Here is a 111,125-nt window from a genome sequence, read left to right as displayed (position 1 = left end):
CGAGACGTGATGCTCGTCAGCGGCCAGGGTCGTCCCCGTACAGGTCCTCATGGAGGAGTCCGGTGTCGTCGGGTTCGACAAGACTGGCCAGCCAGTCATCGTCGGCAACTCCGTCGGCTGTAGGCAGGTGTTCGAAATCGGAAGGCGGCGTCGCGGGGTTCGTGCGTGCGGCGGATGCCGGGTCGGTGAGCACGCCGACGCGCCACACCAGGGCGGTGGCCAGCTCGTCGGGGCGCAGTTGGTCGTCGTCGGGATGACCGGCGCGCAGCAGGTCATGGGCCGTGGACAGCACCTGGTCGGGCTGCCAGCCGGCGTCGCCGGCAGAGGTGACGGCGGCGACCAGCGCGGGCCAGGCTGGGTCGGCGACCACCCGCTCGGCGGCCGCTGGGCCGACGACGTCGGCCAGGACGGGGCTCCAGTCCGGGCGCAGCGCCTCGGAGACGGAGGTGCCGGTGGCGGTCATCGCGGCGGGGGAGAGCTGCCCGCACAGTCGCCACCACAGCGCGGCGGCGGGCTGCTCGTCCGGCAGGGGACGTTGGGCGGCGACGGCCTGGGTGAGCGTGGTGATGTCGATGCCGGCGCGGTCGGCGGCGGCGAGCCGCTCGGCCAGGACCGGCCAGTAGGGGTCGCCGGCGATGCGTGGGTCGATGCTGTCGACGAGCGGCGCCCAGCGCGCGGTGAGCGCGCGCCCGTCGCCGAGCAGCCGCGTGACCCGGTCGTCAAGCGCTCGCTGGGCCCGTGCGTCAGCGGCGCGCGGCAGCGCCGGGCCGGTGGGACGGCGGTCGGCGTCGTCAACGTTGTGGGCGGTGCGCCAGACGGCGAGATCGGCGACCAGCTGGGGATCGCGGTCGATGAGCGGACGCGCCCACGCGGGAGCGCTGGTGGGGGTCCAGGCGCGTGCACGGGCGGCGACGTCGACGGCCGGTGAGCTGACCTGGTCGGCGGAGTTGGCGAGGTAGGGGCCCCACTCGAGGTCGTCGCCGAGCGCCTTCGGAAGGCCGGGCAGCCACGGCAGGGGGCCGGTCTCGGCCGAGTGGCGCCCGGTGGGGTCGATACGCCAGTCCAGGACCGCAGCCACATCGCGGGCGTCGTCCAGACGTCGATCCGAGGTCAGGGCATGCCGGAGGACATCGGAGGGATCACGACCGGAGACGGCGCACAACGCCAGGTGTGCGCGCAGGACGGGGAAGGCCGCCTGCATGGTCAGGCCCGGCATCGCGGCGTCGGCGGCGGCGTCGATAGCCTCGAGCGCCTCCAGGCCCAGGCGCTCCTCTGCGGCGGTATTGAGCGCGTCGTAGTACCGGTCTGCGGCGCGAGCGAGCAGAGCGGCGGGATCGGTCAGCTCGCGGGCTTGGCTGGTGGCCGAGGTCGGTGAGCCGTCGCGAGTGAGCACACGGGTCAAGACGTCGACGGCGGTGGGCGGCAGCAGCGCGTCGCGGGTGATCACGCTGTGCGGGTCGCCGTCGCCGGCGGTCGTGAGGAAGAGGTGGTTGGCGTGCCGGCCGCGGGTCAGGGCGACGTAGAGCAGTTGGCGGGACTCCTCGCCGGTGGCGACGGTGTAGCAGGTGTCGGCGGTGAGGCCTTGTGCGCCGTGCACGGTGGTGGCGTAGCCCAAGCTGACGTAGTCGCTGACGTAGTCGGCGGGCAGGGTGAGGTGCCGTCCGGTGCGCTGGTGAACGACGTCGAGGGCGCCGGTGTCGTAACCGGCGCTGACCGTGAACCGGTCGCCGTTCTTGACCCAGTCGGTGGCGCTGATCGGGAGGGTGCGCTCGTTGCGGCGGGTGATGACCGCATCGCCGGCGGAGGCTTGTGAGGCGTCGGCGAGGGTGACCTGGGGACCGATCGCGCCGTTCTGCTGGGCGAGGCGGTCGCGGCGGGCGCGGGTGTTCAGTTCGGCGACCAACTCTCGGGTGGGCGCCAGCATGATGGCGTCGCGGCCGGCGGCGCGGTCGGCCGACCAGGCGGTGTAGGCGTCGTCGGTGACCGTCGCCAGGTCGCCGACGTGCACCCGTCCGTGATCGACGTAGTAGGCGAGGGCGGCCGGGTCGCCGTCGCGCAGCGCCAGGGACGCGGCGCCTTCGGCGTGGTCGGGAGCGCCGGTCTCGGGGTCCGTGAACCGCAGGACCTGCGAGATGGTGACTGCGCCGCGGGTGGCGGCGATGTCGCGCAACACTCCGCCGGCGCCGATCGCGGCCAGCTGCTGGTCGTCGCCGATCAGCCGGACCGACCCGCCGGCCTCGGTGACGAATGCGATCGCCCGGGCCAGGTCGGGAGTGCTGGCCATGCCGGCTTCGTCGATGACCACGAGGCTGTCCGGGCCGATGCGCTCGACCCACGGCGGGACGGCGTTGCCGGTGGCCAGTGCGTGGATCAGCTTGGCCAGGGTGTCGGTGTCGGTGCCGACTTCCTCACCCAGCACCGCGGCCGCCGCCGCCGAGGGAGCAAGGCCGACGACGTTCCCGCCGCCGGCCCGCCACGCCGCGGACAGCGCACGCAGGGCGGTGGTCTTCCCGGTGCCCGCCGGGGCCAGCGCCAGTTGCACCCGGGCGCCGGAGGTGGCCAGCTCGCGGACGAGCTGCACCTGGCCGGGGTTGAGCTCGACCCGGTTGGCGGTGGCCTCCAGCAGCGCAACGTCGACGGCCGCGGCCGGCACCACGCGCCCATCGCGTCGTCCGGCCGCGGCAAGGATGGCGCGCTCGGCGGTGAGGATCGCGGTCGAGGTGTACGGCGTCGAACCGGCCACGGTGTAGACCGAGCTGCCGTCCGAGCGGCGCAGCGCCGCAGGCTCGGTCACCGGTCCGCGGCTGCCCAACGCCGTCGACAGGGACAGCGCTCTGTCGACGACGGCGTCGATGGCTCCGTCGAGGTCGGTCAGCCGGATCGCGGCGGCGCGGGCCTGCCGCTCCGCCTCGGCGCGGACGTGGTTCACCTGCCAGATCGCGCGCGAGCTCTGCACCGTCGACAGCACGTGCTCGGCGGTCTGGTCGACCCACCTGCGAGTCGGGCGCTTCGCCTCGGGTCCGCGGCGGGGGACGAGTGCACCGCGGAGGTAGTCGCGCAGGCCGCTCTCCCCGCCCAGCACCGCCAGCGCCTCGGTGCGCCAGGCGGCGCGCTGCTCGGCGTAGGAGCGGGGCTGGTGCTTGCGCTGCCGGGTCTCAAGATTGGCCCGTTGCGCCAGGGACACGGCCTCTTTCGGCGTCGGCGGCCGCCCGTGGTCGGCCTGGAACTGCGCCGACAGCTCCGCGCGGCGGGTGTCGATCGACGCCCGACGCGACGACCAGAGGCTGGGCAGCTCGCCATCGACGCCGACGATCTCCCGAACTGGGCGCTTGCTCGGGTCGGCGTCGGGGCGGTCGGCGAAGCGGACGCCGAGCCGCTCGGTGAGCAGGGCTTGCAGGCGGGTGTTGTACCGCTCGGAGGCGATGACGTTGTTCTTGTAGAGCAGCCGACCGTCCAGCGCCAGCCACCGCCCGTCGCGGGTCTGCACCTTGTTGCTGACGGCCACGTGGGTATGCAGATCCGGGTCGCCGGCCCGCGAGTCGCGGTGGGTGAATGCCGCCGCGATCAGCCCGCGTACCTCCACCTGTGCCACTCCGTTGCGCCCCGTGCGGGTGTAGGCGGCGTGGTCCTCCAACCAGGTCAAGGCGTCCGCCACGGCGTCGGCGTGCGCCCGCTCGATGACGGCGGCAACCTCTGGCGGAGCGATCGCCCACAGCGTGGAGACGCTCTTGACCGGGCTGAACGTCAGGTCGTACCCGGCGACCGCGGTGGTCGCCTGCCGGGAGATGCGGGCCAGATGGCCGGACAGCTCGCGGGCGTCGGCGGGCGGACGGCCGTAGGTCTCGAAGAACATCGTCGTCGCCAGCTCGGTGCGGATGCGGGCTCGTTCGTCGGCCGGCACGGGGGCGTCGGCGGGCAGGCCGAGCGCGGTGTTGCGGTCGCGGAACGCCCCGGCCGAGCGGCGGTGGAACATGTTGGCCTGCTCGTGAATGCGGTAGGGCGCGCCCAGGCGGCTGGCCTGATCGACCTGCTGCGGGTCCTTGCCGGCGAGCTGCGCGGCGCGCTCGATCTGATCGGCGTTCGGGTGCCGCCCCTCCCCGAACAGCGCGACCATCTGCGCCTCGGTGACCCGGTCACCAACCGGAAAATCAGGCACGGCGGCAAGCCCGCGTCCCATCCAGACGCCCGGAGCCTCACCCTTCTCGGTGTAGTAATCACCCAGGTTGTCGAACCCGCGGGTGGTCGTGTCGTGCGCCGCCACCTGGCGGGTCAGATACGTGTATCCGTCCCCCGCGGTGAGCTTGTGCAGCGTCATCACGACCCGAGAGTCGCGGTCACCTCTGCCACGGTCCGGCCGCGCGAAGCATCGACAAGGGGCGGTTCGGGCCGTGATGCATGAGGTGTGTCAGGTCGCAGAGGGTGGGGTGACGCCTGCTCTGGTCGCCGGGCTGCTGGGGTGACGCTCAGGTCGGCAGCCGTGTCATGAGGCCGTGTGACGATCCGGGCGGTCGGTCAGCTGGGCGAGCGGAGGAAGCGGTGGCCAGAACGGTGGGTCGACAGGCGGCAGCACTGACGAAGGCGCGGGAGCGACGACGGGCGTTGGACGCCGCCCGCGATGAGCACGACCGTCGGGTCGAGGAGGCGACGGCGGAGGCGTTGGTGGCCCTGGAGGCGCGAAGCGAGGCGGAGCAGGCCCTGGCAGTGGCGACGGCGGCACTCGGCGAGACGCTCCGTACCTTGCTCGCCGAGGACGTGTCCGCAGAGCGAGCGGCCGCGCTGCTGGAGCTGGATCCCGCCGAGGTCCGGCGGCTGACGAAGACGACCGACCGACCGGCGGCCACAGCCAAGTGACGCGAAATCGACCGAAGTGACTCCAGTGGTCCTCCCCGTGGAGCGGACGAGGATCCGCTGTGACGGCTGGCGGAGTCGCGGCGCTTCGAGGCGGCTCAACCAGAGGTGGCGGCCAGTCCTACACGCGCTAGTAGCCTGGCTTCAGTCCTTGGGGGGGTGGCATGTCGGCGCGACGCATGTGGGCACTGCTACTGCTCGCTGCTGTCTTCAGCATGCACGGGGTCCAGTGCATGGCGACCGACGTCGCCGACCACGGGATGACCGAAGCAGGACACGTCCCGTCTGCCCTGTCCGTGCAGGCGGTGGAAATCGACTCAGCGCTCGCCGCCGCACCTCACCTGTCGCCCGCGACGATGTCTGCTGCAATGACTATGGCCGTCGCCGCCAATCTCTCTCCGGACGGTTCTCCGCCCCACGGCTCGGCCTTGATGGCGGTCTGCCTGGCCGTGGTCCTCACTGGCGTGAGTGCGCTGGCTGCGGCAACGCTGATCGGTCGAGCATCGGCATCGAGCGTTCGCGCTCGGGCTCCTTCTCCGATGTGGCACACCGGGTGGTCGAGGGTCCCTCGACCACCGGACTTGTCCGCTCTCTGTCTTCTGCGGATCTAGGCCGAATGCCCTGACCCGACTCCGCCCATAGCTCAGTCGGGTCCTGCGCGCACGCCTATGACCTACAACTGCAGGAGAATTCTGATGACTCGCACGACCGCACGACTCGTCCGCCTGGCCGGCGGACTCCTGGCAGGAACCGTCGTTCTCGCCGGCTGCTCCGGTGGGAGCGACGGCACCAGAGCTGACGACGGTGCCGATCGCAGTGCCGGCGCCACCAGCTCCGCCAGCGCGACCACCCACAACGAGGCCGACGTCGCATTCGTCCAGGGCATGCTCCCGCACCACGAGGGGGCCCTGCGCATGGCTCAGCTCGCCGACGGCCGGGCCTCCGACCCGAGGGTGATCGACCTGGCCGACCGAATCGAGGCGGCGCAGGGGCCGGAGATCGAGACGATGACCGGCTGGCTCGAGGAGTGGGGCGAGCCGCTGCCCGAGGAGGACATGGGCGGCATGGACCACGGCTCCGGCGGCATGGACATGGAAGGGATGTCCGAGGAGGACATGACGGCGCTGGACTCTTCTTCCGGCGCTGAGTTCGATCGCATGTTCCTGGACATGATGATTCCGCACCACCAGGGCGCCGTGGAGATGGCCGAGACGGAGATCGCCGACGGTTCTGATCAGGACGCCGTCGAGATGGCTCGGGAGATCGTCGAGTCGCAGACCGCTGAGATCCAGGAGATGCAGACGCTGCTGACCGAGCTGGGCGGCTGACGCCGCGACGGGTGGCGCTGTTCCGGACGCGGGACAGCGCCACTCGTCGACAGCTCTGCGCGCTCCAGGCCACCGGGCCGGAGCGCTCCCTCGTCATCAGCCGCTCCGTCTCGAAGGACCACCCCATGCGTTCTGACCTGCGTCGCCCGGCTACATCTGTTCATGCCGCTCGTCGTTCCCCGATGGCTCGAGTTCGTGGGATCGCGAGAGCGCTTTCTGTGGCGGCGGCCTCCGCGCTGCTTGTCGCGGGTTGCACCTCCTCGACCGCGCAGTCGGAGACCGAGCCGGACGGAGTGACGGCCGGCATGCTCCCCTCCAGCCATATCCACGGTGTCGCGATCGACCCAGCTGACGGGCAACTTCTCCTGGCCACGCACGACGGGCTCTTCGGAGTGGGCGATGACGGAGAGTCGACCCATATAGGGCCGGTCATCGACCTGATGGGCTTCGCTGTCCGCGGACCGGGGCATTTCCTCGCCTCCGGGCATCCCGGGCCGGACGTCGACCTGCCGGAGCCGGTCGGGCTGATCGAGTCGACGGACGGCGGCCGGACGTGGGAACCGCGATCCCGGCAGGGCGAGTCCGACTTCCATGCGCTGACGGTCAGCGATGCGGGGGTCCTCGGTTACGACGGCTCCCTCGTGCGGAGCGCCGACGGCGACGAGTGGGAGCAGCTACTGATTCCGGCGGCTCCGGCGACACTCGCCGCAGCACCGGACGGGCGGACGATCCTCGCCACCACTGAGCAGGGTCTCCTCAGCTCCGTCGACGGCGGTAGCTCCTGGGTCCGGAACGACGGTGCACCGCTCCTCCAGGTGGTCGACTGGGCCGACGACGGCATGAACGTCGCGGGCGTGGACCCGTCCGGTTCGGTGTGGACGAGCGCGGACGGAGCCGCTACCTGGCAGGCGGGGCCCAAGCTGGAATCACCCCCGCAGGCTGTGGCGGCGACCTCCTCGGCGGGGGGCTCGCTGCGGATCGCCGTCGTGACGGCCACGGCGTTGGTGGAGTCGGACGACGGCGGACTCACATTTGATGTGGTCTTGGGGGACTGAGGCGTGGCGGGATGAGTCAGCACTGGGAGCCGAACAGCTCTCTATCTGCCGCCCCGGTCGATGCCCGCCCAGGTCCTCCTCGGGTGAGTACTCGGTGCGTCGTTGCATTACACCCCCCGGGGGTATACGGTCTCATGGTGTAGGTACTGGCAGGGGGTATGCGTCGGTCGGTGTAGGAACCTGTCGGGCCACACAGGAGGCCAGCAGTCTCGCGGCTTATCCAGCGCAAGGACGACTGCCTCAGGCTCTTCGTCGGATGGAAGGGGAGGTTCGAGGCCTCCAGCCCGTGGTCGAGGCAGACGAAAGGTCCGCGAGGTGATCGAGGCCATCGCCCGCCGGGTCCGCTCCTGGAACAGGACCACCAGAATGAACATCCACGGCAATGCACGTCCATGAGGGATCGAAAGGACAATTCGAGATGAGTACCGCCACGTACAGCGTCGTCGGCATGACCTGCGGCCACTGCGTCAACTCCGTGGCCGAAGAGGTCCGCCAGGTTCCCGGCGTCACCGACGTCAGCGTCGATCTCGCCACCGGTGGACTCACCGTCAGCGCCGTGGCCGATGTGGACGACGGTGCCGTGCGCACTGCCGTTGAAGAAGCCGGGTATCAGGTAGCCGAGCCCGTCAACCTGCTCGCAGGGGCTGGAGAGCAGACGTCCGGGTGTGGCTGCGGCTGCAGCTGAAAGTCTGCGCCCGGAGGCTGTTCGTGGGGTACCGCTAGCGGCCCATCGCCGGCCCATTCCGACGTCCGCCACGCGGGCGGCGGCACCGCAGGCAGCTGACCGAAAGTGGCCTTGTGTCGGCACGACTCGGATGGCGCCCCTTCGGGAGCCGTCGCGCTGTAAGTGCCGGCCGTGGCGCAGCTCCGCGTCCTCATCATAGGCCCGAAGGTGCTCAGGGTGGTCACGGTCCCGGACGAGACCGGGACCGTGACCGCCGGCTGGAGACCCCTGCTCGAGTCGTCACCGTCAGGGACATGTGGCCGCCCTTACCGCGATCACTCCGACGCGCAGTCCCGCAGGGCCGAACCCTCGAAGTCGGGAACGCCGCGGGCCTGCGCCTCCTCGGCCGTGGCGGCCTCCCCGTTCTCCTCGATGTCCTGGATCAGCCACTCCATCTCGGCGATCTCGCGCTCCTGGGCCTTGATGATCTCGACGGCGAGCTGGCACACCCGGACGTCGGTGATGTCGGCGCGCTCGGACCGGGTGATGGCTAGCGAGTGGTGCGGGATCATCGCGTTCATCCACGCGGAGTCCTGCACGGTGGCCTGGCTGCGGTCCAGCGCGATGCCGCCGCCCAGCAGCAGGAGGCTCACCGCCACGATCGCGATGTTGCCCTTCATGTTCTTGTACATGTTGAGCATCCAGCCGAGCATGATCAACCCCATGGTGCCGCCCATGGTGACCGCCATGAACACGCGGCTCTGGCTGAACTGGACGTGGCTCCACTCCCACGTGCCGGCGAACATCGTGAAGTACATGACGACCATGGACGTCGTGATCATGGCCGCGAAGCGCAGGTACATCTTCGTCTCGTGGGACATGCCGCCGTCCTGACCGTGTTCCTTCGTCTCGTCGCTCTTCTTGGTCGCCATGGATCCGATCTCCGTCCTGGCTGTCATCGGTGGGGAGGAACTCCGCAAACCAATGACTGCATCGTCACGCGAGCCGTTCGCCGCAGCCTGCGACGTCACATGTGTGTTGTTGCAGCGGTATCGGCCGAGGCGCGAGACCGCTGCATGGGTAGATGTTGGTTGGCGTACGTCGATCGCCCGAATGCCCGTACGGTCATACGGGTAAACCGAAGAGTCGGTACCGCCGTCGGGACAGCTGGCGTTGCGATCACGACAAACTCGCCATGAGTGCCGACTTGTTCGGCATCGACCGGGCGACATCAGCCCGCGACGCCGGACGACTGGACGAAGAGCGAGCCGATCTGTGGAGGCGATGGCGTCGGGTGTCGTTGTGACCACGATGCCTTCGGCGGTCGGCGGTGGCAGCTCGACGATCAGCGCCGCTGGAGCGATGGTTCGGCCCCGGGGCGTCGTTTAGGCCGCTCTTGCCCTGGCGCCGTCGGGGCCGGCCCACCGTGCAGTGCCTGTCAGCCCAGCGAGCCGATGAGGTCTCGGCACGCCTGCTCGCAGCGCCGACAGGCCTCGGCGCAGATTCGGCAGTGCTCGTGCATCGAGGCATGGCTCTCGCACTCGTCGCCGCACGCCTTGCAGGCGGCAGCGCAGGCCTCGAGCACCGCCCGGGTGAGGTTGGCGTCGTAGCCGGTGTGCCGGGAGAGCACGCGGCCGGTGGCGTCGCAGATGTCGGCGCAGTCAGTGTTCGTGCGGATGCACTTCGTCAGCTCGGCGACCTTGTCCTCGCTGAGGCAGGCGTCGGCACAGGCGGTGCAGGCCTGGGCGCACTCGAAGCAGGCCTCGATGCAGGCCAGCAGCTTCTGCTTGTCCACCCCGCCGAGATCCTTGGGGTAGGTGTCGAGCATCTGGGCTGCCACGGTCATGGTTGCCTCCTCGGGTTGCCGGCGCCGGCTGGCTCGGATGTCGCCCGGATCGGGCGCTGACGATTCCGGCGGTACCCGCAGACCCGTACGGGTATGGGCGGCCTGGAGGTGTTTCTCGATGTCTGAACCTGACCACGCCCATCCGGTCGACCCGGAACGTGTCGCGCACGCCCGTGCCCGGCTGCCGAGCCGGGAGGAAGTCGCCCAGCTGACCAGCGTGCTGAGCCTGATGGCCGATCCCACCCGGGCCCGAGTCCTGTTCGCGCTCGACATGGTGGACGAGCTCTGTGTCGGCGATCTCGCACTGGCCCTGGAGGCCAACGAGGACGCCGTGGGGTACGCGCTCCGGTTGTTGCGCACGGCGGGACTGGTGACCAACCGGAAGCAGGGGCGCGTCGTGTTCTACCGCCTGGCCGAGGGTTTCCCCGAGCCGCTGCGGGAACACTGCCTCCGCCAGTTGGTCGTCCTTTCGGAAGCGGCGCCGGACGACGACTGACAGTTGGGTGTCGACGCTGGCACGGCTGCCAAAGGCGGGGTGATCGTCGCCGCGCGAACATCCACGACCGCCCCTACAGTCGGCCACACCCGGACGGTCGTCCGGATGATCGCTGTCGTATCCCCGGCCCGATACCGGCCGCTCCCAGCGGCATCTCCGTTGAGGGGAGGAGAGCGCCATGGTCGCGCTGCTGTCGCTGGCCGCCCTGGTCGGGGCCGGGATCGTCGGGCTGTACGCGCTGTCGGCGGCGTTGCGCACCGCCCGGGAGCCCGCCGCCGTGCTGCCGTCACGAGTCGGGCCTGCTCCCACAGCAGCACGCCGTCTCCCGCTACCACGCGCGGTGGTACGCGGTCACGGTCCTCTTCCTGGCCTTCGACATGGAGATGATCTTCATGTACCCGTGGGCGGTCGTGGTCGCGGACATGGGGACGACGGCCGTCGTCGAGATGTTCGGCTTCCTCGCCGTGCTGCTCGTCGGTGTCACGTACGTCTGGCGTGAAGGTGCGCTGCGATGGACGTGATCGCTCGGCTGCGGACCTGGGCGCTGGCGAGGCCGCGGGTGCTGCTCGTCGACGCCCCGGGCGTGACGATGCTCCGGTGGTCCGTCGAGGCCGAGTTGGACCGGCGCGGCTGGCCGTGCGCCGTGTCGCCTGCGGACACCGACTTGCTGGTCGTCCTCGGCGAACCCGGACCCGAGCTGGCAGAAGCCGTCGAGGTGCTGTGGAGCCAGGTCCTCGAGCCGCGGCACCGAGTGGACGTGCAGCGCACCGAGGACTTCGCCGTTGCTCTGGACCAGGGCCGAGCTGCGCTGGTCCGGCCGGCCGAATCAGGAACGAAGGGGGACGGCCGGCCGTCGCCGGCCTCGTTGCTCGGGAAGGACGAGAAAGAGGACGCCCAGGACGAGGGCATGGGCCAGGCCGGTCACGAGGGCATGGGCCAGGCCGGTCACGAGGGCATGGGCCAGGCCGGTCACGAGGGCATGGACCACGGCGGTGGTCACGAGGGCATGGACCACGGCGGTGAGGTGGCCGGGCTGCCGATGGCCTCGACCGGCCCGGACCGGGATGGGCTCGAACTCGACGTTCTGAAGGTGGCGCTCGGGCCGGTACTGCTGGGCTGGCCGACTGGTCTGGTGTTGCGGGCGGATCTGCAGGGTGACGTCCTCACCTCCGCAGAACTGGCCTGGCTCGACGCCGGCACCGTTTCCACCGCGCATGACCAGTCCAACTCCCAGCGGGCCGCACTCGACCGGCTCGCCCACTTCCTCGACGTGGCCGGCTGGCCGACGGCCGCCCGCGACGCACGCCGCGCCCGGGACAGGGTGGCCGAGGAAGCCAATCGAGATGAGGCGCAGCGGCTCGCCGAGGCCGTGGCGCGGCGGGTGAGCCGGTCGCGGACCTTGGCGTGGACGGCCGGAGGCATCGGGAGGCGCGGATCTGGGGGAGACGCCCTGGACCGGGTCAGGCGTTGGTGCGACATGGCGTCGGGGCAGCCGGTCGAGGACTTGCCCGCGATGTCACTGGACGGCGTCGCAGCCCTGGTGGAGGGCGCCGAGATCGGGAGCGCACGGCTGATCGTGGCCAGCCTCGACCTCAGCCCCGTGTCCGCAGTCTCGGCTCCGGAGCACCTGCATGCCTGAGCAGACTCTGGCGGAGGCGTGGGGGCTGGTCCCGGCAGTCCTTGGGATCGTGGCGGTCGGTCTGGTCCTAGGCGTCGTGGTGACGGCGGTCGACCGCGTCGTCGTCTTCGGCGCGCCTGGGGCCGCTGTCGAGCCGATCCGCTCGAGCGCGCGTCTGCTGGTCGAGCAGCGGCGGACGACTCTGGCGCCGGATCGGCTGCTGTGGCGAACCGGGTGCGTCGCTGTGCCGACACTGGCGCTGCTGTCTCTGGCGGTGGTACCCGTGGCTGGCCGAACCCTGTGGTCGACCAGCGCCGATCTCGTGTGGTTCAACGCCATGGAGGCACTGCTGTGGGCGGCGGTGTGGCTGGTCGGCTGGGGTCCGAATGCCGTCCATGCCCTGACCGGTGGATACCGATTTCTCGCCCAGGGCCTGGCCTATGAGCTGCCGCTGATGTTCGCGCTCATCACGGCTGGCCTGGGGGCCGGCTCACTGCGCACGACGGACGTCGTGGCCGCGCAGGAGAGCCTGTGGTTCGTGGTCACGATGCCGGTCGCCTTCGTGGTCTTTGTGGCCAGCGCCGCGGCCTTCGCCTTCTGGGGGCCGTTCGCCGCACCGGCCGCAGCTGACATCGCCGGCGGCATCACCTCGGAACTGTCCGGGGTGGACTCGGCTGCTGGTGGAGGCCGGTCGCGCCGTCTTCCTCGGCGCGAGCGCGGCCATGGCGGCGGCGCTGTTCCTCGGCGGCGACTCCGGCCCCTGGTTGCCCGGCCCGCTGTGGCACCTGCTGAAGACCCTGGCCGTCGTCGCTGCTCTGGTCTGGGTGGGACGACGGATGCCGGTGCTGCGGCCCGACCGCACGGTGGAGGTCGGCTGGATGGTCCTCGTCCCGCTGACGCTCCTGCAGGCGTTGGTCGTCGCCGTGCTCGTCCTGAACGGGTTCTACGCGTGAGGAGGAGCCGATGCTGAGCGACCTCTCCGGCTGGGCGATCACGGCCGTCGCCGTCCTCGGGGTCCTGTCGGTCGCCGCGGGGGTCGCCGTCTTCGTCGTCGACTCGATGGCACGGGCGACCTTCGCCCTGCTGGCGTCGTTTCTCGCCGTGGCGGGCGTCCTGCTCGCCCTCGACCTGGTCTACCTGGCCGTCGTGACGGCGCTGATGATGACGATCGAGATGGCGATCATGGCCGTCTTCATGATCATGTTCATGATGAACCCGGCCGGGCTCATGCCGATGACGATGGTGCACAACGCCAAAGGCTCGGCCGCGGTCGGCGCGGGAGTCTTCGTCCTCCTCGCGGTGGGCATCTGGACGATCGACTGGCCGACGACGAACCCGGTTCGCCCCGACGACAGCACCCGCCAGCTCGGCGAGGCGATCATGGGCAGCCACATGCTGGTCATGCTGGTGATCGGCATCGGGCTGTTCACCACGATCCTGGCCGGCACCGTTCTGGCCACCTCGCGCGGCCGTTACGACCGCCTCGGCCCGGGTCTTGACGCCGAGCACCCGGACGACCCGGTGCCCGGGGGACTGCGCCGATGACCGCCGAACTGGTGCTCCAGATCGTGCTGACCGTCGCCGCCGGCCTGATCGGCGTCGGGCTGTTCGGGGCGTTGTCCCAGCAGACGATCGTCATGGTGATGATGGGCCTCGAGCTCGTCCTCAACGGTGTGCTGTTGGCCGGGGGAGCGGCCTGGTACTTCCTCGCGCCGGAGCTCCCCGACGCCCAGATGCTGGTCGTCGTCGCCCTGGTGGTTATGGCGGTGGAGATGGCCATGGGCTTCGCCGTCACTGTCGCCTTCTATCGAGCTCGGCAGCTCGACATGATCGACATGGCGTCGGACCTGCGCGGATGAGCGCCGTCCTCGGCGCGCTGGTGCTGCTCCCCGCCCTGACCGGTGCGGGGCTGCTGGTCGCCGGTCGGCGGGCCGATCGCGCCGCCGGCCCGCTGGCCGTGGCCGTTACGGGGGTCGGCGTGGCACTGGCAGCGCTGGTGGCCGGGACCCGGCCGCGCCTGTCGGTGCCATTCCTCGGAGTCGTCGAGGGCGGGGACCTCCGCCTGGTCGTCGACGGGCTCTCCGCCGTGCTGATCGTCCTGGTCGCGGGGATCGCCCTGCTGGTCACGCTCTTCGCCGTCGCGGACCTGCCGGGGAACACGGCGCGGGCCCGCTTCTTCGGCTATCTGCTGTTGTTCGTTGCGGCCATGCTGGCGACGGTCACCGCGGCAACCTTGCCCACGCTTCTGTTGGCGTGGGAGGTCATGGGGGCGACCTCCTACGCGCTCATCGGCTACCACTGGGAAGAGCCGGGCAAGCTGGCCGCCGGCACCCGGGCGTTCGTGACAACCCGGGCCGGGGATCTCGGCCTGTACGTCGCCGCCGGGGCGGCACTGGCCGCGACCGGGAGCCTGGTGCTGGCCGATCTGGAGAGCGCCAACGGCGGCTGGGCGGACATGGCCGCCGCCGGCGTACTGGTCGCCGCGCTCGGCAAGTCGGCGCAGCTGCCCTTCTCGGCCTGGCTCTCGGCCGCGATGCAGGGGCCGAGCCCGGTGAGCGCGCTGCTGCACTCGGCCACGATGGTGGCCGCCGGTGGATACCTGCTGATCCGAATGCAGCCACTGCTCGCCGCGACCGGCTGGGCCGCAACGGCGGCGGCGTGGGCGGGGGCGTTGACCGCCCTGGTCCTGGGTGCCGTGGCCGTGGCGCAGACCGACCTCAAGCAGCTGCTCGCGGCCAGCACCGCCGCGCAGATCGGCTTCGTCGTCCTCGCCGCCGGGGTGGGGGCGACAGCCGGCGGGACGGCGCAGCTCGTCGCGCACGCCGCGGTGAAGGCCGGCCTTTTCGTCGCGGCCGCTGCCTGGCTCACCGCGCTGGGCACCAAGCAGCTAGCCGGTCTGCGGGGCGCCGCCCGCCGGTATCCGGGAATGGGAGCCGCGGCCACCGTCGCCGCCCTCGCCCTGGCCGGCGTGCCACCGCTGTCGCTGTGGGCCACCAAGGACGAGGTACTCGCCGGTGTCGACGGAACGGCCCTGCGGGTGGTGGGCCTTGCCGCCGCCGCCATCTCCGCGATCTACGCCGGTCGGATCCTGGCCGTCGTCCTCGCCAGGCCGGCGGGGGACGAGGCGTTCGACGAGGAGGAGCCGGGCACCCGGCGCGTCCCGGCCCTGACGCACGGCCGTCGCCGGCGTGCTGGCCGTGTTCGCCGCCGGGCTGGGTGTGCTCGCGCTGCCGGCCGTGGTAGAGGAATTCAAGGCGGTCCTGGACGTGGAGGGGGAGCCGTCCCCGGGGTTGGGGGAGCTGCTGCTCTCCGGGGCGCTCGCGCTGGTGGCCCTGGGGCTGACCGTCGCCGTGGTCCGGGCCCGCCCTGCCGTCATGGAGCAGCTCTCTCGGGGTCCGCTCGCCTCGTGGGCCGGGCTGGGACGGCTGCTATCGCCGCGACCGGCCATGGCAGTGGCGCGGGTGCTAGCCACCGTGGACGACAGGGTGCTGGACCGGGCGGTGATGGGTGTGGCTGTCGGCGCCCGCCGGATTGCGAGCATGGCATCACGGGCGGACGACGGCGTCCTGGACAGCGCCGTGTCGGGAGTCGCCTCGGCGACCCGACGTACTGCCGCCGGGTCCGCGCGAATCGACACCGGAGTGGTGGACGGCGCGGTCCGCGCGATGGCGACGGCGTTCCGCCACGCGGGGAGTGCCGCGCGTCGTCCGCAGACGGGGCTACTGCACCAGTACTACGCCCAGGCCGTCGTCGGCCTGGGGTTCCTGCTCGTCCTGCTGCTCGTGGTGAGGTAGTCGTGCTGCTGACCGTCGTGATCTTCCTGCCGCTGGTGGCCGCCGGCGCGCTGCTGGCCGCCCGCCGGCTCAGCGGCCGCGCCGCCATCGGGCTGTGGGTGGCGGTCTCGGCCGTCGACCTGGCGCTGGTCGGCTGGATGTGGTGGCGCTTCGAGCCCGGCGAGGGCGCCTCGGGAGTCGTCGATGGCCTGGCGTACGAGGTGGACCTGCAGTGGATCCCCACGGTCGACGCCGGCTACCGCATCGGCGTCGACGGGCTCTCCCTGCCACTGCTGGCTCTGACCGGGGTGCTGTTCCTCGCTTGCGCCATCTACTCACTCCGAGAGCCGGACCGGCCGCACACCTACGCGGCGCTGTTCCTCTTTTTGCAGACCGCCTGCCTGGGCACGTTCGCCTCGCTCGACCTCATCCTCTTCTTCGTCTTCTTTGACCTGTCCATCGTCGGGATGTACTTCGTCATCGCCGGCTGGGGACACGGCAACGCCCGGCGCAGCGCACTGAAGTTCTTCCTCTACACGTTCATCGGGTCCCTGGCGCTGCTCGTGGGCTTCATCGGGCTGTTCCTCGGCAGCGAGGAGCGGACATTCGACATGGTGGCGCTGGCGGAGAACCCGCCGCTGGCGGACTGTCCGGTCGCCGGCGGCCTGGTCCTGCTGGCGATCGGTCTCGGCCTGGCGGTGAAGACGCCGCTGTTCCCGTTCCACACCTGGCTGCCCGACGCGCACACCGACGCCCCAGCTGCCGGGAGCGCCGTCCTCGCCGGGATCCTGCTCAAGCTCGGCACCTACGGGTTCGTGCGGATCGCCATGCCGATCCTGCCCGAGGCCTGGCAGCGATGGGCCATGGTCGCCGTCGTCGTCGGGGTGATCAGCGTGCTGCGTGGGGCGCCTTCGTCGCCCTCGCCCAGATCGACGTCAAACGGATGATCGCTTACACCTCGGTCAACCACATGGGCTACGTGCTCCTCGGCCTGGGCTCGGCCGGCCTGGTCGCCTCCGCAGACGAGGGTGCCCGGACCGTGGCCACGGTCGGGGCGATGTACCAGATGGTCAGCCACGGCCTGCTCACCGGCGCACTGTTCTTGCTCAGCGGCGTGCTGTGGTCCCGCGGGCGCACCTACGCTTTCGACCGCTGGGGCGGCCTGGCGAGGCCGGCGCCAGTCTTTGCGGCGTGCCTCGCGGTCGCCGCGTTCGGCTCCCTGGGATTGCCCGGCTTCTCCGGGTTCATTGCCGAGTTCCAGGTCTTCACCGGAGCCCTGCAAGCCGCGCCCGTCGCCACAGTGCTCGCCGTCGTCGGCATCCTCGTGACCGCGGGGCTGTTCCTGCTGGCCCTGCAGCGGCTGCTCACCGGCGACACCGTCGTCCCGTCCGAGACGGACCCCGATGAGACGGGGGAGGGCCCGGCTTCGGAGCGGACCGATGGCGGGACGGCGATTGCCACCCAGCCGCGGACGGCGACCCGAATGGCGGACCTGCGCGGACACGAGGTGGCCTCGATCGTCCCGCTCCTCGTGCTCGCCCTGGTCTTCGGAGTGCTCCCGCGTGCCCTGCTGGACGTGCTGGAGCCGGCTGCCATGGCGGTGGTGGAGCTGGTGTCCCGGTGACGGGCATGTCCGGGGGCGGCGAGCGGGTGCTCGCCCTGCTTCCCGAGTTGCTGCTGCTCCTGGGCGCGGTCGGTGGCCTGCTCCTGGGCCTCTGGACGCCGCAGCACCGGCAGTGGCGGGTCCGGCTCCTGGTCACCGTCGCTTGCCTGGCCAGCGCGGTCGCTGCTGCCGTCGCGCTGCCCAAGCCGGCGGAGCGGGTGTTCGAGGGCACCTGGGTCGTCGACACCACCACCGGCGTGGTCCGCATCGTCATCGCGCTCGGTGTGGCTGTCCTCGTCTGGCTGGCATCGGCCTCGCTGGCGGGACACCCGCGCGAGACCGAGGCCTACGTCCTGATGCTGCTCGGTGGGCTCGGCAGCGTCGCGCTGGCCGCCAGCGGCGACTTGCTGCTGCTCGTCGCGGCCTATCTGCTGGCCAGCGTCCCGCTGTACGCCCTCGCCGGCTTCGCCAAGGACTCCGCAGGTGTCGAAGCGACGATGAAGTACTACCTCATGGGTGCCTTCGTCGGCGTTCTCATACTGGTCGGCGTCGCCGCCCTAGTGCTCGCCGCCGGCACGACCGGATACCTCGACCTTGCCGCGCTGCTCCCGGATGCCCCCCCGGCGCTGCTCGCGGTGGGCGTCCTCGGCGTGCTCGCCGGGGTCGCCTTCAAGGCCGGTGCCGTGCCGGTGCACTTCTGGGTTCCCGACGTCACGGCGGGCACGACCCCGCCTATGGCCGCCTACATCACCACGATTCCCAAGGTCGGCGCGGTCGCTGCCGCATTCCGGCTGCTCCCGCCGAGCCGTTCGCCGACGTCCCGCTCGACGTACCGCTCCTGGTCGCGGTCATCGCCGCGGCCAGCATGACCCTGGGCAACCTGGCGGCGTTCAACCAGACCGACGTCCTGCGACTGCTGGCCTACTCGACGGTCAGCCAGGTCGGTTACCTGTTCATGGTCGTCGCCGTCGCCGCCCGCACCGACCTCGCCGTCCCGGCCCTGGCGATCTACCTGGCCGGCTACGCGGTGACCAACATCGGCGCCTTCGCCGCCGTCGCGGCGGCCCCGGGGGCCCGCACGATCACCGACTGGGCGACCGCGATCGGACGCCACCGATGGCTCGTCGTCAGCCTCGTCGTCTGCCTGCTCGGCCTCGTTGGCACTCCACCCACGGCGGTCTTCGTCGGCAAGCTCGCTGTTTTCGCGGCGGCCTGGGATGGCGGGCTCGCGTGGCTGGTCGTCGTGGCGGCCATCAACACGGTGGCGAGCCTCTTCTACTACCTGCGTTGGATCGCTCCCGCCGCTACGGGAGTCGCCGCCAGCGAAAGCACGGCGGCGGCTGCCCGGGGGACGGAGCCGGGCACCTTCGCGGGAACGGCGCAGCGTGTCGTGATCGAGCCGGTCGTCGTTCTCCATACGGCCGCCGTCGTGTCCCTGCTTCTCGGGATCTGGTCGGGCGTCTGGCTCGCTGTCCTCCTGCCGGGCTGACTGTCCGCCACCCGGTCGCCGGAGTTCATGGCGTGCCGTACAGGGCCGCAGCCGTGCCGGCGCTGCCCCTCGACGACGATGTGCCGCACATGGTCATGCGGCGTTGATGGATGCGCGCCGGCGGGAGATGGTTCGTTTGGTGGTGGCGAGCTGCTGGGCGATGTCGCGGATGGACTTGCCGCGTTCGGTGAGGCGCCGGACGACCTCCTTTTGCTCAGCGGGGGTCAGGTGCTCGAGGCGGACGCCGTCGCCCGCGAGGGCGCGCTCGATGGCGATCTCGTCGAGGTCGTCGTCCTTCTCTACGCGTCCAGCGTGGTTTTGCGGCTCTGGGTCGGTGTCGATGTCGTCCCAGGCCAGAGGTGGCAGCCAGCCGCGTTCGGCGGCGAAGGCACGGGCGCCGTCGGCGGCGGCGTGCTGGTCGACGGTGGAGCGTGGTGGGCGCAGGTTCCACAGCTGTTCGTAGAGGTCGCTGACGTCCTGGGCGGTCTGCGCGGTGACGGAGTCGCTGAGCATGCTCCGTCGGAGCCCGGCGGAGCGTCGGCCGAGCCTGGCGGCCAGCTCGTCGTGGGGCCATCCAACGGCGATCAGGGCCTGCAGCCGTCGACGAGTGCCCGTGGCGACGACGTGACTGCGCGGCGCCCGGTTCGCCTGGTCGACGCGAACGCGCAAGACCTGGTGGGCGGTGTCGGGCCGGACGCGCTGGATGCCTGGGTGGCCGTCGCGGCCCGGGCCAGTCAGCTCGCGGACGTGGCTGGTCGAGATGCCGGCGAGCATGGCGATCTGCTCGACGCCGATGCCGGCGGCGCGTAACGCGCGGACGTGCTCGCGCACCGGGGCGGCGTCTACGAACGGCCGCCATCGGCCGAAGGTCTGCGCGCGGTGGACGGCACGGCCGGCCGCGGTGTTGGCGGCAGTGCAGGCGGTGCATCGGCAGCGGTCCTTCACGTAGGCGGCACGGGTGCCGTGCACATGCCGAGCACGCGGATGGTTGCAGTCCCGCGTCACCCGGCCCTTCGCGCGCTGGACACGGCGACGTGCGCGCTCCATGGCCTGCTGGTGCTTCGCACAAGAATGGCGCGCGTGGTGGACGTCGGCCAGGGCGTGGCTGGCGTACGTGCCGCTGTAGCCGCAGGCCGGGCATGTCCGGGTGGCGCTCATGCCCCGCCCCATGGACATCCGGCGACCGGCTGACCGGTGTGGCCACGACCGGGTACGCCGGCCCTGGCAAGGACGTCTTCGATCCAGTCGGTGCGGAGGCTGCCGGCGTCTCCGACGTGGTCGTCGAAGGCCATGGCCGTGAACTGCTGGGCGACGGCGGCCCACTCCCGGTCGGACAGGGGCCGCTCGAGGTGAGCTTCGACAGTGGGCCGGTCGACGTAAGCGATGCTGGCGCCGATGACGTCGGCCAAGTCGGTGAGCAGCCGGTGGGTGTCGCCGCCATAGCTGTCGACGAAGGCCTGCAGCACGGCGCGGCAAGCTGAGACGGCGTGGGACGGTGCCGGCGCAGGGGCTGCCGCTGTCCGTCGTCTCGGCTGACCGCACATCCCTGCTCCCGCTGGTGAGTAGTCGCTCTCACCGGGAGAAGGCGCTATTCAGAGCGGTTTAGTGACACCTCGTCGAGAGTGAGGAGAAGTCGCGGGGCATGGGAGAGATGGCTCCTCATCGGAGTGTCGGGCGAGTAGCCCGTGGAGTTGTCGTACAGGTGTGCGAGCCTCGGAGGCGTCTTGTCCATCCGCAGTTCGCTCGGAGGGAGCGGCACGGGATGCCAGGTAAGGCACGCGTACACGAACTCGCCAAGGAGTTCGGAGTCGATAGCAAGACACTGCTCGCCAAGCTCAAGGAGCTGGGCTTCTTCGTGAAGTCAGCGTCCAGCCTCGTAGAGGCGCCGGTGGCCCGACAGCTTCGGGAGTGCTTCCCGCACGCCCAACGGTCAACCTCGCCGCCAGGTCGTCCAGCTCCGCGATCAGCGGTGCAGGGGCACGCTGCGCCGTTGCCGCCCGTGAGACGGACGTCGTCTGCGCTACCACCACGGCCGCAGCCGCTGCCCGCCTTGCCGAGCCGTCGACCCAGGCGTGAGTGGTATCGCGGAACCCCGCCGGAGGGGCTCACCAAGTACCTGCTCGATCACTACGTCGTCTGGCGGCGGGATCCGGAGGGGAAGTCACCGGGTGGCTCCTGCTCCTACTTCGATGACGAGGTCCGCCAGGCGAGAGACCTCTCGGCCGAGTGGGCGCCGACTCTCTTCGATGGCCTCGAGTTCGCGGACATCGCGCGGTGGGTGAGGGAGGGTGCGCCTGCCAAGTACGCGGGCGATCTGTACCGAGCGGGCGTCCGGCCGGAGGAGCTCAGTTGGTCGTACGAGGACCGAGGCGCCGAACCCCTGAGCATGCGACTGATCCGCGGTCAGTGGACGGTGGAGATGGTCGTCAACGAGGTCGAGCGACGGCGACAACTGGGGTGACGCGGCGCTGGCCCGCCTCGCCAGCGGTGAAGCGGGCCAGCGCCGCCTTGGCGTATCACCGTCGCGGGGCCTGGCGACAGGGACTCTTTAGGCACCCAATACTCCCGTGCCCAGCCGTCACGAGCCGTCGCAGCCAACGCTTCGCACCGGCTCTGACCTGCGAATTCAGCGCTGTCCAACGCGAGCAAGCGCCTCAAGATCAAATCGCAGGGTTACTGGTTCAAGTCCAGTCGGGGGAGCACTCCGGCCCTTGGTCCCCGCGTCGAGCGGACCGAGGGCTTCGTGCTTTCCGGGGCGAGCCGTTCGATCTGTACTCGGCGCAGCTCGTATCGCTCTGTGTTCCTGCTGGTCAGAAGCCGAGAACTGTCGTACCCCCTCCGTAGCTTGGAGGCATGACATCGGGCGTCGGGATCGCGGTCGGGGTGAGCCTCGAGCCGATCGACGCCGCGCCGTGGCCCGAGGACCTCGTCGACCCGGACGCCACATCGGACGTCGAGCCGCTGGCGGCCTGGTTGCCGCGCCGGCGCACGTCCGCCGAGTCGGCGTCACTGCTCCAGCAGATCACCGCCGCTGAGGCGCAGCTGGCCGCGCTGAAGCTCGATCTGGTGCTCGACATCGCGGCGGAGCGCCCCGCACCCGCGGACCCCCGCCCCGGCGAGGCCCGCGCCGCCGACGTGGGTCCGCCGGGCACCAGCGAGTTCGCCCTCGACGAGCTGGCGCTGGTGCTCAACACGAGCCGCACGGCCGCGGTGACGCTGTTCGACCAGGGGCACGTCCTCGCCACGCGGCTGCCCGCGACCCGGGCCGAACTGGCCACCGGGCGGCTGGACTGGCCCCGGGCCCGGGCGATCGCCGCCGAACTGGGCCGCCCCGCCGATGAGACCGACCCGGTGATCGTCGCCGCGGTGGAGGCGGCCGTCCTGCCGGTCGCCACCGAGCTGTCGGTGCGGCAGCTCCGCGAACTCGTCCGGCGCGAGCTCGCCGCCCGCGACGCGGAGGCAGCCGACCGGCGGCGCGAGCAGGCGCGGAAGGCTGCGGACGTCGGCGTGCGCAACCTCGGCAACGGCATGAGCGAGCTGACCATGCTGATGCCGCACCCCGAGGCGCGCGCCTGCCGGCAGGCCCTCGACGCGCACGCCCGCGAAGCGCAGGCGGCGGGGGACCGGCGGCCGATCGGCCTGCTCCGCGTCGGCGCCGGCATCGACCTCATCCTTCGCCCGTGGCAGGAGCAGCCCGCGGTCACCGCGCACCTGACCGTGGTCGCCCCGCTCGGCGCGCTCACCGCCGGCCGCTTCCTCGCCGACGGCGCACCCCTCCCGGCGGCCTTCCGCCCGTCCGCGGGCAACCCAGCCCCGGTGGGGGAGGTCGACGGCGAGGCCGTCACCGCTGCCCACCTGCGCGAGTTGCTCCAGCAGCTCGACGCGCTCTGCCCCGGCGGGCTGCAGGCGCCCACCGGCGGCCGCCTCGACCTCGCGGTCACCGACGACGGCGGGCGCCTCCTCGCCGTCCTCGGCAGGGGAGAGCTCGATCGCCTCGCCACCCGCGGCTGCCCGAGCCACCCGGACGGCACGTGCGGCTGCCCGCTGACCGGGCCGCCTCCGGCCGTCGATCGCTACAGCCCGTCGGCGACGCAGCGGCGCTTCCTCACCACCCGCGACCGGACCTGCCGCCACCCCGGCTGCTCGGGCCGCGCCGCCTGGGCCGACCTCGACCACGTCCTCGCCCACGGTGCGGGCGGGGTGACCGACTGCTCGAACCTCTGCTGCCTCTGCCGCCGCCACCACCGGCTCAAGACCTTCGCCGAGGGCTGGGCGCACACCCTGGGCGACGACGGCGTGCTCACCGTCATCACGCCGTCCGGCGTCACCCGGATCAGCCGACCACCCGGGTGGCGCGTGCTCCGCGAGCCACCTGCCCCGCCACCGGCACCACCACCGCCGGACGAGGACCCACCGCCGTTCTGACGCGTGGCCGGACCGACCTCAGCCGGGGAGGGTCAGGTGCCGCGGGTTCGCGACCAGCAGCCGGTCGCGGACCCCGGCCCGCACCACGTCGAGCACCTCGTCCCAGCGCCCGTCGAGAGCGCCGCTGGTGATCGCGCGGCTGAGCGCCGCGTCGTCGGCACAGCCGAGCTCGTCCAGCGCGGCCCGGTGCCGGGCCCGGGCAGCACCGCCCAGCCGGAGCTCCCGCTCCACCATGGCCAGCACGTTGTCGGCGACCCGGGCGTGGAACGCGGTGCGTCCGGTGATCTCCGGCCGGACGGAGCCGGTCAGGAAGGTCCGGGTCGCGGCCACGAGCTCCGCCGCCGTCGGCCGGCCGTAGAGCTCGAGGCCGTCCTCCGGTGCCTCGGCAACGGCGTCCGACGGCTCCGCCAGGCCCAGGGCGAGCAGGACGTCAAACTCCTGCTCGCAGGCCCGGCGCCCGATCGCGGCGAACTCGACCGACGGCTCGGCGCCCGAGAGGTGACGCTCGGCCATGACCCGGCACATCAGCCCCCACCGCACGGTGGCATGCAGCTCCCACCACCGCAGCTGCTCCGCCGTCGGCCGCCACCCGGCCACCTCGGCGTAGGCGTCCAGCAGCTGCTCCCGGGTGCCCACCCCGCCGGCCGGCAGCGGCGAGCCGAAGCGCCACACCTTCGCGCAGAGCCAGCCGAGGTCCTCCAGCGGATCGCCGATGTGCACCAGCTCCCAGTCCAGGACGGCGGCCAGCCCCTCGGGCCCGATCATCAGGTTGCCCAGCCGGTAGTCGCCGTGCACCAGTGCCGTCGGGCCCGGCGCCGGCCGGTTCTCCGCCAGCCACCGCAGACCCAGTGCCAGGCCCGGCGGCGGTGGCGGCGCGTCGCCGAGGTAGTCCAGGCGCAGCCGGACGAGCGGATCGCCGGCGGCATCGACACCGGGCAGCGCGTCGAGGGGGACGGCGTGCAGCCGGGCCAGCACCGCGCCCAGCTCGGCCACCAGCCGCGGCCGGACGGCTGCGAACTGCTCGTCCCGCAGCAGCCGCCGGGGGATCGTCTCGCCCTCGACGCGGCCCATGACCAGGTAGCTGTGCCCGAGCGCGCCGCCGTCGTCCCCCACGTCGACCACCTCGGGAACCGGCACCCCCGCCCGGGCGGCCGCCGCCATGGCCACGCCCTCGACGCGCAGGGCCACGCCACCGGTGCCCGCCCCGCTGCGCAGGATCAGCTCCCGACGGGAACCGTCGGCCCCCTCCGCCGTGAACGCCCAAGTCTCCCGGCTCGCCCCGCCGGACAGCCGCGCCAGTCCGTGCACGCGCACGGCCGAGCCCGCCAGCGCGGACAGCCGGTCCGCCAGCCGGGCGGTCAGGTCCTCCACGGACGAGCCGGTCACCGCAGGAAGCCGAACAGCTGCCCGGCCACCCGCCGCATCTGGATCTCCTCGGCCCCCTCCGTGATCCGGTACCGGCGGTGGTGCCGGTAGATGTGCTCGAAGGGCAGGTGCCGGCTGTAGCCCATCCCGCCGTGCACCTGCATCGCCCGGTCGGCGGCGTCGCAGACCAGCCGGTTGGCGCGGTAGTTGCACATCGACACCCGGTGGCCGATCGAGACGGCCGGCTCGCCATGCGCGGCGAGCTCGTCCATCTCGACCGCCGTCCGCCGGATCAGCGTGCGCAGCAGCTCCGCCTCGGTGTGCAGCTCGACCAGCGGGAACTGGATCGCCTGCCGCTCGGACAGCGGCTTGCCGAAACGTGACCCGCTGCCTGGCGTACCGGACCGACTCGTCGATGCAGTACTGCGCGGCGCCCACGCCGGAGGCGGCCTGCCGGATCCGGTTCTCGTGCACGAAGGTCTGGGCCACCGCCAGCCCCTCGCCCTCGGCCCCCAGGATCGCCGAGTCGGGCACCCGCACCCCGTCGAGCTCCACCTCGCCGTGGTCGGTGGGCATGTTGAGCGTCCACCAGTAGAAGGGCACGGAGAAGCCGGGGCTGTCGGTCGGGACGAGGAAGGCGGTGATGCCGCGCGCGGCGCCCGGTTCTCCCGACGTGCGTGCGAACACGAGGTCGTGGGTCGCGGTGTGCACGCCGGTGTTCCACCGCTTGCGCCCGTCGATCACCCAGTCGCCGCCCCGACGCACCGCGGTGGTCTCCATCCAGGTGGCGTCGCTGCCGTGGTCGGGCTCGGTCAGCCCGAAGGCGAGGCCGCGGTCCCCGGCGATCAGCGGCTCGACGAACTCGGCCTTCTGCTCCGGTGTCCCGAACAGGTGCAGCAGCTGCCCGAACACCACGTTCCCCACGATGCTGTGCTCGTTCTGCAGGTCGTTGTGCAGCCCGAGCCCGCGGTGCGCCAGGTGCTCGCGGATCACTGCCATGTCGAGGTTGGAGCCGTTCCGGCCGCCGAGCTCCTCGGGCAGGCTGTAGCGGAAGAAGCCCGCGGCGTCGGCCCTGCGCCGGGCCTCCGCGAGCAGCTCCTCCCAGGCCCGGGTGGGGGTGCCCCCGGCCTCGACGTCGGTACGGGCGAACTCCCGCCGGTGGTCGAAGAACCGCATGTTGTCGTCCTGCTGCTGCAACGGCTCGATCTCCGCCTCGATGAAGCGGTCGAGCTCGCCGAGCAGGTCGGTCAGGTGCGTCGGCAGGGAGAAGTCCACATCGATCCTTCCGGGGAACCGGGAGCCGGGGAGCCGTGGGGCGATGTTGACATCGACGACGGATCTGCGCAGGCTCCGGGCATGACCCCCGTCACAGCCGGGCCCGACGTCCGCGCTGTGGGCGACGACGCGCAGCCCGTCCGGATGAGCCGTGCCGGCGACGTGGTGACGCTGACGCTGGCCAACCCGCAGCGCAAGAACGCGATGTCCCACGAGGCCTGGCTCCTGCTGCGCGACTCGCTCGTCGAGGTGGGCTCCGGCGACGCCCGGGTGCTCGTGGTGACCGGGGCCGGCGACGACTTCTGCGCCGGCGCGGACCTGTCCGCCGTGCGCGGCGGCCGGCCGCCGATGGCGAACATGGCGGAGGTCAACCAGGCCTGCCTCGCGCTGCACCGGCTGCCGATCCCCACGATCGCGCGGGTGGACGGCGTGGCCGTCGGTGCCGGCATGAACCTGGCGCTCGGGTGCGACTTCGTCATCGCCTCCACCCGCGCCCGCTTCTCCGAGATCTTCGCCAAGCGCGGGCTCTCGGTCGACTTCGGCGGCTCGTGGCTGCTCCCGCGGCTGATCGGGCTGCACCGCGCCAAGGAGCTGGTGCTGCTCGGCGACATGCTCGGCGCCGAGGAGGCCCACCGCTGGGGCCTCGTCCGCGAGGTCGTCGAGCCGGACGGGCTCGACGCCGCCGTGGACGCGCTGGCCGGCCGGTTGCTGGCCGGGCCGCCCATCGCCATGCGCCAGTCCAAGCGGATGCTCAACGACTCCTTCGAGGTCGGCCTGGAGCGCGCCCTCGAGGACGAGGCCCGCAGCCAGGAGATCAACTTCGCGACCGACGACGTGCTCGAGGCCGGCCGGGCGTTCCGCGACAAGCGCGCACCCGTCTTCCGCGGCCGCTGACCCCCACGAATCGGAGACCCCGTGACGACATCCCGCACGCCTGCCCCCGGACCGCTCACCGGACGGGTCGCGCTCGTCACCGGCGGAGGCCGGGGCATCGGGGCGGCGATCACCAGCGAGCTGGCGCTGTCCGGAGCGGCCGTCGTCCTCACCTACCGACGGGACCGCACGGCGGCCGACGCGCTCGTCGAGGAGCTCACGGGCAAGGGCGCCGCGGTCCTCGCGATCGAGGCCAGCATCGAGGACGGCGAGGCCGGCGAGCGCGCGGTCGCCGCGGCCGTGGCGGAGTTCGGGTCGCTCGGCATCCTGGTCAGCAACGCGGGCGTCGCCAGCCGGGGGAACGCCGTCGCCGACACCCCTGCCGAGGAGGTCCGCTGGCTGCTGGAGGTGCACGCGGTCGGGCCGCACCAGCTGGTGCGGGCCGCGCTGCCGCACCTGCGCGAGCAGGAGCGCTCCGACGTGGTCTTCATCAGCAGCATCGCCGCGTCCACGTTCGGCCCGCGGGGCGCGCCCTACTCGATGGGCAAGGCCGCGGTGGAGGCGCTCGCGCACACCCTCGCCCGCGAGGAGCGCGCCTCCGGCATGCGGGTGAACATCGTCGCCCCCGGCCTGGTCGACACCGAGATGGGTCGCCGGCTGGCGCAGGCCACCCGCGCCGTGTCCGACATCCACGAGCTCGACGCCCGGTCGCCCTTCGGCCGGGTCTGCGCCCCCGAGGACGTGGCGCGCACCGTGCGCTTCCTCGTCGGCCCGGAGAGCGGCTACGTCAACGATCAGCGGGTCGTCGTCAACGGGGGGACGTTCTGACCGCCGACGTCCCCGCGCTCCTCGTCGAGCGGGCCGACCGCGTCGCGACGGTGACGCTCAACCGGCCGGAGGTCCGGAACGCCCTCGATACCACCCTGCGAGCCGACCTGCGGGCGGCCATGACCGCCCTCGACGCGGACGACGGGGTCGACGTCGTCGTCCTCACCGGGGCGGATCCCGCGTTCTGCGCGGGGCTGGACCTCCGCCAGCTCGGCAGCACCGGGGAGAACCTGTCGAGCCCGACTCCGGACGACGAACTGCCCTCGTGGTTCCCGTGGGCGCCGCTGACCAAGCCGGTGATCGGCGCCGTCAACGGGGTCGCCGTCACCGGCGGCCTGGAGCTGGCGCTCAACTGCGACATCCTGATCGCCTCGGAGCGGGCCCGCTTCGCCGACACCCACGCCCGGGTCGGCGTCCTGCCCGGCTGGGGCATGTCGGTGCTGCTGCCGCTGGTGGTCGGGCGCGGGCTCGCCCGGCGGATGAGCCTCACCGGGGACTACCTCTCGGCCGAGGAGGCGCTGCGGGCGGGCCTGGTCACCGAGGTGGTCGCGCACGAGGAGCTGCTGCCGGCCGCCCGACGGGTGGCGGCCTCCATCGTGAGCAACGACCAGGCCGGCGTCCGCGCCCTGCTGCGCTCCTACCGGGACATCGAGGCCGCGCTGGTGGGCGACGGGCCGAGGATCGAGGCGGCCACCTCCGCGGCGTGGCGGGCGGGCTTCGACCCGGCGGAGGTGGCGCGTCGCCGGTCGGACGTCATCGACCGGGGCCGGGCCCAGACGACCTGACCCGCACGCACGCGGGCCCTCCTCCGGCAGTGGTGCCGGAGGAGGGCCCGCGGACGTCGCGACCCGAGCCGGGTCAGAGGCGCTCGATGATGATGGCCGGAGCCATGCCACCCGCCGCGCACATGGTGACCAGGCCGTAGCGGCCGCCGGTGCGCTCGAGCTCGTCGAGGATCGTGCCGATCAGGATCGCGCCGGTGGCGCCGATCGGGTGGCCCAGGGCGATCGAGCCGCCGTTCACGTTGACCTTGTCGCGGTCGAGCTCGAGGTCCCGGATGAACTTCTCGGCGACGACGGCGAACGCCTCGTTGATCTCCCAGAGGTCGATGTCGTCCTTGGTGAGCCCGGCCTTCGCCAGCACCTTCTTCGCCGCCGGCACCGGCGCGTTGAGCATCAGCGTCGGGTCGTCGCCGACGTTGGCGGTGGCCACGACGCGGCCGCGCGCCTTCAGGCCGTGCTCCTTCGCGTACTCGGGGGAGGCCAGCAGGACCGCCGCGGCGCCGTCGACGACGCCGGAGGAGGTGCCCGCGTGGTGCACCGGCTGGATGTCCAGCTCCGGGTACTTCTGGTTGATCAGCCCGCGGGCGGTGTTGCCCTCCTCGTCCAGCGGGAAGTCCATGAGCTTGGTGAACGCGGGCTGGAGCGCGGCCAGGCCCTCGGCCGTCGTCTGCGGACGCGGGTACTCGTCCTTGTCCAGGACGACGTTGCCCTCGTCGTCGAGCACCGGGACCAGGCTCTTGTCGAACCGGCCCTCGGCGATGGCCACCGCGGCGCGCTGCTGGCTCTGCACGCCGAGCGCCTCCAGGTCCTCCCGGCTGATGCCCTCGAGGCTGGCGATCGCGTCGGCGCACACGCCCTGGTGCGACTGCGGGTGCACCTTCTGCAGGCGGGCGTTGCCCGAACCCATGCCGTACAGCTTCAGCCCGGCCGCCCGCTCCTCCTGGGCCAGCGCGCCGGTGCCCGACATCATCTCGGTGCCGCCGGCGACGACCAGGTCCTCCATGCCGGACATGACCTGGGCGGCCGCGAGGGCCACGGCGCTGATGCCGCCGCCGCAGAAGCGGTCGAGCGTGACGCCGGAGGCCGTGATGTCGTAGCCGGCGTCGAGCGCGGCCATCCGGCCCAGGTCGCCGCCCTGCTTGCCCTTCTGCGACGAGGTCGACCAGATGACGTCGTCGACATCGGCGGTGTCGAGGTCGTTGCGCTCCGCGATCGCCTTGAGGACCGTGGCGGCCAGGTGCTGCGGGTGCATGTGCGCCAGGGCGCCCTTGCCCACCTTGCCGGTCCCGCGCGGGGTGCGGACGGCGTCGATGATCAGTGCTTCGGACATGCAGGAACTCCTGAGGACGTTCGTTTCCCGGCAGGCACGGTGCCCGGCCGGTTCCAGCGGCTCGTCGGTCACGAGGGCGACGAGGTACGGCTTCGGTGCTCCTGCCGTGTCAGTCCACGGCGGAGGCGTACTCGTCGCGCAGCTTGCCCTTGACCATCTTCCCGGTGGGCGTGCGGGGGAGGGCCTCGCGGAAGTGGAACTCGCGCGGCACCTTGAACCCGGACAGGTGCTCGCGGGCGAAGGCGGCCAGCTCGGCGGCCAGCTCCGTCGTCGGCTCGACCCCGGGGGCCGGCTCGACGAAGGCGACCACGCGCTCGCCCATCTCGGAATCCGGGACGCCGATCACGCCGATGTCGGCGACCGCCGGGTGCAGCGTGAAGACGTTCTCGATCTCCTGCGGGTAGATGTTCACCCCGCCCGAGATGATCATGAACGACGAGCGGTCGGTCAGGTAGAGGAAGCCGTCCTCGTCCACGAAGCCGAGGTCGCCGACCGTCGTCCAGTTCGGGTGCTCGGGGTGCTCGGCGCCGCGGGACTTCTCCTCGTCACCGTGGTAGCTGAACGGCCGGCTCTCCGTCTGGGAGGCGAAGTAGACCGTGCCGATCTCGCGCGGCCCCAGCTCCGTGCCGTCCGGGCCGCAGATGTGCAGGGCGTTCGGGTCGCTGGGGCGGCCGACCGAGCCGGGGTGCTCCAGCCAGGTCGCCGAGTCGATGAACGTCGAGCCGGCGGCCTCGGTCGAGGAGTAGTACTCCATGATGATCGGGCCCAGCCAGTCGATCATCGCGCGCTTCACGTCCGGCGGGCACGGCGCGGCCGCGTGGATGACCATCTTCAGCGAGGAGAGGTCGTAGCCGCTGCGGACCTCCTCCGGCAACTTGAGCATCCGGACGAAGTGCGTCGGCACCATCTGGGTCTCGGTGACGCCGAACCGCTGGATGGCCTCGAGCACGCCCTCCGGGTCGAACTTCTCCATCATCACCACGGTCCCGCCCAGCACCTGGACCGCGGTCATGAACGCCATCGGCGCCGCGTGGTAGGCCGGTGCGGGGGAGAGGTAGACGGTGTCCTCGGTCATCCCGTACAGCAGCTGCAGCACCAGCGACATGTTGCTGGGCTGCTCGACCGACTCGCCGGTCAGCGGGCGCTTGATCCCCTTGGGTCGCCCGGTGGTGCCCGAGGAGTAGAGCATCGTGTCGCCGCGGGGCTGGTCCTCGATGGGGGCGTCGGAGGACGCGTCCCGCACCGCCTCGTAGCTCTCGTACCCGGCGAGCACCCCGCCGAAGGCCAGCCGGTGCTCGACGCCCGGCGTCTCCAGCTTGCCGGCCAGGTCGGCCAGGTTCGCCGACACGAACAGCACCCGCGCGCCGGAGTTCTCGACGATGTACTCGGCCTCGGCCGCGGTGAGGTGGCTGTTGACGAAGGTGACGTACAGCCCGATCCGGACACCGGCCCAGTAGAGCTCCAGGGCCTCGGGCACGTTGTCGGTGAGCACCACGACGGAGTCGCCCGTCGCCAGTCCGACGGTGTCGCGCAGGAAGTGCGCGGTGCGCCGGCTGTTGTCATCGAGCTGCTTGTAGGTCAACGACCGGCCGGAGCCGGACATGACGATCGCGAGCTTGTCCGGCGACTTCTGGGCCCAGGTTCCGGGGTACATGGCACGAAAGTAGAACCTGATCTACTTAGCCACAAGACCCCTCGGCGACGTGTCGTCCCCGGGGCTGCGGGAGCCCCGACGGCCTCCGGGCACGACCGAGGGCCGGGTGCCGGACGAGGTCGTCCGGCACCCGGCCCAGGGGTGCGATCGGTCAGACGCCGAGCGTGGCGGCGATCCGGTCCTGCTGGGCGGTCGGCCCGCCGAGCAGCACGTTCCCGGTGATCGCGTTGCGGTAGTACAGGTGGGCGTCGTGCTCCCAGGTGAAGCCGATGCCACCGTGCAGCAGCATCGTCTGCTTGGCGGCCTCGATGTACCCGCTGGAGGCGAGGTGACGGGCGACGGCCGCGTCCAGCGACGCGGTCTCGCTGCCCTCGGCCAGCGACTCCGACGCCTTGCGGACGGCGGCGTCGGTGAGCGCCCAGTCGGTGTAGATGTTCGCCAGCGGGTGCTTGACGCCCTGGTAGATGCCGATCGGCTGGCCGAAGCTGTAGCGGATCTTGGCGTACTCGGTCGTCATGTCCAGGCACGCCTTGGTGGCGGCGGCCTGCTCGGCGGCGAGGGCCAGGTTCGCCAGGTCGATGACCGACTCGAGGGCGGCCGCGGCGTCGCCGGCGAGCACCCGGCCCGGGGTGCCGTCGAAGGTGACCGTGGCGATGCCGCGGGTCAGGTCCAGCGCATCGACGGGGGTGATCGTCAGACCGGGGGCGTCCCGCTCCACGAGCACGATCCCGGCGGAGGTGGTGACCAGCAGGACGTCGGCGTCGTCGGCGTTGAGCACCGCCGTCTTCGTCCCGGTGACCGCGCCGTCCGAGACGGTGACGGCCGAGTCGGCCAACGCCCACTCGCGGCCGGTGCCCTCGCTGACCGCGAGCGCGCCGACGGCGGTGCCCTCGGCGAAGCGCGGCAGCCACGCCGCGCGGGCCTCCTCGTCGTCCAGGGCGAGCAGGGTGCCGGTCGCCAGCACGCTGGTGGCCAGCAGCGGCGAGGGCACCAGGCCCGCACCGAGCTCGCGCAGCGCCACGACGAGGTCGGACCACGACGCACCGGCGCCGCCGTACTGCTCGGGGATGGCCAGCCCGGCGAGGCCGAGTTCCTGGGCGAGCCGGCGCCAGACCTGCGGGTCGTAGGCGGCGTCGGACTTGATGGTCTCCCGGACGGCGGACATCGGCGCCTGACCGGAGACGAAGCGCTTGACGCTGCTGGCCAGGTCGCGCTGGTCGGCGGTGTCGATGAGGGTCACGGAGTCGCTCCTTGGGCGGACGCGGCGGTCACTTGGACAGCTTGAGCTGGTTGAAGGGGATGTTCTTGTCCACGCCGGCGTCCTTGGGCAGGCCCAGGACGCGCTCGGCGATGATGTTGCGCTGGATCTCGTTGGAGCCACCGGCGGTCGCGCCACCCGGGGCGGCCAGGATCGAGCGCGTCAGCGGGAGGGTGTCGGCGTTCTGCAGCGCCAGCTCCTCGCCGAAGATGTCCTGGACCAGGTCCGACACCCACAGCGGGAACGTCGCGCCGGCCAGCTTGGCCGCCGAGCCGCGGGCGCCGATCGGCACGCCGGCCTTGGCCTCCTGGTGCAGCACCGCGCTGTAGGAGCGCATGGCGCTCTCCTTGGCGTAGACCTGGGCCAGGGTGCGGCGGACCGAGGCGTCGCCGTCCAGACCGCGGGCGCGGACCAGCTCGACCAGCGCGTCGTAGCCCAGCGGGTTGGCGCGCGCCCGGACGCCGGTGCCGATGGTGACCCGCTCGTAGCGGAGCATCGCCACGGCCACGGACCAGCCGTTGTTGACCTCGCCGATGACGGCGTCGTCCGGCACGTGCACGTCGTCGAAGAAGACCTCGTTGAACGGCGCGTCGCCGGTGGCCACGACCAGCGGGCGCACGGTGACGCCCGGGTGGTGCAGGTCGACGATGAACATCGTGATGCCCTGGTGCTTGGGCCGGGTCGGGTCCGTGCGGACCAGGACGGCGCCGAAGTCGCTGAACTGGGCGCCGGAGGTCCACACCTTCTGGCCGTTGATCAGCCAGCCGTCCTCGACCTTCGTCGCGGAGGTCTGCAGGCTGGCCACGTCCGAGCCGCCGCTGGGCTCGGAGAACAGCTGGCTCCAGATCTCGTCACCCTTGAGCATCGGCTCGATGTGGCGCTTCTTCTGCGCCTCGGTGCCGAACTCGAGCAGCACCGGAGCGGGCATGCCGAGGCCGATGACGAACGGGCCGACCGGCATCCGGAAGTTGGCGGCCACCTCGTTGAACGCCAGCTGCTCGGCGGTGCCGAGGCCCTGGCCGCCGTACTCCTTGGGCCAGGTGATGCCGGCGAGCCCGGCCTCCCACAGACCCTTCTGGAAGGCCTTGGACTCCTCGATCGTCGCGCCGCCGCTGCTGGGCTCGTTGTCGTCGAACGGCTTGGCGTTCTGCTGGAGCCAGGCCAGCGCCTTGGCCCTGAACTCGTCGGTCGACATGGTGGTGGGTCCTTCCTGCGGGGGTGGCGGCACGGTCCCGGGAGTCGCGGAGGTCGGTGCCAGGGTGGTTCGGGAAAGTCGGGGTGCCGGGCGAGAACACGTTCTACCTAGGCGGCCCGGTCATGGTCGTATCGCGATCGGACGGCTGTCAAGCAACCGCCGCGGTCGATCAGGTGAGCAGCTTCTGCGCCGCGAACCGGATGCGTTCGTCGGCCGCGTCGGCGGTGAGCCGGCCGTTGAGCCAGTCGATCGTGCAGCCGATCCACAGCGACTCGACCATCTGCAGCGCCAGGCGCTGCCCGGCGGTCACCTCGTGGTCGGCGCCCCAGGCGGCGGCCGCGGCGATGCGCACGAAGGTGGTGTCGTGGTCGACCGGCGGGCGGGTGGTCAGGTGCGCGCCGAAGGGCACCGGCGACTGCCGCACCGAGAGCGCGGCGTGCGCGTACCCGGGGTCGTTGCGCATGGCCTGGAAGGCGCGGGCGAAGACCTCGCCCGCGCGCACCTCGGGTGTCGCCCCGCGGGGACGGCGGGTCGAGACGTCCTGGTCCAGCTTGGCGATCTCGTACCGCACGGCGGCCAGCAGCAGCTGGTTCTTCGAGGGGTAGTAGCGGTAGAGGGTGGCCAGGGCGACCTGGGCCAGCCGGGCCACCTCGCGCATCTGCACCGCCTCGTACCCGCCCTGGCCGGCGAGCTCGATGGCGGCGCGGATGATCCGCTCCACCCGGGCGGCCTGCGCCTCGGACGTGCGCCCGGACAGGCGCTCCTCGGCCAGGACGTCCTCGGTCACCGCGTCGCCGGTCATCGCGTCGTCGGCCATCGCGTCGTCGCTCATCGCGCCGTGGGCCATCGCGTCACCGCTCACGGTCGGCGGTTGCCCAGCACGAGGCTGCCGGCGGCAGCGAAGAACATGCCGACGCCCTGCACGAAGCTGGTCTCGATCCCCGGCAACTGCACGACCGCCTCGCCGCGCAACTGCCGCACGGCCTCCTGGATGGCGAACATGCCGTACATCCCGGTGTGCGTGTAGGAGAGCCCACCGCCGTTGGTGTTCATCGGGAGCCGGCCGCCCTTGGCGGTGTGGCCCTCGGCGATGAAGTCCCGCGACTCGCCGCGACCGACGAACCCGAGGTCCTCGAGCATGTAGAGGGGGAGGTGCGCGAAGGCGTCGTAGGCCATGAGGTGGTCGACGTCGGCGTGGGTGATCCCGGCGGTCGCCAGCGCCTCGGCGGAGGCCCGCTGGAAGGCAAGGAAGGAGCCGGGGTCGGCCATCTGCGAGACCATCGGCGCCTCCGCCGACTCGCCGGACCCGAGCAGGTAGACGGCCCGGTCGGCTGCCGGCAGGTCGGCGGCCCGCTCGGCGCTCATCAGCACCAGCGCACCACCGCCGTCGGTGACCACGCAGCACATGTCCTTGGAGAACGGCCAGGCGATCGGCGGCTGCTCCAGCACCGCCTCGACGGTGGTCGGCGTCCGGCGGGAGGCCCGCGGGTTGTCGACCGCCCAGGCGCGCTGCGCCACGACGACCTGCGCGAGCGCCTCGCGCTCGAGGCCGCGCTCGTGCAGGAAGCGCAGCGCCGGGACGGTGAAGGTCGAGTACGGGGTGTTCGCGCCGTAGATGGCCTCGAACTGGCCCTGCGGCGACGCCGGGTTCGGGCCGCGCCCACCCACGCCCACGCGGGACCGGCCGGACTCGCCGTGGGTCACCAGGACGACGTCGGCGGCGCCCGCGGCGATGGCGGCGGCCGCGTGGCGGACGTGCAGCATGAAGCTGCACCCGCCCACCATCGTGCCGTCGAGCCAGCGCGGGGTGATCCCGAGGTGGTGGGAGACCTCGTGCGCGAACGGGCCCGCCGTCGCGACCCCGTCGACGTCCTGCGCCGTGAGTCCGGCGTCGGCCAGCGCGTTGCGCGCGGCCTGGGCGTGCAGGTCGAGGGTGGAGATGCCGGGCAGGCTGCCGATCTCGGTGGTCTCGGAGGCGCCGACGATCGCGACCCCGCCGCCGTGCATGGACGTCGTGCTCACCGGGCCGCCTCCGCGGGGGTGAACACCGGGATCGCGTACTCGCCGCGCTGCTCGAACGTCACGCGCAGCGGCAGGTCCAGCGGCAGGTTCTCGGGGAGCGGCTCGACACCGACGACGTTCGACATCATCCGCGGGCCCTCCTCCAGCTGGACGAGGGCGATGACCAGGGGTGCGTCGGACGGCGGGAAGGTCCGGTGGTTGATCACGTAGGAGACGAGCGTCGCCCGGCCGCTGGTGACCCGCCACGCCACCTCCGCCGAGCCGCAGTGCGGGCAGAACGGGCGCGGGTAGAAGTAGTACCGGGTGCAGCTGGTGCACTGCTGCACGCGCAGCTCGCCGGCGGCCGCTCCCTCCCAGTACGGCGCCGTCTCGGGCGTCGGGAGTGGTGTCGGACCGGGCATCGGCCGTCCTTCCGCGGAGGGCTGCGAGGAGTGGCGTGCCGCACAACCAGAACAGGTTCTAGGTAAGCGTCAGCCGTGCCGCCGCCCGTTGTCAAGGAGCCCGCCGGACCCTTGCGGTCCGCGTCGGCAGGGTAGTAGAACGTGTTCTCGTAGACGCCGCCTCGCGCGGCCCGGCGATCGCCCCTCGGTGCGGGCGCCGTCCTCCCACCGAGAGGCACGACATGAGCGGCACACTCGACGGCCGGGTCGTCATCGTCACGGGCGCGGGGCGGGGCATCGGCGCCTCGATCGCCCGGCTCTTCGCCCAGCAGGGCGCCCAGCTGGTCCTCAACGACCTCGGTGCCAACCCCGACGGCACCGGCGGGGACGAGGGCCCGGCGCGCGACATCGCCGACGAGATCCTGTGCGGGCCGGCGGCGCGGCGGTGAGCGACGGCGGCGACATCGCCGACACCGCCACCGGAAAGCGGCTGGTGGACCTCGCCGTCGACACCTACGGGAAGCTCGACGTCCTGGTCAACGTCGCCGGGATCCTCCGGGACAAGATGATCTTCAACCTGGACGACGAGGACTGGGACGCCGTCATCCGCGTCCACCTGCGCGGCCACTTCTCCACGATCAAGCCGGCCGCCGCCTACTGGCGCCAGCAGCGCAACCCCGACGGCCACTACCGGATCATCAACTTCACCTCCGACTCCGCCCTGCAGGGTTCGCCGGGGCAGCCGAACTACGCGGCCGCCAAGATGGGGATCATCGGGCTGACCGCGTCGGTCGCCAACGCGCTGGGCCGGTACGGCGTGACCGCCAACGCCATCGCCCCCGGCGCCGCGACCCGGCTGACCGCGACGATCCCGCAGGACAAGAAGCTGGGCGCCGACCGGCCGGCCACCGACGACTCGCGGTCGCCGGACAACATCGCGCCGATCGTCAGCTACCTGGCCAGCGAGGCCTCCGACTGGCTGTCCGGGCGCACGCTCGGCGCGGCCGGCTACGGCGTGACGCTGTGGAACAACCCCGAGGTGCGCGCCTCGATCAGCTCCGAGGGCCCCTGGGACCCGGAGGACCTGGCGCGGCAGGTGGAGAAGGAGTTCCGCCCCCTGGCCGAGGGGCTGCACCCGTCGATCTTCATGGCCCAGGTCCCGAAGTAGGTCCGAGCACGAGCAGGCAGGAGGGGGTCCCGGTGCGCATCGGATACGGACTGCGGAGGACGGCGGTCGAGGTCGCCGAGGAGACCGCCTGGGCGCGGGAGCTCGGCTTCGACGCGCTCTCCACCTCGGAGGTCGCCTACGACCCCTTCCTGCCGCTGGCCGTCGCCGCGACGGCCTCGGGGGAGATGCGGCTGGAGACCCACATCGCTGTCGCGTTCGCCCGGAGCCCCATGGTCACGGCGAACGCGGCGCACTACCTGCACGTGCTCTCCGGTGGGCGCGCGGTGCTGGGGCTGGGCACCCAGATCAAGCCGCACATCACCCGACGGTTCGACATGCCGTGGAGCAGCAAGCCGGCCGCGCAGATGCGCGACTACATCCAGGCGCTGCAGGCGATCTGGCGGGACTGGAACCACGGCGAGCAGCTCGCGTTCCGCAGCGAGCACTACAACCACACGCTGATGACCGACATGTTCCGGCCGCAGCCGATGCCCACCGCGCCGGAGGTGCACCTCGCCGCGGTCGGCCCGGTCATGACCCGGCTGGCCGGCGAGGTCGCCGACGGGCTCATCCCGCACGCCTTCAGCACGCCCGAGTGGTTCACCGAGGTCACGCTGCCTGCTCTGCACGAGGGGCTGGAGCGGGCGGGCCGGGAGCGCTCGGACGTCGTCGTGCACTGCCCGGGGTTCGTCGTCGTCACCGGGGAGGAGGGCGCCGGCGAGGAGGAGACTCTGGCCGTCCGCCGGCAGATCGCCTTCTACGGTTCGACGCCGGCCTACGGCGACGTCCTCCGCCGCGCGGGGCGCGGCGAGCTGCACGACCGGCTGCACGCGCTGTCGGTGGGCAGCGACCCGGAGCGGTGGGCCCGCATGGGCGATCTGGTGGACGACGAGCTGCTGTCCGCGTTCTCCGTGATCGGCCCGCTCGGGCACGTCGCCGACGAACTCGCGCGGCGCTACGGTGGCGAGATCGACCAGGTGCACCTCGCGCCGCCGGCCGGCACCACCGCCGAGGACGTCGCGGAGTTCCGGCGCCGGCTGCCCTGACCGGGCTCAGCCCCAGGCGCTGGGGTCCCCGGAGGTCGGCGGCGCCATCCGGGCCTTGAGCCGGGCGTTCGGCAGCGGCGGGGCGGGCAGCCGCTGCACCGCACCGGTGTATCCCTCGACCTGCCCGAACCGGTCGGAGCCGGCCTCCCACTCCGCGCGGTAGGCGGCGATCTCCTCGTGCGAGCGGCCGAGGAAGTTCCACCACATGACCACCGGCTCGCCGAACGGCTCCCCGCCCAGCAGCATCAGCCGCGCCGGCCGGTCACCGGGGTTGGTGAGCGAGAGCCGGGTGGCACCGGGGGCGAGGTAGCCGAGCTCGGCGCGGGCCAGCTCGGCGTCGCCGACGACGACCGGGCCCTCGTCGACCAGCACGCCGTGCTCGAACTCCGGGGCGACGTCGAGCTCGACCTGCGCGCACGGCTCGAGCACCAGCTCGGCCCCCAACAGCGGGGTGTGCGTCGGCACGGGGGAGGCGGAGCCGCAGAGGGTCCCGAGCAGCACCCGGACGACGGCGCCGTCCAGCCGGAGGACCTCGGGGACGTGGTGGACGAACGACCGCGGGGCGTGCCGCGCGGACTCGGGCAGCGCCGTCCAGAGCTGGACGCCGTGCAGCACGCCCGACCCCGGGGTGGAGACCTCCGAGTGCGCGACGCCGGAGCCGCCGGTCATCAGGTTCAGCTCGCCGGGCCGCACGAGCGCGTGCGCTCCGGTGGTGTCGCGGTGCTCGATCTCGCCGCTGAACAGCCAGCTGACCGTCTGCAGGCCGGTGTGCGGATGCGGCGGCACGTCCATGCCGCCGGTGCGCGTGACGTCGTCCGGGCCGTAGTGGTCGGCGAAGCACCAGGCCCCGATGAGCGACCGCGCGCGCTGGGGCAGGGTGCGGCGCACGGTCATCGCCCGCGGTCCGCCCAGGGGCACGTCTCGGCTGGTGATGACCTCGACCTCGCTCACGCGGCAGAGCCTGGCACAGCGGGGAGCTCTCCGGTGCTGGGGCAGACTCTGCGCCGTGCCGCTCCGCCGTCCCCGCCGTGTCCTCGTGCTCGGTGGCGCCCGCTCGGGCAAGTCCTCCTACGCCGAGGGCCTGCTGGCCCGCGAGCGGGCCGTCGACTACGTCGCCTGCGGGATCCCGCCCGGTCCCGACGACCCCGAGTGGGCCGACCGCGTCGCGCTGCACCGCGCGCGCCGGCCGGCGTCCTGGCGGACGGTCGAGACGCTGGACCTGCCCGCGGTGCTCGGCCGCTCCGGCCCGCCGGTGCTCGTCGACTGCCTGACCACCTGGCTGGCCGGGCAGATGGACGCCTGCGGCGTCTGGGCCGGCGAACCCGGCGCCGACGACCGGCTGGCCGCGGTCGTCGACGAGCTGCTGGCCGCGTGGACGGGCACCCCGCGGCGGGTGGTCGCGGTCAGCAACGAGGTGGGCAACGGCATCGTCCCGGCGACCCCGTCTGGACGACGGTTCCGGGACGAGCTCGGCGTGCTCAACGCCCGGGTCGCGGGCGCGTCGACGCGGGTCTGGCTGCTGACGGCGGGGCTGCCGCAGCGGCTGCGCTGACGCCCGGTTTCGACGCGTCGGCGCTCGGGCAGGTGCGGGGCCGGTGGTCGCCCGGCCGGGGCGCCGACGGAAGGGGGATCCGTGCGCGCGATGGTCTACCGCGGCCCGTACAAGATCCGGGTCGAGGAGAAGCCGGTCCCGGCCATCGAGCACCCGAACGACGCGATCGTGCGGGTCTCCCTGGCGGCGATCTGCGGCTCCGACCTGCACCTCTACCACGGGATGATGCCGGACACCCGGATCGGCCACACGTTCGGCCACGAGTTCATCGGCGTCGTCGAGCAGGTCGGCTCGTCGGTCCAGAACCTCCAGGTCGGCGACCGGGTGATGGTGCCGTTCAACATCTTCTGCGGCAGCTGCTGGTTCTGCGCCCGCGGGCTGTTCTCCAACTGCCACAACGTGAACCCGAACGCCACCGCCGTCGGCGGCATCTACGGCTACTCGCACACCACCGGCGGTTACGACGGTGGTCAGGCGGAGTACGTGCGGGTGCCGTTCGCCGACGTCGGCCCGGTGAAGATCCCCGACTGGATGCACGACGAGGACGCCGTCCTGCTGACCGACGCCGCCGCGACCGGCTACTTCGGCGCCCAGCTGGGTGAGATCGCCGAGGGGGACACGGTGGTGGTGCTCGGCGCCGGCCCGGTCGGCCTGGTCGCCGCGCAGTCGGCCTGGCTGATGGGCGCCGGGCGGGTCATCGTCGTCGACCACCTGCAGGAGCGGCTGGAGAAGGCCCGCACCATGGCCTACGCCGAGACGCTGGACTACGACGAGTACGACGACGTCGTCGTCGAGCTGAAGAAGCAGACCGACCACCTGGGTGCCGACGTCGTCATCGAGGCGGTGGGTGCCGAGGCGGACGGGAACCTCGCCCAGCAGCTCACCGGCCCGAAGCTGAAGCTGCAGGGCGGCTCGGCCACCGCGCTGAACTGGGCGATCGACGGCGTCCGCAAGGGCGGCACCGTGGCGGTGGTCGGCGCCTACGGCCCGATCCCGAACGCGGTGAAGTTCGGCGACGCGCTGAACAAGGGCCTGACCCTGCGGATGAACCAGACCCCCGTGAAGCGGCAGTGGCCCCGGATGTTCGAGCACGTGCGCAACGGCTTCCTCACCCCTCGGGACATGGTCACCCACCGCTTCCCGCTGGAGGAGATCCCGGAGGCCTACCACGTGTTCTCCAGCAAGCTCGACGGCTGCATCAAGCCGCTGATCGTCCCCAGCGCGTCCTGATCCGACCGGAGGAGCCGTCATGAACCAGGCCGGCCGCGGGGACATCCCCAGCGCCTACGTCCGCGACAAGCGGACGCCGCCGCCCAGCAGCGACGAGCTGCGGGCCCGGATCCCCGGGTGGGGCGTCGACCTCAACCCGACCGACCGGCCCGCCTACCCAAAGCTGCAGCACCGGACCGACACCGGCGCGCACTGGGACTTCCCGGAGCGGCAGCCGGAGGAGTGGCCCCGCGAGCGCTCGGTCGAGCACGCCTTCGTCACCCCGGTCTTCGGCACCGCCCAGCCGCCGCGCGGCCTGTCCGGGGTGATCCGGAGGTACTCCTACGCCCGCTTCAGCGAGGGGCGGCTGGCGCACTGGCTGCTGCTGGTCGCGGCCGACCGGGTGGACGCCGCCGAGCACCGACTCCGCTCGTTCGCCTCGACCCGGCCCGACGTGCCGGCGACCGGGCTGCGCAGCGAGTTCACCCGTGGCGGCCTGCGGTCCCGCCGCGGACGCTCCGACGCGCGGCACCACCTGGTCGATCCGCTGGTCGTGGCCGGGCCGTGGGTCGCGGCCGCCGGTGCCGCCCTCGTCGGCCTCCGGACGCTGGCCCGCGGGCGCCGCTGAGCGCTCAGCCGTCGGCGGGGAACAGCCGGCCCAGCCCGAACCGGGTCGGCGGGCGGAAGGGCTGCCAGTCGTGCCGCGGCTGGGCGAGCCGGTCGGCGACGACCCACAGCACGGCCGGGTCGTGCCCCATGCCGAGGTGGGCCGCGTGCACCGCGACGTTCTCGCTGCGCGGGCCGGGCTGCTGGCGGCAGGCCCGCCAGTCGACGACGCCGTCCCACCGGGAGTAGACGGCGGTGCTCGGCACGGCCAGCGGAGCGGCCGGCCTGCCGCGGGCGGTCGGGTAGCCACCGAACGGCGAGCCCAGCGAGACCACCTGTCGCACCTGCCGGGGCGCCTTCCGGGCGAGGCCGCGCGCGAAGATGCCGCCCAGGCTCTGGCCGACGATGCTCACCGCGGTCCCGTGCTCGGCGGCGAGCCGGTCGAGCAGCCGCGGCAGCGCGTCGTCGAGCTCCCGCGAGGGGCCGCGGTTGCGCCCGAGGTCCCAGCCGACGACCGGGTAGCCCAGCCGGCGCAACCAGGTGCGCAGCACCGCGGTGGAGGCGTCCGACGCCATGAGGCCGGGGAGCACCAGGACGGGGTGCGGCTCGCCGCGCGGCGCCAGTTGCAGCAGCGGGAGACCGGCCGCGAAGGCGCCGGCACTGGCCAGCGCGCGGACCGGCTCGGTGGCACCCAGGAGCCCGGGCCGGCGACGGCGCGGGGGCCGCGCGGGGGGACGGGTCACCGGCTCAGTCCACCGTCGGCGGGAGGAGCCGCGGTGCGAAGACCTCGTCGATCGGCCGCGGCCCCACGTACTGCCGGCAGGTGCACGGCACCCAGCTGTGGCCGGACCACCGGCCGCGCTTGTCGAAGGTGTCCCGCCGCAGCTCGGCGTGGCAGGTGGAGGTGTCGCGGTCGTGCTGGCTGAGCGCGTGCCCGCAGCCGCACACCGGGGTGACCGGCGGAGGAGGAGCGGGCTTCCGGCGGCCCAGCCGGCCGGCGAGGAACCCGGTGGCGAGCAGGGCCCCGCCCACCAGCAGGCTGATCGGGTCCACGGCGCCCTCCTCGTGCTCGGCGGCCGTTCGACGGTAACCCGCCGGCGCCCGGGGCTGCTGCTTTCCCCCGATCGGGCGGGATTACCGCGCTGTGTTGCAGGGCACAGGAGGTGCGTGGACACGTACGCCGTAGGTTTCGCCCGCCCGGACCGCTGGTCCGGCGGGGAGCCCGCTCAGCTGTCGCACCCCTGGCACGCCGTCGAGGCGCACCGCCCGCCCGCCGAGCTGGACGGGGAGATCGAGCTCGCCGTGTGCGGGGCGATCGTCCAGGTCTGGGGTTCGCAGAAGTGGACCCGCGTCGGCGCCGGGCGCACCGCCTGCCCGACCTGCCAGCAGGTCACCGCGGTCGGCCGGACGCTCACCTCCGCCCGCTGACCGCTCCGCGGCGCCCGCGCCTCACCGCTCGGGGCGCCGCCCGCTGATCGCCGAGATCCCGGTGACCTCCCGGCCGATGATCAGCGCCTGCACCGAGTCGGTGCCCTCGAACGTGAAGATCGCCTCCATGTCGGCGTGGTGCCGCGCGACGTGGTGCTCGAGCAGGATCCCGTCGCCGCCGAGGATGTCGCGGGCGTCCGCGACGATCGCCCGCGCCTTGGCCGCGTGGTTCATCTTGGCCAGCGAGGCCATCGCCGCCGTCATCCGGCCGGCGTCGGCGAGCGTGGACAGCCGCCAGCACATCAGCTGCATCGAGGTGATCTCGGCGAGCATCCGCGCCAGCTTGTCCTGCACCAGCTGGAAGCCGGCGATGGGCTGGCCGAACTGCTCCCGCCGCAGGGCGTGCGCCAGCGCCAGCTCGTAGGAGGCCATCGCCAGCCCCAGCGCCCGCCAGGCCACGGTGTACCGGGTGCGGTCGAGCATCCGGGAGACGTCCTTGAACGAGTGGCACTCGGCCAGCTTGTTCTCCACCGGCACGCGGACGTCGGTCAGCGTGATCTCGGCCTGCCACACCGCGCGCAGCGCCGTCTTCCCGGTCATGACCGTCGCGTCGTAGCCCTCGAGCTGCCCGTCCCGCCCGCCGGTCTCGACGACGTAGCCGCCCACGGCGCCGTCCTCGCCGCGCGCCCAGATGATCACGTAGTCGGCGATCGAACCGTTGCCGATCCACTTCTTCCGCCCGTTGAGCACGAAGGAGTCGCCGTCCCGGCGGGCGGAGGTCTCCAGACCGACCGCGTCGGAGCCGTGCTCGGGCTCGGTGAGCCCGAAGGCGCCGATCTTGTCCAGCCGCGCCATCTCCGGCAGCCAGCGCCGGCGCTGCTCCTCCGAGCCGAGCACCGCGATCGACTGCATGGCCCAGGAAGCTGTGCACGCCGTTGAACGTGCCGATGCTGCCGTCGGACCGGGCGAACTCGGCGGCGACCAGGCCCGCGGCGACGTTGCTCATGCCCGGGCAGCCGTAGCCCTCGATGGTCCCTCCGACGACGCCGAGCCCGGCCAGCTTCGGCACGACCTCGAAGGGGAACTCCGCCCGGTCCCAGTACTCGTTGATGGTGGGCTCGACCTCCTGCAGGCAGAAGGCGCGCACCCGGTCGCGGATCTCCTTGTCCTCCGGGGAGAGCAGCTCGTCCAGCAGGTAGAAGTCAGGGCTCGCGGCGGTCACCTGCGGGACGCTACGACGCTTGCGGGCATGCTGCTCGTCGTGCGGATCGTGGTGGCCCCCGACTCCTTCAAGGGCAGCCTGTCCGCCGACCGCGCGGCCGACGCGATCGCCGCCGGCGTCGCCCGGGCGGTACCCGGTGCCGAGCTGGCGCTGCGCCCCGTCGCGGACGGGGGAGAGGGCACCGTCGCCGCCGCGCTGCGGGCCGGGTGGGGGCCGCGGGCGGTGGGGGTGACCGGGCCCGACGGGCGGCCGGTGGAGGCCGAGCTCGCCCTCCGGGGGACGACGGCGGTGCTGGAGCTCGCGACCGCCGCGGGGCTGGGGCTGCTCGACCGGCCAGCCCCGCTGACCGCGACCACGCGCGGGGTGGGGGAGCTCGTGCGGCACGCCCTCGACGCGGGGGCCCGGCGGATCGTGCTGGGCATCGGCGGCAGCGCGACCACCGACGGCGGCGCGGGCATGCTGCAGGCGCTCGGGGTGCGGCTGCTGGACGCCGCCGGCCGGGAGGTGCCGCCCGGTGGGGCAGGGCTGGCGCGCCTGGACCGGATCGACGCCTCCGCCCTGGACCCGCGCCTGGCGGGAGTGGTGCTCGTCGTCGCCTCGGACGTCGACAACCCGCTGACCGGACCGGCCGGGGCGGCGCACGTCTTCGGCCCGCAGAAGGGCGCCTCGGCCGACGACGTGCGCGCGCTGGACGCGGCGCTCGGCCGCTACGCCGTCGTCCTCGCCCGCGACCTGGGTGCCGACGTCGCGGCGACCCCGGGCGCCGGGGGAGCGGGCGGGACGGCGGCCGGTGCCCTGGCCGTCGGTGCCCGCCTGGTCTCGGGGGCCGGACTGGTGTGCGACCTCGTCGGGCTCTCCGACGCCGTGGCCGGGGCGGCGCTGGCGATCACCGGGGAGGGGTCGCTGGACGCGCAGACGCTGCGCGGCAAGGCGCCGGCGGAGGTGGCGCGGCGGGCGGCCGCGGCGGGGGTGCCCTGCCTGGCGCTCGCAGGCCGGGTGGCGCTGGGCGCCGACCAGCTCGGCGCCGCGGGGTTCGCCGCCGCGCACGCGCTCACCGAGGTCGAACCCGACGCCGGTCGCTGCCTCGCCGAGCCGGAGCGCCTGCTCGGGGAACTGGCCGCCCGGGTGGTCCCTCAGCTGGTCAGCAGCCCGCGCACGTAGGCGGCCTGGCCGAGGTGCTGGAAGTCGTCGGACAGCACGCTCACCAGCCGGACCCCGAGGGTGACCGGCGGGTCCCAGCGCTCGTCGACGACGCGGTCGAGGTCGCTGTCGGTGAGCCCGTCGAGGAACTCCGCCGTGCGCGCCGAGACCGCGGCGGCGTAGCCGACGAGCAGGTCGGCCGACGGCACGCGGACCCGGCCGACCTGCTCGGCGTCGAACCCGTAGCCGGTCTCGGAGGCGTCGAAGGGCAGGTCGAACCGGTCGGCCCAGCCGTCGGCCGTCCACACCTGCTCGTGGCCGGCGACCTCGGAGACGTGGTCGTCCTGGACGCGGACGAGGTGCCACGCCAGCCAGCCGATCGGGTTGGCGTCGGGGGCGGGTCGGGCGGCGAGGTCGTCGGCGGTCAGGCCGCCGACGGTCGCCGCCAGGGTCTCGTGGATCTGGCCGTAGGCGTACCGGAGGAGGTCGGCGCTGCGCATGGGCCGGGACCTACCCGCGCAGCCGCCGCCCTCACCCGCGGATCAGGACGGGTGGGCGCCGCCGACGGCCTCGTCGGTCGAGCCCTCGGGCTCGCTCTGCGCCTCCAGGTCGGCGGCCAGTTCGGGGGTCTCCTGCTCGAGGGCGATGTCGCGGGGCTGGGGCTCGGGAGTCGTCATGTCCCCAGCCTCACCCAGGACGCCGGGCCCGGCACGGCGAACGGTCAGGTCCTGCGGGCGACCACCGCGAAGGCGACGGCGCCGACGCCGATCTCGGCGAACAGCAGGAGCGCCAGGCACATCTCGACGGAGGCGCCGAAGGCGATCGCGATCGCGGCTATCGCGGTGAGCGGGCAGGCGGCGAGGCCGAGCACCGCCAGGGCCCGGGTGAGGACGGCGTCGTCCCGCTCGTCGCCGGTCTGCGTCCAGGCGCGCTCGAAGGTGGTGGCGCGGTCGGGGCGCCGGGACACCCGCCAAGTCATCACGGCGGCGACCACCAGGCCGAACGCGGCACCCTGCAGCAGGCCGTCGCCCATGTTGCCCGGGCCGTGCTCGCGCAGCAGCAACCCGACGGTGACGACGACCGCCAGCGTCGAGCCGGAGACCAGCAGGAACGCGGCCAGCTGCTTGCCGGTGAACTGGTCAGTCGACATGGAAGATCTCCTCGACGGTGCGGGCGAAGTGCCGGGCGATGGCGATGGCCAGGGGGAGCGAGGGGTCGTAGCGACCGGTCTCGATGGAGTTGACGGTCTGCCGGGACACCGAGAGCGCCTCCGCGAGCTCCCGCTGCGACAGGCCCGCGGCCGTGCGCAGCTCCTTGACGGTGTTCTCCATGGCTCCTCGACTGGTCAAGCGAGCTTGACACGTCAAGCGTGCTTGACTGATCCGCGCATGTCAAGGCGACTTGACTTCTGATCCGCCTTCCGGCGATCGGGTGCCACCGCTATCATCGCCGCATGACGATGAATGCACGGACGACGCAGGGACCGCCCGTCGATGAAGCGGCGGCGATGTCCACGGCCGCGAGCCTGTTCCGCAGCCTGGGAGAGCCGGCCCGCCTCGCGATCCTGCGGCACCTGGCCGGCGGTGAGCACAGGGTCGTCGAGCTGACCGAGCACCTCGGCCTCGCGCAGTCGACCGTCTCCGCGCACCTCGCCTGCCTGCGGGACTGCGGCCTGGTCGCCTCCCGGCCGGCGGGCCGGGCCACGATGTGGTCGCTCGCCCACCCCGGCGAGCTGGTGGACGTGCTGGCGTCGGCCGAGCGGCTGCTCGCGGCCACCGGCGACGCCGTCGCGCTGTGCCCCACCTCCGGTGCGGGGGTCGAGCGATGACCGTCGTCGCGCTGGTCCTGTACGTCGTGGCCCTCGTCGTGCTGTTCGGCGTCCGGTCCTGGGTGCAGCTGCGGCGGACCGGCTCGGCCGGGTTCCGCGGCATCTCCGGGACGCCCGCCGACGCGGGGTGGTGGGGCGGCGTCCTGTTCGTCGTCGCGATGGTGCTGGGGCTGGCCGGCCCGGTGCTCGCGGTGGCCGGCGCCGTGCCGGCCGATCCGCCGCTCGCCGTCGAGGTCGTCGGGCTGCTCGTGGCGCTCGCCGGCTTCGCCGCGACGTTGGCGGCGCAGACCGGCATGGGCTCGTCGTGGCGGATCGGGGTCGATCCCGGTGAGCGCACCGAACTGGTCACGTCCGGGGTGTTCGCGCTCGTGCGCAATCCGATCTTCACCGCGATGGTCACCGCGCAGCTCGGCGTCGTCCTGCTGGTGCCGACCTGGGTGAGCGCGCTGGCCCTGGTGGCCCTCGTCGTCGCGGTCCAGCTGCAGGTGCGCGCGGTCGAGGAGCCCTACCTGCGCGCCGTGCACGGCGCCGCGTACGACGGCTACGCCGCGGCGACCGGCCGGTTCGTGCCGCGAGTGGGCTGACCGGCCGGCACCCGGTCAGCCGAGCAGGGCACCGACGGCCACGACCGCGCCGACGACCGCGAGCAGCAGGAGGAGCCCGGTCACCGCGACCGGGACGACCACCCAGCGGCGCTTGAACCGCCGGCGCCGGGGGCGCGGTGCCGCCTTCCGCTCCCGCCGGTGGTCGGCCAGGTGCCGCGCCTGGTCGCGGGCGTCGCGGGCGACGGACCCGAGCAGTGAGCGGGACGCCGACGCGAGCGCGAGCAGGTCCGCGACCTCGATGCGCTCCGGCGCGTTGCCCGGCACCGGCCCGGGAGCCGGCGGGGGCGGCGGGGGAGCCGCCGGCGCCGGTGTGCGGCCGGCCGCCACCCGCGTGAGCTGGGCGCGGGCGGTGGCCGCGTCGGTGCGCTGCGCCGGGTCCTTGGTCAGCAGGCCGCGCAGCACCGGGTCCAGGGGGCCGGCCCGCAGCACCGGCGCCGGGTGCTCGGAGACGACGGCCAGCAGGGTGGCCATCGAGTCGCCGGCGTCGAACGGCGGTCGCCCCTCGACGGCCGCGTAGAGGGTCGCGCCCAGGGACCACAGGTCGACCGGTGGGCGGGGCTCGTCGCCGTGTGCCCGTTCCGGGGCCATGTAGGACGGCGAGCCGATCAGCGCGCCCTGCGTAGGTCAGGCTGGAGTCGCCGGTGGTGGTGGCGATGCCGAAGTCGGTCAGGCAGGCCGCGCCGTCCGGGCCGACCAGCACGTTGGCCGGCTTCACGTCGCGGTGCACGATGCCGAGCGCGTGCGCCGCCTCCAGGGCGTCCAGCACGTCGAGCCCGATGCGGGCCACCTCTGCCGGCGGCAGCGGGCCGCGCTCCTCGAGGATCTCCTGCAGGCTGCGGGCGGCGACGTGCTTCATCACCAGCCACGGCCTCTCGTCGGCCTCGACGACGTCGTAGACCGTGGTGACGTGCGGGTGGTCGAGCTGCCCGGCGGCGCGCGCCTCCCGCATCGTCCGCTCGTGGAGGACGGCCCGCTCCTCGTCGGTGACGTGCAGCGGGAAGGTCACCTCCTTGACCGCCACCTGGCGCTCGAGGACGAGGTCGGTGGCCAGCCAGACGGTGCCCATGCCGCCCTGGCCGAGCACGTGCTCGAGGGCGTACCGGCCGCCGAGGACGTGCGTGCGGGGTCCGGTGTCGGCGCTCATGCGGTGCTTGCTACCCAGGCCGGGCGGGCGGACGCTCGGAGCCGTGGCCGGGCATTCCACCCGTTCGTGTTCTGCGCGGTCGTACCACCCTTCGTAACCTCGTGATGTCCGAGCGTCACCACGGGGGTGAGCGCGTGGGGGATCCGTGTCGTGGTGGGTGTGGGTGCTCATCGGCTGGGCGCTGCTGGCCGCCACGGCCGCCGTCGTGCTCGGCCTGGCCATCCGGAACGCCGACCGCCGGGAGCTCGGGGACCGCGACGTGGACCCCGAGCCACCCCCGGCGGACGACGACTGAGCGGGTCAGGCGTCGCGCAGCTCCCGGCGGAGGATCTTGCCGGTCACCGTCTTGGGCAGCTCGTCCACGAGGACGACGCTGCGCGGGTACTTGTAGGCCGCCATCCGCTCCTTGCAGTGCGCGATGAGCTCCTCCTCGGTCGCCGACGTCCCGGGCTTGAGGCTGACGAACGCCTTGACCGTCTCCCCGCGCTTCTCGTCGGGGACCCCGACCACCGCCGCTTCCCGGACGGCGGGGTGCTCGGCCAGGACGTCCTCGACCTCGCGCGGCCACACCTTGTAGCCCGACGCGTTGATCATGTCCTTCTTGCGGTCGACGATGAACACCCAGCCGTCGGGGTCCATGAAGCCGACGTCGCCGCTCTTCAGCGCCCCGCCGGGCAGGTTCGCCGCCGTCTCCTCGGGCTTGCCCCAGTAGCCGGCCACCACCTGCGGGCCGTCCGCGACGATCTCGCCGATCTCGCCCAGCGGCAGGTCGTTCCCCTCGTCGTCCTGGATGCGGACGATCGTGTTCGGCGCCGGCACCCCGACCGACAGGGCGCCCGAGGTCGGGTCGACCGGTGACGGGGAGCCGAACGGCGTGACCGTCATCGGCGAGGTCGTCTCGGTCAGACCGTAGGCGTTGTGCACCTGCTTGCCGGTGGCCTCGAAGAACCCCCGCTCGGCCGTCGGCGAGATCGCCGCGCCGCCGGAGTAGATCGAGGTGAAGGACGCGAAGTGGTCCCGGGTGAACCCCGGCGCGTTGAGCAGCGCGCTGAATGCGGTGATCGCCCCGATCGTGAAGGCCGGCCGGTGCTCCAGGAGCGCGTCGAGCACCACCTGCGGCTCGAACCGGTAGGCCAGCACCAGCGGCGCCGGCGCCAGCATGCTCACCGCGATGTGCCCGATCAGGCCGGTGATGTGGAACAGCGGGGCGATGCCGAAGATGGCGCCGTCCCGGCCGGCGTGCACCCAGTCCCGGTAGACCTGCGCGGTGAAGACGACGTTGCGGTGGGTGTTCATCGCCCCCTTGGGCACCCCGGTCGTGCCCGAGGTGTAGGTCAGGAACGCGACGTCGTCGGGCGCGAGGGACACCGGGGGCGGCGCCGACCCCCGGTGCTCGGCGACGAACTCGGAGAAGTCCGTCGTGCCCTCGTGCCGCTGCCGCTCCAGGCCCGCGAACAGCCGCTGGTCGTCCCGCGTCTGGAACTCCAGCTCGCTGGTGGTGAGGACCAGCCGCACGTCGGTGTCCGGGACGACGTCCGCGGCGATCTCCGCGTACAGCGACTCGAGGGAGACCAGGACCGTCGCGCCGGAGTCCTCGAGCAGGTACGACAGCTCCCGGGCCCGGCTCATCGGGTTGATCGACACCATGACGCCGCCGGCCTTCCAGGCCGCCACCATGGAGATGACGAACTGCGGCACGTTCTGCAGGTAGACCGCCAGCCGGTCGCCCCGCTGGAAGCCCGACGCGAGCAGCCCCGCGGCCAGGCCGTCGCTGAGCTCGTCCAGCTCCTGCCGGGTGAGCACGCCGTCGAAGTAGCGCAGGGCCACCGCGGACGGATCGCGCGCCACCCCGGCGCGGAACATGGTCAGGGCGTCGTCGAACTCGATCTCGTAGTCGGCCGGCTGGTCCCCGTAGCGCGCCAGCCAGGGCCGCTCGTCGTACGCGCTCACCGGGCGGCTACTTGATGACGACGGGGTTGACCGGCGTGCCGGCGGCCTTGGCCACCTTGAGCGGCGCCGCGACGTAGAGGAACTCGTACCGCTTGTCGTCGGCGCAGTCGGCGGCCAGCTTCTCCAGGTCGGCGATCTCGGTGAGGGTGACCCCGAGGTTGCGCATGAGGGCGCTGTGCAGGACCAGGGCGACGCCGTTGTTCGGGTCGTAGGTGACCTCGTTGGCGATCGTGTCGGTGACCAGGTTGGGGATCTCCATGTCCTGGAACCACTGCACGAGCTCGGGGCTGTAGACCAGGCCGGGCTCGTTGAAGCCCTCGTAGAACGCGTCGCCCTGCTCGTGGAACAGCTGCAGGAAGTTGGTGCGGATGATCAGGATGTCGCGCTTCCGCAGCTCGACGCCCTGGGCCGCGGCGCACTGCTCCAGGTCCTCGTGGGTGAAGGTCTCGCCCTTGTCGAGGGTCTCCTTGCCGCGGAAGCGGGCCATGTCGAGCAGCACCGCGCGACCGACGATGCCGCGCTCGGCGATCGGCAGCACGCTGGCCTTCTCCAGGCCGCCGACGGTGCTGCGCGCGTCGTAGCCGTTCCAGATCTTGCCGTCGTACCAGAGGTGGCCCAGCGCGTCGTACTGCGTGGAGCCCTGCAGGTAGGCGTCGATCTTGTCGTCGGCGTAGTGCAGGCCGCCGGGGAACGCCGCGCCCTTGCCGCCCTCGTCCCAGTCGCTCTCGTCCAGGACCTGGGTGCGGACGGCGGGCGTGCGGCCGGGCCAGACGGGGTCGCCCTTCGGGTCGCCGATGAGCCGCTGGAGGGTGAACACCTTGCCCGCGCTCACCAGACGGACGGCGGCCAGCACCTGCTCCGCGCCGAGGTAGTTCAGGGCGCCGACCTCGTCGTCGTCGCCCCACTTGCCCCAGTTCGTCGGGGCGTCCTTCAGCAGCTCGGTGAGGGCGGGGGCGGTCGGGGTCGCGTCGGTCACGGGGGCCTCCTGGGCTGGGGAGCGGGTCGGTCCGGACTATTCGCCGGTGTGGTGCCGATCACAACCATCTGCCACATTCGACGCAACCGCTCCGCACCCGCCGATCGCCGAGAGGTCCGCCATGAGCACGCTCCAGCCCGCCGTCCCCGAGTCGGTCTTCACCTACGGCGCTCCCCAGCTGAAGTTCGGGACGGGCGCCTCGGACGAGATCGGTTTCGATCTCAGCCGCTACGGGGTGAAGCGGGTGCTGGTGGTCACCGACGCCGGGGTGGCCGCCACCGGGCTGCCGCAGCGGGTGGCCGACCAGATGGACACGTTCGGCATCGAGGCGCGGGTCTTCGACGGCGTGCACGTCGAGCCCACCGACCAGAGCCTGATCGCGGCGATCGAGGAGGCCCGCTCGACCGGGCCGTGGGACGCCTTCGTCGCGGTCGGGGGCGGCTCGAGCATCGACACCGCCAAGGCGATCAACCTGCTGACGACCAACCCCGGCGAGCTCATGGACTACGTCAACGTGCCGGTCGGGAAGGGGGAGGCGCCGCCGGAGCAGCTCAAGCCGCTGATCGCCGTCCCGACCACCACCGGGACGGGTGCGGAGAGCACCACGATCTGCGTGATGGACGTGATCTCCGCGCGGGTAAAGACCGGGATCAGCCACGCGCGGCTGCGGCCGACGATGGCGGTGATCGACCCGGCGCTGACGCTGACCCAGCCGCCGGGGGTGACCGCCGCCGCGGGCATGGACATCCTCTGCCACGCGCTGGAGAGCTACACCGCGCGCTGGTACACGACCTACGAGCACAAGACGCCCGAGCAGAGGGTGCCGTACTGCGGGTCCAACCCGATCTCGGACATGTGGTCGGAGAAGGCGCTGTCGCTGCTGGCCGGGTCGTTCCGGCAGGCGGTGCGGCACGGGGACGACGAGCAGGCGCGGGCGGACATGGCGATGGCGGCGACCTTCGCCGGCATGGGCTTCGGCAACGCGGGGGTGCACATCCCGCACGCCAACGCCTACCCGATCGCGGGGCAGGTGCGGGACTTCCACCCGAAGGACTACCCGGCGGGCGAGCCGATGGTGCCGCACGGGATGTCGGTGGCGCTGACCGCGCCGGAGGCCTTCCGGTTCACCTTCGACGCCTCGCCCGAGCGGCACGTCCGGGTGGCGCAGCTGCTGGCACCCGACGCCGACCGGCCCTCGGACGCCGCGGAGTTCCTGCCCACCGTGCTGGCCGAGCTGATGCGCGACATCGACATCCCGAACGGAGTCGGGGCGGTCGGGTTCTCCGAGGGGGACGTCCCCGACCTGGTCGAGGGCACGATGAAGCAGCAGCGGCTGCTGGCGACCTGCCCGAAGGAGGTCACCGAGGACGACATCGCCGGGATCTTCCGGCGCTCGATGTCGCTCTGGTGATCAGCTCGCCCGGACGACGCTCTTCGTGACCTGCGCGGCGGCGACGACCTCGCCGTCGACGGTGGCCTCCGCGCGCAGGAAGGCCACCGCGCGGCCGCGGCGCAGCACCGTGCCGGTGAGGTCGACCCGCTTGCCCGCGGCCACCGGCCGCATGAGGGAGACGGTGAGGTCGTGGGTGACCGCGTGCTCCTCGTCGGACAGCGACGGCAGCAGCGCGAGGAAGCCGGCGACGTCCATCAGCGTGTAGATCACCCCGCCGTGCAGGACGCCGACCTGGTTCTGCGCCGGCCCGTCGACCGGGAACCAGATGCCGGCGGAGGGGTCGGCGGGGTCGCGGAGCTGCATCCCGAGGAACCGGTGCAGGGGGATGTCGAGCACCGCCTGCACCCGGGCGGCGACGACGTCGGGGGAGGGCGTGCTCACGAGCCGGCCGGGGGGTCGGCAGCGGCCAGGACGGCGAGGGCCGCGTTGCCCAGCTCGGCGCCCTTCGTGCGGAAGTGCCGGGTGAAGTAGGCGACGTGCTCCTCGTGCTCGTGGAAGTGCAGCGGCGTCAGGACGCCGGAGAGCACGGGGACGCCGGTGGCGAGCTGGACCTGCATGAGCCCGCTGATGACCGCCGACGCGACGTACTCGTGCTGGTAGATGCCACCGTTCACGACGAGCCCGACCGCCGCGATGGCGTCGTACCCGCCGCTTCGCGCCAGCCGCTGGACGGTCAGCGGGATCTCGAAGGCGCCCGGCACGTGCACGACGTCCGGCGCGGGGTGCCCGGCGGCCTCGACGACCTCGCCGAAGGCCTCGACGGACCGGTCGACGATGTCGGCGTGCCAGCGGGAGGCGACGACGGCGATCCGGGCGGGGGTGGCTGACTGGGGCATGGGAACTGCCTCCGTTCCTCGTCGCTCGGCGCGGTGGGGCGGGTGGGGCTCGAACCCACGACCCAGGGATTATGAGTCCCATGCTCTGACCAGCTGAGCTACCGCCCCGTCGTCCCCAGCCTGCCAGAGAGGCCGGGATCACATCCGCGGCCCGCGCGCTGGTCGCGTCGGCGAGTCCGCCGGCCGACGCGGTGCGCGCCGTTATCGCCCTGTGACATGACCGCCCGCTGGCACTACCGTCGTCCGCGGTCCACCGGGCCCGGGCCTCGACACCGGGCGCCCCGGGCGGACCCCGCCGCACGCGCCGGCCCGACGGCCGCCGCGACCCCCGGGACCCACCGCGGTCCTGAGAGGAATGGAGAACCGTCGCGTTGGCGAGCTCGCACCGCCGGACCACCACGTCCCCGTCCCGCCGACGACGTCTGCGGACGTCCCTCGCCACGAGCGCCGTCCTCGCCGCGGCGCTCCTCGGGGCACCCGCGGCCTCGGCCGCCCCCGCCGACGACGCACGTGTCGACCAGGCCCGTGCGCAGCACGACGCCGTCGCCGCGCAGATCGCCGCGCTCGGCGCACGTGTCGCGGAGGCGGAGGACGACCTCCAGCGGATGGCGATCGAGGCGGAGGCCGCCAGCGGGGAAGCGCTCGCGGCCCAGGCCGCCCTTGACACCGCCACCCGGGAGGCCGAGGCGGCCGCCGCCGCGCTCGCGGAGGCCGAGCGGGCGGTGGGCGAGGCCGAGGAGGACGTCGCGACGGTGGGCCGCCAGGCGTACATGGGCGGCGGGCAGGACACCTTCGGCGACCTCGGCCTGCTCCTCGACGCCCGGGGCCCGGGGGAGCTGCTCCAGCAGGCCGCCACGCTGGACGTGCTCGCCGGAGGCCGCGCCGAGGTCCTCGCGGCCATGGAGGTCGTCGAGGCCGCGCAGGCGCGTGCCGAGCGCGCCGCGCAGGCGTCGGTTGCCGAACGCGACCGGGCCGCCGTCGCCGCCGCGGAGGCCCAGGCCGCCGCCGAGGCCCAGCTCTCGGGAGCCCAGGAGCGCTTCGACGCCCTGGCGGCCGAGAAGGCCGGGCTGGACCAGCAGCTGCGCGCCGCCGAGATCACGCTCCTGCAGATGCAGGGTGCCCGCGACGCGGCCGAGGCATGGGAGGCCCAGCAGCTGCGCGAGCTCGCGGCCGCCGCCGCCGCGAACGCCGTCACGACGTCCAACGTGCCCTCAGGTGCCGCGTCCCGCTCCGGCGGCGCCGCGGCGGGGGCGATGAGCGCACCGTCCGGTGCCGTGGCGCTCACGAGCGGGCGGGTCACCTCCTGCTACGGCTCCCGGTGGGGCACGCTGCACGCAGGCGTCGACATCGCCGCACCCATCGGCACGCCGGTCTACGCCCCCGAGGGTGGCGTGGTGCTCCAGGCCGGCCCGGCCAGCGGCTTCGGCCTGGCCGTCGCCCTGCAGCACCGCGACGGCACGATCACGATCTACGGCCACGTCAACCAGTTCTTCGTCAGCGCGGGCCAGAGCGTCTCCACGGGTCAGCAGATCGCCGAGGTCGGCAACCGGGGTCAGTCCACCGGCCCGCACCTGCACTTCGAGGTGCACACCGGCGGCCTGTACGCCAACCGCGTCAACCCGGCGCCCTGGCTGAGCCAGCGCGGCATCTCCCTCGGCAGCTGCTGAGCACCCGGCACGTGCCCGTACCGGACCATGGGGCGGTGCGGGCGCCGGGACGAGCTGACACCACCTGGCTGCGGGCCGCGCTGCTGGTCCTGCTGCTCGCCGCCGGGGCGGTCGTCGCGCTGACCGTCGACCTGCCGGACGTCGACGCCGTCCGCGGCCGACTGGACGGCGCCGGCGCGGTCGGCTGGGCCGCGCTCGTCGGCGCGGTCGCGCTCGTGCTCACCGCACCCGTGCCGCGCACCGCGGTCTCCGTGCTGCTCGGCGTCGTCGCCGGGTTCCTGCCCGGCCTGCTGGTGGCGCTGGGGGGCGCGATGGTCGCCGCCGTCCTCGGCTTCGGGCTGGCCCGCTGGCTCGGCCGGTCCGCGGTCACCCGGTTGGCCGGCCCGCGCCTGGACCGGCTGGACCGGCTCCTGGTCGACCGGGGGTTCGTCGCGCTGCTGGTCGGGCGGCTGATCCCCGTCGTCCCGTTCGTGGTGCTCAGCTACGGCTCGGGTCTGACCGCGATGCGGCTGCTGCCCTATGCCGCGGCCACCGCGCTCGGCATCCTCCCGAGCACCGTCGTCCAGGTCGGGGTGGGCGCCTCCGCCCCGGCGCTCGTGTCCGGCGCTACGGCGGCCGTCGCCCTGCCGCTGGCCGCGCTCGTCCTGGCCGGCGTGGTGTGGTTCCGCCGCCGCCGGGCGGGCCTCAGCCCCTCCTGAACAGCCGGCCCAGCGCGGCCGCCGGGCCGCCCATCGTGCGGGCCGCGAGCTGCAGGATCGGGCCGCCCGGGATGCCCGGCACCTTCTGGACGATCGGTGCCAGCTGCAGCAGGCCGCCGACGTCGTGCACCCGCAGCTGCCGCCGGGCCGCGGCGGGCACCGGGTTGATCCGGCCGGACGCCGCCTCGAGCAGCAGCTCCGCCGAGCCCTCCACCGCCGGGCCCTCGTGCGCGCCGGCGGGCACGGGGGAGACCCGCCACCCCTCCGGATCGGCGTCGAAGGACCAGCCGCCGTCCGGCGTCGCCAGGGTGACCCGGCCGGTGATGCCGCACGACGTGGCCAGGGCGCCGGTGACGTCGACGAGCGCCGCCAGCCCCGACTGCAGCACGTCGGCCGGCGGGGGCTCGGCGCCGCAGGAGACCAGGTCCAGCCCGTGCACGGCCAGCTCGTAGGCCTGCCCGAGGACGACGCTGAGCAGCGGGAGGCGCCCGACGACGGACACCGTCGGCGCGGTGTCGAGCTCGACCGGCGCCTCGGCCAGGTAGCGCGCCGTCGCCTCGCGGTTGCGGTGCAGGGCGGCGAGCACCTCCTCGCGCGACGCCGCCGCGTGCGCGGCGGTGATCCGCGCGTTGACCGCGTCGGGATCCGGCTGGGCCCCGGTGGCGCCGGTCCGGGCGGAGGCGACGAGGTCGGCCATCGCCGCGTGGTCGTCCCAGCAGCCCAGGTGCACGCAGATCTCGTGCGCCCGCCACCCCGGCAACCGGGACGGGCGCTCGAGGTCGATGCCCTCGGCCTGGCCGATGAAGGAGTCCCACGCCGCGAGCACCCGCGTGCGCACCTCGTCGCGGCCGGCGTCGGCCATGCCCTGGTGTCGTCCCATGACCGTTCGCCTACCCCGGGCGGGTGGCCGGCAGGCGTGCGTGAGTACCTGTCCGCGGGGAGACGTGGCTCACCCCCGGGGGTGAGGGGAGTCAAGCGACCGTCGGGGGAGGTCGACATCACCGGTGTGACCAGCGCGTTCACCGGAGATCGCCGCCGCCGCGGCGGACCGGCGGGGCCCCGCCGAGCGGGTGCCCTCCGCCGGCTCCTCGGCGTGCTGCGCGACGGGCTCTACCGTCCGCTCGCGGAGGACGACGACCGCGTCGCCTTCTGGGTGCGGCACGTGCGCTACGGCATCCTGCTCAGCGAGCTCTGCGCGCTCGCCGTCGGCGTCTACGCCCTCGTCACCGAGACCCCCGGCCGCCAGCACCCGGTGATCCTCGGCATGGCCGGCGTCGTGGTGCTCGGCTCCCCGCTGCTGCTGCTCCTGCCGCTGCCGGCGATGATGCGCGACCACCGCGGCCCCACCATGTTCTACCTCTGGACCCTCGGCACGAGCGCGGTCATCCTCACGGCGACCTGGATCGACGGGGGCGCGTCCAGCCCGCTGGACGCCATGCTGTTCCTGACCCTCACCTACATGGCCGCGGCCTACCCGCCCTACGGCGTGGTCGCCATGGGCTCGGTCATGACCGCCGGTTACGTCGTGCTCTTCGGGACGTCGGGGCTCACCACGTCGGGAGCCTTCTTCATCGCCGTCCTGGTCGCCTTCACCCTCATCTGCACGATGGCCTCGGCCAACTCCTGGGCCGCGCACGACCGGCAGGTCCTGCTCATCAGCACGCAGACGACGCTCGCCTCGACCGACCCGCTCACCGGCATCCCGAACCGCCGCACGCTGGTCGAGCGGCTCTCCGGCGCCGTCGACGCCGCCGCCTGGGGGCACCGCTCGGTGGTCTGCCTGGTCGACCTGGACGGCTTCAAGGGCGTCAACGACCGCGACGGCCACGCCGCCGGCGACGCGATGCTCAAGGCGGTCGCCTCCATCCTGGGCGGCGTCCTCCGCGAGACCGACACCGTCGCCCGGCTCGGCGGCGACGAGTTCGCCGTCCTCGCCGACGTCACCGAGACCTTCTCCGCCGAGCTGCTCGCCGAGCGGCTGCGGCAGGCGGTCGCGCTGGTCGGCTCGGGCAGCGGCGTCACCGCCAGCATCGGCGTCGCCGACGTCGTGCCAGGGGAGGACGTCGCCGAGCTCATGCACCGGGCGGACGCCGCGATGTACCGGGCCAAGGCCGACGGCGGCAACCGCTTCGCCCTGATCGCCGCCTGACCCCGGCCGCGACACGCCGCCCTGTACCGGCGGTACCACTGTCTGTTGCCGCTTTCGCCTACGCTGAGTGACCAAGCGGGACGCCCTGGCGGAGCAGCCGCGCCGAGCTCCCCGCGAGGGTGCGTTCCCGCGCCGCCGGGTGCCGCAGATCCCGGAGGACGCCCTGGACGGACGGCCATGTGTCGTGCTATGGCCGCTGACCAGCGGGAAAGCGGCCGATCCGGTCTCTCCTGTCACATCGGGCACAAGCGCCCCACTCGGGCTGGCGCGATCGGGTCACCATCGTGCAGACTGTTCGCGGGAGCCCTGCTCCGCCACTGCCGAACACAGCCAGTCACCGAATCGATGGGTCCGTAGGGGAAGACGAGACCGATCGAGTCGATGGAGGTGCCCCGTGCAGCGACGGTCAACCCAGGGTGTCGTCTTCGTGCACGCGTGCCCGAAGGCGCTCTGCCAGCACGTCGAATGGGCGCTCGAGCGCGTCGTCGGCGCGCCGGTCTCCCTGTCGTGGGACGAACAGCCCGCCGCGCACGGTGCCTACCGTGCGGAGGTGGCCTGGACCGGGGCGCCGGGAACCGGCGCCCGGCTGGTGGCTGCCCTGCGCCAGTGGCCGATGCTGCGTTTCGAGGTCACCGAGGAAGCCAGTCACGGCAACGACGGCGAGCGCATGTCGTACGTGCCCGGCCACGGTGTCTTCCGCGCGCCGACCAGCGCCAACGGCGACATCATGATCAGCGAGCAGCAGCTGCGGCACCTCGCGGCGACGGCGTCCTCCGCGGAGGCGTTCCGGCACGGGGTCGATGAGCTCCTCGGCGCCCCCTGGGACGCCGACCTGGAGGTCTACCGGCACGCCGGCGACGGCAGCCCGGTGACCTGGCTGCACCAGGTCGTCTAGACCTGACCTGGACGGGGTCGTCCGGGTGCCTGCGGGGAAGCGGCACCCGGGCGACCTCTTCCATGTGGTGCTCCGCCACCGACGGCGTCCACCCTCAGCTCCGAGCGTCCTCCCTCGTGGTGCGCGGTGGGGGAGGACGCTCGACGATCAGGTCACCTGATCGTGGCGGGGGTGGTCAGAGCGGGATGTTGCCGTGCGCCCCGCGGCCGTGCGGGGCGGCGGTGAGCGCCGCGATCAGCCGGCGCCGGGTGTGCGCGGGGTCCACGACCTCGTCGACGACGCCGATCTGCACGGCCCGGTTCACGCCGCCGGCGATCCGCTCGTGCTCCTCGGCCAGCTGCGCGTGCAGCGCCTCGCGCTCGCCGGGCTGGGCGGCGGCGAGCTTCTTGCGGTGCAGGATGCCGACGGCGGCCTTGGCGCCCATGACCGCCACCTCGGCGCCGGGCCAGGCGAACACTGCGGTGGCGCCCAGCGAGCGGGAGTTCATCGCGATGTAGGCGCCGCCGTAGGACTTGCGGGTCACCAGCGTCACGCGCGGGACCACGGCCTCGGCGAAGGCGTGCAGCAGCTTCGCGCCGCGGCGCACCACGCCGTCCCACTCCTGGCCGACGCCGGGCAGGTAGCCGGGCACGTCGACGAGCACCACGAGCGGCACCCCGAAGGCGTCGCACATCCGCACGAACCGGGCCGCCTTCTCCGCCGACGCGGAGTCCAGGCAGCCGCCGAGCCGGATCGGGTTGTTGGCGATCACCCCGACGGTGCGGCCCGACAGCCGGCCCAGCGTGGTGACGACGTTCGGGGCGAACCGCGGGTGCAGCTCCAGGCCGGGGCCGTCGAGGACGGCGCCGACCAGCGGCTTCACGTCGTAGGCCCGCTGCGGCTGCTCGGGCAGCAGTGCCTTGAGGTCGACGTCCGGCGCGTCACCGGCCGGCGCGAACGAGCCCTGCGCGGCGAGCAGGTCCACGGCGGTGCGGGCGGTCTCCAGCGCGGCGGGCTCGGAGTCGGTAACGACGTGCACGACGCCGGAGCGGCGGCCGTGGGTGTCCGGCCCGCCGAGGGTCTCCTGGTCGACGTTCTCGCCGGTCACCGAGCGGACGACGTCGGGACCGGTGACGAACACCCGCCCGGCCGGCCCCATGATCACGATGTCGGTGAGCGCCGGGCCGTAGGCCGCGCCACCGGCGGCCGCGCCCAGCACCACCGAGATCTGCGGGATGCGGCCCGAGGCCCGCACCATCGCGGCGAACACCTCGCCGACGGCGTGCAGCGCGGTCACGCCCTCGGCCAGCCGAGCGCCGCCGGAGTGCCAGATGCCGACGACCGGCACGTGCTCGCGCAGCGCGGTGTCGATCGCGTCGACGATGTGCCGGCAGCCGTCCACGCCCATCGCCCCGCCCATGACGGTGGCGTCGGTGCAGAAGGCGATCGCCCGGCTGCCCGACACCCGGCCGCGGGCGGCCAGCACCCCCGAGGTGTCCCGGGAGGCCAGCAGCTCCATCGACCCCTCGTCGAAGAACCGGGAGAGCCGGTCCTCGGGGTCGCGGGGGTCCGGCGTAGCAAGGAGCGGGGCGGCGGGCGCTGTCGTCACGGGACCTCCACGAGAGGGGTGGTGCGGGTGGATCGCGCTCGCCGTCAGGCGGTGGTGAACACCAGCGCGATGTTGTGGCCGCCGAAGCCGAAGGAGTCGTTGACCGCGGCGGTGAGGGAGGCGCGGCGGGGCTCGCCGCGCACGATGTCGAGCGCCTGCACGTTGGCGTCGTCGTCGGGGTTCTCGAGGTTGGCCGTCGCCGGCACGACCTGCTCGCGCAGCGCCAGGATGGCGAACACCGACTCCAGCGCACCGGCGGCGCCGAGCAGGTGGCCGGTCTGGCTCTTGGTGGCGCTGACCAGCACGTGGTCGCCGATGGCGGAGCGGATGGCGGCGGCCTCCGCGGTGTCGCCGACCGGCGTCGAGGTGGCGTGCGCGTTGACGTGCCCGACGTCGGCCGGGCTCAGGCCGGCGTCGCGCAGCGCCGCGGTGATGGCGCGGGCGGCGCCCTCGCCCTCGGGGTGCGGGGCGACCAGGTCGTAGCCGTCGGCGGTGCCGGCGGCGCCGGCCAGGCGGGCGTGGATGCGGGCGCCGCGGGCCTTCGCGGAGTCCTCGCGCTCCAGGACCAGCGCGGCCGCGCCCTCGCCGAGCACGAAGCCGTCGCGGGCCTTGTCGAACGGGCGGGAGGCGCGCTCGGGCTCGTCGTTGCGGGTGGACATCGCCCGCATCGCGGCGAAGCCGGCCATGGGCAGCGGGTGCACGCAGGCCTCGGTGCCGCCGACGAGGACGACGTCGGCGCGGTCGAAGCGGAGCAGGTCCCAGGCCCCAGCGGATCGCCTCGGCGCCGGAGGCGCAGGCGCTGACCGGCGCGTGCACGCCGCCCTTCGCGCCGATCGAGAGCCCGACCGCGGCGGCCGGCCCGTTGGGCATGAGCATCGGGATGGTGAAGGGGGAGACCCGCTTGGGGCCCTTCTCCTCCAGGACGTCGTCCTGACCGAGCAGGGTCAGCGCGCCGCCGATGCCGGTGCCGATGACGACCGCGATCCGCAGCGGGTCGACCCCGGCGTCACCGGCGCCGGAGTCCCGCCACGCCTCCTCGGCGGCGACGACCGCCACCTGCTGGCTGCGGTCGAGCCGGCGGGCGCGCACCCGGTCGAGCTGCTCGGCCGGGTCGGTGCTCAGCCGGGCGACCAGCTGCGCGGGGTACTCCTTGATCCAGTCGTCGGTGATGCGGCTGACCCCCGACCGTCCGGCGAGCAGCGCGTCCCAGGTGCTGGGCACGTCGCCACCCAGCGGGGTGGTGGCCCCGAGGCCGGTGACGACGACGTCGGACGTGCTCATGGCTGTTCCTCCTGGAGCTGCGGTCGGGCGACCGGGGGTCGGCTGCGTCAGCCCTGGTTCTTCTCGATGTAGCTGATGGCGTCACCGACGGTCTTGATGTTGCCGAGCTCGTCGTCGGGGATGGCGACGCCGAACTTGTCCTCGACGGCGGTGGCGATCTCGACCATCGACAGCGAGTCGACGTCGAGGTCCTCGGTGAAGGACTTCTCGGGGGTGGCGTCGGCGGGGGTCACACCGGCGACCTCCTCCAGGATCTCGGCCAGACCGGACTGGATCTCCTGGGTGCTGCTCACGCGGCGGGTCCTTTCGTCGGCCGGGACGGGGTGCCCCGGAGTTCTGTGGTGGAGCGGTTCAGGGGAGGCGGAGGACCTGGCCGGCGTAGGTCAGGCCGGCGCCGTAGCCGAGGACCAGGGCGAGGTCGCCGGACTTCGCCTCGCCGGACTCCATCAGCGCGCCGAGCGCGAGCGGGATGGAGGCGGCCGAGGTGTTGCCCGAGCGCACGATGTCGCGGGCGATCACCGTCTTCTCGTCGAAGCCGAGCTTCTTGGTCATCGACTCGATGATGCGGAGGTTGGCCTGGTGCGGCGCGAACACGTCGATGTCGGCAGGGGTGACGCCGGCCCGCTCCATCGCCTGCGCCAGCGCGTCGGTGAGCTTGGTCGTGGCCCAGCGGTACACGGCCTGGCCGGCCATCGCCATGAACCCGCTGTCGATGATCTCGATGGCGGAGTGCTGGTCGCCGTCGCTTCCCCACGCGACCGGGCCGATGCCCGGCTCGTCGGAGGCGCCGACCACGGCGGCTCCCGCGCCGTCGGCGAAGATCACCGCCGTCGACCGGTCGGTCATGTCCGTGACGTCGGTGAGCCGCTCGACGCCGATCACGACGGCGTTGCGCGCGGATCCGGCGCGGATCGCGTCGGAGACCAGGCCGAGGGAGTAGCAGAAGCCCGCGCAGCCGGCGTTGAGGTCCAGCGCGCCGGGGCGCGGGATGCCCAGGCGGTGCGCGACCTGCGGGCCGATGCCCGGGATGGGCCGGCGCAGGCTCGCGCTGGCCAGGATCACGAGGTCGATCTCGTCGGGGGCCAGCCCGCTGGCGGCGATCGCCTTGCCGCCGGCCGCGGTGGCCATCTCGACGAGGGTCTCGTCGTCGTCGGCCCAGCGCCGCTCCGCGATGCCGACCCGGCTCTGGATCCACTCGTCGCTGGTCTCCATGACTGAGGCGAGCTCGTCGTTGGTCACCCGGCGGCGGGGGCGGTAGCCGCCGAGGCCGAGGATGCGCGCGCCGGGGGCGCCGGTAGCGAGCTTGAGAGTCGTCACGCGGACACCTCCGGGTAGAGACGGGCGATCGGGTCGCCGGCGTCGACGAGGTCGCCCTCCTGCACCAGCCACTCGGCGAGCACGCCGTCGTAGGCGGCGGACACGTTGACCTCCTCGCGCCGGCCGCGGATGCAGCCCAGCGGGCTGCCGGCCGGCAGGCGGGTGCCCTCGGCGACCTCGGCCGGGCTCACCGTGCCGCGGGCGGGGGCGACGACGACGCGCCAGTCGGGCAGGTGCTCGGCCTCGGCCCGACCTCGCTCGGCGGCGATGAGCTCCCGGGCTCGGTCGAGGTCCGCCGGGCCGGAGAGGGTGAGGATCTCGACGCCGGCGCCCTTCCACTCGCGCTTGGCCAGCCCCGCCAGCGCGCCGGCCGGGGGCAGCTCGATGACGGCGGTGACGCCGAGGTCCCGCAGCGTCGCGAGGCAGGCGTCGAAGCGGACCGGGCTGGTGATCTGGCTGACCAGCCGGCGCACCGCCTCGGCGCCGGTGCTCACCGCGGCGCCGTCGCTGTTGGAGAGCAGCAGCCGGCTCGGGTCGGCCGGGCGCAGGCCGTCGACCAGCCCCTCGAGCTCCTCGCGGGCCGAGGCCATGTACGGGGTGTGGAAGGCCCCGGCGACCGACAGCGGCATGACCCGGGCCTTGGCCGGCGGGTCGGCCTTGAGTCGCGGCCAGGCCGTCGAGCGGGCCGGCCGCCACGATCTGGCCGGCGCCGTTCAGGTTGGCCGGGGCCAGGCCGTGCCGCTCGAGCACGGCCAGCACCTCGTCGGGGTCGCCGCCCAGGACGGCGGACATGCCGGTCGGCGTCTGGGCGCAGGCCGCGGCCATGGCCCGGCCGCGGACGGCGGTCAGCGCGATCGCCGCCTCGACGCTGAGCACCCCGGCGAGCGCCGCCGCGGTCAGCTCGCCGACGCTGTGGCCGGCGATCACGACGTCGCGGCCCGCCGAGGGGCTGTGCGCGACCGGGCCGGGCAGGCCGCCCAGCTCGCGGGCGACGAACAGGCTCATCGCGACGACCAGCGGCTGGGTGACCGCGGTGTCCTGGATCGCCTCGGCGTCGCCGGTGGTGCCCAGCGTCAGCAGGTCGGCGTCGGCGATGGCGCCGGCCCAGCGGAAGAACGACTCGGCCCCGGGGAGCTCCAGCCAGTCGGTGAGCATTCCGGGCTTCTGGGCTCCCTGACCGGGGGCGAGAACGGCGAGCACTCGTCCACCGTGCCAAAGACGGCGGCCCGCCGCGGTGGCGGGCGGCACGAAAGCACACGGGTGATCTTTGGAGGGTTCCCACAACGTGAGCGTGCCCAGGGGGCCGAATCACCGGGTCCGGTGGTGGAGACCACACGGAGCTGCCGGGCCTACTCCCAGAGCGAGCGCTCGCGGTCCAGGTGCGCGAGGGCCAGCGCGACCTGGAGCGTCCAGGCGCCGCGCGGATCGGTGGCGGAGAGCCCGGTCAGCTCGGCGGCCCGCTTGAGCCGGTACCGGACGGTGTTCGGGTGGACGAAGATCGCCCGGGCGCTGGCCTCGAGGTTTCCGCCGCTGCCCAGCACCGCGCGCACCGTCTCCAGCACCCCGCTGCCGGCCGCGAGCAGGGGGACGGCGACCTCGTCGCGCAGCGCCGCCCGCGCGAGCGGATCGCCGTCCAGCGCCCGCTCCGGCAGCAGCGCGTCGGCGCTGACCGGCCGCGGTGCCTCCGGCCAGGCGCGGGCCGCGCGGAGGCCGGCCAGCGCGGCCGCCGCCGACTCCCCGGCCCGGCCCAGGCCGTCGACGACCGGCCCGGAGACCACCGGGCCGGGACCGAACTCCTCGGCCACCCGCGCCACGACCGGCGGGAGCTCCTCGGGCCCGCCGAGGACGACGACCAGCTGGTCGGCGTGCACGCCGACCAGCACGTCGCTGCGCAGCGCCCGGGCCGCCCGGCGCACGGCCGCGTGCGGATCGGCGACACCCTCCGGCGTCGCCCCGACGACGACCGTCACGGGGGAGAGCGCCGACCAGCCGAGGGCGGCGGCGCGGCCGCCGATCTCCTCGGACCGCTCGCCCCGCACCAGCGCGTCGACCAGGAGCGCCTCCAGCCGGGCGTCCCAGGCGCCGCGGTTCTCCGCGAAGCTGGCGTAGACGTGCGCGGTCGCGAAGGCGACCTCGCGGCTGAACTGGAGCACGGCCAGCCGCTCAGCATCTCCTCGTCGCCGGGCTCGGCGACGGAGGTGACGTGGTCCTCGAGGGTCTCCACGGTCACCCGGATCAGATCGACGGTCTGCTTGAGCGCGACCACCCGCACCAGCTCGCGGGGGGCGGCGCCGAACACCTCGCCGGTCAGCCGCGGCGGCCGCCCGGGGTGCCGGCACCACTCGACGAGGGAGGCCAGGCCGGCCTGCGCGACGAGGGTGACCCACGAGCGCTGGTCGGCCGGCATCGTCCGGAACCAGGGCAGTTCGTCGTCCATGCGGGCGACGGCCTGGGTGGCCAGCGCCCCCGACGAGCGCTCGAGCCGCCGGAGGGTGGCCGCGCTCGGGCGGTCGGTCACCCGGCTCCTCACCGCGTCAGCGTGCCACGCGCGGGGCGTGTCGGGGAGAGTGGGGAGGTGAGCGTTCCCCCGGACGGTGGCACCACCGTCGCCCCTCCCCGTGCCCTCGCCGGCCCGCTGTCGGTCGTCGCCGCGTGCGCGGCGGTGGTGGCGCTGCTCGGGCTGGGGGTGCGCACCGGCGCGGCGTGGCAGCTGGACGTGGACACCCGGGCCAGCGAGGCGCTGTACGCCGGCGACGACCGCAGCCGCTGGCTGGACGTGCTGCTGGAGGTGCTCACCGCGCCCGGGCTGTCCGTGGTCCGGTACCTGGTGGCCGTGCCGGTGCTGATCTGGCTGGCCCGCCGCCGCGACTGGCGGGCGCTGGTCTGGGTGGTCGTGGCCGCGGTGTTCGTCCGGCACCTGACCTCGTTCCTCAAGGAGTTCTTCGGCCGGGTGCGGCCGCCGTTCGAGGAGGGCGGCGCCGGCTACGACTCGCTCAGCTTCCCGAGCGGCCACTCCTCGGGCGTGGCCGCGCTGGTCGCCATCGGGCTGGTGCTCGCCTGGCCCCGGCTCTCCGCCCCGGGACGACGCCTGTGGGGCGCGCTGGGCGCGCTGCTGGTGCTGCTCGTCGGCCTCACCCGGATGTGGCTCGGCGTCCACTACCTCTCCGACGTCGTCGGCGGCTGGGCGCTCGGGCTGGGCTGGACCCTGCTCACCGCCGTGGTCTTCGGGGTGCTGCCCCGGCGGGAGCCCGGCCGGTGAGCGCCCCGGAGCAGGACACCGTGCTCGCCCCCGACGACGGGTCGCTGGGCCCGCTGCTGCGGGTGTCCGACGACCGGCTGGGCCCGGGGGAGACCTACGGCGCGCACGAGCACGCCGCCGTCGACGTCGTCGCCGTGGTACTCGCGGGCTCGCTGCGGCACGGCTGGGGCGACCGCGCGCTCATGCGGGCCGGGGACGTCGGCGTGCTGCGCGCCGGCACCGGTTTGGTCCACGACGAGGCGGCCGGGGACGACGGCGCACGGGTGCTGCAGTGCTACCTGCGGCCGGCCGATCCGGCGTCCCCGCCGTCGCACGAGGTGCACCACGCCGTCGCCGGGCCGGTCGACCTGCGGCGCGCGGACGCCGCGCTGCGGGTGGTGCGGGCGGCCCCCGGCGAGGCGGTCGAGCTGCCCGCGGGACTGCTGCTCCAGGCCGGCCGGCGGACGACGGCGACCCGGCACGAGGGCGGCCCCGTCGTCGCGTCCGAGCACGTCGCGCTCGTGCTGTGGCAGCTGGAGACCGGCCGCCCGGCCTGGGCGCTCGAGCAGCCCTAGGGGCGCGGGCGGGCGGCCTGGGCGAGAGTGGGGCCATGCCGAGCACCCCCGCCGACCTGCTGTCGGCCGCGTACGAGGACGCCGACCGCACGATCGACCTGCGCCGCCGGCTGCACCGGCACCCGGAGATCGGCCTGCACCTCCCGCGCACCCAGGCGACGGTGCTCGAGGCGTTCGCGGAGCTGCCGCTGGAGGTGACCATGGGCACGCGGACCAGCTCGGTCGTGGGGGTGCTGCGCGGCGCCCGGCCCGGCCCCACCTACCTGCTGCGCGGTGACATGGACGCCCTGCCGGTGCAGGAGGACACCGGCCTGCCGTTCGCCTCCGAGGTGCCCGGCGTGATGCACGCCTGCGGGCACGACACCCACGTCGCGATGCTGGTCGGCGCCGCGCGGCTGCTCTCCGCGCGCCGCGACGAGCTGGCCGGGCAGGTCGTGTTCATGGTCCAGCCGGGGGAGGAGGGCTTCCACGGCGCCCGGTTCATGCTCGAGGAGGGGCTGCTCGACGTCGTCCCCGAGGCCCCGGTCAGCGGCGCGTTCGCGCTGCACATCTCCTCGACCTTCGCCAGCGGCAGCGTGAACGTCCGGCCCGGGCCGGTCATGGCCGCCGCCGACCAGTGGTCGATCACGCTGCGCGGCCGGGGCGGGCACGCCTCCGAGCCGCACGCCGCCGCCGACCCGATCCCCGCCGCCGCGGAGATCGTGCTGGCGCTGCAGTCGATGATCACCCGCCGCGTGGACGTGTTCGACCCCGCCGTCCTCACCGTCGCGCACCTGGAGGCCGGGTCGACGAACAACGTCATCCCGGGGTCGGCCTTCCTCGAGGGCACGATCCGCACCCTGTCGGCGCAGCGGCGGGCCGACGTCGTCGCCGCCCTGCACCGGGTCGCCGAGCACGTGGCCGCGGCCCACGACCTCGGCGTCGACGTCCACCACGAGCAGGGGTACCCGGTGACGATCAACGACGCCGGGGCGGCCGCCCGGGTGCTGGAGACCACCCGCGCGATGCTCGGCGAGCAGGCCGCCGTCCTGCTGCCCGCGCCGCTCATGGGCGCGGAGGACTTCTCCTACGTGCTGCAGGAGGTGCCGGGCGCGCTGGCCTGGCTGGGCGCGCGCCCGCCGGGCGTCGACCCGGCCGGGGCGCCGCCCAACCACTCCAACCTGGTGGTCTTCGACGAGGAGCCGCTGCCGGCGGGCGTCGCGCTGTACGCGCAGATGGCGCTCGACGCCCTCAGGTAGCCGGCGACGGGTCCGACCGCTCCTCGGCGGGAGCCGCCTGCACGTCGCGCACCTGGTACTTCTCCACGGCTTCCCGCACGCGGGCGCGGTCGACCTGCCCCTCGTCGGCCAGCGACGCGAGCGCGCGGACGACGATCGACTCGGCGTCGACGGAGAAGTGCCGGCGCAGCGCCGGGCGGGTGTCGGACAGGCCGAACCCGTCGGTGCCCAGCGACGCCAGCCCGCCGGGCACGTACGGCGCGATGAGGTCGGGGACGGCGCGCATCCAGTCCGACACCGCGACGACCGGGCCGACGGTCTCCTGCAGCCGCTCGGTCACGTAGGGGGTGCCCGGCTCCTCCTCGGGGTGCAGCAGGTTGTGCCGGGTCACCTCCTCGGCCTGGCGGCGCAGCTCGGTCCAGGAGGTCACCGACCACACGTCGGCGGAGACGCCCCAGTCCTGCGCGAGCAGCTCCTGCGCGCGCAGCGCCCACGGCACGGCGACGCCGGAGGCCAGCAGCTGCGTCTTCGGCCCGTCCCCGGCCGGCCCCTCGGCGTACCGGTACATGCCGGCCAGCAGCCCCTGCACGTCGAGGCCCTCCGGCTCGGCCGGCTGGTGGAAGGGCTCGTTGTAGACGGTGAGGTAGTAGAGGACGTCGGGGGAGCGGGTCCCGCCGAGCGGCGCGCCCGGGTCCTCGCCGTACATGCGGACCAGGGCGTCGCGGGTGATGTGCGCGACCTCGAAGCTGAACGCGGGGTCGTAGGAGACGACCGCCGGGTTGGTGGCGGCCAGGAGCAGCGAGTGGCCGTCCTCGTGCTGCAGCCCCTCGCCGTTGAGCGTCGTCCGCCCCGCGGTGGCGCCGAGCAGGAAGCCGCGGGTCATCTGGTCGGCGGCCGCCCAGATCGAGTCGCCGGTCCGCTGGAACCCGAACATCGAGTAGAAGATGTAGATCGGGATCATCGGCTCGCCGTGCGTGGCGTACGAGGTGCCGGCGGCGGTGAGCGAGGCGGTCGAGCCGGCCTCGTTGATCCCCTCGTGCAGGATCACGCCCTGCTCGGACTCCTTGTACGCCAGCATCAGCTCGCGGTCGACCGACGTGTACCGCTGCCCGCCCGGGTTGTAGATCTTGTGCGAGGAGAACAACGAGTCCAGGCCGAAGGTGCGCGCCTCGTCCGGGATGATCGGCACGAAGCGCGGGCCGAGCTCGGGGTCCTTGAGCAGCTCCTTGAGCAGGCGGACGAACGCCATAGTCGTCGCCACCTCCTGCTTGCCCGAGCCCTTGCGCAGGATGTCCAGCGCCTTGTCCTCGGGGGCCTTGAGCGTCTTGAACTCCGCGCGCCGGCGCGGCACCGCGCCGCCCAGCGCCCGGCGCCGCTCGAGCATGTACTGCATCTCGTCGGAGTCCGGGTCGGGCTTGAGGTAGGGCGGCAGGGTCTTGTCCAGCTCCGAGTCCGGGATGTCCAGGTAGAGCCGGTCGCGGAAGAGGGCGAGGTCCTCCGCGGTCAGCTTCTTCATCTGGTGGGTGGAGTTGCGGCCCTCGAAGTGGCTGCCCAGCGTCCAGCCCTTGATCGTCTTGGCGAGGATGACGGTGGGCTGGCCCTTGTGCTCCTGGGCCGCCCTGAACGCCGCGTAGACCTTGCGGTAGTCGTGGCCGCCGCGGGAGAGGTTCCAGATCTCCTTGTCGCTCATGCCCTCGACGAGCCGGCGGGTGCGCGGGTCGCGGCCGAAGAAGTGCTCGCGGACGAAGGAGCCGTCCTCGGCCTTGTAGGTCTGGTAGTCGCCGTCCGGCGTCTGGTTCATCAGGTTCACCAGGGCGCCGTCGCGGTCACCGGCCAGCAGCGGGTCCCACTCGCGGCCCCAGATCACCTTGATCACGTTCCAGCCGGCGCCGCGGAAGAACGACTCGAGCTCCTGGATCACCTTGCCGTTGCCGCGCACCGGGCCGTCGAGGCGCTGCAGGTTGCAGTTGACGACGAAGGTGAGGTTGTCCAGCTCCTCGCGGGCGGCCAGGCCGATGGTGCCCAGCGACTCCGGCTCGTCCATCTCGCCGTCGCCGAGGAACGCCCACACGTGCTGGTCGGAGGTGTCCTTGATGCCGCGGTCGTGCAGGTAGCGGTTGAAGCGCGCCTGGTAGATCGCGTTCATCCCGCCCAGGCCCATGGAGACGCTCGGGAACTCCCAGAAGTCCGGCATCAGCCGCGGGTGCGGGTAGCTGGACAGGCCGCCCCCGGGGTGGCTGACCTCCTGGCGGAAGCCGTCGAGCTGCTGCTCGGAGAGCCGGCCCTCGAGGAAGGCGCGGGCGTAGATGCCGGGGGAGGCGTGCCCCTGGAACCAGATCTGGTCGCCGCCGCCGGGGTGGTCCTTGCCGCGGAAGAAGTGGTTGAAGCCGACCTCGTACAGGGAGGCGGAGGAGGCGTAGGACGAGATGTGCCCGCCGACGCCGATCCCGGGCCGCTGCGCGCGGTGCACCATGATCGCGGCGTTCCACCGGATGTAGGCGCGGATCCGCCGCTCGACGTGCTCGTCGCCGGGGAACCACGGCTCGCGCTCGGGCGGGATGGTGTTGATGTAGTCGGTGCTGCGCAGGCCGGGGACGCCGACCTGCTGCTCCCGGCTGCGTTCGAGCAGCCGGAGCATCAGGTACCGGGCGCGTTCACGGCCGGCGTGCCCGACGACGGCGTCGAGGGAGTCGATCCACTCCTGCGTCTCGTCCGGGTCGGTGTCGGGGAGCTGGCTGGGCAGCCCGTCGGTGATGACCGCGCGGGGTGCGCCGAGGTCGCGGGCGGGGTCGCCGTCCGACTGCTGTGCGCTCATGCCCCCATCGTTCCCCCTCGGGGAGCCGGGCGTCACGTGACTGGCCCGTCGCCCGGCAAGTCCGGGGCCGCGCAGGGGTCGGTCGCGCTTGCGCCGTGGCGGTCATGCCCTACGCTTCCGCCCACGTGGCTCCCGGTTCGAACGGCCCCTGACGCACCCGCGCGGACGGCCGGCCGGCACGGCGTCACCACCCCGATCGATCAGCAGCAGGTCCACCCAGGAGGAGCAGTACGGATGAGCGTCGACAGCGCCGGCATGGCGGCCCGGTTGGGCATCAAGCCGGGCATGGTCGTGCAGGAGCTCGGCTGGGACGAGGACGCCGACGAGGACCTGCGTGACGCGATCATCGAGCTCTCCGGTGGCGAGATGGTCGACGAGGACACCGACGAGGTGGCCGACGTCGTGCTGCTCTGGTGGCGCGAGGACGACGGCGACCTGTTCGACGCCCTGACCGACGCGATCACCTCCCTCGGCGAGGAGGGCGTCGTCTGGCTGCTCGTGCCCAAGTCCGGGCGCCCCGGCCACGTCGAGCCCGGTGACGTCACCGAGGTGGCCCCCACGGCCGGTCTGCAGCAGACCAGCAGCGTCTCCGCGGCCAAGGACTGGTCGGGCATCCGCCTGGTCAGCCCGAAGACCGCCCGCAGCCGACGCTGAGGCGTACGGCACGATCGGGCGCATGAGCCTCTCCGTCGGCGACGTCGCCCCCGAGTTCAGCCTCCCCGACCAGGACAAGCAGGTCGTCTCCCTGGCCGAGCTGCGCGGCACCCCCGTGCTGCTGGTCTTCTACCCCTTCGCCTTCTCCGGCATCTGCACCGGTGAGCTGTGCCAGCTGCGCGACGAGCTGGCCAACTACACCGACGCCGGCGTGCGCGTCCTCGCGGTCAGCACCGACCCGGTGTTCAGCCTCAAGGCGTTCAAGGCGCAGGAGGGCTTCGACTTCCCGCTGCTGTCGGACTTCTGGCCGCACGGCGCCACCGCCCAGGCCTACGGCGTCTTCAACGACAAGGCCGGCATGGCCGTGCGCGGCACCTTCCTGGTCGACGCCGACGGGAAGATCGCCTTCGCCGAGGTCAACCAGCCCGGCGACGCCCGCGAGCAGTCCGGCTGGAAGGACGCCGTCTCCCAGCTCGCGGCCTGACCCGACCGGGCGCCCGGGGTCTCTACCCTGGGCGCGCGGGGCGCGTAGCTCAGCGGTAGAGCTCTCGCCTTACAAGCGAGCGGTCGCAGGTTCGAACCCTGCCGCGCCCACCAGTAAGCCGCTGACCAATGTCGGGTGGCGTTGGCTCGCCTTGGCCGGCCAAGTCCGCGACCCGCACGTCGTGCCGGTCGTCGTAGATGAGCGGAGTTCGTCCGGGGGGTTGCTCACGTTCCACGAGCTCCGTCCAGGCGGGGTCCGATCAGGGCCCTGGATCTCAGCGTCACTGTGTGGACGTCGTGAGCGCGACGTGGAAATGGCGGCGACATCCCGGCGGGACGCCCCTGCTCCGGATCGCCCCGCAGGGACATCATCGGAATCAGCTTCTCGACAGATTTCGAAGCACGGCTCCAACCGAGGATTGGGTGTATCCGGCCGATGCCGCCTTCGCCGAACATGCGAAGACGTTCATGCGCCCGATCTCTTCAGTCGATCCGCTGACCCGCCACCAGAACGGGTCCTGAATGTCTATGACCATCTTGCACTTGGTGTCGTCCGACCAGTCGTCGTAGGCGTCCCGAGCCGCGACTATGGCGTCGTCCAGAGCCTCGTAACGCTCCGGGTCCGAACGGTCCAGTTCTTCTGAAGCGTCAGCCAGGTCATTCACCGCGTCGATTCCCTCTGCCAGCGGTATCGAGCAAGAGAGCAGGTCTGTGGTTCCGGTAGGACAGATCTGGTCATTGTCCATCAGTGTCTGGCAATAGTCGGAGCAGAGGTCTTCGATCAGGTCTTCGTCCCCAGATGCCGCGACGCCCCGCGGATCTTCCGGCGCGCCCGAGGACGCGGAGCTCGACGTCTCGCTTGAGTCGGCACTGTCGGACGCGGAATCGTCAGAACTGCAACCGGCCAGCAGGCAGAGGCCAACGGCGATCAGTACAACGGCAGGTCTCATCTAGTTAACTCTCCTTCGGGGGCGATCGGCCGCAATCGGGATCGGACGCACCATAACGACCCTCGCTCTTACTGGAAGCTTCGGAACGCAACTCTGTCGCCAAAGAGAACGCCCTGAGAACGAGATGGGGAAATTTCGTAGCCGGGTGTAGCTCGCCGCGTGCATCCCGGGGGATGCCGCCGGGGTACCGCTGTGCGGTGACCGCGACCCCGGCTACCCGTCGCGCCTCGGCGCTGCGCCACGAGGCGGTGCTGCTGCTCGTCCTCGCGCTGGCGGCCGCGCCGATCGCCTACGTCGGCTACCGCGAGTTCGACATCGACGACCCGGCCACCGGGGGCGACACGGGGGACTCCGCGGCCTACGCGCGGATGGCGCTGACCGGCGACCTGGACGGCGTCCCCAAGCCGTTCCGCTACCGGGTGGTCGTGCCCTTCCTCGCCCGCGGCTGGGTGCTCGCGTTCGGCCGGCCCGAGGTCCACGACGTCCGGGTCGCCTTCGCCGTCCTGGACCTGCTGGGCCTGGCGGTGGCCGCCTGGGCGGTCTCCCTGCTGCTGCGCCGGCTGGGCCTCACCGCCGCGGAGGGGTTCACCGGCGCGCTGCTCTTCCTCGGCGCCTGGCCGGTGCTCCGCTTCGGCGGCGCGGTCCTGGTCGACGCGTGGAGCCACGCGGTGCTGACGCTGGCGGCGTGGGCGGTCGTCGCCCGCCGGAACGGGGCGCTGGTGCTCATCGCCGGCGTCGGCATGTTCGTCCGCGAGACGACGGTCTTCGCGGCCCTGCTGGTGCTGGTCCTCCCGGCGACGTGGCCGGACCGGGTCCGGCAGCTCGCCTGCTTCGCCCCCGGCGTGCTGGGCTACCTGCTGCTCCGGTTCGTCGTCGCGCCGACCGACGTCGGCTACCGGTACAACCTGGACCGGTTCGACCGGCAGGTCGCCGACGTGCTCGGCTGGTCGGGGCTGCCGTACACGCTGCGCGAGCTGGCGCTCGTGTTCGGTGCGGCCGGGCCGCTGTTCGTCCTCGGCCTGCTCCGCAACCGCCGGACCGGCGAACTGCCGCGCCGCCTGGTCTGGCTGGTGCCGGCCGCGCTGGTGATCCCGTTCCTCATCGCCAGCAACCTGGGCCGCATCTGGTTCCTGGCCTTTCCGGCCGTCATCCCGCTGGCGGTGCTGGGCCTGCGCGCCCTGCTGGGCGACGACGACGCCGCCGCTGACGCTGAGCGTCCCGCGCCGGGGTCGTAGCGGCCGGTGCCCGCCCTCAGGCGGCCGAGCCCTCCAGGGTCCCGACCGGCGAGCACGGGGTGGCCTCGGCCGGCTTCGGGAATACCGGGCGGAGGAAGCGCGGCGCCTGGAACGGCGTCCACGAGCCCTCCGGCTGGGCCAGCCGGTCGGCGACGGCCCAGAGCGCCGCCGGGTGGTGCCCCAGGCCCAGGTGGCTGGCGGTGACGGCGATGTTCTCGCAGCGCTCGCCCGGGGTGTTCAGGCAGGTCTGCCAGTGCACGATGCCGTCGTAGTGCGAGTAGATCGAGGTGGCCGGCACCGGCAGCGGCTCGTTCTCCGGCTCCAGCGGCAGCGTGCGCTGCTCGACGTGCAGGTGTGAGTACCGGTCGAACACCTTGGCGGCGCGGGTCTGGCTGAACTTCGTCAGCCGGAACGGGCTGCCCAGGGTGAGGACCTGGCGGACCTGGTCGGGGGAGCGGCGGGCGAGGTCGCGGGCGAAGATGCCGCCCAGGCTCCAGCCGATGAGCGTCACCGGGCGGCGGTAGCGGCCGTGCAGGTAGTCGAGCTTGTCGCGCAGGCCGTTGACGCACAGCGCGGTCGGGCCGATGTTGCGGCCCAGGCCCCAGCCGTGCACGCGGTAGTCCAGCCGGCGGAGCGTGCTGCGCAACGCGGTGGTCGAGACGTCGTCGGCCAGCAGGCCGGGCAGCACGAGCACCGGGTGCCCGTCGCCCTTGGGCAGCCGCTGCGTCAGCGGCCGCGCCGCCAGGTAGAGACCGAAGTCGGCGACCGCGCGACCGGGCTCGCTCAGGTAGAGCGGCAGCGCCGGTCCGTCGTCCTGCTGTCGTGCCACGCCGACCTCCCGTGTTACGTCCTTGGTACGGGCCAGTACCAATCTGCGGCCTGGCTCACACACCGCTTCCCGAACACGCTGGCGGATGTTGCCAGAATGTGTCCTGGGTCACGGCAGACGCTTCCGTTCCGGTCCACCGCGACGGTTGCCCGGGCGCCGGGGGGCCGCCCGTGCCACCGTTGCGGCCGACAGCGGCGGGACGAGAGGGCGGTCGGCAGTGGCGGCGGAGCAGCAGATTCCGGGGGAGAGCCGGACGGTCGACCTGGATGGCCCGGTCCACTACGTCGACTTCGGCGGTCCGGACGGCGGTCCGCGCGTCGTCCTCGTCCACGGCCTGGGTGGCTCGCACCTCAACTGGGACACCTTCGCCCCGCTGCTGCTGCCGCACGCGAGGGTGCTGGCGATCGACCTGCCCGGGTTCGGCCGCAGCGAGCCCGGCGGCCGGCGCGCGACCGTGCACGCCAACGTCGAGGTGCTGCACCGGTTCCTGCAGGAGGTCGCCGGCGAGCCTGCCGTGCTGGTGGGCAACTCGATGGGCGGGATGATCTCGATCCTCGAGCAGGCCGCCCACCCCGAGGCGGTGCGCGGCCTGGTGCTGCTGGACCCCGCGATCCCCGGCCCGCGGCGGGCGCTGGACCCGCTGGTCGCCGTCACCTTCGCGCTGTACGCGATGCCGGTGGTGGGGGAGCGATTCCTCTGGCTGCGCCGCGCGCGGCAGACGCCGCTGCAGCGGGTGCGGGAGATGCTGCGCCTGGTCGGCGTCGACCCGGACACGCTGCCGTCGGCGGTCATCGACCGCTCGGTGGTGCTGCTGGAGGAGCGCGAGGACCACGCCGGTATGGACCGCGCCTACCTGGCCGCGGCGCGCTCGCTGCTGGCCCAGCTGGCCGACCCGCGGCGTTACCGGCGGGCGATGGAGCGGGTCGGCGGACCGGTGCTGCTGGTGCACGGCGATCTCGACCGGCTCATCCCGGTGCAGGCCGCCCGCGACGTCGCCCGGCGGCACCCGGACTGGCGCTACGTGGAGATGGAGGGGGTCGGGCACGTGCCCCAGCTGCAGTGCCCTGAGCGGCTCGCCGCCGAGGTGCTGCCGTGGCTGGCCGGGCTCGCGGAGGCCCGCGCCGGGGCGTGATGGGCCCGGCTCAGCCCTGGTCGCGGAGGGTGTCGCGCAGCGCCTCGAGCCCGGTGTAGCGCGGCCGCCAACCGAGCTCTTCGCGGGCGCGGGTGGTGTCCATCAGGGCCGGCCGGGAGGCGGCCTCGACCCACTCGGCCACCGGCGGCAGGAACGGCAGCCGGGAGATCGCCCGGGCGGCGACCTGCCCGGGGCCGGCCGCGAGCCGGATGGGCAGCGCGCCGAACTCGCGGGCGACGTCGGCGGCGGTGACGACGCCCTCGCCGGCGATGTTGTACGCACCCGGCGGGCCGGCGCCGACGACGCACAGCTGCAGCGCGCGGCCGACGTCCTCCTCGTGGACGAGCTGCATCGGGTGCTCGGGCACCGGGAGCGGGATCGGCAGGGGGAGCCTTCGCGGGCGGCCGAGCAGCCGGCGGCCCAGCGGCGCGAGCGGCCCCGGCAGCACGTCCTTGGCGCCCAGGGCGTTCGGGCCCAGGACGACGGGCGGCCGCAGGAGGTACAGCGCGAGCTGGGGCGCGGCCTGCGCCTCGTGCTGCAGCAGCTCCTCCAGCTCGGCCTTCTCCTGGGCGTAGAACAGCCGGGCCGCCGGGCGCACCGGCCAGTCCTCGTCGATCAGCTCCGGGTTGTCGGCGTGGAAGCCGTAGGCGGCCACGGAGGAGGCGTAGACGAACCGGCGGGCGCCGGCCGCCGCGGCGGCGCGGAAGACGTTGAGCGTGCCCTCGACGTTGATCGCGCGGATCGTCTCGCGCGACGCGTTGCCGGCGATCAGGAAGGCCAGGTGCACGACGACGTCGGCGCCGGCGAACGCGTCGCGCAGCGCGTCGGGGTCCCGGACGTCGCCCTGCCGGTACTCCATCTTCGACCAGCCGCGCGCCGCCGGATCGAACGGCCGACGGGCCAGCCCGATGACGCGGGCGATCCGGTCGTCGTCCTCGAGCAGCGGGACCAGCCCGGCGCCGAAGGTGCCGGTGGGCCCGGTGACGGCGACCGTGAGCCCGGCCGGCGTCACCGCGCCGCCGGCTGGGGCACCTCGGACCGGGGCACCCCGGGGGTGCTCTGCTCGGCGCGGGCGAGCTCCAGCAGCTCCTCGATGCCGCGGCGGATGCCGCCGGAGAGCACGTCGACGTCGGCGAAGGCGTCGAAGTCGGCGTTGATCCCGAAGGTCATCGTCTTCTGGTAGCTGAAGATCCCGATGGAGCAGCGCGTGCCGCCGGCGATGGGCACGTACGCGTACGCCGAGCACATCCGCCGCCCCAGGACGTACAGCGGGATCGGCGGGCCGGGCACGTTCGTCGTCACCGCCTGGCACCACACCTGACCGGCCGTCAGGGCGGCCCGCACCCCGAGCGAGAGCAGCGTGGGCGCGACGAAGTCCCCCATCGCGATGATCGAGGGGACGTCGACCGCCTGCATCGCCTTCTTGTACTCGTCCATCTGCCCGCGGATCGAGTCCAGCCGGGAGCGCGGGTCGGGGTCGCCCACGGGCAGGTCGACGAAGACGCAGGAGACCGCGTTGTTCAGGGTGCCGCGCTGGCTGTCGGCGCGCACCGACACCGGCACCATCGTGCGCACGACCAGCTTCTCGGACGTGAGCTCCCCGCGGCCCTGCAGGAGGTCGCGGAAGCCGGCGGTGATCGAGGTGAGGACGACGTCGTTGACCGTGCCACCCAGCGCCGTGCGCACCTCCTTGAGCTCGGCGAAGTCGGTGGAGGTCCACGCCCAGCGACGGTGCGGGCCGATCGGCCCGTTGAGGGAGCGGGCCGTGGGCACCAGCGCCTGCTTGGCCAGGGACGGCAGCGTGGAGGCGACCGTCCTCCCCGAGTCGAGGACCTGCTTGGCCAGCCGTCCGGCGGCCCCGCTCCCGGGCATCGAGGTCAGCTGCCGCAAGGGGTGCGCGACGGCCTCGGCCACGGCGCCGGCCACCATGCCTGCGCTGGTCGGTGTGCGCTGCGGCGACCAGTCGCGCGGCTCGTCGTGGGTCGCGTCGGGGGAGAGGTCGAACATCAGCTGCATGAGGTCGGTGCCGGCGACGCCGTCGACCATGCAGTGGTGGACCTTGGAGATGATCGCCCAGCGGTCGTCGGCCAGACCCTCGATCAGGTAGAGCTCCCACAGCGGCTTGGACATGTCCAGGCGCTGGCCGAGCACGCGGCCGGCGAGGTTGCGCAGCTGCTCGTCGCCGCCCGGGCGCGGGACGGCGGTGTGCCGGACGTGGTACAGGATCTGGAAGTGCGGATCGTCGACCCACATCGGCCGGCCCAGCTGCAGGGGCACCTCGCGCACCCGCTGCCGGTACCGCGGCACGAGGGGCAGCTTGCTGAGCAGCAGCCGGACGACGTCGCCGTAGCTCGGTGCCGGACCGTCGAAGACGGCCACGGACCCGACGTGCATGGGCGTGTTCTCGCTCTCGGCGAAGTAGAAGCCGCTGTCGAGAGCGCTCATCCGGTCCACGTTCTGCTCCTCGCCGCCCCTCGGACCGCTGCTGGGGCGAGGGGCCCGTCACGTCGTCGCTGGCCGCCGAAAGTAGGCGTGTCGCCTGGTTCACCGCAACAGCGTCGCCGTGACCGGGGCCACAGTCGCATGCCCCGCGCCGAAGCGCTCTAACCAGCGGCGCGGTCCCCGTCGGCAGCGGTCCGATCACCGGCGGCGCCGCCCGGGGGCGGTGGCGCGGACCAGGCGGCGGGCGGTGTCCACCTCGCGGGCGATGGGGGCGAGCACGCCATCGGCGAGGAGCTCGGCGTCGTCGTCGGCGGGGGTGCGGACGTCGTCCTCCAGCTGCCGGATCGCGCGGCGGAGCACCGCGACCTGGTCGAGGTCGGGCTCCGGCTGGCCCCCGCGGGTGGCGATGACCGCCTCGGTGACGGAGTCCGAGGTGCGCTCCAGCGCGACGATCACCGGCCACCAGGCGGCGGCGCGGGTGCTGATCGGCGGAGGCTCGGCCAGCCGGCGCTGCAGCTGGGTCTGCAGCTCGGTGAGCGTCCGGTAGGTGCGCCGGCGGGCGCGGCGGCGCTCGGCCGGGCCGCCGGTGAAGGTCGGCCTCGACGAAGCCGTCGAGCGCGATCGTCGTGTCGTGCAGGGCCTGGTCCAGCGGCGCACGCCAGGTCTGCGGCCAGAGCAGGTAGCCGAACACCAGCACGATCGCGCAGCCGATCAGGGTGTCGACCAGCCGTTCGCCGACCAGGCCGGCGCTGTGCGGCAGCGTCAGGTCCAGCATCAGCAGGATCACCGGCGTCTGGAACACCGAGAACAGCCCGAAGTTGGCCGCCCGCGCCCACGGCAGCAGCCCGGCGAGCAGCCCCATCGCGAGCAGCAGCCAGGGGCTGCCGCCCAGCACCGCCAGCAGGGCCGAGCCGATGAGGACGCCGAGCAGGGTGCCCGCCCCGCGCTGCACCGCGCGGCCGAACACCGAGCCGAAGTCCGGTTTGAGCACGATCGCGACGGTCAGCAGCACCCAGTACGGCCGGGCCGACGGCAGCAGCTGGCGGGCCACCTCGGCCACGGACATGCACAGCGCCAGCCGCACGGCGAAGGCGCGGCTCTCCGCGCTGGCGACGGTGCGGTCGACCAGGTCCCGCACCCGGTCGCCGGTGGTGGTCAGCGGCCGGACGGCGGCCGCGCCGGCGCGCTCCTCGGGGTCGCCGACGACGTTCCACACCAGCCGGACGGCGTGCCGCACCGCCCGCGCCGTGTGGTGCCCGTCGTCGAGCGGGGGCGGCCGCTCGCCGGGGAGCTCGCGCTCGCCGCGGAGCGCGGCGGCCAGGTCGCGGACGGCGGTCACATCGGCCGCGTCGACCGCCGCACGGGCGCGGGCGGCCGCCACCGCCGCCTCCACCAGCGGCGCCGCGGAGTTGAGCACGCCGGCCAGCTCGGAGAGCTCCTTCACCCGGCCCGCGTGGTGGCTGCGGCTGCGGATGACCCGGTCGTAGGCGGCGTTGAGCGCGGTCGTGAGGTCGCGGCGGGCGGCCTCGGAGCGCGGGGTGTCCTCGGCCTCGAGCAGCTCGGCGATGCGGGTGAAGACAGCGGCGACGGCGACGCCGGTCGGGGTCGCCGACCTCGGTGCGGGCCTGCAGCAGCGTCGTGAGGGTCGCCCAGGCGGCGCCCAGCAGGAAGAAGGCGATCTCCCGGTGCCAGGGCAGCGAGGTCAGGAAGCCCGACGACAGCGCGGTGTAGACCAGCAGCTGGAGCGAGCCGAGGGACATCGTCGCGTTGATCCGGCTGATCTGCGCCGCCACGACCGAGAGCAGCGCGATCACCACGACCGGCCCCCAGCCGCCGCCGGCCGCCAGGCTGCCGACCACCAGGCCGAGCGCGCCGAACGCCGTCGCGGTGACGATCCGTCGCAGCTTGTCGCGCAGCGGCGAGGCCTGCGGCGCCAGGGTGGCCACCAGCGCACCCATCGTGCCGAAGGTGCCGGCGCTCAGCGTGGGGCCCGCCTCGATGCCGCCTTCGACGACGACGGCGAGGGCGAGCGGCGCAGGGATCGCCACCGCGAAGCGGACGACGTCCCGCCACGGGACGGCAGGGCGCCCGGTGCGGACCAGCTCCTCGAGCCAGGCCGGGGCGTGCAGGCTCCTGCTCCGTCCCGCCTCGGCGCCCACGACCGAAGCTTGTCACCGCCCGGCCCGGCTCTCCTGCCGACGCCGGCGGACCGGCGCGCTCACCTACAGTCCCGGACGTGACGGTGCAGCTCGGCGAGGTGATCGCGGCCCTCGAGACCCGCTACGACCCGGCCCTGGCCGAGGCCTGGGACGCCGTCGGCCTGGTGTGCGGTGACCGGTCCGAACCGGTGGACCGGGTGCTGTTCGCCGTCGACCCGACGGCCGCCGTCGTCGACGAGGTGATCGCGACCGGCGCCGCCCTGCTGGTCACCCACCACCCGCTGTACCTCACCCCCGTGCACGGCGTGCCCGCCGACGACCCGAAGGGCCGGCTCGTGCACCGCCTGGTGCGTGCCGGCGCCGGGCTCTTCGTCGCGCACACCAACGCCGACCGGGCGCCGGGCACGGGGGTCAACGCGGCGCTCGCCGACGTCCTCGGGCTGACCGGGGCGGTGCCGCTGGAGCCGGCGCCGGGCGTGCCCGGCGCGGGCCTGGGTCGGGTGGGGGAGCTCCCCGCGCCGCTGGATCTGCGCGGCTTCGCCGACCTCGTGGCCCGCGTGCTGCCGGCCACCGCCGGGGGTGTGCGCGTGGCCGGCGACCTCGACCGGCCGGTCCGGCGGGTGGCGGTCTGCGGCGGCAGCGGGGGCTCGCTGCTGGCCGCGGCTGCGGCCGCCGGTGCCGACGTGCTGCTGACCAGCGATCTCAGGCACCACCCGGTCTCCGACGCGCGCGAGGTAGTGGGCCCGGCGCTGTGCGACGTCGCTCACTTCGCCAGCGAGTGGCCGTGGCTCCCGGTCGCCGCGGCGGCGCTCCGCCGCGACCTCGGCGGAGCGGTGGAGGTGGACGTCTCCGCGGTGCGCACCGATCCGTGGACGCACGCGGTGGGGCAGGCACCGGACGGCAGCGGGACCACGCGCGCGCACCGGTAGGTTGGCTCCCGTGAAGGTGGACCATTTCGAGCAGCAGAAGCTGCTGGAGCTCGCGGCCGAGGACGTCGCGCTGACCCAGCTGGCACATCGCAGGCGGACGCTGCCGGAGGTCGCGGCGGTCGAGGCCGCCGAGGAGACCGAGCGCGAGCTCTCCGCCGACGTCGTCCGCGCCGAGACCGAGGTCAAGGACCTCGGTCGCGAGGTCCGGCGGCTGGAGTCCGATGTCGACACGGTGCGGCAGCGCGCGGCCAAGGACCAGCAGCGGCTGGACTCCGGCAGCGCGACGCCCAAGGAGATGACCAACCTCCAGCACGAGCTGGAGTCGCTGGGACGCCGGCAGGCCGACCTCGAGGACCAGCAGCTGGAGCTCATGGAGCGGCTGGAGGCGGCCGAGGCCACGCTCACCGCTGCCCAGCAGGGCCTGGTCGAGGCGCGGGAGGCGCGGGAGCGCGCCGAGCAGCTGCGCGACGAGGCCCTCGCCGACATCGCCGACGGCACCGGCCGGCACGAGTCGGCCCGGGCCGCCGTCGCCGGTGGCATCTCGGCGCCGTTGCTGTCGCTGTACGACCGCATCCGCAGCCAGACCGGCACCACCGGTGCGGCGATGCTCCAGGCGCGGGCGTGCCAGGGTTGCCGGCTCGAGCTCTACGGCAACCAGCTGGCCGCCGTCCGCAACGCCGATCCGCACGAGGTGCTGCGCTGCGAGAACTGCGGCCGGATCCTGGTGCGCACGGCCGAGTCCGGCCTGTGACCCGCTTCGTCGTCGAGGCCGACGGCGGGTCGCGGGGCAACCCCGGGCCGGCGGGCTACGGCGCGCTGGTGCGCGATGCCGAGACCGGCCGGGTGCTCGCCGAGCGCGCCGCCTCGGTGGGGCGGGCCACCAACAACGTCGCCGAGTACGGCGGCCTGGTCGCCGGGCTCCAGGCCGCGCTGGACCTGGACGCCTCCGCGGACGTCGAGGTCCGGATGGACTCCAAGCTCGTCGTCGAGCAGATGTCGGGCCGCTGGCAGATCAAGCACCCCGACATGCGGCAGCTCGCGCAGCAGGCGCGCGCGATCGCCGGGCGGCTGGGCAGCGTCCGCTACACGTGGGTGCCCCGGGCGCAGAACGGCGCGGCCGACGCCCTGGCCAACAGCGCGATGGACGGCAAGCCGGTGCACCGCGACGCCGCCGCCGAGCCCTCGGTCACCGAGAGCGACGTCCAGCCGGAGGAGCCGCGCACCGTGGTCACCACGGTGACCCACCTGCTGCGCCACGGGCAGACCGAACACACCCCCGAGCGCCGTTACAGCGGCCGCAACGACCTGCCGCTGTCCCGCACCGGCCGCGCCGAGGCCGAGGCGGCCGCCGCCCGGGTGGCCGAGCTCGGCATCGAGGTGATCGTGGCCTCGCCGCTGCGCCGCACCCGCGAGACCGCAGAGATCGTCGGCCGCGTGCTGGGCCTGCCGGTCGAGCTCGACGACGACCTGGTCGAGCTCGACTTCGGCGACCTCGAGGGGCTCACCGGTGCCGAGGCGCTGGAGAAGCACCCGCTGGCGGTCCGCCGGTTCATGTCCGACCTGACCGTCGCCGCGCCGGGCGGGGAGTCGATCGCCGACGTCAGCGCCCGCGTGGCACGCGCCCGGCGGAGGGTCCTCGACCGGTGCGCCGGGCGGTCGGTGCTGCTGGTCAGCCACGTGACCCCGATCAAGCTGATGCTGGCCGCGGGCCTCGGCGCCGGGGACGACGTCGTCCACCGGGTGTACCTGCAGGCGGCGTCGCTGTGCACCGTCGCCTGGTCCTCGGACGGCCGGACGTCGGTGCGCCTGGTGAACGACACCGCGCACCTGCGCTGAGCCGGCGGCGCCGCCCGGCGTCCACACCGGGTGTCGACCGCCGGGCCCGACGACGGCGCCAGGCCCGGCGGGACAGCCGGGGGGCGCTCGGTGCGAGGTCACGGCGCCCGGGGGTGAGGCTCGCGAACCGAGTCCGTGAGCGTTCAACGATGGCGCGGATTCTAAGCACGCCGCCGGGGGCTCCTGGGGGCCACGTTCCGGCACCGCGCGGGACCGGTGGGACCGTCAGCGGGAGGGGGACGCCGGGACCACCTCGCGGTCGAGCAGCCAGCGCTCGAGCAGCGGCGCCGGCAGCGCGGGGGAGTGCAGGTAGCCCTGGCTGACGTCGCAACCCAGGGCGTGCAGCCGGGCCAGCGTGCGGTCGTCCTCGACGCCCTCGGCGACCACCCGCAGCCCGAGCCGGTGGGCCAGGTCGACCGTGCCGGCGATGATCGCCGCGGTGCGCTCGTCGGTGCACAGGTCGGCGGTGAACGACCGGTCCAGCTTCAGCTCGGTGACCGGTAGGTCGCGCAGGTAGGCCAGCGACGAGTAGCCGGTGCCGAAGTCGTCGATGCTGACGGCGACGCCGAGCGCGGTGAGGCCGGCCAAGACCGCGAGGCTGCGCTCGGGGTCGGTGAGCAGCACGCTCTCGGTCACCTCGAGCACGAGCGACGCCGGCGGGACGGCATGCCGGGTCAGGAGCTCGGCCAGCCGGCCCGGGAGGCCGGTGTCGAGCAGGTTGCTGGCCGACAAGTTGACCGAGATCCGCAGGTCCAGGCCGCGACCGCGCCAGTCGGCGAGCTGGGCGATCGCGCACTGCAGGACGCGCTCGGTGAGCGGCCCCATCAGCCCGTGCACCTCGGCCAGGGGCAGGAACTCCGCCGGCGGGATCAGCCCGCGCTCGGGGTGCACCCAGCGGAGCAGGCACTCCACGCCCACCACGCGGCTGTCGGCGACGTCGAGCTGCGGCTGGTGGTGCAGCACCAGCTCGTCGGTGGTGAGCGCCGTCCGCAGCTGCTCGACCAGGGCGAGGTGCCCGCTGCTGTCGGAGTGGACAGCGGAGTCGTACCGGGCGACGCCGCGGCCGGAGCGCTTGGCGTCGTACATGGCGACGTCGGCCCGCCGCAGCAGCTGGGCCGGCTGCCGGACGGCGGCGGTGCTGCTGGTGACGCCGATGCTCGCCGAGCAGTGCACGAACATGCCGTCGACCGGGAAGGGCTCGGCGAGCTGCTCGTGCAGCCGCTCGCCGAGGGCGAGCGCCGCCGCCCGGACATCACCGTCCGGGTCCAGCACGGCGACGACGGCGAACTCGTCGCCGCCCAGCCGGCCGAGCAGGTCACCCGCCCGCAGTGCCGGGGACAGCCGCTGGGCCACCTGGCGCAGCAGGTCGTCGCCGGCCGCGTGGCCGAGGGCGTCGTTGACCTCCTTGAACTTGTCGACGTCGAGGAGGGCCAGGGCGACCGGCGTCCCCTCGGCGGTGAGCTCGGAGATGCGCCGCAGCACCGCGCGGCGGTTGGCCAGCCCGGTCAGGTCGTCGGTGAGCGCCTCGCGGCGGGTGGCGGCCAGCTGGGCCAGCTCGCTGACGTTGACCGCCATCCGCACGCCCGCGCCGATGGCGGCGAGGGCGGCGCACCCGACGGCGACGGCCGGCCCGCCGGTCAGCGCGGCCACCAGGAGGATCGCGACGGAGGCCAGGATGACGACGAACGCACCGATGGTGGCCGCGGCCGGGTCGGCGGGCTGGGGTGCCGAGCCGCGCGAGCGCAGGGTGGCCGCCACGGCCACGCAGACCACGACCAGGGGGTGGACGACCGGCGTCCAGCCGCCCTGCACACCGGTGACCAGCGTGCTCACGGCGCCGACCACCCAGAGGCCCTGCGAGGCGGCCAGCAGCCAGGTGCGCGGATCGCGCCCCAGGCCGCCCAGCGACGGCAGGGTCAGCGCCGTCCCGAGGAGCACGAAGCTCACCGCGAACTGGGCGAAGACCGCCTGGAGCGCCCAGCCGGGCAGCTCGGCCAGCGGTCCGCTGCCGGCGTCGACGGTGAGGTTGAGCAGCGCGTCGACCGCGAGGACCGCGGAGAACCCGTTCAGCGCGTCGTTGGGATCGGCGGTGCTCGTGCTGTGCCGGTTCCACCGCACCAGCGCGCCGTACCAGAACGGGAAGACCGCGGCGCCGCTCCAGGCCAGCGGGACCATGGCCACCGACCGGGTGGCCGGGACGAGGTGGAGCACGACGGCCGACGTGACGGCGGCGAAGAAGACGGCGGCGCCTAGGGCCAGCCGGGCCCAGACCGCGCGCTCGCTGCCGATGGTCCAGGCCCGCCAGGTGAGCAGGCCGGTGAGCAGCAGGTGCAGCAGCGCCAGGAGCGCGACCCCCACCAGCGGGCCGGGTGCCCCCGGGCGGGCGAGGCGCAGCAGCGCCGGGATCAGGCACAGGACGGCGGCCAGCACGAGGAGGCCCAGCAGCCACCGGGGCGCGCCGGGCAGCAGCCGCGAGCGCACGGGACCGTCCACGAGCGTGACATCGGCCTGCACGGGTCCCGGGTGAACGCCCGCCACCGCGGATCACCCCTCGGGGTCAGCTCCGCAGCCGGCGCCCGCGGGGGGTCAGTTCCGGAGGAACAGGTACACCGACACCGCGACGCCGAAGCCCACGATCAGCACCCGCAGGGCGGTGGCGGGGATCCGCGTCGCGATCCGCGCCCCCAGGAACCCACCGAGCAGGCTGGCCGGCGCGGCGACGGCGACGACGCCCCAGTGCACCTCGCCGAAGACGCCGAAGATCAGCAGCGAGACCGTGGCGGTGACGGCGGACAGGGCCGACTTGAGCGCGTTGGCCAGCTGCAGCCGGCTGAGCGCCAGCCCCAGCACGCCGACGAGGATCACGCCGAGCGCGCCGCCGAAGTAGCCGCCGTAGGTGGTGGCCACGAACAGCGCCGCGTAGAGCCAGCGCGGGTCGCGCGCAGCCGCGCCGTCGGCCTGCTGCTGCCTCAACCGGCGGGTGAGCAGCGGCTGGAGGGCCAGCAGCGAGCTGGCGAGCAGCACGAGCACCGGGACGACGACGTCGAAGGCCTCGGACGGCGTCGTCAGCAGCAGCACGCTGCCCGTCGTCCCGCCGAGGACGGCGACCGCGCCCAGCCGCAGCAGCCGCGAGCGCTGGCCGGTGTACTCGGACCGGAAGCCGGCGACCCCGCCGAGGTAGCCGGGCCACTGGACCACCGAGTTGGTCACGTTGGCCTCGACGGTGCCCAGGCCGAGCGCGACCAGCGTCGGGAAGAGGATGAGCGAGCCGCCCCCGGCGATCGAGTTGACGCCGCCGGCGAGGAAGGCCACGGCAGCGGCGATGACCAGGTCGGCGGCGGACACGGCGGGAAACCTACGGTGAGCTCACGGGCACCCGGAGCGAGGGGTCGGTGGCGCCGGGGAGGGGTGCGCCGCAGTGCCCGTGTGGACGGATCGCCGGAGGGGTGCTGGTCGAGGGGAAGTTGTCGGTGGTCGCATGCACCCTGGTCGCCATGCGCAAGTGGCTCCCGCTGACGGCGATCTGCATCGGCACCTTCATGCTCCTGGTCGACGTCACCATCGTGAACGTCGCCCTGCCCGACATCGCCCGCGACCTGGGCACCAGCTTCGCCCAGCTGCAGTGGGTCGTCGACGTGTACGCGCTGGCCCTGGCCGCGCTGGTGCTCGGCGCCGGTTCGCTGGCCGACCTCTACGGGCGCCGGCGGCTCTACCTGATCGGCCTGGTCGTCTTCGCGCTGTCGTCGCTCGCCTGCGGCCTGGCACCCGACGCCGGCTGGCTGATCGCCGCCCGCGGCGTGCAGGGCGTCGGTGGCGCGATCATGTTCGCCACCACGATCGCGCTGATCAACACCAGCTACGAGGGCCGGGACCGCGGCACGGCCTTCGGCATCTGGGGTGCCGTCCTCGGTGCCGCCGCCGCCCTCGGGCCCATCCTGGGCGGCGCGCTGACCGAGCTCGACTGGCGCTGGATCTTCTACGTCAACCTGCCGGTCACCGTGCTGGCCGTCGTCATGACGCTGGTCGCCGTCCAGGAGGCGCGCCAGCCGGGTGCGCCGCGGCCCGACGTGCCGGGCATCGCGCTGTTCTCCCTCGGAGCCGGCGCGGTGGTCTACGGGCTGGTGCGCGCGGCCGCCGAGGGCTGGGCCACCGGCACGTCGTGGGGCCCGGTCGTGGGCGGCCTCGCGGTGCTCGTCCTCTGGGTGCTGGTCGAGCTGCGCCGTCCCGCGCCGATGCTCGACGTCCGCCTGTTCGCCGGCCGCTCGTTCAGCGGCATCATGCTGGCCGCCTTCGTGCTCAACGGCGCGGCGTTCGCGCTGCTGGTCTACACCTCGCTGTGGCTGCAGTCGATCGGCGGGCTCTCGCCGCTGCAGGCCGGGTGCGTGTTCATCCCCCTGTCGGTCGTGAGCTTCGTGGCGGCCGCCGCCGGTGGCCGCTTCCTGCAGACCCAGCCGCCCCGCTTCGTGCTCGGCGGCGGGCTGCTGCTGATCGGGGCCGGCTGCCTGCTGATGACCCTGGTCGACGCCGACTCGACCTGGCGCGTTCTCGTCGCGGGCCTCGCCGTGCTCGGCCTGGGCGTGGGTGTCGCCAACCCGACGCTGGCGTCGGCCGCGCTGGCCGCCGTTCCGCGCGAGCGCAGCGGCATGGCCTCGGGCGCGGTGAACACCGCCCGCCAGATCGGGTTCGCCGTCGGCGTCTCGGTGCTGGGCACCGTCTTCGCCACCGGGGCCTCGAGCGCGCTGCGCGACGCCGGCAGCCCCGACCCGTCGGGCCTGGCCACGGCGCTCTCGGCCGGCCAGGCGCCGGTGATCCTCGGCGAGGCCGAGCCGCAGGCCCGAGCGGGGCTCGCCGAGACGCTGGCCGGCGGGTACGCCGCCGGCCTGGACGGGGTGTTCCTCGCCGCCGGGCTGTCCGCGCTCGCCGGCGGCGTGCTGGTGCTGCTGCTCGTGCGGGCGGCGCCCCCGGGTGCGGCCACCCCGCCGGCGCGCGCACCGGAGGCCGCCGCCGCGCACTGACGCGCGGGCCTCGTCGCTACGGCCGCTGGTGGGCCGGTCCGGCGTGGGGCGCTGGCGTCACTGGAGGACTGTGACCTCGTTCCCCGCGTCCGCGTCGCACTGGGCGGCCTGGTCCTGGAGGTCGGACACGAGGACGGCAACGTTGACGTCGCAGATGTTCGCGGCGAGCGCGATCGGGATCGCGACCGTGATGTCCTCCAGGTTCAGGTTGACGAGCCCCTCCTGGCGGCCGGGGCCGTCGCCTGCGTTCTGCGTGATCTCCAGCCCGTTGCTGACATTCGCGTCGCAGTCGGCCGCGCGGTCCCGCAGCGTGTCCACCAGCACCGCGACGTTGAGGTCGCAGACGTTCGCCGCCACGCCCACGGGTACGAGGACGGCGACGTCGGTGACGTTGACGTTGACCAGGCCGTTCTGCTGCGGCGCAGCGGCGGCCGGGCCGGCCAGGGCGATCGTGGACGTGGCGAGCGCTGCGGCCGCGCCGACCAGGGATCGAGTGCGCATGGTCTCTCCAGGTGACGTTGATCCGATGTGGTGTGCCTCGAGGCCCTCACGGGGCTTCACGGATGACACGCGGCGGCCGCGGACGGATGACGCGGACCGCCGCCGCCCCCCGCGGGGTCAGGGTGGGGGACGACGGCGGCCGCACGAGGGAGACGTGCGTCGCGGCGGTGCATGACGGGACCGGGCTCCGCGTCATGCGGTGGACGCCGGTGCGTCCGGGCCGGTTCGGCCGCGGGTCCGGGGCGCGCGGCGGCAAGCGAGCCGGCGCATCCGCGTCATGCGCCCGGCCCGAGCGCGTCCTCATCCGTGCACGGGGAGACGAATCGGATGTGAGGACCGCGATGACCGCCGATCAGGAGCTCTGGATGGAGTCGGTGACGGCCGAGAACCGCTCGGCACGGCGACGGGCGCAGTTGCGCCGGTTGCTCTGGATGCAGCGGGCGGCCGAGCACCTGGCGACCGCGCAGTTCCTCGAGCGGCAGGCGGACCACGCCGCCACCCCGGTGCTCGGGTCGTTGCTGCGCGAACGGGCGGCCGAGCGGCGGTGGTGGGGTGAGCAGCTCCGCTCGGGGCCCACGGGGTGAGGTCGGCCCCGTGGCCGTTCCCGGAGCGGAGACGTCGTGGCGTCGCGGGCGGTAACGTCCGCGCATGTCCGCCGCGGGGTCGGCCGGCTCTCCGGGCGAGGGAGTCGAACCGGCGCAGTTCGCCGAGCTGATACCGCTCGTCCGGCGGGTCGTCGCGGCCCGGGTCCCCGACCGCGCCACCGTCGACGACCTCGTGCAGGAGACCCTGACGCGGGTGCTCGCCGCGGTCGGGCGGATCGGGCCAGGGATGCTCGAGCCCTACGCGATCGTGACGGCCAGGAACGTCGTCGCCTCGCTGTGGCGCGACCAGGACCGGGACCGGCGCAACCAGCACCGGGTCGTGGACCTCCGCCCGTCCGAGGCGCTGGACGAGGAGCTCCTGGCCGACGAGGACCGAACGGCGGTCGGCGAGGCGCTGGCCCGCCTCACCGACCAGGAGCGGGCGACCCTGCTGGCCCACGAGGTGTCCGGGCAGGACACCCGCTCGCTCGCCGCGGAGCTCGGGTCCACCGCCGGCGCGGTCGCCGCCCAGCTCAACCGCAGTCGCGCCCGGCTCCGGGTCGAGTACCTGCTGGCGGCCGAGCACGCAGAACCCCCGACGGACCGGTGCCGGCCGGTGCTGCTGGCGCTCTCGGGCGGCGACCGCCGTCGCCAGGCGGAGGTGGACGCGGCCCGGCACCTGCTGGAGTGCGACTTCTGCGCGCAGATCAGCGGGCCGCTGATCGACCGGGGGCGGTGGCGCACCGACGTCGTCCGCGTCCCCGTGCAGGCCGACGCCGACGTCGTCGCCGCCCGGCAGGCGGTCCGCGAGGTGGCCGCCCGGATCGGGTTCGCTGCGACCGACCAGACGGCCATCGCCACCGCGGTCTCGGAGGTGACGCGCAACGTCGTGAAGTTCGCCGACACCGGCGAGGTGGAGATCGGGACGCTGGAGGAACCCCGGCGGGGCGTCCGCGTCGTCGTGCGGGACGCCGGACCCGGCATCCCCGACGTCGAGCAGGCGATGCGCGACGGCTACAGCACGTACGAGGGCCTCGGCCTGGGCCTGCCGGGAGCCCGGCGGCTGATGGACGAGTTCGCGATCGAGTCGGACGTGGGTCGCGGCACCACCGTGACCATGACGAAGTGGGTGGGAGTGCGATGACCGGCAACCAGGACGACAGCACGAGCCAGGGATCCTGGAGCGGACCGCCCGAGTCGCAGCACGGTGACGACCAGGGCCTGCTGCCCGAGCTGGTCGCGCACCTGCGCGAGCACCGCACCCGCCTGCGGCAGGAGTGGACCGCACGGATCGGCGAGGCGCACCTGCTCCAGGCGATGACCAGCCAGGAGGTGGCGGCGGAGACCACGTCGGTCTACGACAACTACGTCGAGGTGCTGGAGACCGGCAGCGTGGAGGCGCTGCAGCACTACGCGCGCGACCTCTCGGAACGGATCATCCCGCGGGGCGTCGAGACCAACGAGGTCGTCGGGATCGTCCTGCTCCTGCGCGACGTGCTGGCCCGGTCGCTGTTCGAGAAGTACCAGCGCGACTTCGGTCTCCTCAACCGCGTGCTGGACGCCTACGAACCCGCGGCCAACCGCATCGCCAACACCGTGGCGGTGAGCTTCGTCGACGAGCGCGAGCGCGTCATCCGGCAGCAGCAGGACGCGATCCTGGAGCTGTCGACACCGGTCCTGCCCGTCCGCGAGCGGCTGCTCATCCTGCCGATCATCGGCGTGCTCGACAGCGAACGGGCCAGGCAGCTCACCGTGCAGCTGCTCACCGGCATCCGCACGCACCGCGCCAAGGTGGTCGTCATCGACATCACGGGGGTCCCGACGATCGACGGCACGGTGGCCAACCACCTGGTGCAGACCGTCGACGCCTCCCGCCTCATGGGTGCCGAGGTGATCATCACCGGCCTCTCGCCCGACATCGCCCAGACGCTGGTGACCATCGGGGTCGACCTCAGCAAGATGGACACCGTCGGGGATCTGCAGGGCGGCCTCGAGGAGGCCGAGCGGATGCTCGGGTACACGACGCAGCGCCCTGACGGCGCCTCGGGCCCATGACCTCCGGGCCGCGGCTGTTCTCGGTCCTCAAGCAGGGGTCGACGCTGATCGCGTCGGTCCACACCGCATTGGACGACTCGCAGCTGGAGCGCTTCCGGGCGGACCTCGTCGACCGCATCGGCCGCGACCGCGCGCGGGGGGTGATCATCGACGTCGCGGCGCTGGACGTGCTGGACTCCTTCGCCACCCGCATGCTGCGCGACATCGCGGACATGGCCAGGCTGCGGGGGGCGCGGACGGTGATCGTCGGCATCCAGCCCGACGTCGCCTTCGTCATCGTCCGGCTGGGCATGGACACCGGTTCCCTGGTCACGGCGCTCGATCTGGAGGAGGGGCTGGAGTACCTGGCCACCCCTGCCGCGCCGCCGGCTCCGCGCCGGTGACGCGCATCGAGGAGCTCCGCCGCGACCACCGCGCGGCGTTCCTCCGCCACCTGGGCAGCCCGCGCGAGGCGGCGCTGCACGCGGGCTACGAGCTGGGCCGGTCCGCGCTCGCCGCGGACGTGAGCCTGCTGGAGGTGGTCCGGATCCACCACGAGGTCCTCGTCGAGGTGCTGCGGGACACCCCGCTGGACGAGGTGCCGTCGGTGGCGGAGGCCGCCTCGGACTTCGTGCTCGAGCTGGTCGCCAGCTACGACATGTCGCAGCGCCGGTCCCCGGACGGCCGGGGCCGCCCGCGCTAGGCGTGCGGCGCGCGGGCGGGCCTCGTCACGTCGGGCTCGCGGGGCGAGACTCTGCGCATGCCTTCCGCACCGATGCCCGACGACTGGCAGCGCGCGCTCGTCATCGCGGCGCATCCCGACGACATCGAGTACGGGCTGGCGGCCGCCGTCGCGGTCTGGACGGGGGCCGGCAAGGAGGTGCACTACCTGCTGGCCACCCGCGGCGAGGCCGGGATGGAGGGGGTGCCGCCGGCGGAGGCCGGTCCGCTGCGCGAGGACGAGGAGCGGCGCTCGGCAGCCGTCGTCGGGGTGCGCGAGGTGGAGTTCCTCGACCACCGCGACGGCACCCTGGTCGACCGGCCCCGAGCTGCGCCGCGACCTGGCCGCGGCGATCCGGCGGCACCGCCCCGAGCTCGTCGTCACCGGGTACTTCGGCGCGACCTGGACCCCGCCCGGCGTCTCGCCCGCGTACGTGAACTCCGCCGACCACCGGGCGCTCGGGCAGTCGGTGATCGACGCGGTCGCCGACGCCGCCAACGAGTGGATCTTCCCGGACCTGGCAGAGGAGCGCTGGACCGGCGTCCAGTACATCGCGGTGGGGGAGATGACCGATCCGCCGCACGAGGTGGACGTCAGCTCGACCGTGGAACTCGCCGTCGCCTCGCTCACCGAGCACCGGCGCTACCTCGAGCTGCTGTCCGACCAGCCGGTGGAGGAGCAGGCCCGCCAGGTCGTCGACATGGGCACGCTGAAGGACGACGGCGGGCGCCGGGTCGGCTTCCGGCTCTACTGGGGCTGATCGCGCGGTCTAGAGTGCTCGGCACGACGGACGAGTCGGCTGGGCGGTCGCGTCGGCGGGGGAGACCCCGTCGCCGAGGAACGTCCGGGCTCCACAGGGCAGGGTGGTCGCCAACAGCGACCCGGGGTGACCCGCGGGACAGTGCCACAGAGAACAGACCGCCAGCGGTGCCTCTCCGGAGGTGCGGCTGGTAAGGGTGAAACGGCGGTGTAAGAGACCACCGCGCACCGGGTGACCGGTGCGGCTCGGTAAACCCCACCCGGAGCAAGGTCAAGAAGGGACGACGGTTCGCCGGCGTCCTGCGCAGGCGTTCGAGGGCGGCCCGCCCGAGCCTGCGGGTAGACCGCTCGAGCCTGCCGGCAACGGCAGGCCTAGATGGATGACCGCCCATCGGGAGGCCGTGAGGCACCCGTGGACAGAACCCGGCGTACAGGCCGACTCGTCCGTCGCCCACCCCTGACCTGCACTTATGCCGTCAGAGGCTGGCGTCAGTCCGCACAGAGTCCGCAACTCGGCGGAGAACAGAGTCGACGGCGACCCTCGTCCGGTCGTCGGAGTCAGGCCAGAGATGGCTGTAGGTGTCGAGCGTCTCGGCGGCGCTGGCGTGCCCGAGCCGGGCCTGGACGGTCTTCACCGACTCCCCATGCCGGATGAGCAGGCTCGCGTAGAAATGGCGCAGGGAGTGCATGGTGACGCCGCTGAGGCCGGCCCGCTTCAGCGCCGGGCGCCAGATCCGCTCGGAGAACGCCGTGCGGCGGATCGGGTCGCCGAGCTCGGTGGTGAAGAGGAACTCGTCGGCCGGCCAGGTGGCGAGGTGGACCGCCAGGGCGTCGACGACGACCTGGGGGAGGGGGACCACCCGGACGGACGCCTGGGTCTTGGGCGGCGCGAGGTAGGGCGCACGGTCCGGCATGGTGATCAGCTGCCGGTCGACGGTGAGCTGCCGGCGCAGGAAGTCGATGCGGTCCATCGTGAGACCGAACATCTCGCCCTGGCGGAGCCCCGTGCCCGCCGCGAGGGTGACCAACGCCCGGTACCTCTCCGGCATGGCCTCGGTCAGCGCCTCCACCGCCTTGAGCGTCATCGGTTCGATGCGTTGCCGGTGGACCTTCGGCAGCTTCGTGCCCTCGCACGGCGAGGCGACGATCCGCCGATCGCGGACGGCGGCCTTGAAGATCCCCGCGAGGATCCGGTGGATCACTCCCACGGTCGCTGGTGCGAGGTCCAAGGACAGCTGCTTGACGAGGGACTGGACGTCGCTGGGCAGCACCGAGCCGAGCCGCTTGTCCCCGAGCCGGGGGTAGACGTGGCGGCGCAGCATCGTCTCGACGTGGGCCGCGGTGGTCGGCCGGTGCACCTGCGTGGCGCGCCACCGTTCGGCGTACTCGCGGAAGGTCACCCGACCGGCCGCGGGGTCGACGTACTGACCGGTGACCATCGCGGCGGTCATCTCGTCGAGCCACCGCTGGGCGTCGACCTTCCGCTTGAAGTGCCGGGCGTGCTCCTTGCCGGACGCGTCACGGAACCGCGGCCGGAACGTTCCGTCGGGCCGTCTGGCGATCGACGCCATCGCTTCATCGCCTCGCTCTCATGCTCGTCGTTCTCCCGCGGCGACCCGCTCCTCGAGTGCCTCGCGGGCCAGCTGGGAGACGGACTTGCCCTCCCGGGCGGCGATCTCAGCGGCCCGGTCGCGGGTGCCGGGAGCGATCCGGAAGGTGATGCGGGGTGAGGCGGCAGCGTCGCCGGTCAGGGACGGTCGCCCGACGCGGCGGCGGACCTCGTCGACGATCTCGGCCGCTCTGTCCTCGGTCAGTCGGCTTCCGTCGGCCAGCCGAACGTCCTCGGCGTCGAGGTCGACGTCGGGGCCAATGGGCGTGGTGGGGGTGACGTTGGGCGGGATGCGGTCGGCCATGGGGATCATCCTCGGAGCTGGGTGGGCATGACGTGGATGACGAGCAGGTACGGCTGCGCGGCGTCGGCCGGCTGGACCTCGAGCGCGATGATCTCCGGCTCGCGCCCTCGTTCATCGGGTCCGATGTAGAGCCAGGCATGGGCGCCGCTGCTGGTGCTGACCGGCGTGGGGTCGGTCGTGGCCAGCACATGCCGGGCGGAGGCCCGGCCGATGCGGTGCCTCCTCGCCGACTGGGTGAACCGAACCTCCCTGCGGCCAGTATTGTCCGACATAATGGCTCCGGTCAAGAGCGGCCGGTGTCGGCTTGCCGGCGTTGGGCGTCGATCCAGGAGTGCAGCTCGTCGCGGCGGTAGAGAACACGGCGGCCGAGTCGGAAGCTGCGCGGGCCGGTGCCCAGGTGGCGCCAGTACCGGAGCGTGGCGACGGGGGCGCGCAGCAGCTGGGCGGCCTCGGCGATGGTGAGCAACTCGGACGCGAGCTCGGCGGTGTGCTCAGGGCTGGGAGTCTGGTCGGGCATGGCTGTCTCCGGGGCTCGAGGGGTGTGGGCGGGGATTCACCTGTAGAAGGCGTCGTTTCGCGGCCATTGGTGACAGTCCACAGCCAACCTCTCCGGTCTTTCTCCGGATTTCCTCCCGCAGGCTGCCGTGCCCACGATCCGGTACGAGCGGCGCCCGAGGTCAGCGTCCGATTTCGGGGCCGGCGCCGGTGGACCGCAACCGGTAGAGGACCGGCTCCGGCGGACGCATGCTGCCCGTCGGGTCCGGTGGGGATGCCGCGGAGGCTGCCGTCCGGCGGGCGGCGCGTTCAGCGTCGTGGCCGACGCGCCAGGCGTCGCGCTCCTGGGCCAACCTGTCGGCCGGTTGGGTGAAAACGGCCGGCTCGGCGGTGAGATGGGCGATGCGTGCCCGGGCGGCGGTGAGCTCCTGCCGGGTGGCGGCGATGCCTAGGTCCAGCTCGGCGAGCCGGGCCTCGGGCTCGGGGGTCCAGGCGGCCGGTTCCAATCCCCGGAGTCGCCGGTCGCGTTGGCGGTGGGCCTCGGCCAGCGCGGACCGGGCCTGCGCGTGCTGCTGCCGGGCGGTGTCCGCTTCCCCGCGCAGGGCGGCGTGCTCGGGGTGGGCCTCTTCTGCCTCCTTCCGGGCGGAGGTCGTCGAGCGCAGCCCACAGCGCGGGCCGGTCGTCGAACCAGCCGGCCAGGCGCACGAGCTCCTTCGCATCGCTGGGCAGGGAGGGAACGTGGGTGCGCCACCGGTCGGCCCAGTCGGCGAGCCGCTCGCCGGCGCGGGCGACCGCGCCCCGGCGCAGCCCGAACCGGCCGGCCCCGTCGAGCACGACCTTCGCCGCCGCGCGGACGGCGCCACGTTCGCCGTCCCAGGAGCCCAGCAGTCTGTCGCGGATCCGGTCGGCGTCGGTGGCGACCGCGGCCGCGCTGGCCTGGGCCCGCTGGTGGGCCTGCTGGGCGGCGATCGCCGCCCGCTCTCGGGCGGCCTCCAGCCTCGCGAGTTCGCCGGCGTGGGGAGCTTCGAGCGTGACCACCTCCCGTAGCTGGTCGCGCTGCGCCTGGTAGAAGTCCAGCCGATCCAGGCAGTTCTGCTCGACGGTCCACGCCCGGTGCAGGTCGGCCACGACCCGCTCCGGCGGACGGGGCGGGGAGTAGCGGGCGGCCTCGGCGGCGGCCTGTTCGGCGGCATGGGCGGGGCCGAGGTCGGCGCGGTCACGGGCGAAGACGGCGACCCAGTGCTCCCGCGCCTCCCCCGCGTCGGCGGAGACGAGGTGGGCGCTGTTGGCCTCGCGTCCTCGGGTCATCCCGACGTACGCCGACGCGGCGCCGGTGTGCTCCCCGACCACCAGGTGCGCGGCGGTGACGGTGTCGCCCTGGACGCCGTGGGCGGTGGTGGCGTAGGCGAGCTCGACGTGCGCGGTGACGTAGTCCGCGGGCAGTACCCGGGTCCCTGGACCGTCGGGGGTGACACCGCCGGACCCGTCATCGGGGACGGTGCCGGTGGGGGTGACAGCGACGAGCAGTCCGCCGCGGCGGCCGACGGCGGTGACGACCCAGACGTCGCGGTTGGCGACGTCGAGATGACGGTCGTTGCGCCGGGTGGCGATCCGGTCCCCGGCGCCGATCCGCTCCCCGGCCCCGGTAACGACCACCGTCCGGTCATCGACCCGGCCGGCGGCCACCAGCCGTTCCCGGATGGCATTGTTGAGTTCGGCGGCCTGCTCGCGGGTGTCCACCACCACGGCCACCCGGCGGCATTCGGCATAGGACTCGGCGACGGTGGCGGCCAGCGTGTCCTGCAGCGCGGCGGCGTCGGGGTGCAGCTGGATCTGGCCGCGGGCGAGGAGGGCGTCGAAGACGGCGCCGGGGTCCTCGCCGGTGCGCATGGCCAGGGTCAGCTCGGCGTAGCCGGTGTCGGGTGTCGTGCGACCCTGCTCGTCGGTTCGGGTGAAGCGGTGCACCGCGTCGAGTGTCAGGTGCGCGGCGGGGTCGGCCTGGGCGATGGCGAGATCCAGGACGCCGCCGCGGCCGACCGCGGACAGCTGGTGCCGGTCGCCGAGCAACGCCACCCGGACCTGGCACTCGTCGGCGACAGTCAGCAGGGCGCGGGCGGTGTCCTGATCGAGCATCCCGGCCTCGTCCACCAGCAACAGATCCCCGGGCCGCAGCCGCGCGGCCTCGCTCGGCCCGGCGTAGACCCGGCCGGTCGCCGGGTCGAGCTCGCCGACGGTGAGCCGGGTCCAACGCCCCTCGTCGTTCCAGCGCCAACCGTGCTGGAAGGCCAGAGACGCCGCCGACCCGGCGGCCGCCCCCACCTCACCGGCGGCCACCTTGGCCGCCTTGCGCGTGGGAGTGACCACCACCAGCCGGCGGCCCCGCGCCTCGAGCAGGCCGCGGGTGGCGGCCAGCGTGGTCGTCTTGCCCGCCCCGGCGGCGCCCTCGACCACCACCAGGGGCCGGTCGCCGGAGAGCGCGACGACCGCCGCGGCCTGGCCGACATCCAGCCGGCCGGCGGGTGCAGCGCGCTCGACCGGGACCGCAGGGCCGGTGTCAGGTACGGCGCGAGCGGCGAGCCGGGTGGTCAGGTCGGTCTCGACGTCGAGGACCGTTCGCGAGGTCCAGGCGCGGATGTGCTCCGGTACCCCGTCGCGGTCCAGCAACGGCATGCAGTGGTCCATCGCGCGGGCGGTGAGATCCTCGGCCAGTTCGATGCGCACCGCGGCGTCGGCGACGACGCCTTCGGCGGCGATCAGCCGCTCGGCCTCGCCCCGGATGTCGGCGGCGTTCCACGCCGACCGGCCGGCCGCGAGCCGGGCCAGTACCCGGTCCACCGCCTGCTCGCGGTCGAGCGCGCCGATCGGGCTTGGGGCCAGGTCGACCGGGCCGACCGGGTCGCGGTAGCCGAGGGCAAACAGCTCGGCCCGCCAGCGCGCCTCCAGCCTGACCCCGGGCTGGGCGGTGACCTTGTCCGGGCGGCCGTCGGCCCACGCCCGAGCGTCCCAGGATCCGCGCAGCCCCGGCCCGGGGGATTCGCCGGGGTGCGCCGCGGTCCATTCCCGTTCGTAGCGGTCCACATTCCGGGCGATCTGCGCGTGCCGTGCGCTGAACGGGCCCGCGTAGTCGGCGACCTCCTGAATTTCTCCCGTAGCGCCCTTCCGGTAGCCGTGCGCGGCGAAGGCGGCGTTCAATTCCGGGTCGCACGCCATCGCGGCGTGCCCGATCCCGTTGATCGCGCCCAGGAAATCGCGGATACCGACGGTGTGCAAACCGCGCCACTTCCCGGCCGCGAAAACCCGGGACAGCAGCTGCAGGTGCAGATGCCAGTGCGGGTCCTCCGCGCGGGAGGTGTAGTGCCGCACCGTGGCCGCCTCCAACACCTCCAGCGGTACCTGCACCTGGCCGCCGCGCGGCCCGACCCGGGTGGTGGCGTGCTGGGAGAGCCAGGCGATGATCTGCCCTGCCGCCCGGTCCTGCGCCGCCTCGTACGCCCGAGCGATCTCCGGGTGCAACGCGGCGGCCAGCGACCAGGTTTTCGGGCCGTTGACCACCACCTCGGCGAACCGCACCGCATGCTCGTCGCCGCGCAGCTGCCCCCTCGGCTCACCCGTCTCCGGGTCGCGGCCGGCCACCCACGTCTCGTAGCTGTCGCCGGTCAAAGGCGCCAGCTCGGTCACGCGACCGGCGGTGGCGGTGAAGCGGCGAGCCACCCCAGTGCCCTCGGTGAGGTAGTAGTCGTCCGCCCGGCCCCGGTCGGCCTCCACGTAGTGCCGGGCAGCCGCTGGCGCGCCGGCGTAGATCTTGATTCCGCCGTGCATTTTCAACGCCACCCGACAATAGCCAACGAGTCACCCCTAGAAACGCCACTGGGCCCCGCGAAGCGGGGCCCGAGCTACCTCAAAAGGTAGCATTCGTGCCGCTATTAGGTGAAGGCCTGAGCTTGCACGGAAAAGGCCGGAGTGGCGGGCGTAAAGTCGTCGCGGGCGCCATGGCGTTGGCCGTTTACGGCGATCGTCGATTGCGAGCAGGTCGCGTTCTTCCCGGCTACAGGGCTGATGACGATCAGCTCCGCGATGCACCGGCTCCCGTCACGCGGCCCCCTGCGACACGGTGGCGTGGATGTTGAGCGGCTGACAGACGACGAGGCTGCCACCGTCCAGCAGGGCATCCCGGTTGTCCTCCCCATGCGGGAAAATTCACCGGGCGGGTCTTAAGGGACGGCGGACGAGGGGCACCTGCTGTGTCCTGCGGTGTTCCCAGTAGGGGTTCCGGCTTCGGGACGGTCGACTCGAGTCGTGGGGGACCACCATGCGTGGCCGCGCGCAGTTGATGCTGCCGGTTAGCGTGTCCGCCGTGGAGTTCGATGCCGAGGCACCTGTGGCCTACCTAGGCGGCGACGACGTCATCGACGTGGAGCACCCCAAGGTGCAGGAACTCGTCATGCACCTGGCCGGGCAGGCGCCGGCCCCGGTCGAGTACGCCCGCAGCGCCTTTACATGGGTTCGCGACAACATCCGCCACTCCCTGGACGCCCAGGACTCCCGCGTGACCATCACGGCATCGCAGACCCTGCACGAGGGCGTGGGCCTCTGCTTTGCCAAGGCCCATCTGCTGGCCGCTCTCCTGCGCGCCCGTGGGATCCCCACTGGTCTGTGCTACCAGCGCCTCGCCGACGGAACCGGTTACTGCGTACACGGGCTGATCGCGGTGCACGTGGAGGGCGTCTGGCACCGGCAGGATCCTCGCGGCAACAAGCCCGGCGTGGACGCCCAGTTTGACCTCACCCAGGAGCGGCTCGCCTGGCCCGTCGATGTTGATATGGGTGAGGTGGACTATCCGCAGATCTTCACCGCCCCGCACCCCAAGGTCTTGGCCAGCCTCCGCGGGGCCGACGATGCCTTGGCCCTGTGCGACGGCGGGCTCCCCACCCAGTTGTAGGACCAGCTGGCAACCAGTGGACGAGCCGCCGCAGCCAGCTCGCTCCGTGGCAGTCCGGTGGGCTCGGACAGGTGACGCGCGAAGGCCGACCAACTAGCCCGTCCCCCGGAAGCGAAACCCTCAGCGGTCGCTCTCGTCAGGTGAGGAGACATCCGGCTTGGTGTCCCAGAGGGGATCCCGCTGGGACCATCTTCGGCCCAGGCGGCAGCTTGGCGGACTGGGGCCGTAGTGGGCGAAGGGCGTGCCGCCCGGAGGTCATGGTCTGGGTGACCGTGAGTGCAGCCGGGGTGATCTGCTGGGAGGAGCGGAACCCGGCACTGGTCGACCGGGTTCCGCTCCTGTCGCCGCCCGCCGGTATCGGCGGTTCTTGGCGATGTCCAGCTAGTGATCTGACGGTGGCGCCTCCACGGCAACCGCGTCAGTCTCGAGGGGCACGGAGTCCAACGGGTGCTCGCTTTCGTCTCGTGCCAGGCGACCAGCGGTCACGGCGACGACCGCGGCGAAGGCCGGGACGGCCGCCGCGAAAAGGAAGATGACCGGTATCGGGACGACTGTCGCCAGCGGCCCGGCGAGGGCGATCGACAGTGGCATGAGGGCGATGGAGACGAAGAAGTCCAGGCTGGCGACGCGCCCGATCATGTGCGGAGGCACGCGGCGCTGCAGCAGCGTGCCCCAGATGACCATGCCGGCGCCGGTCGAGGCTCCGATAACGTAACAGGCAGGCCAGCAGCAGCCAGAAGGCGCTGGTGAGACCGACGAGCGCCAGCGGCAGGGTTCCGGCTCCCCAGAGCAACACCATGGTGGTGAGGTAGCGGCGCGGCAGACGCAGTGAGGACATCACCAGCGATCCGGCGGCACCGCCGACGCCGTAGGCGGCCAGCAACAGGCCGAAGGCCTGCTCCCCGTTGGAGAACTCCTCCCGGACCCGGAACGGCAGGAGCACCTCCAGCGGCCCCATGATCGCCAGCGTCATGACCGAGGCGAACAGCAGCGTCCACAGCAGCCATCGAGTGCGTACGACAAACGTGACGCCGTCGCGGAGCTCGGTGAGCAGCCGCGGGCGTGGCGTGGCGTCTCCGGCCGTCGGGGGCAGGTCGTGCCGTGTGCTCAGCAGGAGCGTGCAGCTCAGGGCGACGGCGGACAGCACCGCGGCGACGAGGGCGCCGACTCCGGGCATGGTGGCGCCGACGACCGCTCCGCCCAGGGCGGGGCCGAGGCCTTGCTGCATGGTCGGGCGGAGCGCTCCTTCCAGGCCGTTGGCAGCCAGCAGTTCCTCGCCCGGCAGCACCTGGGGAAGGTAGGCGCTGTAGGCCGGGAAGGTGAACGCGCTGCCGGCGCCCAGCAGGGCCGAGGCGAGCGCAAGGTGCCACAAGCCCACCGCTCCGCTCAGGGAGAGCGCGGCGACGGCGCTGAGGGTGAGCGTGTTGAGCAGTTGGACAGCCACGAGCACCATGCGGCGGGGATACCGGTCGGCGGCGACGCCACCGACCACGGCGAAGGCCAGCAGGCCGGCGCTGAGGCAGGCACCGACCGCAGACAACGCCTGGGGGCGGTCGTCGATGGCCAGTACCTGGAAGACCATCACGATGGTCCACATGCCGATGGCGCACAGGGACGTGGCGAGGAAGCCGAACAGCAGCCGGTAGTCGCGGTGGCGCAGCGGACGTAGTGCGCGCCAGCCGGCCAGCCGGCCGGGCCCTTCTGCGGTCGGGAGCGGCTGGTGGTCGGTGAGGGGATCGGGAGAAGTCATGAGGCGAGTCCTTCGCATTGTTCGGGGGAAGAAGGGGACGTGGTCTCGATCGCCAGGCGGGGCCAGGCGTCGAGGTCGTGTTGCAGCTGCCGGTCATGGGTGGCGACGACTACGGCCGCGTCGGTGGCCTGAAGGGCCTCGGTGAGCTCGTCGACCAGAGCGATCGACAGGTGGTTGGTCGGCTCGTCGAGAAGCAGCACCTGAGGGCGGCTCGCCAGCGCGAGCGCCAGGTCCAGCCGCCGCTGCTGACCCATTGACAGGTCCCCGACCGGCCGGCGCAGGTCAGCTGAGCGGAACAGCCCCAGACCTGACAGCGAGACGGCCGCGCCGCCGCCCCCGACGCCGGTCTGCACCAGGTGCTGTATGTGCGCGGCGAAGACCTCTGCCGCCGTTCGGGTGTCCGCGCGCGGGGACTCCTGACGCAGCAGGCGCACGCGGGCGGCCAATGAGCGATGGACCCGGCCCCGCGGTGGGCGGTAGCTCGCCGGCGAGAACCGCCAGCAGGGTGGACTTCCCGGCACCGTTGGGGCCGGTGATCACCAGCCGCGAGCCGGACTGGACCTCCACGCTGACCGAGTGCGGCAGCCGACCGGTAACCCGGACGTCGTCCGCCCGCAGCAGAACGACACCCGGCCGGCCCGGCAGTGGCGGCATGCGGAAGCGAAGCGGCGGCTCCGGTGCATCCACCACGTGGCGCCGCAGCTCCTCCTGGCGGCGGTGCACCGCGCGCACCAATCCCGGGGCTCGGGTGGCCCGCTGGTGCTTGCCGGTGCCCTTGTCCGGCCGCCAGCCGGTCTGCAACCGGTGCTGCGCCTGAGAGAGGTCGTGGGCCAGGCGGGCCTGCTCGGCCTGCTGCTCGTCGAACTCCACCTGCCAGCGCGCGACCTCGGCGCGGCGTCTGGCCTGGTAGCCGGCGAAGCCGTCTCCGTAGACACGAGGGCGGCCGTCCTGGCTAGGGTCCAGGTCGAGAACCGACGTGGCGACGTCGGACAGCAACGCCCGGTCGTGGCTGACCACGACTACCCCGCCCGGATGACTGCGCAGCCGGTCGGTGAGGAACGCCAGGCCGGCCGCGTCGAGGTGGTTGGTGGGCTCATCCAGTAGCAGGAAGTCATGCCCCGCGCCGAGCAAGCAGGCCAGCCGAACCCGGTAGCGCTGCCCCACTGACAGCTCCGCCAGCCGTCGAGAACGGTCGGTCACCGCCCCCAGAGCCTCCAAGGCCACGTCGACCCGACGGTCGGCGTCCCAGGCATCCAGCACCTCGGCGGCGGCCAGCGCCGTGGCGTACTGCTCCTCCGCGCCGGGTGACCCGTCGGCCAAGGCGGCGGAACTCACCTCGAGCGTTCGCAGCGCCGACCGTGCTGCGGCCAGCTCATTCTCGACCGCGTCGGCGACGGTGGCGCCGTCGTCGGCCCGCAGTTCCTGCTCGGCCACCCCGATAGTGCCGATGAGGTGCACGGACCCGGCGTCGGGCGGCAGGGTCCCGGCCAGGACATGCAGCAGGGTCGACTTGCCGCGGCCGTTCTCGCCGACCACACCCCACCGGTTTCCTGGGGCCACGGTCAGCGAGACCCCGTCGAGGACGAGGTGCCCGCCGCGTTGAATGCGTACTTCTTGAACTGACAGTTGCGCCTGCGCGCGCGCAGGCAAAGATTTCGTGATCGTCACTGTTCCTCCGGACGGAGGCACACCCAAGCCCTGAAGAGGGAGAAGGGGGTGTGCTTCGTACTGACCCGGCCGCCCAGGCAGCCGATGACAGGTCAGGACGACCCGCGGACTCGCTCAACAGCGAGGCGGGGCCGTCCGAAGGTTGGTCAGAGGAACAGCAACTGAGGCACGGAAGCACCCTAGGCAGCGGGACAAGCGCTGGCAAACGCATTCCCCCCGAAGTGGTCGATCCGCTCCTCCCCTTTCTGGCATCGCGGCGGCAGGCGTGGGACAGCCAGTGCGCTTCGACGTGCTATCGCTCGAACGGCAGGCAACTTGCGGCCTCCCGATGCCACACCGTCACGACAGCAGGTTCTCCGCGGTAGCCGCGCCCGGCGGATCGGCGATGTCCCGTGACCTCCTGCCGAGGTGTCAAGCCGACGGGCCGGTCAGTCCCCGAACGCGCGAAGTGTCCGGGTGACGTGTGCGCGGACCCAGTCCGGGTCGATCGGCTTGGTCCTCAACAGCCATCGGTGGAACACCGGCCCGTAGAGCAGCTCTGCAGCGGCCTCGGCGTCCTCGACACCTCCCCGCGCGATCCGCCGCTCGACAGCCCGGAATTGCGGCTCCAGCAGACGGACGCGGAGCTGCTCAGCGAGATTCTCCCGGGTCTGGATCTCTGCGGTCACCGCACGCAACAACCGATCGGTCGCCGGATTGGTCATTTCCTCGGCCGTGGTCAGAAGAAGGTTTTCCAGATCGCGGGCCAGGTCTCCCGTGTCCGGGACGTCGATCTCGCCGTCCTCGTCGGTGCTGCGGGCCAGCAGCGCATCGAAAAGGATCGCCGCCGTCGAGGGCCAGGACCGGTACAGAGTCTGCTTGCTCAGCCGGGCCCGCGCCGCTATGCCTTCCATCGTCACAGCCGCGTAACCGCCCTCGGCAACGAGCGCGAGGACGGCATCGTGAACGCGAGCGACCGTACGGGCTCGTGCCACGAACCCACCATAGCAAACGAGACGGTCCGTCCAGTTCTGGTTATGGTGGGCGCATGACTACGGAACTGACCTGGCTGGTGACCGGTGCGAGCCGGGGACTGGGGCAGGCGCTGACCACCGCAGCGCTGGAGGCGGGGCACCGAGTCCTGGCCACCGTCCGGGGCGAGCACTCGCTCCCGTCACACGAGAGACTTCTCGTGCATCGACTGGACGTCCGCGACCGCGACGGCGCGCACGCCGCCGTCGCTCGCGCACAGGACCACTTCGGACGTCTCGACGTCCTGGTGAACAACGCAGGCTATGGACTGGTCGGCGCGGTTGAGGAAGTGGCCGAGGAGGAAGCCCGGCAGATCATCGACACGGATCTGCTGGGAGCGCTCTGGCTCACGCAGGCCGCCCTGCCGGTGATGCGCGCCCAGGGCGCTGGCCACATCGTGCAGATCTCCACCGTCGGTGCCGTCGGCACGATGCCGACCCTGGGGCTATACAACGCGGCCAAATGGGGGCTGGAGGGCTTCAGCGAAGCGCTCGCCGCGGAGGTGAGCCGGTTCGGCATACGCGTGACCATCGCCGAGATCGGCGGAATCGACACCGACTGGGCCACGGGCAGCATGCAGTTCGCCGCCCCCATCCCCGCCTATGACGAACTACGTAACGAGCTGTTCGGGAGCCCTGTCGTCCCGTGGCCGAGCACCGGCGGGACCGGAGGCGGCACACCGCCCCAGGAGGTAGCGACAGCGATCCTGCGACATGTCACCGACCCGCAGGACGACCGCCTTCGGCTAGTCGTCGGCGACGATGCAGCCGAGCAGGTGCTCGCAGCCCTCCGACTGCGCCACGTCGACTACCAGCGCGATGAACGATTCCACGGGGCCTTCTGACGGGCCGAGGACCGCTGCGTAGCCGGCCGCGGTGGTTGAGGCAGTCCGCGATGATGAAGCGACCGCTCGGATGAGGAAGTGATGACGACGCGACCGACCCTGTACCTGACCGTGGGACTGCCAGGCACCGGGAAGACCACAGAGGCGCGGCGCATCGAGGCCGAGGAGAAGGCGCTCCGCCTCACGAAGGACGAGTGGGTCAAGGCCCTCTACGGGCTCGCGAACCCGCCGTCGGCCTCGGACGTGATCGAGGGACGGCTCATCGAGATCGGACTGCGCGCACTCGCGCTCGGCATCAACGTGGTCATCGATTTCGGACTCTGGAGCCGAGAGGAGCGCTCCGCTCTACGCCAGGCAGCGGCCGACCTGGGTGCGGCGGTGGAGATGCGTTACTGCGAACTCACACCGTCTGAGCAGAGGCGCCGGCTTGACCGGCGCCAAGCGGAAGAGCCGCACACGACATGGCACATGTCCGACGAAGAGCTCGCAACGTGGGCTGCCGTCATTGACGTCCCGACGCCAGCGGAGCTGGACGGCAGCGAAGGTGTCAGCGATCCACCGGAAGGGTTCACGACGTGGGACGAGTGGCGCAGGCATCGCTGGCCTCCGTCGATCTTCTGACCCCAGGGTCACAGGCCGCCGCGTTACCAGCCGACGGTGCGCGAGCATTCGTCGTCCGTCCCGTCTTGGTGGTGTATTTCCTTGTGCGGGGCCCACAAGCGGATCCCCTTGTGGTGACGGTGGGCCGAGCCGCCGCCTGTCCCTGAAGGCGGCGGCGGAGGGCGACAGGGGCGCCCCTGATGACCCAGCAGGACGCGTGCCTCGTGTCAGGCAGCGCCGCGGTGCCCGGCTGGGAGGACCTGTCAGCGGAGCCGGTTACGGTCGCATCATGGCGTTTGACGCGCACGTCCTTCGAGTTCTTATCGCCTCGCCGGGCGACACGACCGAGGAGCGCGACGCGGTCGAGCGCAGCCTTCATGGCTGGAACGCCTCACGGGCCGAGCGCGAGCAAGTGCTCCTGCTGCCCGCCCGGTGGGAGACCGACGCAGTACCCCGCCTGGGCGGCTCCGGGCAGAGCGTCATCAACGAGCAGTTGGTCGACCGGGCGGACATCATCATCGCGCTCTTCGACTCCCGCCTTGGCCAGGCCACCGAGGAGGCGGTCTCCGGCACCGCGGAGGAGATCAAGAGGGCCCACGAGGCGGGCAAGCCGGTGCACGTCTACTTCTCGGAGGAGCCTCTCCCGCGAAACGTAGACGAGAAGCAGTTGACAGCCCTGCGCAGGTTCCAGGCGTCGCTGGAGTCCCAGGGCTTGTTGGGCCGTTACGCCAACCCCGAGGACCTCGGCTTCCAGGTCAGGAACGCCGTCGAGCATGACCTGGAGCACCTGAGCCTGGGGGCGGTGGTGCCCAGGCGCCCGGCCGAGGAGCACGCCATCCTCCGCGCCACCTACGAGTTCGAGCGCGAGCCCGAAACAGACAGGCAGGGCCGGACCAGGCTCAAGACGCGGCGCGAGCGGATCCGGATCACTAACCATGGCTCGGTCACCGCCGAGAAGGTCACCATCGCCCTGGAGTCGCTGGGCGACAGCAACGCGCCCATCCTCCATGGAGCCGAGGTCCAGCCCGACATCATCGCGACGAGTTACTACGACTATCCGGTGATCACCTACGCGGGTTCCGGCAGCGTGAACGTCGTCCTCACCTGGCACGAGGGCGACGCCGAGCAGACGGTTACCCAGGCACTCGTGGTCTGACCCGACCCGGGCCACCGGTAACTCGCCCGGTCTGCTGCGCCACCTGAATCCGTGGCCGACCTCCCACTTGGAGGTAGGTCATCAGCGCGTCACGCGCCGCAGTACTCAGCAGCATCCATCCTCGGGCAGTGCTGCCATCTGAAGCGGAATCGGTCCGCAGCGGGATCGGCGACCGGTGCCCCGGAAACTGACGTGTTACGCCCATCTCGGAAGGATCCGGCGGGGTGCCCCGACGCCTGCTGGCTGCCGGCACGACCGGCCACCCGCACCGGAGGCATCTGTTTTGGCGTCCGACTGCTTTCGAGTCATTGGTGGTCGGCCTCAATTTCCGAGTCTGCAACTCCTCTCATTCGATCAACGAAGTCCGCATACAGGTCTGGATGCGCACGGCGCAGAACCTTCCAGTGGAGGTCTTGAACCGAGTCGATGGCGTCAGGCACGGAGGCGTCCTGCTGGCGAGTGTGGTCTTCGATAAGGTGCATCTCGATCGACTGCGCCGCCTTACGAACGAACGAGTCGATGCCCTCGGCGGGGATCGAAAGCGGCGTCAGGATGGTGTCTCCGAGGCGATCAACGTAGAAGCCGGCCTGCTTGTCCGCGTTGCGCCTTCGGGCAGCTTCTTCGAAGGTGACCAAGTCCGCTGGGAAGTAATACTCCTCGCGACGGCTGGCGTCCCAGAACCCGCTGAGACCGGAGGTAAACTGTTCAGCAGCCTGCAGTTTCTGCAAGTGGGGGAGCCGTCGGGTGCTCATCTCTGGGGGAAGCAAGATGGGGCCCGACGGAGACGGGGGTTGGCCGTACAGGCCCAGTGGCCGGCTCCACTCATATTGGGCCGCCTCGTAAAGCCATAATGCCTTGGCCAACTCCTCCATGGCCAGCACCAGCAGCGCTTGCGCCCTACCGGCGCTGGCGTGTGCCGCGAGGATCGCGCCATCTTCCAGCAGCGCGCAGGCGTTGGCCACCAGCGTCTTCCACCACCGCCGGGCGAATTCGGGGCTGACTTCCTCTACCTGCTCCTCTTGTGCCATCAACGTCCAGCATGCTCTCCCGCGGAGCTCGCCGGGCACGTCGTCAACCGCGCAGACTGATGCGGTGTCCCAGGGAAGGATCCGCTTGAGCGCGTCCGGCGCGGCGATCCTCTTGCGGTGATCACCTGACCGGCATACTCGGCGCTTCGTACGGCTTGAAGGTCCCCGACGCCCATCCACACAGTTCTGGTCGCTTTCCACAACCGACCCCCATCCGGCTGCGGCGGGTCGGGTGAAGGGTGGGCCGCAGGCCCATCCCGCAGGGACGCGGAGCGCCCTTCGGGCGAACCCGTCGCAGCCGGCATCCTGAACCGGCTGTGGAGCGGCGCCGTCGTCCCGACACGGTCCGGGTGGGGCCACCCCGATCGTGCGCCCTGAGTCCGCACCCAGTCCGCAAATAGTCCGCAACTCAGCCGAATCTGGCCGTTACCAACCAGTAGCCTTCAACGGAAAATCCGCAGGTCAACCCCCATATTCGACGAAGTCCATGATCAGTCCAACACCGGCGAACTGTGCCCGGCGTACAGGCCGACTCGTCCGTCGCCCCGCCCCGCCCGGGGTCGGTCGACCCTGGTCCAGGGGAGGCGGCCGGCGCTAGCGTCGGCCGTCCCACGGGGGCCGACGGTGGCGACGGGAGGCTCGCCGTGTTCGTCCAACTCATCCAGGGCAGGACGTCGGACGCCGAGGGGTTGCGCGCGGCGATCGACGGGTGGCGCCGGGACCTGGCGCCCGGCGCGATCGGCTGGCTCGGCAGCACCGGCGGGGTCACCGACGACGGCCGGTTCTTCGCGCTGGCGCGCTTCGAGTCGGCCGAGGCCGCGGCCAGGAACTCCGAGCGGCCGGCGCAGGACCGCTGGTGGCGGGACACCGAGCGGCTGCTCGACGGGGAGGCCGACTTCGCCGAGAGCGAGGACGTCCAGGTCGAGCGGGTCGGCGACATGGACGCGGCCGGTTTCGTCCAGGTCATGCGCGGTCGGGTGACCGACCGGGCGCGGGCCCGCGAGCTCGTCGCCCAGCTCTCCACCGGTGAGATGGCCCGGCTGCGCCCGGAGATCCTGGGCAGCGTCCTGGTCAACCACGGCGCCGACGGCTGGACGCAGACCATCTACTTCACCTCCGAGGCCGCAGCCCGCGAGGGCGAGCGCATCGAGCCGCCCGAGGAGGTCCGGGCCGTGCTCGAGGAGCTGATGGCGCTCGGCGACGGCCCGCCCGAGTTCCTCGACCTGCGGCAGCCGATCCTGCACGCGCCGTCCCCCGAGACGGACCTGCCCGGGCCCCGGGCGTCGGCCGAGAGGGCCGAGGAGGCCACCCGCACGAGCTGACCCGGGCCGGCTGGTCGCCCCACTCCGCGAGATCTGCACAGTCGGGCCCCCAGGACGCTCGAAAGCCCCGAGTGTGCAGATCTCGCGGATCAGGGGGCGAAGGTGGCGCGCACCAGATCGCGCAGGTGCTCGTCGGGGATGCCGGCGGCCTCGGTGTGCGGCAGCTTGAGCGTGCCGCGCTCGCCGCACAGGTGCGGGTGGCGATCGCAGAAGCCACCGCTGCGGTCCGCGCTCCACCCGTAGAGCGACAGCCCGTGCTTCCACACGCCGACGTGCAGCCGTCGCTCGCCCACCACGAAGGTCGGCATCCGGTAGGCCCAGGTGACCGTCGCCTCCGGGTGCTCGGCGCGGAGGAGCGCGGCGAACCGGTCGAACAGCGCACGCCCGGCCGGGTCCAGGGCGTCCACGTAGTCGCGCACGGCCTGG

The 111,125-nt window shown here is 73.0% G+C and carries 108 protein-coding genes, 2 tRNA genes, 1 other RNA gene and 13 pseudogenes (2 of these 124 running past the window's edge); 62 read left to right on the top strand and 62 right to left on the bottom strand.

Annotation, left to right across the window (positions count from 1 at the left end):
* On the bottom strand, positions 1-81 hold the beginning of the coding sequence (locus JKP76_RS17805) for a toprim domain-containing protein (protein WP_242472000.1). 1,290 nt of this gene lie to the left of the window's left edge; the window shows 81 of its 1,371 coding nt (coding positions 1-81); it begins with the start codon at positions 79-81; its stop codon lies off the left edge, out of view.
* Positions 17-4,315: a MobF family relaxase gene (gene mobF / locus JKP76_RS17800; RefSeq protein WP_242472284.1), complete on the bottom strand. Its 4,299-nt coding sequence runs from the start codon at positions 4,313-4,315 to the stop codon at positions 17-19. The genes JKP76_RS17805 and mobF (JKP76_RS17800) overlap by 65 nt, the downstream gene beginning before the upstream one ends.
* Positions 4,316-4,536: 221 nt before the next feature.
* Here mobF (JKP76_RS17800) and JKP76_RS17795 point away from each other — a divergent pair, with 221 nt between their 5' ends.
* The 4 genes from JKP76_RS17795 to JKP76_RS17780 all read left to right on the top strand — a co-directional run bounded on the left by JKP76_RS17795 (position 4,537) and on the right by JKP76_RS17780 (position 7,916).
* Positions 4,537-4,851 carry a hypothetical protein gene (locus tag JKP76_RS17795; RefSeq protein WP_163208142.1) on the top strand — a complete coding sequence of 105 codons (315 nt, stop codon included), beginning with the start codon at positions 4,537-4,539 and terminating at the stop codon, positions 4,849-4,851.
* A 665-nt stretch (positions 4,852-5,516) separates the two neighbouring features.
* Positions 5,517-6,176: a DUF305 domain-containing protein gene (locus JKP76_RS17790; protein ID WP_242471999.1), complete on the top strand. Its 660-nt coding sequence runs from the start codon at positions 5,517-5,519 to the stop codon at positions 6,174-6,176.
* Positions 6,177-6,481: 305 nt separating this feature from the next.
* Positions 6,482-7,231 (top strand): F510_1955 family glycosylhydrolase, encoded by a 750-nt coding sequence (locus JKP76_RS17785; RefSeq protein ID WP_200492151.1) that lies wholly within the window; start codon positions 6,482-6,484, stop codon positions 7,229-7,231.
* Between the two features lie 418 nt (positions 7,232-7,649).
* Complete coding sequence (locus tag JKP76_RS17780) at positions 7,650-7,916, top strand: heavy-metal-associated domain-containing protein (protein ID WP_163208138.1); 267 nt, start codon at positions 7,650-7,652, stop codon at positions 7,914-7,916.
* Between the two features lie 314 nt (positions 7,917-8,230).
* Here JKP76_RS17780 and JKP76_RS17775 read toward each other — a convergent pair whose 3' ends face one another.
* The gene (locus JKP76_RS17775; RefSeq protein WP_163208136.1) at positions 8,231-8,827 is read right to left on the bottom strand and encodes a DUF305 domain-containing protein; all 597 of its coding nucleotides are present in this window, start codon (positions 8,825-8,827) and stop codon (positions 8,231-8,233) included.
* Between the two features lie 506 nt (positions 8,828-9,333).
* Positions 9,334-9,741 carry a four-helix bundle copper-binding protein gene (locus JKP76_RS17770; protein ID WP_163208134.1) on the bottom strand — a complete coding sequence of 136 codons (408 nt, stop codon included), beginning with the start codon at positions 9,739-9,741 and terminating at the stop codon, positions 9,334-9,336.
* A 118-nt stretch (positions 9,742-9,859) separates the two neighbouring features.
* On the opposite strand from JKP76_RS17770, the gene JKP76_RS17765 reads away from it, so the two are divergent.
* The 11 genes and pseudogenes from JKP76_RS17765 to JKP76_RS22760 all read left to right on the top strand — a co-directional run bounded on the left by JKP76_RS17765 (position 9,860) and on the right by JKP76_RS22760 (position 18,720).
* Positions 9,860-10,237, top strand: coding sequence for a helix-turn-helix transcriptional regulator (locus JKP76_RS17765; protein WP_200492150.1), 378 nt, complete (start codon positions 9,860-9,862; stop codon positions 10,235-10,237).
* On the top strand, positions 10,186-10,758 hold the full coding sequence (locus tag JKP76_RS23635) for an NADH-quinone oxidoreductase subunit A (protein WP_309233075.1): 573 nt from the start codon (positions 10,186-10,188) through the stop codon (positions 10,756-10,758). The genes JKP76_RS17765 and JKP76_RS23635 overlap by 52 nt, the downstream gene beginning before the upstream one ends.
* Positions 10,759-10,796: 38 nt before the next feature.
* Positions 10,797-11,876 (top strand): hypothetical protein, encoded by a 1,080-nt coding sequence (locus JKP76_RS17755; RefSeq protein WP_200492149.1) that lies wholly within the window; start codon positions 10,797-10,799, stop codon positions 11,874-11,876.
* A pseudogene (locus JKP76_RS22775) lies at positions 11,869-12,465 on the top strand (NADH-quinone oxidoreductase subunit H); the annotation flags it as partial. The gene JKP76_RS17755 and the pseudogene JKP76_RS22775, both read left to right, overlap by 8 nt.
* A 70-nt stretch (positions 12,466-12,535) precedes the next feature.
* The gene (locus JKP76_RS22770; protein WP_309233036.1) at positions 12,536-12,808 is read left to right on the top strand and encodes an NADH-quinone oxidoreductase subunit H; all 273 of its coding nucleotides are present in this window, start codon (positions 12,536-12,538) and stop codon (positions 12,806-12,808) included.
* Positions 12,809-12,818: 10 nt separating this feature from the next.
* Entirely contained in the window at positions 12,819-13,400 is a 582-nt protein-coding gene (locus JKP76_RS17745; protein ID WP_200492148.1) for an NADH-quinone oxidoreductase subunit J, read from the top strand.
* Entirely contained in the window at positions 13,397-13,714 is a 318-nt protein-coding gene (locus JKP76_RS17740; RefSeq protein ID WP_200492147.1) for an NADH-quinone oxidoreductase subunit K, read from the top strand. The genes JKP76_RS17745 and JKP76_RS17740 overlap by 4 nt, the downstream gene beginning before the upstream one ends.
* Complete coding sequence (locus tag JKP76_RS17735; RefSeq protein WP_242471998.1) at positions 13,711-16,575, top strand: NADH-quinone oxidoreductase subunit M; 2,865 nt, start codon at positions 13,711-13,713, stop codon at positions 16,573-16,575. The genes JKP76_RS17740 and JKP76_RS17735 overlap by 4 nt, the downstream gene beginning before the upstream one ends.
* The gene (locus JKP76_RS21660) at positions 16,572-17,252 is read left to right on the top strand and encodes a proton-conducting transporter membrane subunit (protein WP_242471997.1); all 681 of its coding nucleotides are present in this window, start codon (positions 16,572-16,574) and stop codon (positions 17,250-17,252) included. The genes JKP76_RS17735 and JKP76_RS21660 overlap by 4 nt, the downstream gene beginning before the upstream one ends.
* Before the next feature lie 5 nt (positions 17,253-17,257).
* The gene (locus JKP76_RS22765) at positions 17,258-18,100 is read left to right on the top strand and encodes a proton-conducting transporter membrane subunit (RefSeq protein WP_255522781.1); all 843 of its coding nucleotides are present in this window, start codon (positions 17,258-17,260) and stop codon (positions 18,098-18,100) included.
* Positions 18,097-18,720, top strand: a complete 624-nt coding sequence (locus JKP76_RS22760; RefSeq protein WP_255522709.1) for a proton-conducting transporter membrane subunit — start codon at positions 18,097-18,099, stop codon at positions 18,718-18,720. Before JKP76_RS22765 ends, JKP76_RS22760 begins: the two co-directional genes overlap by 4 nt.
* A gap of 93 nt (positions 18,721-18,813) precedes the next feature.
* Here the strand turns inward: JKP76_RS22760 and JKP76_RS17720 are convergent, their stop codons facing one another.
* Positions 18,814-19,878, bottom strand: coding sequence for a helix-turn-helix domain containing protein (locus tag JKP76_RS17720; RefSeq protein WP_200492146.1), 1,065 nt, complete (start codon positions 19,876-19,878; stop codon positions 18,814-18,816).
* A complete protein-coding gene (locus tag JKP76_RS17715; RefSeq protein WP_200492145.1) occupies positions 19,875-20,186 on the bottom strand; it encodes a hypothetical protein in 312 nt (103 codons plus the stop codon). The genes JKP76_RS17720 and JKP76_RS17715 overlap by 4 nt, the downstream gene beginning before the upstream one ends.
* A gap of 176 nt (positions 20,187-20,362) precedes the next feature.
* Between JKP76_RS17715 and JKP76_RS23630 the strand changes: the two are divergent.
* From JKP76_RS23630 to JKP76_RS17705, 3 genes and pseudogenes are all read left to right on the top strand, one after another.
* Positions 20,363-20,623, top strand: a pseudogene (locus tag JKP76_RS23630) (translation initiation factor IF-2 N-terminal domain-containing protein); the annotation flags it as partial.
* A gap of 147 nt (positions 20,624-20,770) precedes the next feature.
* The gene (locus tag JKP76_RS21650) at positions 20,771-21,181 is read left to right on the top strand and encodes a hypothetical protein (protein ID WP_242472384.1); all 411 of its coding nucleotides are present in this window, start codon (positions 20,771-20,773) and stop codon (positions 21,179-21,181) included.
* Between the two features lie 392 nt (positions 21,182-21,573).
* Positions 21,574-23,145: an HNH endonuclease signature motif containing protein gene (locus tag JKP76_RS17705; RefSeq protein WP_200492143.1), complete on the top strand. Its 1,572-nt coding sequence runs from the start codon at positions 21,574-21,576 to the stop codon at positions 23,143-23,145.
* A gap of 18 nt (positions 23,146-23,163) precedes the next feature.
* Here the strand turns inward: JKP76_RS17705 and JKP76_RS24230 are convergent.
* The 3 genes and pseudogenes from JKP76_RS24230 to JKP76_RS24220 form a co-directional block, all read right to left on the bottom strand.
* Positions 23,164-24,429: pseudogene (locus JKP76_RS24230) on the bottom strand (phosphotransferase family protein); the annotation flags it as partial.
* Between the two features lie 98 nt (positions 24,430-24,527).
* On the bottom strand, positions 24,528-24,836 hold the full coding sequence (locus JKP76_RS24225; protein ID WP_375335671.1) for an acyl-CoA dehydrogenase family protein: 309 nt from the start codon (positions 24,834-24,836) through the stop codon (positions 24,528-24,530).
* Positions 24,837-24,903: 67 nt separating this feature from the next.
* Positions 24,904-25,686 (bottom strand): annotated as a pseudogene (locus JKP76_RS24220) (acyl-CoA dehydrogenase family protein); the annotation flags it as partial.
* A 180-nt stretch (positions 25,687-25,866) separates the two neighbouring features.
* On the opposite strand from JKP76_RS24220, the gene JKP76_RS17690 reads away from it, so the two are divergent.
* Genes JKP76_RS17690 through JKP76_RS17680 form a run of 3 tightly spaced genes read left to right on the top strand, consistent with a single transcriptional unit; the run spans position 25,867 to position 28,271 of the window.
* Positions 25,867-26,679 carry an enoyl-CoA hydratase/isomerase family protein gene (locus JKP76_RS17690; RefSeq protein ID WP_200492141.1) on the top strand — a complete coding sequence of 271 codons (813 nt, stop codon included), beginning with the start codon at positions 25,867-25,869 and terminating at the stop codon, positions 26,677-26,679.
* A 21-nt stretch (positions 26,680-26,700) separates the two neighbouring features.
* Positions 26,701-27,486 (top strand): SDR family oxidoreductase, encoded by a 786-nt coding sequence (locus JKP76_RS17685; RefSeq protein WP_200492140.1) that lies wholly within the window; start codon positions 26,701-26,703, stop codon positions 27,484-27,486.
* Positions 27,483-28,271 (top strand): enoyl-CoA hydratase, encoded by a 789-nt coding sequence (locus JKP76_RS17680; protein WP_200492620.1) that lies wholly within the window; start codon positions 27,483-27,485, stop codon positions 28,269-28,271. Before JKP76_RS17685 ends, JKP76_RS17680 begins: the two co-directional genes overlap by 4 nt.
* A 73-nt stretch (positions 28,272-28,344) precedes the next feature.
* On the opposite strand, the gene JKP76_RS17675 is transcribed toward JKP76_RS17680, so the two are convergent.
* The 7 genes from JKP76_RS17675 to JKP76_RS17645 all read right to left on the bottom strand — a co-directional run bounded on the left by JKP76_RS17675 (position 28,345) and on the right by JKP76_RS17645 (position 36,128).
* Positions 28,345-29,598 (bottom strand): acetyl-CoA C-acetyltransferase, encoded by a 1,254-nt coding sequence (locus JKP76_RS17675; protein WP_200492139.1) that lies wholly within the window; start codon positions 29,596-29,598, stop codon positions 28,345-28,347.
* A 109-nt stretch (positions 29,599-29,707) separates the two neighbouring features.
* Positions 29,708-31,252: an acyl-CoA synthetase gene (locus JKP76_RS17670; RefSeq protein ID WP_200492138.1), complete on the bottom strand. Its 1,545-nt coding sequence runs from the start codon at positions 31,250-31,252 to the stop codon at positions 29,708-29,710.
* 151 nt (positions 31,253-31,403) lie between these two features.
* Positions 31,404-32,492, bottom strand: a complete 1,089-nt coding sequence (locus JKP76_RS23625; RefSeq protein WP_200492137.1) for an acyl-CoA dehydrogenase family protein — start codon at positions 32,490-32,492, stop codon at positions 31,404-31,406.
* 28 nt (positions 32,493-32,520) lie between these two features.
* A complete protein-coding gene (locus JKP76_RS17660; RefSeq protein WP_200492136.1) occupies positions 32,521-33,705 on the bottom strand; it encodes an acyl-CoA dehydrogenase family protein in 1,185 nt (394 codons plus the stop codon).
* A gap of 169 nt (positions 33,706-33,874) precedes the next feature.
* The gene (locus JKP76_RS17655; protein WP_200492135.1) at positions 33,875-34,567 is read right to left on the bottom strand and encodes a TetR family transcriptional regulator; all 693 of its coding nucleotides are present in this window, start codon (positions 34,565-34,567) and stop codon (positions 33,875-33,877) included.
* Entirely contained in the window at positions 34,564-35,727 is a 1,164-nt protein-coding gene (locus JKP76_RS17650) for a thiolase (protein ID WP_200492134.1), read from the bottom strand. The genes JKP76_RS17655 and JKP76_RS17650 overlap by 4 nt, the downstream gene beginning before the upstream one ends.
* Positions 35,724-36,128, bottom strand: a complete 405-nt coding sequence (locus JKP76_RS17645; RefSeq protein WP_200492133.1) for a Zn-ribbon domain-containing OB-fold protein — start codon at positions 36,126-36,128, stop codon at positions 35,724-35,726. Before JKP76_RS17645 ends, JKP76_RS17650 begins: the two co-directional genes overlap by 4 nt.
* A gap of 221 nt (positions 36,129-36,349) precedes the next feature.
* Between JKP76_RS17645 and JKP76_RS22750 the strand changes: the two genes are divergently transcribed.
* Genes JKP76_RS22750 through JKP76_RS17630 form a run of 3 tightly spaced genes read left to right on the top strand, consistent with a single transcriptional unit; the run spans position 36,350 to position 38,321 of the window.
* The gene (locus JKP76_RS22750; RefSeq protein WP_200492132.1) at positions 36,350-36,556 is read left to right on the top strand and encodes an SDR family NAD(P)-dependent oxidoreductase; all 207 of its coding nucleotides are present in this window, start codon (positions 36,350-36,352) and stop codon (positions 36,554-36,556) included.
* Complete coding sequence (locus tag JKP76_RS17635) at positions 36,553-37,275, top strand: SDR family oxidoreductase (protein ID WP_200492131.1); 723 nt, start codon at positions 36,553-36,555, stop codon at positions 37,273-37,275. Before JKP76_RS22750 ends, JKP76_RS17635 begins: the two co-directional genes overlap by 4 nt.
* A 32-nt stretch (positions 37,276-37,307) precedes the next feature.
* Positions 37,308-38,321, top strand: coding sequence for a TIGR03617 family F420-dependent LLM class oxidoreductase (locus JKP76_RS17630; protein ID WP_200492130.1), 1,014 nt, complete (start codon positions 37,308-37,310; stop codon positions 38,319-38,321).
* 6 nt (positions 38,322-38,327) lie between these two features.
* Here the strand turns inward: JKP76_RS17630 and JKP76_RS17625 are convergent, their stop codons facing one another.
* Positions 38,328-39,272 (bottom strand): pirin family protein, encoded by a 945-nt coding sequence (locus JKP76_RS17625; protein ID WP_200492129.1) that lies wholly within the window; start codon positions 39,270-39,272, stop codon positions 38,328-38,330.
* Between the two features lie 55 nt (positions 39,273-39,327).
* On the opposite strand from JKP76_RS17625, the gene JKP76_RS17620 reads away from it, so the two are divergent.
* The 3 genes from JKP76_RS17620 (at position 39,328) to JKP76_RS17610 (ending at position 41,710) form a co-directional block, all read left to right on the top strand.
* A complete protein-coding gene (locus JKP76_RS17620) occupies positions 39,328-39,873 on the top strand; it encodes a bifunctional adenosylcobinamide kinase/adenosylcobinamide-phosphate guanylyltransferase (RefSeq protein ID WP_309229568.1) in 546 nt (181 codons plus the stop codon).
* A gap of 90 nt (positions 39,874-39,963) precedes the next feature.
* Positions 39,964-41,103, top strand: a complete 1,140-nt coding sequence (locus JKP76_RS17615) for a zinc-dependent alcohol dehydrogenase (RefSeq protein WP_207146849.1) — start codon at positions 39,964-39,966, stop codon at positions 41,101-41,103.
* 19 nt (positions 41,104-41,122) lie between these two features.
* Positions 41,123-41,710, top strand: coding sequence for a hypothetical protein (locus tag JKP76_RS17610; protein ID WP_200492126.1), 588 nt, complete (start codon positions 41,123-41,125; stop codon positions 41,708-41,710).
* A 4-nt stretch (positions 41,711-41,714) separates the two neighbouring features.
* On the opposite strand, the gene JKP76_RS17605 is transcribed toward JKP76_RS17610, so the two are convergent.
* Positions 41,715-42,431, bottom strand: coding sequence for a triacylglycerol lipase (locus tag JKP76_RS17605; protein ID WP_200492125.1), 717 nt, complete (start codon positions 42,429-42,431; stop codon positions 41,715-41,717).
* A 4-nt stretch (positions 42,432-42,435) separates the two neighbouring features.
* Complete coding sequence (locus JKP76_RS17600; protein ID WP_200492124.1) at positions 42,436-42,741, bottom strand: hypothetical protein; 306 nt, start codon at positions 42,739-42,741, stop codon at positions 42,436-42,438.
* Positions 42,742-42,855: 114 nt separating this feature from the next.
* On the opposite strand from JKP76_RS17600, the gene JKP76_RS17595 reads away from it, so the two are divergent.
* The gene (locus JKP76_RS17595) at positions 42,856-43,116 is read left to right on the top strand and encodes a hypothetical protein (RefSeq protein ID WP_200492123.1); all 261 of its coding nucleotides are present in this window, start codon (positions 42,856-42,858) and stop codon (positions 43,114-43,116) included.
* Positions 43,117-43,137: 21 nt separating this feature from the next.
* Here JKP76_RS17595 and JKP76_RS17590 read toward each other — a convergent pair whose 3' ends face one another.
* The gene (locus JKP76_RS17590) at positions 43,138-44,028 is read right to left on the bottom strand and encodes an acyl-CoA dehydrogenase family protein (RefSeq protein ID WP_242471996.1); all 891 of its coding nucleotides are present in this window, start codon (positions 44,026-44,028) and stop codon (positions 43,138-43,140) included.
* Between the two features lie 61 nt (positions 44,029-44,089).
* Positions 44,090-44,263, bottom strand: a pseudogene (locus JKP76_RS21640) (acyl-CoA dehydrogenase family protein); the annotation flags it as partial.
* Positions 44,264-44,365: 102 nt separating this feature from the next.
* On the opposite strand from JKP76_RS21640, the gene JKP76_RS17585 reads away from it, so the two are divergent.
* On the top strand, positions 44,366-45,499 hold the full coding sequence (locus JKP76_RS17585; RefSeq protein WP_207146586.1) for a glycerate kinase: 1,134 nt from the start codon (positions 44,366-44,368) through the stop codon (positions 45,497-45,499).
* Here JKP76_RS17585 and JKP76_RS17580 read toward each other — a convergent pair.
* Genes JKP76_RS17580 through JKP76_RS17570 form a run of 4 tightly spaced genes read right to left on the bottom strand, consistent with a single transcriptional unit; the run spans position 45,472 to position 46,809 of the window.
* Positions 45,472-45,978, bottom strand: coding sequence for a DinB family protein (locus JKP76_RS17580; RefSeq protein ID WP_200492122.1), 507 nt, complete (start codon positions 45,976-45,978; stop codon positions 45,472-45,474). The genes JKP76_RS17585 and JKP76_RS17580 overlap by 28 nt on opposite strands.
* Before the next feature lie 42 nt (positions 45,979-46,020).
* Entirely contained in the window at positions 46,021-46,155 is a 135-nt protein-coding gene (locus JKP76_RS22745; protein ID WP_255522706.1) for a hypothetical protein, read from the bottom strand.
* Between the two features lie 44 nt (positions 46,156-46,199).
* Entirely contained in the window at positions 46,200-46,628 is a 429-nt protein-coding gene (locus tag JKP76_RS17575) for a hypothetical protein (RefSeq protein ID WP_200492121.1), read from the bottom strand.
* Positions 46,618-46,809: a helix-turn-helix transcriptional regulator gene (locus JKP76_RS17570; RefSeq protein ID WP_200492120.1), complete on the bottom strand. Its 192-nt coding sequence runs from the start codon at positions 46,807-46,809 to the stop codon at positions 46,618-46,620. Before JKP76_RS17570 ends, JKP76_RS17575 begins: the two co-directional genes overlap by 11 nt.
* A gap of 122 nt (positions 46,810-46,931) precedes the next feature.
* On the opposite strand from JKP76_RS17570, the gene JKP76_RS17565 reads away from it, so the two are divergent.
* Both JKP76_RS17565 and JKP76_RS17560 read left to right on the top strand, forming a co-directional pair.
* A complete protein-coding gene (locus JKP76_RS17565; RefSeq protein ID WP_200492119.1) occupies positions 46,932-47,306 on the top strand; it encodes a helix-turn-helix transcriptional regulator in 375 nt (124 codons plus the stop codon).
* A complete protein-coding gene (locus tag JKP76_RS17560; RefSeq protein WP_200492118.1) occupies positions 47,303-47,890 on the top strand; it encodes an isoprenylcysteine carboxylmethyltransferase family protein in 588 nt (195 codons plus the stop codon). The genes JKP76_RS17565 and JKP76_RS17560 overlap by 4 nt, the downstream gene beginning before the upstream one ends.
* Positions 47,891-47,905: 15 nt before the next feature.
* Here JKP76_RS17560 and JKP76_RS22740 read toward each other — a convergent pair whose 3' ends face one another.
* Both JKP76_RS22740 and JKP76_RS22735 read right to left on the bottom strand, forming a co-directional pair.
* A complete protein-coding gene (locus JKP76_RS22740; RefSeq protein WP_255522705.1) occupies positions 47,906-48,499 on the bottom strand; it encodes a hypothetical protein in 594 nt (197 codons plus the stop codon).
* A 91-nt stretch (positions 48,500-48,590) separates the two neighbouring features.
* Positions 48,591-48,977 (bottom strand): annotated as a pseudogene (locus tag JKP76_RS22735) (serine/threonine-protein kinase); the annotation flags it as partial.
* Between the two features lie 223 nt (positions 48,978-49,200).
* Between JKP76_RS22735 and JKP76_RS17550 the strand changes: the two are divergent.
* Positions 49,201-49,350 carry a hypothetical protein gene (locus JKP76_RS17550; protein WP_200492117.1) on the top strand — a complete coding sequence of 50 codons (150 nt, stop codon included), beginning with the start codon at positions 49,201-49,203 and terminating at the stop codon, positions 49,348-49,350.
* Between the two features lie 5 nt (positions 49,351-49,355).
* On the opposite strand, the gene JKP76_RS17545 is transcribed toward JKP76_RS17550, so the two are convergent.
* Both JKP76_RS17545 and JKP76_RS17540 read right to left on the bottom strand, forming a co-directional pair.
* Complete coding sequence (locus JKP76_RS17545; RefSeq protein ID WP_200492116.1) at positions 49,356-51,005, bottom strand: AMP-binding protein; 1,650 nt, start codon at positions 51,003-51,005, stop codon at positions 49,356-49,358.
* A 7-nt stretch (positions 51,006-51,012) separates the two neighbouring features.
* Positions 51,013-51,981, bottom strand: coding sequence for a cyclase family protein (locus JKP76_RS17540; RefSeq protein WP_200492115.1), 969 nt, complete (start codon positions 51,979-51,981; stop codon positions 51,013-51,015).
* 121 nt (positions 51,982-52,102) lie between these two features.
* Here JKP76_RS17540 and JKP76_RS17535 point away from each other — a divergent pair, with 121 nt between their 5' ends.
* Positions 52,103-53,392 (top strand): hydroxyacid-oxoacid transhydrogenase, encoded by a 1,290-nt coding sequence (locus JKP76_RS17535; RefSeq protein WP_200492114.1) that lies wholly within the window; start codon positions 52,103-52,105, stop codon positions 53,390-53,392.
* On the opposite strand, the gene JKP76_RS17530 is transcribed toward JKP76_RS17535, so the two are convergent.
* From JKP76_RS17530 to JKP76_RS17520, 3 genes are all read right to left on the bottom strand, one after another.
* Entirely contained in the window at positions 53,393-53,815 is a 423-nt protein-coding gene (locus JKP76_RS17530) for a PaaI family thioesterase (protein ID WP_309229570.1), read from the bottom strand. It abuts the gene before it with no gap.
* Complete coding sequence (locus JKP76_RS17525; protein WP_200492113.1) at positions 53,812-54,270, bottom strand: 6,7-dimethyl-8-ribityllumazine synthase; 459 nt, start codon at positions 54,268-54,270, stop codon at positions 53,812-53,814. The genes JKP76_RS17530 and JKP76_RS17525 overlap by 4 nt, the downstream gene beginning before the upstream one ends.
* A 34-nt stretch (positions 54,271-54,304) precedes the next feature.
* Positions 54,305-54,378: transfer RNA gene (locus tag JKP76_RS17520), tRNA-Ile, on the bottom strand.
* Positions 54,379-54,641: 263 nt separating this feature from the next.
* Between JKP76_RS17520 and JKP76_RS17515 the strand changes: the two genes are divergently transcribed.
* Both JKP76_RS17515 and JKP76_RS17510 read left to right on the top strand, forming a co-directional pair.
* Positions 54,642-55,937 (top strand): peptidoglycan DD-metalloendopeptidase family protein, encoded by a 1,296-nt coding sequence (locus JKP76_RS17515; protein ID WP_242471995.1) that lies wholly within the window; start codon positions 54,642-54,644, stop codon positions 55,935-55,937.
* Between the two features lie 35 nt (positions 55,938-55,972).
* Positions 55,973-56,635 (top strand): VTT domain-containing protein, encoded by a 663-nt coding sequence (locus tag JKP76_RS17510; protein ID WP_200492112.1) that lies wholly within the window; start codon positions 55,973-55,975, stop codon positions 56,633-56,635.
* On the opposite strand, the gene JKP76_RS17505 is transcribed toward JKP76_RS17510, so the two are convergent.
* Complete coding sequence (locus tag JKP76_RS17505) at positions 56,622-57,515, bottom strand: maleylpyruvate isomerase N-terminal domain-containing protein (protein ID WP_200492111.1); 894 nt, start codon at positions 57,513-57,515, stop codon at positions 56,622-56,624. The two genes, JKP76_RS17510 and JKP76_RS17505, sit on opposite strands and share 14 nt — an antisense overlap.
* 81 nt (positions 57,516-57,596) lie before the next feature.
* On the opposite strand from JKP76_RS17505, the gene JKP76_RS23620 reads away from it, so the two are divergent.
* Both JKP76_RS23620 and JKP76_RS17495 read left to right on the top strand, forming a co-directional pair.
* Positions 57,597-58,784: a diguanylate cyclase gene (locus tag JKP76_RS23620; RefSeq protein WP_200492110.1), complete on the top strand. Its 1,188-nt coding sequence runs from the start codon at positions 57,597-57,599 to the stop codon at positions 58,782-58,784.
* A 394-nt stretch (positions 58,785-59,178) separates the two neighbouring features.
* The gene (locus JKP76_RS17495; RefSeq protein ID WP_200492109.1) at positions 59,179-59,679 is read left to right on the top strand and encodes a DUF3145 domain-containing protein; all 501 of its coding nucleotides are present in this window, start codon (positions 59,179-59,181) and stop codon (positions 59,677-59,679) included.
* Positions 59,680-59,854: 175 nt separating this feature from the next.
* Here the strand turns inward: JKP76_RS17495 and JKP76_RS17490 are convergent, their stop codons facing one another.
* The 8 genes and pseudogenes from JKP76_RS17490 to JKP76_RS21620 all read right to left on the bottom strand — a co-directional run bounded on the left by JKP76_RS17490 (position 59,855) and on the right by JKP76_RS21620 (position 66,018).
* Positions 59,855-61,267 carry a carboxyl transferase domain-containing protein gene (locus JKP76_RS17490; protein ID WP_309229572.1) on the bottom strand — a complete coding sequence of 471 codons (1,413 nt, stop codon included), beginning with the start codon at positions 61,265-61,267 and terminating at the stop codon, positions 59,855-59,857.
* Between the two features lie 44 nt (positions 61,268-61,311).
* The gene (locus JKP76_RS23055) at positions 61,312-62,022 is read right to left on the bottom strand and encodes a beta-ketoacyl synthase (RefSeq protein WP_304504755.1); all 711 of its coding nucleotides are present in this window, start codon (positions 62,020-62,022) and stop codon (positions 61,312-61,314) included.
* 73 nt (positions 62,023-62,095) lie between these two features.
* Positions 62,096-62,548: pseudogene (locus JKP76_RS23050) on the bottom strand (beta-ketoacyl synthase N-terminal-like domain-containing protein); the annotation flags it as partial.
* Positions 62,549-62,595: 47 nt separating this feature from the next.
* The gene (locus tag JKP76_RS17480; RefSeq protein WP_040336827.1) at positions 62,596-62,841 is read right to left on the bottom strand and encodes an acyl carrier protein; all 246 of its coding nucleotides are present in this window, start codon (positions 62,839-62,841) and stop codon (positions 62,596-62,598) included.
* Positions 62,842-62,899: 58 nt separating this feature from the next.
* A complete protein-coding gene (locus JKP76_RS17475) occupies positions 62,900-63,865 on the bottom strand; it encodes a beta-ketoacyl-ACP synthase III (RefSeq protein WP_200492108.1) in 966 nt (321 codons plus the stop codon).
* Complete coding sequence (locus JKP76_RS21630) at positions 63,862-64,494, bottom strand: biotin/lipoyl-binding protein (RefSeq protein WP_242471994.1); 633 nt, start codon at positions 64,492-64,494, stop codon at positions 63,862-63,864. The genes JKP76_RS17475 and JKP76_RS21630 overlap by 4 nt, the downstream gene beginning before the upstream one ends.
* Positions 64,495-64,591: 97 nt before the next feature.
* Positions 64,592-65,020: pseudogene (locus JKP76_RS21625) on the bottom strand (ACP S-malonyltransferase); the annotation flags it as partial.
* Between the two features lie 194 nt (positions 65,021-65,214).
* Positions 65,215-66,018 (bottom strand): helix-turn-helix domain-containing protein, encoded by an 804-nt coding sequence (locus JKP76_RS21620; protein ID WP_309233035.1) that lies wholly within the window; start codon positions 66,016-66,018, stop codon positions 65,215-65,217.
* 422 nt (positions 66,019-66,440) lie between these two features.
* Here JKP76_RS21620 and JKP76_RS17460 point away from each other — a divergent pair, with 422 nt between their 5' ends.
* From JKP76_RS17460 to JKP76_RS17450, 3 genes are read left to right on the top strand one after another with little or no spacing between them, the layout of a single operon-like run.
* Positions 66,441-67,124, top strand: a complete 684-nt coding sequence (locus JKP76_RS17460) for a phosphatase PAP2 family protein (RefSeq protein ID WP_309233034.1) — start codon at positions 66,441-66,443, stop codon at positions 67,122-67,124.
* Positions 67,121-67,678 carry a pirin family protein gene (locus JKP76_RS17455; protein WP_200492107.1) on the top strand — a complete coding sequence of 186 codons (558 nt, stop codon included), beginning with the start codon at positions 67,121-67,123 and terminating at the stop codon, positions 67,676-67,678. Before JKP76_RS17460 ends, JKP76_RS17455 begins: the two co-directional genes overlap by 4 nt.
* A gap of 35 nt (positions 67,679-67,713) precedes the next feature.
* Complete coding sequence (locus tag JKP76_RS17450) at positions 67,714-68,916, top strand: M20 family metallopeptidase (RefSeq protein ID WP_200492106.1); 1,203 nt, start codon at positions 67,714-67,716, stop codon at positions 68,914-68,916.
* On the opposite strand, the gene aceE is transcribed toward JKP76_RS17450, so the two are convergent.
* Positions 68,909-71,710: a pyruvate dehydrogenase (acetyl-transferring), homodimeric type gene (gene aceE / locus JKP76_RS17445; RefSeq protein ID WP_200492105.1), complete on the bottom strand. Its 2,802-nt coding sequence runs from the start codon at positions 71,708-71,710 to the stop codon at positions 68,909-68,911. The two genes, JKP76_RS17450 and aceE, sit on opposite strands and share 8 nt — an antisense overlap.
* A 234-nt stretch (positions 71,711-71,944) precedes the next feature.
* Here aceE and JKP76_RS17440 point away from each other — a divergent pair, with 234 nt between their 5' ends.
* From JKP76_RS17440 to JKP76_RS17430, 3 genes are all read left to right on the top strand, one after another.
* The gene (locus JKP76_RS17440) at positions 71,945-72,364 is read left to right on the top strand and encodes a DUF3052 domain-containing protein (protein ID WP_200492104.1); all 420 of its coding nucleotides are present in this window, start codon (positions 71,945-71,947) and stop codon (positions 72,362-72,364) included.
* 22 nt (positions 72,365-72,386) lie between these two features.
* Positions 72,387-72,848, top strand: coding sequence for a peroxiredoxin (locus JKP76_RS17435; protein ID WP_200492103.1), 462 nt, complete (start codon positions 72,387-72,389; stop codon positions 72,846-72,848).
* 38 nt (positions 72,849-72,886) lie between these two features.
* Positions 72,887-72,961 (top strand) — tRNA-Val (locus JKP76_RS17430).
* 263 nt (positions 72,962-73,224) lie between these two features.
* Here JKP76_RS17430 and JKP76_RS17425 read toward each other — a convergent pair.
* Positions 73,225-73,797, bottom strand: a complete 573-nt coding sequence (locus JKP76_RS17425) for a hypothetical protein (RefSeq protein ID WP_200492102.1) — start codon at positions 73,795-73,797, stop codon at positions 73,225-73,227.
* A gap of 197 nt (positions 73,798-73,994) precedes the next feature.
* On the opposite strand from JKP76_RS17425, the gene JKP76_RS17420 reads away from it, so the two are divergent.
* The gene (locus JKP76_RS17420; RefSeq protein ID WP_200492101.1) at positions 73,995-75,032 is read left to right on the top strand and encodes a hypothetical protein; all 1,038 of its coding nucleotides are present in this window, start codon (positions 73,995-73,997) and stop codon (positions 75,030-75,032) included.
* Between the two features lie 16 nt (positions 75,033-75,048).
* Here JKP76_RS17420 and JKP76_RS17415 read toward each other — a convergent pair whose 3' ends face one another.
* Positions 75,049-75,861 (bottom strand): triacylglycerol lipase, encoded by an 813-nt coding sequence (locus tag JKP76_RS17415; protein ID WP_200492100.1) that lies wholly within the window; start codon positions 75,859-75,861, stop codon positions 75,049-75,051.
* A gap of 217 nt (positions 75,862-76,078) precedes the next feature.
* Between JKP76_RS17415 and JKP76_RS17410 the strand changes: the two genes are divergently transcribed.
* Entirely contained in the window at positions 76,079-76,993 is a 915-nt protein-coding gene (locus JKP76_RS17410; protein WP_309229578.1) for an alpha/beta hydrolase, read from the top strand.
* 10 nt (positions 76,994-77,003) lie between these two features.
* On the opposite strand, the gene JKP76_RS17405 is transcribed toward JKP76_RS17410, so the two are convergent.
* The 4 genes and pseudogenes from JKP76_RS17405 to JKP76_RS21610 all read right to left on the bottom strand — a co-directional run.
* Positions 77,004-78,005, bottom strand: a complete 1,002-nt coding sequence (locus tag JKP76_RS17405; protein WP_200492098.1) for an NAD-dependent epimerase/dehydratase family protein — start codon at positions 78,003-78,005, stop codon at positions 77,004-77,006.
* Positions 78,002-79,438: a wax ester/triacylglycerol synthase family O-acyltransferase gene (locus JKP76_RS17400; protein ID WP_207146588.1), complete on the bottom strand. Its 1,437-nt coding sequence runs from the start codon at positions 79,436-79,438 to the stop codon at positions 78,002-78,004. Before JKP76_RS17400 ends, JKP76_RS17405 begins: the two co-directional genes overlap by 4 nt.
* A 195-nt stretch (positions 79,439-79,633) precedes the next feature.
* Positions 79,634-80,092 carry a hypothetical protein gene (locus tag JKP76_RS21615; RefSeq protein WP_242471993.1) on the bottom strand — a complete coding sequence of 153 codons (459 nt, stop codon included), beginning with the start codon at positions 80,090-80,092 and terminating at the stop codon, positions 79,634-79,636.
* Positions 80,093-80,180: 88 nt separating this feature from the next.
* A pseudogene (locus tag JKP76_RS21610) lies at positions 80,181-80,501 on the bottom strand (FUSC family protein); the annotation flags it as partial.
* Positions 80,502-81,671: 1,170 nt separating this feature from the next.
* Between JKP76_RS21610 and JKP76_RS17390 the strand changes: the two are divergent.
* The 3 genes from JKP76_RS17390 to JKP76_RS17380 are packed head-to-tail and all read left to right on the top strand — an operon-like array spanning position 81,672 to position 84,359.
* Entirely contained in the window at positions 81,672-82,523 is an 852-nt protein-coding gene (locus JKP76_RS17390; RefSeq protein ID WP_200492096.1) for a Nif3-like dinuclear metal center hexameric protein, read from the top strand.
* A gap of 10 nt (positions 82,524-82,533) precedes the next feature.
* Complete coding sequence (locus tag JKP76_RS17385; RefSeq protein ID WP_200492095.1) at positions 82,534-83,274, top strand: zinc ribbon domain-containing protein; 741 nt, start codon at positions 82,534-82,536, stop codon at positions 83,272-83,274.
* Positions 83,271-84,359 carry a bifunctional RNase H/acid phosphatase gene (locus JKP76_RS17380; protein WP_200492094.1) on the top strand — a complete coding sequence of 363 codons (1,089 nt, stop codon included), beginning with the start codon at positions 83,271-83,273 and terminating at the stop codon, positions 84,357-84,359. Before JKP76_RS17385 ends, JKP76_RS17380 begins: the two co-directional genes overlap by 4 nt.
* 225 nt (positions 84,360-84,584) lie before the next feature.
* On the opposite strand, the gene JKP76_RS23615 is transcribed toward JKP76_RS17380, so the two are convergent.
* The gene (locus tag JKP76_RS23615; protein WP_200492093.1) at positions 84,585-86,873 is read right to left on the bottom strand and encodes a bifunctional diguanylate cyclase/phosphodiesterase; all 2,289 of its coding nucleotides are present in this window, start codon (positions 86,871-86,873) and stop codon (positions 84,585-84,587) included.
* Positions 86,874-86,945: 72 nt separating this feature from the next.
* Complete coding sequence (locus JKP76_RS17370; RefSeq protein ID WP_200492092.1) at positions 86,946-87,704, bottom strand: sulfite exporter TauE/SafE family protein; 759 nt, start codon at positions 87,702-87,704, stop codon at positions 86,946-86,948.
* Between the two features lie 149 nt (positions 87,705-87,853).
* On the opposite strand from JKP76_RS17370, the gene JKP76_RS17365 reads away from it, so the two are divergent.
* Entirely contained in the window at positions 87,854-89,374 is a 1,521-nt protein-coding gene (locus JKP76_RS17365; protein ID WP_200492091.1) for an MFS transporter, read from the top strand.
* A gap of 57 nt (positions 89,375-89,431) precedes the next feature.
* Here the strand turns inward: JKP76_RS17365 and JKP76_RS17360 are convergent, their stop codons facing one another.
* Entirely contained in the window at positions 89,432-89,875 is a 444-nt protein-coding gene (locus tag JKP76_RS17360; RefSeq protein ID WP_200492090.1) for a hypothetical protein, read from the bottom strand.
* 341 nt (positions 89,876-90,216) lie between these two features.
* On the opposite strand from JKP76_RS17360, the gene JKP76_RS17355 reads away from it, so the two are divergent.
* The 8 genes and pseudogenes from JKP76_RS17355 to rnpB all read left to right on the top strand — a co-directional run bounded on the left by JKP76_RS17355 (position 90,217) and on the right by rnpB (position 94,420).
* Positions 90,217-90,459 carry a hypothetical protein gene (locus tag JKP76_RS17355; RefSeq protein ID WP_200492089.1) on the top strand — a complete coding sequence of 81 codons (243 nt, stop codon included), beginning with the start codon at positions 90,217-90,219 and terminating at the stop codon, positions 90,457-90,459.
* Positions 90,460-90,523: 64 nt separating this feature from the next.
* Entirely contained in the window at positions 90,524-91,603 is a 1,080-nt protein-coding gene (locus JKP76_RS17350) for a sigma-70 family RNA polymerase sigma factor (protein WP_200492088.1), read from the top strand.
* The gene (locus tag JKP76_RS17345; RefSeq protein WP_200492087.1) at positions 91,600-92,514 is read left to right on the top strand and encodes an STAS domain-containing protein; all 915 of its coding nucleotides are present in this window, start codon (positions 91,600-91,602) and stop codon (positions 92,512-92,514) included. The genes JKP76_RS17350 and JKP76_RS17345 overlap by 4 nt, the downstream gene beginning before the upstream one ends.
* Entirely contained in the window at positions 92,511-92,897 is a 387-nt protein-coding gene (locus JKP76_RS17340) for an STAS domain-containing protein (protein WP_200492086.1), read from the top strand. Before JKP76_RS17345 ends, JKP76_RS17340 begins: the two co-directional genes overlap by 4 nt.
* Positions 92,894-93,196, top strand: coding sequence for a phosphatase RsbU N-terminal domain-containing protein (locus JKP76_RS17335; RefSeq protein WP_200492085.1), 303 nt, complete (start codon positions 92,894-92,896; stop codon positions 93,194-93,196). The genes JKP76_RS17340 and JKP76_RS17335 overlap by 4 nt, the downstream gene beginning before the upstream one ends.
* Before the next feature lie 57 nt (positions 93,197-93,253).
* Positions 93,254-93,472: pseudogene (locus JKP76_RS21600) on the top strand (PIG-L deacetylase family protein); the annotation flags it as partial.
* A gap of 175 nt (positions 93,473-93,647) precedes the next feature.
* The gene (locus tag JKP76_RS21595; RefSeq protein WP_242471992.1) at positions 93,648-93,974 is read left to right on the top strand and encodes a hypothetical protein; all 327 of its coding nucleotides are present in this window, start codon (positions 93,648-93,650) and stop codon (positions 93,972-93,974) included.
* A 31-nt stretch (positions 93,975-94,005) separates the two neighbouring features.
* An RNA gene (gene rnpB, locus JKP76_RS17325) (RNase P RNA component class A) lies at positions 94,006-94,420 on the top strand.
* 29 nt (positions 94,421-94,449) lie between these two features.
* Here the strand turns inward: rnpB and JKP76_RS17320 are convergent.
* The 5 genes and pseudogenes from JKP76_RS17320 to mobF (JKP76_RS17300) form a co-directional block, all read right to left on the bottom strand.
* Entirely contained in the window at positions 94,450-95,544 is a 1,095-nt protein-coding gene (locus tag JKP76_RS17320; protein WP_200492084.1) for a site-specific integrase, read from the bottom strand.
* An 18-nt stretch (positions 95,545-95,562) separates the two neighbouring features.
* On the bottom strand, positions 95,563-95,886 hold the full coding sequence (locus JKP76_RS17315) for a hypothetical protein (RefSeq protein ID WP_200492083.1): 324 nt from the start codon (positions 95,884-95,886) through the stop codon (positions 95,563-95,565).
* A gap of 5 nt (positions 95,887-95,891) precedes the next feature.
* On the bottom strand, positions 95,892-96,074 hold the full coding sequence (locus JKP76_RS17310) for a hypothetical protein (protein ID WP_200492082.1): 183 nt from the start codon (positions 96,072-96,074) through the stop codon (positions 95,892-95,894).
* Positions 96,075-96,169: 95 nt separating this feature from the next.
* Positions 96,170-96,403 carry an AlpA family transcriptional regulator gene (locus tag JKP76_RS17305; protein ID WP_200492081.1) on the bottom strand — a complete coding sequence of 78 codons (234 nt, stop codon included), beginning with the start codon at positions 96,401-96,403 and terminating at the stop codon, positions 96,170-96,172.
* 160 nt (positions 96,404-96,563) lie between these two features.
* Positions 96,564-100,188 (bottom strand): annotated as a pseudogene (mobF, locus tag JKP76_RS17300) (MobF family relaxase).
* A gap of 547 nt (positions 100,189-100,735) precedes the next feature.
* Between mobF (JKP76_RS17300) and JKP76_RS17295 the strand changes: the two are divergent.
* Positions 100,736-101,320, top strand: coding sequence for a transglutaminase family protein (locus JKP76_RS17295; protein WP_200492080.1), 585 nt, complete (start codon positions 100,736-100,738; stop codon positions 101,318-101,320).
* Positions 101,321-101,701: 381 nt separating this feature from the next.
* Here the strand turns inward: JKP76_RS17295 and JKP76_RS17290 are convergent.
* The 4 genes and pseudogenes from JKP76_RS17290 to JKP76_RS17280 all read right to left on the bottom strand — a co-directional run bounded on the left by JKP76_RS17290 (position 101,702) and on the right by JKP76_RS17280 (position 105,712).
* A pseudogene (locus JKP76_RS17290) lies at positions 101,702-103,070 on the bottom strand (MFS transporter).
* Positions 103,067-103,504 carry an AAA family ATPase gene (locus tag JKP76_RS22730; protein WP_309233033.1) on the bottom strand — a complete coding sequence of 146 codons (438 nt, stop codon included), beginning with the start codon at positions 103,502-103,504 and terminating at the stop codon, positions 103,067-103,069. Before JKP76_RS22730 ends, JKP76_RS17290 begins: the two are co-directional and overlap by 4 nt.
* A 40-nt stretch (positions 103,505-103,544) precedes the next feature.
* Positions 103,545-104,738: pseudogene (locus JKP76_RS19785) on the bottom strand (ATP-binding cassette domain-containing protein); the annotation flags it as partial.
* A 428-nt stretch (positions 104,739-105,166) separates the two neighbouring features.
* Entirely contained in the window at positions 105,167-105,712 is a 546-nt protein-coding gene (locus tag JKP76_RS17280; protein ID WP_200492077.1) for a TetR/AcrR family transcriptional regulator, read from the bottom strand.
* Between the two features lie 53 nt (positions 105,713-105,765).
* Between JKP76_RS17280 and JKP76_RS17275 the strand changes: the two genes are divergently transcribed.
* From JKP76_RS17275 to JKP76_RS17265, 3 genes are all read left to right on the top strand, one after another.
* On the top strand, positions 105,766-106,593 hold the full coding sequence (locus tag JKP76_RS17275) for an SDR family NAD(P)-dependent oxidoreductase (RefSeq protein ID WP_200492076.1): 828 nt from the start codon (positions 105,766-105,768) through the stop codon (positions 106,591-106,593).
* A gap of 81 nt (positions 106,594-106,674) precedes the next feature.
* Positions 106,675-107,214 (top strand): ATP-binding protein, encoded by a 540-nt coding sequence (locus JKP76_RS17270; RefSeq protein WP_200492075.1) that lies wholly within the window; start codon positions 106,675-106,677, stop codon positions 107,212-107,214.
* A gap of 268 nt (positions 107,215-107,482) precedes the next feature.
* Positions 107,483-108,349: a hypothetical protein gene (locus JKP76_RS17265; protein ID WP_200492074.1), complete on the top strand. Its 867-nt coding sequence runs from the start codon at positions 107,483-107,485 to the stop codon at positions 108,347-108,349.
* A gap of 305 nt (positions 108,350-108,654) precedes the next feature.
* Here JKP76_RS17265 and JKP76_RS17260 read toward each other — a convergent pair whose 3' ends face one another.
* On the bottom strand, positions 108,655-109,377 hold the full coding sequence (locus JKP76_RS17260; RefSeq protein ID WP_200492073.1) for an AbiV family abortive infection protein: 723 nt from the start codon (positions 109,375-109,377) through the stop codon (positions 108,655-108,657).
* A gap of 644 nt (positions 109,378-110,021) precedes the next feature.
* Between JKP76_RS17260 and JKP76_RS17255 the strand changes: the two genes are divergently transcribed.
* Complete coding sequence (locus JKP76_RS17255) at positions 110,022-110,699, top strand: hypothetical protein (RefSeq protein WP_200492072.1); 678 nt, start codon at positions 110,022-110,024, stop codon at positions 110,697-110,699.
* Positions 110,700-110,788: 89 nt separating this feature from the next.
* Here the strand turns inward: JKP76_RS17255 and JKP76_RS17250 are convergent, their stop codons facing one another.
* A protein-coding gene (locus JKP76_RS17250; protein ID WP_200492071.1) for a DUF1801 domain-containing protein crosses the window boundary here: on the bottom strand, positions 110,789-111,125 show its 3' portion. The gene runs 14 nt beyond the window's last position; 337 of the gene's 351 nt are visible here — the last part of the coding sequence; its start codon lies off the right edge, out of view — the gene reads right to left on this strand; it ends in the stop codon at positions 110,789-110,791.

This window comes from Blastococcus sp. TML/C7B, assembly GCF_016612845.1.
Classification (GTDB): domain Bacteria; phylum Actinomycetota; class Actinomycetes; order Mycobacteriales; family Geodermatophilaceae; genus Blastococcus.
This window is presented reverse-complemented; position numbering and strand designations above follow the sequence as displayed.

Excerpts from the sequence above, each read along its gene's own strand:
- mobF (WP_242472284.1), bottom strand. The coding sequence starts at position 4,315 with ATGACGCTGCACAAGCTCACCGCGGGGGACGGATACACGTATCTGACC.
- JKP76_RS17790 (WP_242471999.1), top strand. The coding sequence starts at position 5,517 with ATGACCTACAACTGCAGGAGAATTCTGATGACTCGCACGACCGCACGA.
- JKP76_RS17785 (WP_200492151.1), top strand. The coding sequence starts at position 6,482 with ATGCTCCCCTCCAGCCATATCCACGGTGTCGCGATCGACCCAGCTGAC.
- JKP76_RS17780 (WP_163208138.1), top strand. The coding sequence starts at position 7,650 with ATGAGTACCGCCACGTACAGCGTCGTCGGCATGACCTGCGGCCACTGC.
- JKP76_RS17775 (WP_163208136.1), bottom strand. The coding sequence starts at position 8,827 with ATGGCGACCAAGAAGAGCGACGAGACGAAGGAACACGGTCAGGACGGC.
- JKP76_RS17770 (WP_163208134.1), bottom strand. The coding sequence starts at position 9,741 with ATGACCGTGGCAGCCCAGATGCTCGACACCTACCCCAAGGATCTCGGC.
- JKP76_RS17765 (WP_200492150.1), top strand. The coding sequence starts at position 9,860 with ATGTCTGAACCTGACCACGCCCATCCGGTCGACCCGGAACGTGTCGCG.
- JKP76_RS17745 (WP_200492148.1), top strand. The coding sequence starts at position 12,819 with ATGCTGAGCGACCTCTCCGGCTGGGCGATCACGGCCGTCGCCGTCCTC.
- JKP76_RS17740 (WP_200492147.1), top strand. The coding sequence starts at position 13,397 with ATGACCGCCGAACTGGTGCTCCAGATCGTGCTGACCGTCGCCGCCGGC.
- JKP76_RS17735 (WP_242471998.1), top strand. The coding sequence starts at position 13,711 with ATGAGCGCCGTCCTCGGCGCGCTGGTGCTGCTCCCCGCCCTGACCGGT.
- JKP76_RS21660 (WP_242471997.1), top strand. The coding sequence starts at position 16,572 with ATGATCGCTTACACCTCGGTCAACCACATGGGCTACGTGCTCCTCGGC.
- JKP76_RS22765 (WP_255522781.1), top strand. The coding sequence starts at position 17,258 with ATGTCCGGGGGCGGCGAGCGGGTGCTCGCCCTGCTTCCCGAGTTGCTG.
- JKP76_RS22760 (WP_255522709.1), top strand. The coding sequence starts at position 18,097 with ATGACCCTGGGCAACCTGGCGGCGTTCAACCAGACCGACGTCCTGCGA.
- JKP76_RS17720 (WP_200492146.1), bottom strand. The coding sequence starts at position 19,878 with ATGAGCGCCACCCGGACATGCCCGGCCTGCGGCTACAGCGGCACGTAC.
- JKP76_RS17705 (WP_200492143.1), top strand. The coding sequence starts at position 21,574 with ATGACATCGGGCGTCGGGATCGCGGTCGGGGTGAGCCTCGAGCCGATC.
- JKP76_RS17690 (WP_200492141.1), top strand. The coding sequence starts at position 25,867 with ATGACCCCCGTCACAGCCGGGCCCGACGTCCGCGCTGTGGGCGACGAC.
- JKP76_RS17675 (WP_200492139.1), bottom strand. The coding sequence starts at position 29,598 with ATGTCCGAAGCACTGATCATCGACGCCGTCCGCACCCCGCGCGGGACC.
- JKP76_RS17670 (WP_200492138.1), bottom strand. The coding sequence starts at position 31,252 with ATGTACCCCGGAACCTGGGCCCAGAAGTCGCCGGACAAGCTCGCGATC.
- JKP76_RS17660 (WP_200492136.1), bottom strand. The coding sequence starts at position 33,705 with ATGTCGACCGACGAGTTCAGGGCCAAGGCGCTGGCCTGGCTCCAGCAG.
- JKP76_RS17645 (WP_200492133.1), bottom strand. The coding sequence starts at position 36,128 with ATGCCCGGTCCGACACCACTCCCGACGCCCGAGACGGCGCCGTACTGG.
- JKP76_RS22750 (WP_200492132.1), top strand. The coding sequence starts at position 36,350 with ATGAGCGGCACACTCGACGGCCGGGTCGTCATCGTCACGGGCGCGGGG.
- JKP76_RS17615 (WP_207146849.1), top strand. The coding sequence starts at position 39,964 with ATGGTCTACCGCGGCCCGTACAAGATCCGGGTCGAGGAGAAGCCGGTC.
- JKP76_RS17610 (WP_200492126.1), top strand. The coding sequence starts at position 41,123 with ATGAACCAGGCCGGCCGCGGGGACATCCCCAGCGCCTACGTCCGCGAC.
- JKP76_RS17590 (WP_242471996.1), bottom strand. The coding sequence starts at position 44,028 with ATGCAGTCGATCGCGGTGCTCGGCTCGGAGGAGCAGCGCCGGCGCTGG.
- JKP76_RS17585 (WP_207146586.1), top strand. The coding sequence starts at position 44,366 with ATGCTGCTCGTCGTGCGGATCGTGGTGGCCCCCGACTCCTTCAAGGGC.
- JKP76_RS17580 (WP_200492122.1), bottom strand. The coding sequence starts at position 45,978 with ATGCGCAGCGCCGACCTCCTCCGGTACGCCTACGGCCAGATCCACGAG.
- JKP76_RS22745 (WP_255522706.1), bottom strand. The coding sequence starts at position 46,155 with ATGACGACTCCCGAGCCCCAGCCCCGCGACATCGCCCTCGAGCAGGAG.
- JKP76_RS17575 (WP_200492121.1), bottom strand. The coding sequence starts at position 46,628 with ATGTCGACTGACCAGTTCACCGGCAAGCAGCTGGCCGCGTTCCTGCTG.
- JKP76_RS17570 (WP_200492120.1), bottom strand. The coding sequence starts at position 46,809 with ATGGAGAACACCGTCAAGGAGCTGCGCACGGCCGCGGGCCTGTCGCAG.
- JKP76_RS17565 (WP_200492119.1), top strand. The coding sequence starts at position 46,932 with ATGACGATGAATGCACGGACGACGCAGGGACCGCCCGTCGATGAAGCG.
- JKP76_RS17560 (WP_200492118.1), top strand. The coding sequence starts at position 47,303 with ATGACCGTCGTCGCGCTGGTCCTGTACGTCGTGGCCCTCGTCGTGCTG.
- JKP76_RS22740 (WP_255522705.1), bottom strand. The coding sequence starts at position 48,499 with ATGGCCCCGGAACGGGCACACGGCGACGAGCCCCGCCCACCGGTCGAC.
- JKP76_RS17535 (WP_200492114.1), top strand. The coding sequence starts at position 52,103 with ATGAGCACGCTCCAGCCCGCCGTCCCCGAGTCGGTCTTCACCTACGGC.
- JKP76_RS17525 (WP_200492113.1), bottom strand. The coding sequence starts at position 54,270 with ATGCCCCAGTCAGCCACCCCCGCCCGGATCGCCGTCGTCGCCTCCCGC.
- JKP76_RS17505 (WP_200492111.1), bottom strand. The coding sequence starts at position 57,515 with ATGGGACGACACCAGGGCATGGCCGACGCCGGCCGCGACGAGGTGCGC.
- JKP76_RS21630 (WP_242471994.1), bottom strand. The coding sequence starts at position 64,494 with ATGCCGCTGTCGGTCGCCGGGGCCTTCCACACCCCGTACATGGCCTCG.
- JKP76_RS17450 (WP_200492106.1), top strand. The coding sequence starts at position 67,714 with ATGCCGAGCACCCCCGCCGACCTGCTGTCGGCCGCGTACGAGGACGCC.
- aceE (WP_200492105.1), bottom strand. The coding sequence starts at position 71,710 with ATGAGCGCACAGCAGTCGGACGGCGACCCCGCCCGCGACCTCGGCGCA.
- JKP76_RS17440 (WP_200492104.1), top strand. The coding sequence starts at position 71,945 with ATGAGCGTCGACAGCGCCGGCATGGCGGCCCGGTTGGGCATCAAGCCG.
- JKP76_RS17435 (WP_200492103.1), top strand. The coding sequence starts at position 72,387 with ATGAGCCTCTCCGTCGGCGACGTCGCCCCCGAGTTCAGCCTCCCCGAC.
- JKP76_RS17425 (WP_200492102.1), bottom strand. The coding sequence starts at position 73,797 with ATGAGACCTGCCGTTGTACTGATCGCCGTTGGCCTCTGCCTGCTGGCC.
- JKP76_RS17400 (WP_207146588.1), bottom strand. The coding sequence starts at position 79,438 with ATGAGCGCTCTCGACAGCGGCTTCTACTTCGCCGAGAGCGAGAACACG.
- JKP76_RS17365 (WP_200492091.1), top strand. The coding sequence starts at position 87,854 with ATGCGCAAGTGGCTCCCGCTGACGGCGATCTGCATCGGCACCTTCATG.
- JKP76_RS17360 (WP_200492090.1), bottom strand. The coding sequence starts at position 89,875 with ATGCGCACTCGATCCCTGGTCGGCGCGGCCGCAGCGCTCGCCACGTCC.
- JKP76_RS17355 (WP_200492089.1), top strand. The coding sequence starts at position 90,217 with ATGACCGCCGATCAGGAGCTCTGGATGGAGTCGGTGACGGCCGAGAAC.
- JKP76_RS17350 (WP_200492088.1), top strand. The coding sequence starts at position 90,524 with ATGTCCGCCGCGGGGTCGGCCGGCTCTCCGGGCGAGGGAGTCGAACCG.
- JKP76_RS17345 (WP_200492087.1), top strand. The coding sequence starts at position 91,600 with ATGACCGGCAACCAGGACGACAGCACGAGCCAGGGATCCTGGAGCGGA.
- JKP76_RS17340 (WP_200492086.1), top strand. The coding sequence starts at position 92,511 with ATGACCTCCGGGCCGCGGCTGTTCTCGGTCCTCAAGCAGGGGTCGACG.
- JKP76_RS17320 (WP_200492084.1), bottom strand. The coding sequence starts at position 95,544 with ATGGCGTCGATCGCCAGACGGCCCGACGGAACGTTCCGGCCGCGGTTC.
- JKP76_RS17315 (WP_200492083.1), bottom strand. The coding sequence starts at position 95,886 with ATGGCCGACCGCATCCCGCCCAACGTCACCCCCACCACGCCCATTGGC.
- JKP76_RS17305 (WP_200492081.1), bottom strand. The coding sequence starts at position 96,403 with ATGCCCGACCAGACTCCCAGCCCTGAGCACACCGCCGAGCTCGCGTCC.
- JKP76_RS17275 (WP_200492076.1), top strand. The coding sequence starts at position 105,766 with ATGACTACGGAACTGACCTGGCTGGTGACCGGTGCGAGCCGGGGACTG.
- JKP76_RS17270 (WP_200492075.1), top strand. The coding sequence starts at position 106,675 with ATGACGACGCGACCGACCCTGTACCTGACCGTGGGACTGCCAGGCACC.
- JKP76_RS17265 (WP_200492074.1), top strand. The coding sequence starts at position 107,483 with ATGGCGTTTGACGCGCACGTCCTTCGAGTTCTTATCGCCTCGCCGGGC.
- JKP76_RS17260 (WP_200492073.1), bottom strand. The coding sequence starts at position 109,377 with ATGGCACAAGAGGAGCAGGTAGAGGAAGTCAGCCCCGAATTCGCCCGG.